The sequence below is a fragment of the Tsukamurella conjunctivitidis genome, from assembly GCF_007858475.1.
Lineage (GTDB): Bacteria > Actinomycetota > Actinomycetes > Mycobacteriales > Mycobacteriaceae > Tsukamurella > Tsukamurella conjunctivitidis.
The window spans coordinates 113,866-225,105 of record NZ_VIGX01000007.1; the positions used below are offsets into that span (position 1 = coordinate 113,866).

116 protein-coding genes and 1 tRNA gene (1 of these 117 only partly in view) are annotated in these 111,240 nt (G+C 71.1%); 60 read left to right on the forward strand and 57 right to left on the reverse strand.

All coding sequences use genetic code 11. The features are described 5' to 3' along the window. The first annotated feature begins 1 nt into the window (after nt 1). Entirely contained in the window at nt 2–1,642 is a 1,641-nt protein-coding gene (locus tag FK530_RS14200; RefSeq protein WP_146487689.1) for an AMP-binding protein, read from the forward strand. A 16-nt stretch (nt 1,643–1,658) separates the two neighbouring features. Here the strand turns inward: FK530_RS14200 and FK530_RS14205 are convergent, their stop codons facing one another. The 5 genes from FK530_RS14205 to FK530_RS14225 form a co-directional block, all read right to left on the reverse strand. Beyond that, complete coding sequence (locus FK530_RS14205) at nt 1,659–2,273, reverse strand: ASCH domain-containing protein (protein WP_146487690.1); 615 nt, start codon at nt 2,271–2,273, stop codon at nt 1,659–1,661. 4 nt (nt 2,274–2,277) lie between these two features. Continuing rightward, nucleotides 2,278–2,763, reverse strand: coding sequence for a DinB family protein (locus FK530_RS14210; protein WP_146487691.1), 486 nt, complete (start codon nt 2,761–2,763; stop codon nt 2,278–2,280). Next, on the reverse strand, nt 2,750–3,787 hold the full coding sequence (locus tag FK530_RS14215; protein WP_146487692.1) for a nucleoside hydrolase: 1,038 nt from the start codon (nt 3,785–3,787) through the stop codon (nt 2,750–2,752). The genes FK530_RS14210 and FK530_RS14215 overlap by 14 nt, the downstream gene beginning before the upstream one ends. Before the next feature lie 65 nt (nt 3,788–3,852). Next, nucleotides 3,853–5,319: an SDR family NAD(P)-dependent oxidoreductase gene (locus tag FK530_RS14220; protein WP_146487693.1), complete on the reverse strand. Its 1,467-nt coding sequence runs from the start codon at nt 5,317–5,319 to the stop codon at nt 3,853–3,855. A gap of 14 nt (nt 5,320–5,333) precedes the next feature. Further along, on the reverse strand, nt 5,334–6,056 hold the full coding sequence (locus FK530_RS14225; RefSeq protein WP_146487694.1) for a hypothetical protein: 723 nt from the start codon (nt 6,054–6,056) through the stop codon (nt 5,334–5,336). Nucleotides 6,057–6,135: 79 nt separating this feature from the next. Between FK530_RS14225 and FK530_RS14230 the strand changes: the two genes are divergently transcribed. Then, nucleotides 6,136–6,660, forward strand: a complete 525-nt coding sequence (locus FK530_RS14230; protein ID WP_146487695.1) for a gluconokinase — start codon at nt 6,136–6,138, stop codon at nt 6,658–6,660. Nucleotides 6,661–6,663: 3 nt separating this feature from the next. Here the strand turns inward: FK530_RS14230 and FK530_RS14235 are convergent, their stop codons facing one another. Continuing rightward, the gene (locus FK530_RS14235) at nt 6,664–7,830 is read right to left on the reverse strand and encodes an NADH:flavin oxidoreductase (protein WP_146487696.1); all 1,167 of its coding nucleotides are present in this window, start codon (nt 7,828–7,830) and stop codon (nt 6,664–6,666) included. Nucleotides 7,831–7,853: 23 nt separating this feature from the next. After that, nucleotides 7,854–9,017 (reverse strand): MFS transporter, encoded by a 1,164-nt coding sequence (locus FK530_RS14240; protein ID WP_146487697.1) that lies wholly within the window; start codon nt 9,015–9,017, stop codon nt 7,854–7,856. A gap of 63 nt (nt 9,018–9,080) precedes the next feature. Between FK530_RS14240 and FK530_RS14245 the strand changes: the two genes are divergently transcribed. Further along, nucleotides 9,081–9,695 carry a TetR/AcrR family transcriptional regulator gene (locus tag FK530_RS14245; RefSeq protein ID WP_146487698.1) on the forward strand — a complete coding sequence of 205 codons (615 nt, stop codon included), beginning with the start codon at nt 9,081–9,083 and terminating at the stop codon, nt 9,693–9,695. A gap of 3 nt (nt 9,696–9,698) precedes the next feature. Here the strand turns inward: FK530_RS14245 and FK530_RS14250 are convergent, their stop codons facing one another. Further along, entirely contained in the window at nt 9,699–10,751 is a 1,053-nt protein-coding gene (locus FK530_RS14250; RefSeq protein WP_146487699.1) for a DUF4185 domain-containing protein, read from the reverse strand. Between the two features lie 73 nt (nt 10,752–10,824). Between FK530_RS14250 and FK530_RS14255 the strand changes: the two genes are divergently transcribed. Then, entirely contained in the window at nt 10,825–11,070 is a 246-nt protein-coding gene (locus FK530_RS14255) for a hypothetical protein (protein ID WP_146487700.1), read from the forward strand. A 73-nt stretch (nt 11,071–11,143) separates the two neighbouring features. Here FK530_RS14255 and FK530_RS14260 read toward each other — a convergent pair. Beyond that, a tRNA-Leu gene (locus FK530_RS14260) sits at nt 11,144–11,229 on the reverse strand. A 103-nt stretch (nt 11,230–11,332) separates the two neighbouring features. On the opposite strand from FK530_RS14260, the gene FK530_RS14265 reads away from it, so the two are divergent. Next, nucleotides 11,333–12,673, forward strand: a complete 1,341-nt coding sequence (locus FK530_RS14265; RefSeq protein ID WP_146487701.1) for a M20/M25/M40 family metallo-hydrolase — start codon at nt 11,333–11,335, stop codon at nt 12,671–12,673. Nucleotides 12,674–12,719: 46 nt separating this feature from the next. Continuing rightward, complete coding sequence (locus FK530_RS14270) at nt 12,720–13,256, forward strand: YbhB/YbcL family Raf kinase inhibitor-like protein (protein WP_146487702.1); 537 nt, start codon at nt 12,720–12,722, stop codon at nt 13,254–13,256. Nucleotides 13,257–13,287: 31 nt separating this feature from the next. Here the strand turns inward: FK530_RS14270 and FK530_RS14275 are convergent, their stop codons facing one another. The 5 genes from FK530_RS14275 to FK530_RS14295 form a co-directional block, all read right to left on the reverse strand. Next, nucleotides 13,288–14,769 (reverse strand): HNH endonuclease signature motif containing protein, encoded by a 1,482-nt coding sequence (locus FK530_RS14275; protein WP_146487703.1) that lies wholly within the window; start codon nt 14,767–14,769, stop codon nt 13,288–13,290. 6 nt (nt 14,770–14,775) lie between these two features. After that, on the reverse strand, nt 14,776–14,958 hold the full coding sequence (locus tag FK530_RS14280; protein WP_146487704.1) for a hypothetical protein: 183 nt from the start codon (nt 14,956–14,958) through the stop codon (nt 14,776–14,778). 143 nt (nt 14,959–15,101) lie between these two features. Next, nucleotides 15,102–16,190: a quinone-dependent dihydroorotate dehydrogenase gene (locus FK530_RS14285; RefSeq protein WP_223120061.1), complete on the reverse strand. Its 1,089-nt coding sequence runs from the start codon at nt 16,188–16,190 to the stop codon at nt 15,102–15,104. Nucleotides 16,191–16,204: 14 nt separating this feature from the next. Further along, nucleotides 16,205–16,444 carry a DUF5703 family protein gene (locus FK530_RS14290; protein ID WP_146487705.1) on the reverse strand — a complete coding sequence of 80 codons (240 nt, stop codon included), beginning with the start codon at nt 16,442–16,444 and terminating at the stop codon, nt 16,205–16,207. 10 nt (nt 16,445–16,454) lie between these two features. After that, a complete protein-coding gene (locus FK530_RS14295) occupies nt 16,455–17,459 on the reverse strand; it encodes a YncE family protein (protein ID WP_146487706.1) in 1,005 nt (334 codons plus the stop codon). A 63-nt stretch (nt 17,460–17,522) separates the two neighbouring features. Here FK530_RS14295 and FK530_RS14300 point away from each other — a divergent pair, with 63 nt between their 5' ends. Continuing rightward, entirely contained in the window at nt 17,523–18,368 is an 846-nt protein-coding gene (locus FK530_RS14300) for an undecaprenyl-diphosphate phosphatase (RefSeq protein ID WP_146487828.1), read from the forward strand. On the opposite strand, the gene FK530_RS14305 is transcribed toward FK530_RS14300, so the two are convergent. Further along, nucleotides 18,355–19,218 (reverse strand): LysR family transcriptional regulator, encoded by an 864-nt coding sequence (locus FK530_RS14305; protein WP_146487707.1) that lies wholly within the window; start codon nt 19,216–19,218, stop codon nt 18,355–18,357. The genes FK530_RS14300 and FK530_RS14305 overlap by 14 nt on opposite strands. A 70-nt stretch (nt 19,219–19,288) precedes the next feature. On the opposite strand from FK530_RS14305, the gene dapA reads away from it, so the two are divergent. Continuing rightward, on the forward strand, nt 19,289–20,185 hold the full coding sequence (gene dapA, locus FK530_RS14310; protein WP_146487708.1) for a 4-hydroxy-tetrahydrodipicolinate synthase: 897 nt from the start codon (nt 19,289–19,291) through the stop codon (nt 20,183–20,185). Between the two features lie 24 nt (nt 20,186–20,209). On the opposite strand, the gene FK530_RS14315 is transcribed toward dapA, so the two are convergent. After that, nucleotides 20,210–21,811, reverse strand: coding sequence for a DUF4153 domain-containing protein (locus FK530_RS14315; protein ID WP_146487709.1), 1,602 nt, complete (start codon nt 21,809–21,811; stop codon nt 20,210–20,212). 93 nt (nt 21,812–21,904) lie between these two features. Between FK530_RS14315 and FK530_RS14320 the strand changes: the two genes are divergently transcribed. From FK530_RS14320 to FK530_RS14330, 3 genes are read left to right on the forward strand one after another with little or no spacing between them, the layout of a single operon-like run. After that, nucleotides 21,905–22,564, forward strand: coding sequence for an MSMEG_4193 family putative phosphomutase (locus FK530_RS14320; protein WP_146487710.1), 660 nt, complete (start codon nt 21,905–21,907; stop codon nt 22,562–22,564). Next, nucleotides 22,561–23,142 carry a DUF3090 domain-containing protein gene (locus tag FK530_RS14325; protein ID WP_146487711.1) on the forward strand — a complete coding sequence of 194 codons (582 nt, stop codon included), beginning with the start codon at nt 22,561–22,563 and terminating at the stop codon, nt 23,140–23,142. The genes FK530_RS14320 and FK530_RS14325 overlap by 4 nt, the downstream gene beginning before the upstream one ends. After that, nucleotides 23,143–23,931, forward strand: a complete 789-nt coding sequence (locus tag FK530_RS14330; RefSeq protein WP_231706638.1) for an SCO1664 family protein — start codon at nt 23,143–23,145, stop codon at nt 23,929–23,931. It begins immediately after the preceding gene. Between the two features lie 4 nt (nt 23,932–23,935). On the opposite strand, the gene FK530_RS14335 is transcribed toward FK530_RS14330, so the two are convergent. The 3 genes from FK530_RS14335 to FK530_RS14345 are packed head-to-tail and all read right to left on the reverse strand — an operon-like array spanning nt 23,936 to nt 25,880. Further along, nucleotides 23,936–24,121, reverse strand: coding sequence for an SCO6045 C-terminal-like domain-containing protein (locus FK530_RS14335; protein WP_146487712.1), 186 nt, complete (start codon nt 24,119–24,121; stop codon nt 23,936–23,938). Beyond that, nucleotides 24,118–24,984: an MbnB/TglH/ChrH family RiPP precursor modification enzyme gene (locus FK530_RS14340; protein ID WP_146487713.1), complete on the reverse strand. Its 867-nt coding sequence runs from the start codon at nt 24,982–24,984 to the stop codon at nt 24,118–24,120. Before FK530_RS14340 ends, FK530_RS14335 begins: the two co-directional genes overlap by 4 nt. Further along, complete coding sequence (locus FK530_RS14345; RefSeq protein ID WP_158645103.1) at nt 24,981–25,880, reverse strand: TIGR04222 domain-containing membrane protein; 900 nt, start codon at nt 25,878–25,880, stop codon at nt 24,981–24,983. The genes FK530_RS14340 and FK530_RS14345 overlap by 4 nt, the downstream gene beginning before the upstream one ends. 236 nt (nt 25,881–26,116) lie before the next feature. Between FK530_RS14345 and mshC the strand changes: the two genes are divergently transcribed. Next, entirely contained in the window at nt 26,117–27,361 is a 1,245-nt protein-coding gene (mshC, locus tag FK530_RS14350; RefSeq protein ID WP_146487715.1) for a cysteine--1-D-myo-inosityl 2-amino-2-deoxy-alpha-D-glucopyranoside ligase, read from the forward strand. A 25-nt stretch (nt 27,362–27,386) separates the two neighbouring features. Continuing rightward, on the forward strand, nt 27,387–27,698 hold the full coding sequence (locus tag FK530_RS14355; RefSeq protein ID WP_146487716.1) for a hypothetical protein: 312 nt from the start codon (nt 27,387–27,389) through the stop codon (nt 27,696–27,698). 19 nt (nt 27,699–27,717) lie between these two features. Here FK530_RS14355 and FK530_RS14360 read toward each other — a convergent pair whose 3' ends face one another. After that, complete coding sequence (locus FK530_RS14360; protein ID WP_223120091.1) at nt 27,718–28,581, reverse strand: PAC2 family protein; 864 nt, start codon at nt 28,579–28,581, stop codon at nt 27,718–27,720. A gap of 53 nt (nt 28,582–28,634) precedes the next feature. Between FK530_RS14360 and metH the strand changes: the two genes are divergently transcribed. From metH to FK530_RS14370, 3 genes are read left to right on the forward strand one after another with little or no spacing between them, the layout of a single operon-like run. Further along, the gene (metH, locus tag FK530_RS14365) at nt 28,635–32,240 is read left to right on the forward strand and encodes a methionine synthase (protein WP_146487718.1); all 3,606 of its coding nucleotides are present in this window, start codon (nt 28,635–28,637) and stop codon (nt 32,238–32,240) included. Nucleotides 32,241–32,250: 10 nt separating this feature from the next. Beyond that, nucleotides 32,251–32,424 carry a hypothetical protein gene (locus tag FK530_RS25860; protein ID WP_158645104.1) on the forward strand — a complete coding sequence of 58 codons (174 nt, stop codon included), beginning with the start codon at nt 32,251–32,253 and terminating at the stop codon, nt 32,422–32,424. 45 nt (nt 32,425–32,469) lie between these two features. Further along, the gene (locus FK530_RS14370; RefSeq protein ID WP_146487719.1) at nt 32,470–33,345 is read left to right on the forward strand and encodes a DUF2268 domain-containing putative Zn-dependent protease; all 876 of its coding nucleotides are present in this window, start codon (nt 32,470–32,472) and stop codon (nt 33,343–33,345) included. Here FK530_RS14370 and FK530_RS14375 read toward each other — a convergent pair. Next, a complete protein-coding gene (locus FK530_RS14375) occupies nt 33,332–35,044 on the reverse strand; it encodes a bifunctional metallophosphatase/5'-nucleotidase (RefSeq protein ID WP_146487720.1) in 1,713 nt (570 codons plus the stop codon). The two genes, FK530_RS14370 and FK530_RS14375, sit on opposite strands and share 14 nt — an antisense overlap. Before the next feature lie 84 nt (nt 35,045–35,128). Between FK530_RS14375 and FK530_RS14380 the strand changes: the two genes are divergently transcribed. Continuing rightward, the gene (locus FK530_RS14380) at nt 35,129–35,791 is read left to right on the forward strand and encodes an HAD family hydrolase (RefSeq protein ID WP_146487721.1); all 663 of its coding nucleotides are present in this window, start codon (nt 35,129–35,131) and stop codon (nt 35,789–35,791) included. On the opposite strand, the gene FK530_RS14385 is transcribed toward FK530_RS14380, so the two are convergent. After that, nucleotides 35,778–36,185, reverse strand: a complete 408-nt coding sequence (locus tag FK530_RS14385; protein ID WP_146487722.1) for a hypothetical protein — start codon at nt 36,183–36,185, stop codon at nt 35,778–35,780. The genes FK530_RS14380 and FK530_RS14385 overlap by 14 nt on opposite strands. Before the next feature lie 103 nt (nt 36,186–36,288). Next, nucleotides 36,289–38,187, reverse strand: coding sequence for an alpha/beta hydrolase (locus FK530_RS14390; protein WP_146487723.1), 1,899 nt, complete (start codon nt 38,185–38,187; stop codon nt 36,289–36,291). 36 nt (nt 38,188–38,223) lie between these two features. Between FK530_RS14390 and FK530_RS14395 the strand changes: the two genes are divergently transcribed. Next, a complete protein-coding gene (locus tag FK530_RS14395; RefSeq protein WP_146487830.1) occupies nt 38,224–38,487 on the forward strand; it encodes a phosphoribosyl-ATP diphosphatase in 264 nt (87 codons plus the stop codon). 29 nt (nt 38,488–38,516) lie between these two features. Further along, a complete protein-coding gene (gene hisG / locus FK530_RS14400; RefSeq protein WP_146487724.1) occupies nt 38,517–39,362 on the forward strand; it encodes an ATP phosphoribosyltransferase in 846 nt (281 codons plus the stop codon). Between the two features lie 42 nt (nt 39,363–39,404). Here the strand turns inward: hisG and FK530_RS14405 are convergent, their stop codons facing one another. Further along, entirely contained in the window at nt 39,405–40,274 is an 870-nt protein-coding gene (locus tag FK530_RS14405; RefSeq protein ID WP_146487725.1) for a thioesterase family protein, read from the reverse strand. Between the two features lie 119 nt (nt 40,275–40,393). Here FK530_RS14405 and FK530_RS14410 point away from each other — a divergent pair, with 119 nt between their 5' ends. From FK530_RS14410 to FK530_RS14430, 5 genes are all read left to right on the forward strand, one after another. Further along, nucleotides 40,394–41,221 carry a tRNA (adenine-N1)-methyltransferase gene (locus FK530_RS14410; RefSeq protein ID WP_146487726.1) on the forward strand — a complete coding sequence of 276 codons (828 nt, stop codon included), beginning with the start codon at nt 40,394–40,396 and terminating at the stop codon, nt 41,219–41,221. Nucleotides 41,222–41,254: 33 nt separating this feature from the next. Next, nucleotides 41,255–42,982, forward strand: coding sequence for a proteasome ATPase (gene arc, locus FK530_RS14415; protein WP_146487727.1), 1,728 nt, complete (start codon nt 41,255–41,257; stop codon nt 42,980–42,982). A gap of 74 nt (nt 42,983–43,056) precedes the next feature. Continuing rightward, the gene (locus FK530_RS14420) at nt 43,057–45,624 is read left to right on the forward strand and encodes an ATP-binding cassette domain-containing protein (protein WP_146487728.1); all 2,568 of its coding nucleotides are present in this window, start codon (nt 43,057–43,059) and stop codon (nt 45,622–45,624) included. 63 nt (nt 45,625–45,687) lie between these two features. Continuing rightward, entirely contained in the window at nt 45,688–47,178 is a 1,491-nt protein-coding gene (gene dop, locus FK530_RS14425; protein ID WP_146487729.1) for a depupylase/deamidase Dop, read from the forward strand. Nucleotides 47,179–47,182: 4 nt separating this feature from the next. Further along, nucleotides 47,183–47,641 (forward strand): nitroreductase family deazaflavin-dependent oxidoreductase, encoded by a 459-nt coding sequence (locus tag FK530_RS14430; RefSeq protein ID WP_146487730.1) that lies wholly within the window; start codon nt 47,183–47,185, stop codon nt 47,639–47,641. 23 nt (nt 47,642–47,664) lie between these two features. Here FK530_RS14430 and FK530_RS14435 read toward each other — a convergent pair whose 3' ends face one another. Further along, complete coding sequence (locus FK530_RS14435) at nt 47,665–48,060, reverse strand: hypothetical protein (RefSeq protein WP_146487731.1); 396 nt, start codon at nt 48,058–48,060, stop codon at nt 47,665–47,667. Between the two features lie 74 nt (nt 48,061–48,134). Here FK530_RS14435 and FK530_RS14440 point away from each other — a divergent pair, with 74 nt between their 5' ends. The 4 genes from FK530_RS14440 (at nt 48,135) to FK530_RS14455 (ending at nt 50,799) form a co-directional block, all read left to right on the forward strand. Next, nucleotides 48,135–48,329, forward strand: a complete 195-nt coding sequence (locus FK530_RS14440; RefSeq protein WP_126197679.1) for a ubiquitin-like protein Pup — start codon at nt 48,135–48,137, stop codon at nt 48,327–48,329. Further along, complete coding sequence (prcB, locus tag FK530_RS14445; protein WP_146487732.1) at nt 48,326–49,102, forward strand: proteasome subunit beta; 777 nt, start codon at nt 48,326–48,328, stop codon at nt 49,100–49,102. The genes FK530_RS14440 and prcB overlap by 4 nt, the downstream gene beginning before the upstream one ends. Continuing rightward, on the forward strand, nt 49,099–49,809 hold the full coding sequence (prcA, locus tag FK530_RS14450) for a proteasome subunit alpha (RefSeq protein ID WP_146487733.1): 711 nt from the start codon (nt 49,099–49,101) through the stop codon (nt 49,807–49,809). Before prcB ends, prcA begins: the two co-directional genes overlap by 4 nt. Nucleotides 49,810–49,929: 120 nt before the next feature. Continuing rightward, on the forward strand, nt 49,930–50,799 hold the full coding sequence (locus tag FK530_RS14455; protein WP_146487734.1) for a CPBP family intramembrane glutamic endopeptidase: 870 nt from the start codon (nt 49,930–49,932) through the stop codon (nt 50,797–50,799). On the opposite strand, the gene FK530_RS14460 is transcribed toward FK530_RS14455, so the two are convergent. Beyond that, nucleotides 50,792–51,511: an SDR family NAD(P)-dependent oxidoreductase gene (locus tag FK530_RS14460; RefSeq protein WP_146487735.1), complete on the reverse strand. Its 720-nt coding sequence runs from the start codon at nt 51,509–51,511 to the stop codon at nt 50,792–50,794. The two genes, FK530_RS14455 and FK530_RS14460, sit on opposite strands and share 8 nt — an antisense overlap. A 54-nt stretch (nt 51,512–51,565) precedes the next feature. On the opposite strand from FK530_RS14460, the gene FK530_RS14465 reads away from it, so the two are divergent. From FK530_RS14465 to FK530_RS14500, 8 genes are all read left to right on the forward strand, one after another. Then, complete coding sequence (locus tag FK530_RS14465; protein WP_146487736.1) at nt 51,566–52,132, forward strand: TetR/AcrR family transcriptional regulator; 567 nt, start codon at nt 51,566–51,568, stop codon at nt 52,130–52,132. 26 nt (nt 52,133–52,158) lie between these two features. Further along, the gene (gene pafA, locus FK530_RS14470) at nt 52,159–53,517 is read left to right on the forward strand and encodes a Pup--protein ligase (RefSeq protein WP_146487737.1); all 1,359 of its coding nucleotides are present in this window, start codon (nt 52,159–52,161) and stop codon (nt 53,515–53,517) included. 33 nt (nt 53,518–53,550) lie between these two features. Continuing rightward, nucleotides 53,551–54,525: a helix-turn-helix transcriptional regulator gene (locus FK530_RS14475; protein WP_146487738.1), complete on the forward strand. Its 975-nt coding sequence runs from the start codon at nt 53,551–53,553 to the stop codon at nt 54,523–54,525. Further along, complete coding sequence (locus FK530_RS14480) at nt 54,522–55,496, forward strand: helix-turn-helix transcriptional regulator (RefSeq protein WP_231706639.1); 975 nt, start codon at nt 54,522–54,524, stop codon at nt 55,494–55,496. The genes FK530_RS14475 and FK530_RS14480 overlap by 4 nt, the downstream gene beginning before the upstream one ends. A gap of 95 nt (nt 55,497–55,591) precedes the next feature. Further along, a complete protein-coding gene (tatA, locus tag FK530_RS14485; RefSeq protein ID WP_146487739.1) occupies nt 55,592–55,846 on the forward strand; it encodes a Sec-independent protein translocase subunit TatA in 255 nt (84 codons plus the stop codon). A 15-nt stretch (nt 55,847–55,861) separates the two neighbouring features. After that, complete coding sequence (gene tatC, locus FK530_RS14490) at nt 55,862–56,866, forward strand: twin-arginine translocase subunit TatC (RefSeq protein WP_146487740.1); 1,005 nt, start codon at nt 55,862–55,864, stop codon at nt 56,864–56,866. Continuing rightward, on the forward strand, nt 56,853–59,603 hold the full coding sequence (locus FK530_RS14495; protein WP_146487741.1) for a DEAD/DEAH box helicase: 2,751 nt from the start codon (nt 56,853–56,855) through the stop codon (nt 59,601–59,603). Before tatC ends, FK530_RS14495 begins: the two co-directional genes overlap by 14 nt. Before the next feature lie 70 nt (nt 59,604–59,673). Next, entirely contained in the window at nt 59,674–60,333 is a 660-nt protein-coding gene (locus tag FK530_RS14500; RefSeq protein ID WP_146487742.1) for a DUF4333 domain-containing protein, read from the forward strand. Nucleotides 60,334–60,349: 16 nt separating this feature from the next. On the opposite strand, the gene FK530_RS14505 is transcribed toward FK530_RS14500, so the two are convergent. Further along, on the reverse strand, nt 60,350–61,312 hold the full coding sequence (locus tag FK530_RS14505; RefSeq protein WP_146487743.1) for a 5'-3' exonuclease: 963 nt from the start codon (nt 61,310–61,312) through the stop codon (nt 60,350–60,352). 17 nt (nt 61,313–61,329) lie between these two features. Here FK530_RS14505 and FK530_RS14510 point away from each other — a divergent pair, with 17 nt between their 5' ends. Both FK530_RS14510 and FK530_RS14515 read left to right on the forward strand, forming a co-directional pair. Beyond that, nucleotides 61,330–62,445, forward strand: a complete 1,116-nt coding sequence (locus tag FK530_RS14510) for a M24 family metallopeptidase (RefSeq protein WP_146487744.1) — start codon at nt 61,330–61,332, stop codon at nt 62,443–62,445. A 21-nt stretch (nt 62,446–62,466) separates the two neighbouring features. Beyond that, nucleotides 62,467–63,912: a sugar porter family MFS transporter gene (locus FK530_RS14515; protein ID WP_146487745.1), complete on the forward strand. Its 1,446-nt coding sequence runs from the start codon at nt 62,467–62,469 to the stop codon at nt 63,910–63,912. A gap of 28 nt (nt 63,913–63,940) precedes the next feature. On the opposite strand, the gene FK530_RS14520 is transcribed toward FK530_RS14515, so the two are convergent. Beyond that, the gene (locus FK530_RS14520) at nt 63,941–64,345 is read right to left on the reverse strand and encodes a PPOX class F420-dependent oxidoreductase (protein WP_146487746.1); all 405 of its coding nucleotides are present in this window, start codon (nt 64,343–64,345) and stop codon (nt 63,941–63,943) included. Nucleotides 64,346–64,386: 41 nt separating this feature from the next. Here FK530_RS14520 and FK530_RS14525 point away from each other — a divergent pair, with 41 nt between their 5' ends. The 7 genes from FK530_RS14525 (at nt 64,387) to FK530_RS14555 (ending at nt 69,125) form a co-directional block, all read left to right on the forward strand. Beyond that, a complete protein-coding gene (locus FK530_RS14525; protein ID WP_146487747.1) occupies nt 64,387–65,172 on the forward strand; it encodes an SDR family NAD(P)-dependent oxidoreductase in 786 nt (261 codons plus the stop codon). After that, complete coding sequence (gene cbiE / locus FK530_RS14530) at nt 65,169–66,308, forward strand: precorrin-6y C5,15-methyltransferase (decarboxylating) subunit CbiE (RefSeq protein ID WP_146487748.1); 1,140 nt, start codon at nt 65,169–65,171, stop codon at nt 66,306–66,308. The genes FK530_RS14525 and cbiE overlap by 4 nt, the downstream gene beginning before the upstream one ends. Then, nucleotides 66,305–67,075 carry a precorrin-4 C(11)-methyltransferase gene (gene cobM, locus FK530_RS14535; protein WP_146487749.1) on the forward strand — a complete coding sequence of 257 codons (771 nt, stop codon included), beginning with the start codon at nt 66,305–66,307 and terminating at the stop codon, nt 67,073–67,075. Before cbiE ends, cobM begins: the two co-directional genes overlap by 4 nt. Further along, nucleotides 67,075–67,818 carry a cobalt-precorrin-6A reductase gene (locus FK530_RS14540; protein WP_146487750.1) on the forward strand — a complete coding sequence of 248 codons (744 nt, stop codon included), beginning with the start codon at nt 67,075–67,077 and terminating at the stop codon, nt 67,816–67,818. Before cobM ends, FK530_RS14540 begins: the two co-directional genes overlap by 1 nt. A gap of 74 nt (nt 67,819–67,892) precedes the next feature. After that, nucleotides 67,893–68,264: a nuclear transport factor 2 family protein gene (locus tag FK530_RS14545; protein WP_316250469.1), complete on the forward strand. Its 372-nt coding sequence runs from the start codon at nt 67,893–67,895 to the stop codon at nt 68,262–68,264. Between the two features lie 5 nt (nt 68,265–68,269). After that, entirely contained in the window at nt 68,270–68,530 is a 261-nt protein-coding gene (locus FK530_RS14550) for a hypothetical protein (protein ID WP_146487751.1), read from the forward strand. A 7-nt stretch (nt 68,531–68,537) separates the two neighbouring features. After that, entirely contained in the window at nt 68,538–69,125 is a 588-nt protein-coding gene (locus tag FK530_RS14555; protein WP_146487752.1) for an isochorismatase family protein, read from the forward strand. Between the two features lie 18 nt (nt 69,126–69,143). Here FK530_RS14555 and FK530_RS14560 read toward each other — a convergent pair whose 3' ends face one another. From FK530_RS14560 to FK530_RS14600, 9 genes are all read right to left on the reverse strand, one after another. Continuing rightward, nucleotides 69,144–69,575: a PPOX class F420-dependent oxidoreductase gene (locus FK530_RS14560; protein WP_146487753.1), complete on the reverse strand. Its 432-nt coding sequence runs from the start codon at nt 69,573–69,575 to the stop codon at nt 69,144–69,146. 56 nt (nt 69,576–69,631) lie between these two features. Next, nucleotides 69,632–70,840: an MFS transporter gene (locus FK530_RS14565; protein WP_146487754.1), complete on the reverse strand. Its 1,209-nt coding sequence runs from the start codon at nt 70,838–70,840 to the stop codon at nt 69,632–69,634. Further along, nucleotides 70,837–71,745, reverse strand: coding sequence for an alpha/beta hydrolase (locus tag FK530_RS14570; RefSeq protein ID WP_146487755.1), 909 nt, complete (start codon nt 71,743–71,745; stop codon nt 70,837–70,839). Before FK530_RS14570 ends, FK530_RS14565 begins: the two co-directional genes overlap by 4 nt. Before the next feature lie 96 nt (nt 71,746–71,841). Further along, entirely contained in the window at nt 71,842–72,687 is an 846-nt protein-coding gene (locus FK530_RS14575; protein WP_146487756.1) for a helix-turn-helix domain-containing protein, read from the reverse strand. Nucleotides 72,688–72,766: 79 nt separating this feature from the next. Continuing rightward, on the reverse strand, nt 72,767–73,057 hold the full coding sequence (locus tag FK530_RS14580; protein WP_146487757.1) for a DUF1330 domain-containing protein: 291 nt from the start codon (nt 73,055–73,057) through the stop codon (nt 72,767–72,769). Between the two features lie 35 nt (nt 73,058–73,092). Next, complete coding sequence (locus FK530_RS14585) at nt 73,093–74,571, reverse strand: precorrin-2 C(20)-methyltransferase (RefSeq protein WP_146487758.1); 1,479 nt, start codon at nt 74,569–74,571, stop codon at nt 73,093–73,095. After that, on the reverse strand, nt 74,568–75,203 hold the full coding sequence (locus FK530_RS14590) for a precorrin-8X methylmutase (protein ID WP_146487759.1): 636 nt from the start codon (nt 75,201–75,203) through the stop codon (nt 74,568–74,570). Before FK530_RS14590 ends, FK530_RS14585 begins: the two co-directional genes overlap by 4 nt. 9 nt (nt 75,204–75,212) lie before the next feature. After that, nucleotides 75,213–76,286: a ferredoxin-like domain-containing protein gene (locus tag FK530_RS14595; RefSeq protein WP_331456353.1), complete on the reverse strand. Its 1,074-nt coding sequence runs from the start codon at nt 76,284–76,286 to the stop codon at nt 75,213–75,215. Then, nucleotides 76,283–77,347 (reverse strand): beta-ketoacyl-ACP synthase 3, encoded by a 1,065-nt coding sequence (locus FK530_RS14600; RefSeq protein WP_146487760.1) that lies wholly within the window; start codon nt 77,345–77,347, stop codon nt 76,283–76,285. The genes FK530_RS14595 and FK530_RS14600 overlap by 4 nt, the downstream gene beginning before the upstream one ends. Before the next feature lie 169 nt (nt 77,348–77,516). On the opposite strand from FK530_RS14600, the gene FK530_RS14605 reads away from it, so the two are divergent. Both FK530_RS14605 and FK530_RS14610 read left to right on the forward strand, forming a co-directional pair. Beyond that, nucleotides 77,517–78,134: a TetR/AcrR family transcriptional regulator gene (locus FK530_RS14605; RefSeq protein WP_146487761.1), complete on the forward strand. Its 618-nt coding sequence runs from the start codon at nt 77,517–77,519 to the stop codon at nt 78,132–78,134. Further along, nucleotides 78,131–78,613, forward strand: coding sequence for an FAS1-like dehydratase domain-containing protein (locus FK530_RS14610; RefSeq protein ID WP_146487762.1), 483 nt, complete (start codon nt 78,131–78,133; stop codon nt 78,611–78,613). The genes FK530_RS14605 and FK530_RS14610 overlap by 4 nt, the downstream gene beginning before the upstream one ends. A 5-nt stretch (nt 78,614–78,618) precedes the next feature. On the opposite strand, the gene FK530_RS14615 is transcribed toward FK530_RS14610, so the two are convergent. From FK530_RS14615 to FK530_RS14625, 3 genes are read right to left on the reverse strand one after another with little or no spacing between them, the layout of a single operon-like run. Further along, nucleotides 78,619–79,257, reverse strand: a complete 639-nt coding sequence (locus tag FK530_RS14615; protein WP_146487763.1) for a LutC/YkgG family protein — start codon at nt 79,255–79,257, stop codon at nt 78,619–78,621. Further along, complete coding sequence (locus FK530_RS14620) at nt 79,254–80,690, reverse strand: LutB/LldF family L-lactate oxidation iron-sulfur protein (protein ID WP_166443297.1); 1,437 nt, start codon at nt 80,688–80,690, stop codon at nt 79,254–79,256. The genes FK530_RS14615 and FK530_RS14620 overlap by 4 nt, the downstream gene beginning before the upstream one ends. Nucleotides 80,691–80,734: 44 nt before the next feature. Next, the gene (locus tag FK530_RS14625; RefSeq protein WP_146487764.1) at nt 80,735–81,475 is read right to left on the reverse strand and encodes a (Fe-S)-binding protein; all 741 of its coding nucleotides are present in this window, start codon (nt 81,473–81,475) and stop codon (nt 80,735–80,737) included. A 157-nt stretch (nt 81,476–81,632) separates the two neighbouring features. On the opposite strand from FK530_RS14625, the gene FK530_RS14630 reads away from it, so the two are divergent. The 6 genes from FK530_RS14630 to FK530_RS14655 all read left to right on the forward strand — a co-directional run bounded on the left by FK530_RS14630 (nt 81,633) and on the right by FK530_RS14655 (nt 90,483). After that, entirely contained in the window at nt 81,633–82,379 is a 747-nt protein-coding gene (locus FK530_RS14630; RefSeq protein ID WP_146487765.1) for a FadR/GntR family transcriptional regulator, read from the forward strand. Between the two features lie 25 nt (nt 82,380–82,404). Further along, nucleotides 82,405–85,974, forward strand: coding sequence for a cobaltochelatase subunit CobN (cobN, locus tag FK530_RS14635; RefSeq protein ID WP_146487766.1), 3,570 nt, complete (start codon nt 82,405–82,407; stop codon nt 85,972–85,974). Nucleotides 85,975–86,086: 112 nt separating this feature from the next. Then, on the forward strand, nt 86,087–86,620 hold the full coding sequence (locus FK530_RS14640) for an FxsA family protein (protein ID WP_146487767.1): 534 nt from the start codon (nt 86,087–86,089) through the stop codon (nt 86,618–86,620). 14 nt (nt 86,621–86,634) lie between these two features. Next, nucleotides 86,635–88,197 (forward strand): amidohydrolase, encoded by a 1,563-nt coding sequence (locus FK530_RS14645; RefSeq protein ID WP_146487768.1) that lies wholly within the window; start codon nt 86,635–86,637, stop codon nt 88,195–88,197. After that, nucleotides 88,194–89,732, forward strand: a complete 1,539-nt coding sequence (gene lnt, locus FK530_RS14650; RefSeq protein WP_146487769.1) for an apolipoprotein N-acyltransferase — start codon at nt 88,194–88,196, stop codon at nt 89,730–89,732. The genes FK530_RS14645 and lnt overlap by 4 nt, the downstream gene beginning before the upstream one ends. Then, nucleotides 89,725–90,483 (forward strand): polyprenol monophosphomannose synthase, encoded by a 759-nt coding sequence (locus FK530_RS14655; RefSeq protein WP_146487770.1) that lies wholly within the window; start codon nt 89,725–89,727, stop codon nt 90,481–90,483. Before lnt ends, FK530_RS14655 begins: the two co-directional genes overlap by 8 nt. Nucleotides 90,484–90,549: 66 nt before the next feature. Here the strand turns inward: FK530_RS14655 and FK530_RS14660 are convergent, their stop codons facing one another. Then, nucleotides 90,550–90,885, reverse strand: coding sequence for an RNA polymerase-binding protein RbpA (locus tag FK530_RS14660; RefSeq protein WP_068534369.1), 336 nt, complete (start codon nt 90,883–90,885; stop codon nt 90,550–90,552). 65 nt (nt 90,886–90,950) lie between these two features. On the opposite strand from FK530_RS14660, the gene FK530_RS14665 reads away from it, so the two are divergent. Genes FK530_RS14665 through FK530_RS14675 form a run of 4 tightly spaced genes read left to right on the forward strand, consistent with a single transcriptional unit; the run spans nt 90,951 to nt 93,431 of the window. Beyond that, complete coding sequence (locus tag FK530_RS14665; protein ID WP_146487771.1) at nt 90,951–91,286, forward strand: hypothetical protein; 336 nt, start codon at nt 90,951–90,953, stop codon at nt 91,284–91,286. A 29-nt stretch (nt 91,287–91,315) separates the two neighbouring features. Beyond that, nucleotides 91,316–92,128 carry a hypothetical protein gene (locus tag FK530_RS25865; protein WP_158645105.1) on the forward strand — a complete coding sequence of 271 codons (813 nt, stop codon included), beginning with the start codon at nt 91,316–91,318 and terminating at the stop codon, nt 92,126–92,128. Next, nucleotides 92,125–92,736 carry a CPBP family intramembrane glutamic endopeptidase gene (locus tag FK530_RS25870; RefSeq protein ID WP_158645106.1) on the forward strand — a complete coding sequence of 204 codons (612 nt, stop codon included), beginning with the start codon at nt 92,125–92,127 and terminating at the stop codon, nt 92,734–92,736. The genes FK530_RS25865 and FK530_RS25870 overlap by 4 nt, the downstream gene beginning before the upstream one ends. 38 nt (nt 92,737–92,774) lie before the next feature. Then, nucleotides 92,775–93,431 (forward strand): L,D-transpeptidase, encoded by a 657-nt coding sequence (locus FK530_RS14675; RefSeq protein ID WP_146487772.1) that lies wholly within the window; start codon nt 92,775–92,777, stop codon nt 93,429–93,431. 72 nt (nt 93,432–93,503) lie between these two features. Here FK530_RS14675 and FK530_RS14680 read toward each other — a convergent pair whose 3' ends face one another. Then, nucleotides 93,504–94,988: a flavin-containing monooxygenase gene (locus FK530_RS14680; RefSeq protein ID WP_146487773.1), complete on the reverse strand. Its 1,485-nt coding sequence runs from the start codon at nt 94,986–94,988 to the stop codon at nt 93,504–93,506. A 121-nt stretch (nt 94,989–95,109) separates the two neighbouring features. Then, entirely contained in the window at nt 95,110–95,565 is a 456-nt protein-coding gene (locus FK530_RS14685; RefSeq protein ID WP_205124211.1) for a Rieske (2Fe-2S) protein, read from the reverse strand. Nucleotides 95,566–95,594: 29 nt separating this feature from the next. Here FK530_RS14685 and FK530_RS14690 point away from each other — a divergent pair, with 29 nt between their 5' ends. Then, complete coding sequence (locus tag FK530_RS14690) at nt 95,595–96,080, forward strand: DUF2231 domain-containing protein (protein ID WP_146487775.1); 486 nt, start codon at nt 95,595–95,597, stop codon at nt 96,078–96,080. Nucleotides 96,081–96,084: 4 nt separating this feature from the next. Here the strand turns inward: FK530_RS14690 and FK530_RS14695 are convergent, their stop codons facing one another. Further along, a complete protein-coding gene (locus tag FK530_RS14695) occupies nt 96,085–96,603 on the reverse strand; it encodes a gamma carbonic anhydrase family protein (protein WP_146487776.1) in 519 nt (172 codons plus the stop codon). Between the two features lie 11 nt (nt 96,604–96,614). Beyond that, nucleotides 96,615–97,337 carry a VIT1/CCC1 transporter family protein gene (locus FK530_RS14700; protein ID WP_146487777.1) on the reverse strand — a complete coding sequence of 241 codons (723 nt, stop codon included), beginning with the start codon at nt 97,335–97,337 and terminating at the stop codon, nt 96,615–96,617. A 27-nt stretch (nt 97,338–97,364) separates the two neighbouring features. Here FK530_RS14700 and FK530_RS14705 point away from each other — a divergent pair, with 27 nt between their 5' ends. Then, entirely contained in the window at nt 97,365–98,522 is a 1,158-nt protein-coding gene (locus FK530_RS14705) for an iron-containing alcohol dehydrogenase (protein ID WP_146487778.1), read from the forward strand. Here FK530_RS14705 and FK530_RS14710 read toward each other — a convergent pair. The 4 genes from FK530_RS14710 to FK530_RS14725 all read right to left on the reverse strand — a co-directional run bounded on the left by FK530_RS14710 (nt 98,519) and on the right by FK530_RS14725 (nt 101,942). After that, nucleotides 98,519–99,919, reverse strand: coding sequence for a PE-PPE domain-containing protein (locus tag FK530_RS14710; RefSeq protein WP_146487779.1), 1,401 nt, complete (start codon nt 99,917–99,919; stop codon nt 98,519–98,521). The two genes, FK530_RS14705 and FK530_RS14710, sit on opposite strands and share 4 nt — an antisense overlap. A gap of 172 nt (nt 99,920–100,091) precedes the next feature. Continuing rightward, complete coding sequence (locus FK530_RS14715; RefSeq protein ID WP_146487780.1) at nt 100,092–100,724, reverse strand: DUF305 domain-containing protein; 633 nt, start codon at nt 100,722–100,724, stop codon at nt 100,092–100,094. 84 nt (nt 100,725–100,808) lie between these two features. Beyond that, nucleotides 100,809–101,234 carry a hypothetical protein gene (locus FK530_RS14720; RefSeq protein WP_146487781.1) on the reverse strand — a complete coding sequence of 142 codons (426 nt, stop codon included), beginning with the start codon at nt 101,232–101,234 and terminating at the stop codon, nt 100,809–100,811. Nucleotides 101,235–101,264: 30 nt separating this feature from the next. Continuing rightward, on the reverse strand, nt 101,265–101,942 hold the full coding sequence (locus FK530_RS14725; RefSeq protein ID WP_146487782.1) for a FadR/GntR family transcriptional regulator: 678 nt from the start codon (nt 101,940–101,942) through the stop codon (nt 101,265–101,267). 84 nt (nt 101,943–102,026) lie between these two features. On the opposite strand from FK530_RS14725, the gene FK530_RS14730 reads away from it, so the two are divergent. Beyond that, entirely contained in the window at nt 102,027–103,262 is a 1,236-nt protein-coding gene (locus tag FK530_RS14730) for a CynX/NimT family MFS transporter (protein WP_146487783.1), read from the forward strand. 1 nt (nt 103,263) lies between these two features. On the opposite strand, the gene FK530_RS14735 is transcribed toward FK530_RS14730, so the two are convergent. The 8 genes from FK530_RS14735 to FK530_RS14770 all read right to left on the reverse strand — a co-directional run. Beyond that, nucleotides 103,264–103,851, reverse strand: a complete 588-nt coding sequence (locus FK530_RS14735) for a vitamin K epoxide reductase family protein (RefSeq protein ID WP_231706640.1) — start codon at nt 103,849–103,851, stop codon at nt 103,264–103,266. Between the two features lie 41 nt (nt 103,852–103,892). Next, a complete protein-coding gene (locus FK530_RS14740; RefSeq protein WP_146487784.1) occupies nt 103,893–106,259 on the reverse strand; it encodes an ATP-binding cassette domain-containing protein in 2,367 nt (788 codons plus the stop codon). A gap of 116 nt (nt 106,260–106,375) precedes the next feature. Continuing rightward, complete coding sequence (locus FK530_RS14745) at nt 106,376–106,864, reverse strand: hypothetical protein (RefSeq protein ID WP_146487785.1); 489 nt, start codon at nt 106,862–106,864, stop codon at nt 106,376–106,378. A 577-nt stretch (nt 106,865–107,441) separates the two neighbouring features. Continuing rightward, nucleotides 107,442–107,951 carry an SRPBCC family protein gene (locus FK530_RS14750; RefSeq protein ID WP_146487786.1) on the reverse strand — a complete coding sequence of 170 codons (510 nt, stop codon included), beginning with the start codon at nt 107,949–107,951 and terminating at the stop codon, nt 107,442–107,444. Between the two features lie 112 nt (nt 107,952–108,063). Continuing rightward, the gene (locus FK530_RS14755) at nt 108,064–109,194 is read right to left on the reverse strand and encodes an MBL fold metallo-hydrolase (protein ID WP_223120058.1); all 1,131 of its coding nucleotides are present in this window, start codon (nt 109,192–109,194) and stop codon (nt 108,064–108,066) included. Between the two features lie 40 nt (nt 109,195–109,234). Next, nucleotides 109,235–110,464, reverse strand: coding sequence for an oxidoreductase (locus FK530_RS14760; protein ID WP_231706641.1), 1,230 nt, complete (start codon nt 110,462–110,464; stop codon nt 109,235–109,237). A 2-nt stretch (nt 110,465–110,466) separates the two neighbouring features. Further along, nucleotides 110,467–111,231 (reverse strand): acetoacetate decarboxylase family protein, encoded by a 765-nt coding sequence (locus FK530_RS14765; protein ID WP_146487787.1) that lies wholly within the window; start codon nt 111,229–111,231, stop codon nt 110,467–110,469. Beyond that, nucleotides 111,228–111,240 carry the 3' end of an SDR family NAD(P)-dependent oxidoreductase gene (locus FK530_RS14770; RefSeq protein ID WP_146487788.1) on the reverse strand. Its footprint extends 788 nt past the window's final position, so 13 of the gene's 801 nt are visible here — the last part of the coding sequence; its start codon lies off the right edge, out of view; the stop codon is at nt 111,228–111,230. The genes FK530_RS14765 and FK530_RS14770 overlap by 4 nt, the downstream gene beginning before the upstream one ends.

The following is a 111,240-nucleotide window of genomic DNA, read 5'->3' on the forward strand; positions in this document are numbered from 1 at the left end:
CATGAAGTTCAACCTCGCCGACATCTTCGAGGCGGTCGTCGACGCGGTTCCCGAACGGATCGTTCTCAGCTACGAGGGGGATCAGACCTCGTACGCAGAGATGGATGAGCAGGCGAATCAGGTGGCCCACCTGTTCGCGGCCCAGGGGATCGGCGCGTTCGACCACGTGGCGCTCTTCCTCAAGAACAGCGTCGAGCACGTGCAGTCGTTGGTCGCGCTCATCAAGATCCGGGCGGTCCCGGTGAACGTCAACTATCGGTACACGGGCCCCGAACTCGAGTACATCTTCACCAACTCCGATGCGCGCGGCATCGTCGTGGAGATGCCCGAGCACCAGCGCACCCTCGCGGGCCTCATCGGCAAGCTCCCCGACCTGCGCACGGTCTTCGTGGTCGGTCCGGTCGAGCCGGAGCTCGCCACCGCGGTCGACGGCGCACCCGACGTCGCGCTCGTGCCCTTCGCGGATGCCGCCGCCCAGTCCACCGCTCGCGACTTCGAGAAGCGGACTGGCGAGGAGCACTACATCATCTACACGGGCGGCACCACGGGCTACCCGAAGGGTGTCGTCTGGCAGCACGACGACTTCTTCCGCAAGCCGCTCTCGGCCGGCGTGCCCTACGGCGGCGAGCCGCGCCAGAACCTCGACGAAGTGGGGCAGGGCGCGAAGGACTTCCCGCCGCTCGCCTTCCTCATCGCGGCGCCGCTCATGCACGGCGCGGCGGCGTACTCGCTGTTCACCTTCTTCGTCCTCGGCTCGCGGGTGATCCTCGAGCGCGACTTCAAAGCCGCCGAGATCGTGCGCAACATCCAGCGCGACCAGACGCAGACCATCCTCATCGTGGGCGACGCCATGGGCATCCCGCTGGTCGAGGAGATGGAGAAGCAGAAGGACACCGCCGACTTCTCCTCGCTGTTCTCGATCACCTCGGGCGGCGCGATCTGGTCCAAGCACGTGCGCGACCGGATGGCCGCGATCAAGCCCGAGCTGATCCTGCGGGACAACTTCGGGGCCTCGGAGTCCGGCAATGACGGCGTGATGACCCTCGACGAGAACGGCAACCTGCACGCGCCGCCCACCGAGAAGATGATGGTGGTCGACGAATCCTTCCAGCAGATCACCACGCCCGGCGAGGTCGGTTACATCGCGCGCGTCGGGAACGTGCCGCTCGGCTACTACAACGACCCCGAGAAGTCGGCGCGCACGTTCCCGACGCTCGCGGACGGTCGCCGGATCTCCGTGCTCGGCGACATGGGCTACCCGGCGGAGGACGGCGGCATCGTCTTCCTCGGCCGCGGCAGCCAGTGCATCAACACGGGCGGCGAGAAGGTCTACGCCGAGGAGGTCGAGGCCACGCTGCACGGCCATCCGGCGATCTCGGACGCCCTCGTCGTGCCGGTGCCCGACGCCCGGTACGGGCAGCGCGTCGCAGCGGTGATCTCGGTGGCGGAGGGCAAGGACCGGCCGTCCGTCGAGGACGTGCAGACCTTCGCGCGGAGCGAGCTCGCGGGCTACAAGGTGCCCCGCACCATCGTCTTCGTGGATCAGGTCAAGCGCACCCCGGCGGGCAAGGCCGACTACCGCTGGGCGAAGTCGACGGCGGAGACCGCCGCGGAGAAGGCGGGCGAGGAGCAGCCGGCGTGATCGCGGGCGGTGCCGCCTACGCCTGCAGCCAGCTCAGGTAGGCGGCGCCGCGGGGCGAGAGTTCGTAACCGACGTCGTGGCTGATCGTCAGGCCCATGCCCTTGAGCTTGCGGATGTCGGCCTTCATCGGCAGCAGTTCGACCCCGCGCTCGGCGGCGAGTTCCTTGGAGACCACGCGCGGATGGTCGCGGATCCAGGTGAGGATCTCGCGCGTCCACGGACCGGATTCCCGGGCGTCGAGCCGCGCCAGGCGCTTCGCGATCGCCGCGAGCTCGGCCGCGCCGGGCAGTTCCTCGCGCAGGGCGAGCCGCGGGTCCTCGCCCGCCCACTCCAGATGGATGCGGTAGACGTGCTCGCCGCCGCGGGCCGACCGCTCGCGGCGGGGAGCATCGGGGTCCCGGGGAGCGAGGAGCTTGCGCAGCGCCGCGGCGTCCTTGACGCCCGCGGCCCGTGCCGCCCGGTCGCTGATGCGCTCGACGTCGGGCACTCGCGTCACCCGGGTGAACCGGAGCAGCCCGGCCGGCGTCAGCTGCGTGCCGCCGACCTTCACCCGCGGGGTGTCCCATCGCCGGTACTGCGTGCTCACACGACCGTCGCGGACGCCCTCGGCGATCGCCTTCGGAATCAGCATGCGGTCAATTCTGCACGCGGGGCGCGCCGTTCCTCACGAGGTCGCGACAGATCTCCATGTGGCCGGTGTGTTGGGTCAGCTCGCGCAGCATGTGGGTGAGCACCCATTCGGGTGTCGCCTCGGCGGCGTTGCGCCGGGTGGTACCGGTCGCCGCGGGATTGCGGATCCCGGTGGCCGCCACGGCGGCCCAGCGCGGCAGATCCGCGCGCAGCCGCGCGGTGATCGCGCGGGCCTCGTCGACGGTGCCGGTCGCGCGGAACTCCGCGGAACGGTCACGGGGGATGGTCTCGCCCGCCATGAGCGAGCCGCCCCAGTAGCCCAGCGCCCCGCCGACGTGCGTGATGAGCGCGTAGACCGAATTGACACCGGGCGCGTCCGGCACGGCGTTGACCGTGGCGTCGTCCAGGTCGTCGAGTACGCGATCGATGGTGTCCAGGGTCTCCGCGGCGACGTCGAGGAACGCCGCGATCTGCCCCTCAGCCGCGGCCACGGGCCAGCCCCGCGATCGAGTCGAGCAGGTCGTCGAAGAAGGCGGCCTGGTCGGTGGCGACGGCGATCCGCGCCGTGTCCGGCCGGTTCCACGCGCCGTGCACGTCGGCGATCGTCGTGCCGCGGGTGAGGGAGCCGGTGAGCTCCACGTCCACGGGGTGAGCCCGGGTCTCCACGATGCTCGGATCCAGCGCGACGGCCGCGGCGAACGGATCGTGCATGTGCGCGATGAAGCCCAGATCGTGATCGCGGTGGAACTCGAAGTAGAACCGGACCGCGTCCGAGGCCGCCCGGACCACGGGATCGCTCGCGGCCGACCGCGTCCCGTCGGGGTCCTCGGGGTCGAGCACCTCCGCCGGGCTCGACCCGGCGGCGTCGGCGAGCCGGACGATGTGGTCGGGCGTGAGTTCGATGGTCTCGGTGAGGTCCAGCGGGCACAGGATCGGCAGGGGGGTGCCGGTCCCGTCGAGTTCGCCGTAGGCGCGGAGCACCTCCCACAGCGACTCCGGATCCACGGCGACGTTCCACTCGGACGTCGGCGTCGTGTTGCCGGGGTGCCAGAAGACACCGCCCATGATGACCAGCCGCCGCAGCCGGGCCAGGATGCCGGGGTCGTCGCGCAGGGCCAGCGCGAGATTGGTGCACGGTCCCGTCACCAGCGCGACCACCTCGCCCGGATGCGCCCGCGTCAGGTCCGACCAGGCCTGCGCTCCGGGGATCTCCGACGGTCCGCGAGCCGGCGTCGGGAGCTCGGCGTAGCCGACGCCGAACGGCCCGTGCGTCTCCTCGGTCGTCATCAGCGGCGTGGACAGCGGCGCGTCCGAACCGGGGAAGACCTCGATGTCGTTGCGGCCCAGCAGCTCCAGCCAGCCGAGATTGTTCTCCACGACCTGCGGCGCGGGCACGTTGCCGGCCGTCGAGACGATGCCGAGCAGGTTTACCTCGGGCTTGCTGAGCAGGTACAGCAGGGCCAGGGAGTCGTCGACGCCCGTGTCGCAGTCGAACAGGACCTTCGTTTCCGCCACGGACTAGACCCTAGCGCCCGCCACCGACGTCTCCGCCGAGTCGTCCGGGCCGGGTCGGTCCGTATTCACCAGGGCGAGGGCTTGTAGTCCTTGAGGAAGCAGCCGTAGAGGTCGACGCCGGCCTCGCCCTGCACGATCGGGTCGTAGACGCGGGCGGCACCGTCGACCAGGTCGAGCGGCGCGCGGAAGCCCTCCTCGGCCAGCCGCATCTTGGTGTGGTGCGGACGCTCGTCGGTGATCCAGCCGGTGTCGACGGCGGTCATGAGGATGCCGTCCTGCTCCAGCATCTCCAGGCTCGAGGTGCGCGTGAGCATGTTGAGCGCCGCCTTCGCCATGTTGGTGTGCGGGTGACCCGGGCCCTTGTAGCCACGGCCGAACTGGCCCTCCATGGCGGAGACGTTCACGACGTACTTGCGGCGCGCGGGCGAGGCGGCCAGCGCGGGCCGCAGCTTCGAGATCAGGATGAACGGCGCCACGGAGTTGCACAACTGCACCTCGAGCAGCTCGAGGGGCTCCACCTCGTCCACGGTCTGGACCCAGGAGTTGGTGTGGACCAGGTCGGGGAGCAGGCCGCCCGCGTCGATTGCGGTGCCGTCCTCGATCCGCGCGGCCGACGAGGAGCCGCCGCGTAGCGCGAGCGCCGTGAGCGCGGCGGGGTCGAGGGCCGCGAGGTCGCCCGAGACCCCGCCGGTGTGACCGTCGAGCGCCTCGGTCAGCGCTGCGGGGTGCGCCGAGCTCGCCCGGCCGAAGCGGATGATGCGGCCCGCGAGCTCGGGCGGGACGTCGCCCGCCTCGGCGTCGACGAGGGCCGAGTAGGCACCGGGGGAGCGACGCACCGTCTGCGCGGCGTTGTTGATGATGATGTCGAGCGGCCCCCGGGCCGCGACCGCGTCGGCCATCGCGCTCACCTGCGACGGATCGCGCAGGTCGATGCCCACGATGTGCAGGCGGTCGAGCCACTCGGCGCTGTCGGCCAGCGCGGCGAAGCGGCGCGCGGCGTCGGTGGGGAACCGGGTCGTGATCGTGAGATCGGCGCCGTCGCGCAGCAGCCGCAGGGCGATGTACATGCCGATCTTGGCGCGGCCGCCGGTGAGGAGTGCGCGGCGCCCGGAGAGGTCGGTGGTCGCATCCCGCTTGGAGTGGCTGAACGCGGCGCACTCCGGGCACAGCTGGTGGTAGAAGGCGTCGATCCGGGTGTACGGCTGCTTGCAGATGTAGCAGCTCTGCGGGCGCAGCAGCTCGCCCGCGCTGTCGCCGGCGGTGGGCGTGGACAGCAGGATCCCCGCGGTCTCGTCGTCGATCCGCTCGGCGTTGCCGGTGGCGGTGCGCTCGAGGACGTCGCGGTCGGCCGCCTTCACCTTGGCGCGGGCCGACTTGCGGCGCTCACGCTTGAGCAGCTTGAACATGTGGCCCACCGCCCGCTGCACCTCCACGGACTGCGGGTCGCCGTCGTCGAGGTGGGCGGCGGACTCGAGCACGCGGTGGAACGCGGCGAGATCCTCCGCGGAGATGGGGCCTTTCGTGTCGGACATGCGGACATCATCCCTCATGACGGGAGGGGCACCGTCGCGTCGTCGGCCGTGAGGTCGAGCGTCACGGCCCGATTCTCCCAGCGCACGTCCGCGATGGTGAGGGCGTCGAGCGCGGAGGGGACGACCTTCGGACGCAGGTCCCTGACCCAGGAGTCGATCGCCCAGGCGACGGGAATCGGGACCGGGACCACGCTGATCGGCATCGAGAGATCAGTGGCACGGAAGGTCAACCGCCCGCCGTCGACGCCGACCGCGACGACGACCCGGACGTCCACGCCGATACCGAAGGCGACGGGCAGTCCCACCGTCATCACCAGCGACTTCCGCTTCGGCTGGAGTGCGACGGAACGGATGGTGATGCCGCCCGGTGCGCCGTCCGCCTGGGCGGCGTCGACGACGTGGCGGATCCAGGAGAGCCGGAGCGTCGCGGTGGCGTCGAGGGCCGCCAACCGCAGACCGTCGGGCACGGGAGCGATACCGCGGGCGTGGCCGTCGAGCAGGATCGCGTGCGGCCCCGCGTCGACGGTGCGCGTGTCGAGGGTCACTGCCGCGAGACGTCGTTGCGCAAGCTGGAGCAGGACCGGCCGACGACGATCGAGCGTCACCACCGGGGAGGCGCCGAGGACGCCCGAGGACAGGACGACGAGACGCCTGCGCAGTGCCGTTCGCGCGAGGATCTCGGTGGCGACCAGTCCGATGGTCGCGACGACCGTCGCCCCGATGATCCACATCGTCACCCACCCCCGCTCCCGGCCGCGGTCCATTATGCGACGGCTTCGCCTGCCCGTCTCCGGGTGCTCGTGATCTACTCGACGGGTGGCCACGATCCAGATCTGCGTGATGGGAGTCTCCGGCTCGGGGAAGTCGACGGTGGGCGCCGAACTGGCCGCCCGCCTGGGCCGGAGCTTCGCCGACGGCGACGACTTCCACAGCGAGGCCAATCGCGCCAAGATGAGCGCCGGCCATCCGCTGACGGACGAGGACCGGTGGCCCTGGCTCGCGACCATCGGCGCCTACCTGCGCGACGAGATGATCGCGGGACGGCCCACCGTCGTGGCGTGCTCCGCGCTCAAGCGGGTGTATCGGGACCGGATCCGCGCGGCGGGCGCCAGCGTCTACTTCGTCTTCCTCACCGGCAACGAGGAGCTGCTGCAGGAGCGCATGAGCAGCCGCGCCGGCCACTTCATGAAGGCGGGCATGCTCGCCTCGCAGCTGGAGATCCTCGAGCCCCTGGATCCCGACGAGTTCGGGGTCACCGTCAACGTCTCCGGAGACATCCCCGACATCGTGCACGAGGCGCTCGCCGACTTCGCGGCGACGGAGGTGCCGGGTATCGCCTGAGGTTTATCCCGCCTCGGCGACGGGGCAACGGGTGCGGGTGTAGATCGTCGGCATGCAGAGGTTGCAGTGCGTGCAGCGGTCCGGTTCGTCGGGCCGCTCCTGCATGCGCCGGACGAGGTCGGGCGTGCGGAGCAGGCCGCGGCCCATCGCGGCGAATTCGAAGCCCTCGGCCATCGCCCGCTCGACCGCCGCCCGCTCGGCGATCCCGCCGAGCAGCACGAGCGGCATCGTCAGCGCGGCACGGAAACGCCGCGCGAGGGCGAGCAGGTAGGTGGGGCGGTACGGGTACTCGCGCAGGAAGACGGGGCCGGCCGCCCGGAGCCCGGCTCGCAGCGCCGGGCTCGGGAACGCGGCGGCGAATTCGCGGCGCGGCGGCGTCCCGTGGAACAGGTACATCGGGTTGAGCAGGGAGCTCCCGGCGGTGAGCTCGAGCGCATCGAGCGTGCCGTCGGCCTCGAGCCATCGTGCGGTGCGCAGCGCGTCGTCAGGGCGCAGGCCGCCGGGCACGCCGTCGGTCATGTTGAGTTTGGCGGTGATGGCGAGCCTGCCGCCGACCGCGCCGCGCACCGCCTCGGCGACTTCGCGGGCGAGCCGGGCACGGCCGGCGAGATCGCCGCCGTAGCCGTCGCGGCGGCGGTTCAGGAGCGGGCTGAGGAACGCGCTGATCAGGTAGTTGTGGCCGAAGTGCAGCTCGACGGCGTCGAAGCCGGCCTCTTCCGCGAGCAGCGCGGCGTCGGCGTGCGCCCGGACTACCGCGCCGATGTGGGTGGTGTCCGGTCGCAGGGTCGGGCGCAGAGCCAGCGGGCTGATCATCCGGCTGGGGGTCACGGGTCGGCGGTGCTGGGCGCCGTCGGCGACGGGCCCGGCGTGCCCGAGCTGCGCCGACACCGCGGCGCCCTCGGCGTGCACCGCGTTCGTGAGCCTGCGCAGGCCCGGGACCGCCTCGGGCCGCATCCAGAGCTGTCGACGCTCTGTGCGCCCCTCCGGCGCCACCGCGCAGTAGGCGACCGTCGTCATGCCGACGCCGCCGCGCGCGAACCCGGTGTGGAAGTCGATGAGGTCGTCGGTCACGAGCGCGTCCGGCGTCCGGCCCTCGAAGGTCGCCGCTTTGATGAGCCGGTTACGCAGGCCGACGGGGCCGAGCCGGGCCGGGGAGAAGGCGTCGTCCATCCCCGGATTAGAACATGTTCTGGTCAGTTGCGGGTCGCGATCGCGGCGGTCAGGCCACCGAGGGCGAGGACGGCGGCGCCGCCGAGCGCGACCGTCGTCAGACCGCCGCCGAGGAGTGCGTCGAGCGGCGCCCCGAGGCTCGCGCCGCCGAAGATCGTGACGGTGTAGAGCGAGGCGGCCGCACCGACCGCGGGCGCGCCGAGCCGGGTCACCTCCGCCACCACCGACGGCGCGGCGAGCGCGACCGACCCGACCAGGAGGAACAGGCCCGTGCCCACTGCGAGCGTCGCACCGCTGGAGCACAGCAGCGCTCCGGTGACCGCGAGGGCGACCGCGCCCAGGATGCGGGCCTGGGCCGGTACGCCGCTCAGGCGCAGCGTGAGTACCCTGGCGACGATCACCGCGGGCAGCGAGCTGGCGCGCAGGATCAGCAGGGTCGTCGCAGACCAGCGACCGTCGGCGCCGAGGGCGGTGTACAGCGCCACGAGCACGCTGAGGAAGGTCAGGCCGGTGCAGTAGAGCAGGACGAGTCGCGGGCGGGCGAGCAGTCCCGGGATCGCGCGGTGCACGGCGGTGAGCGAGGGGCGCTCTCCGGCCGGTGCGGCGTCGCCGGGAAGCAGCGTCCGGACCGCGACGGCCGCGAGCGCCGCGGCAGCGGCGAAGGCGAGGAAGACGCCCGTGATCCCCGCCGCCGGGGCGATCAGTTGCGCGGCCACCTGGCTCACCACGGCGGAGGCCAGACCCGCGCCGATCGCCGCGGTGTTCAACGGGACGCGCGCCGACATCGGTGCGGTGCGGGCGATGTACGCGAGGGTCGCGGGGGTGAACGCCGCCGCGGCGAGGCCCTGCGCCGCGCGGCCCAGGAGGAACCAGGAGGCGGACGGTGCGAACGCGGTGCACATGGTGACGACGGCCGTGGCGGCTGCGCTCGCGATCATGAGCCTCCGGGCGCCGACCGCATCGGCGAGCGGTCCGAGCCCCAGGATGCCGACCGCGTAGACCACGGCGAACAGAGTGCTCGCCAGGGCGGCGGTGGCGCCGCCGGCCCCGGGGAGTGCCCCGATCTCGGCGCTCAGAGGCAGCACGACGTACAGCTGGCCCACCATGGGCAGCGCGCCGACGGCGGCGATCGAGCCGGTGCGGACGAGGGCGGGACGAGCGAGTTCGGGCGGCGTTGTCGTCGTCATGCGCCGAAACTAGCAACCGTACGGTTGGCCCGTCAACCGTACGGTTGGCGGTAGTCTGTCGGCGTGACCGACGCCGCCGGATACGAATCCACGCCCACCAGCGAGGCGCTCATCGCCGCCGCGCGCACCGAGTTCACCCGCCGCGGTTTCGACGGCGCCCGCGTCGCCCGGATCGCGGCGGAGGCCGGCGTGAACAAGGAGCGGATCTACGGCTACTTCGGCAGCAAGGAGGGGCTGTTCGAGGTGGTGATGGCGAAGGCGCTCACCGAACACGTCGAGCACAGCCCGTTCCTCGAGGGACAGACGCTCACCGATCACGTCATGGCCGCCTACGACCACCACCGCCGCGATCCCGAGCTGGTCCGGCTGCTGATGTGGGAGTCCCTGCACTACGACGCCGACGCGGGGGAGACCCCGCCCTTCAGCGAAGGCCGGCGGGAGTTCTACCGGCGCAAGGTCGAGCGGCTGCGGGCCGTCACGGGCGGAACGGACGATCTGCGGGCCGCGGTCGCGCTGTACGCCGCGATCGGACTGCAGGCCGCGCCGTTCATGATCCCCCAGCTCGGCGCGGTGATCCTGGGCAGGCCGATCTCGGACGACGAGGTCCAGCAGCTCCTCCGGCCCCTGATCGAGCAGACCGTCCGGTGCATCGAGGAGCGATTGACCGAGCAGGGGTGACTGTCAGGGGCGCCGCAGCGCGCCGGTGAACATCATCGACTTGTACGGGTGCCCGACCGCGGTGTTCCACTGCGAGACGACGAGCCGCGCCGCGTCCAGCGTCGAACCCGGCACGAGGTATCCGCCGTAGAGCTGCGCCACCCGGCCGGCGGCGTGGTCCTCGTCCTGCCACGACGAGCCCTGCAGCAGCGTCACGGGATCGGACCAGCGGCCGTCGATGCGGTCGGCGAAGCGCGCCGCGATCCGGTAGCCGGCGGCGTCGAAGTACGTGAGCACCCACGTGTCCTCGACGAGCGAGAGCGACAGCTCGCCGTAACCCTGACCGAGCGCCAGGTCCGTGGGCGGGTTGCCCCACGCCCAGCCCGTGTCCTGCCGCCATCCCCAGGACTCCCACTCGACGTTGACGCCCTTGCGGAGCGTCCCGAGGGTCTCGGTCCGCATGCGGTGCAGCCGCAGCCCCTTGTCGCGCGTGAGCCCGCCCGTGGAGACGTTGTAGGTGTAGCCGTCGGGTGCGGGGCACAGCGCCCACATGCACCATGCGCCGTCGGCGTGGCCGGCGTTGTACTGCGCGACCTCGCGCCAGGTGGCGGCACCGTCGTCGCTGCGCCACAGACCGGTCTGCACGACGGTGTCGAGGCTCTGCATCGTCATCGTGTGCAGGTACAGCGACCCGTCGACCTCGATGCACGTGGTGGGCAGGATCGTCGTGAACAGGCCGGTGTCGTGCGAGTAGTCCAGCAGCTGGCGTGCGCGGGCCGGGTCCGGTCCGGCGGGACGGCTCATGACGCCGTTGCGGTCCCCGAAGAGGCCGACGGGAGAGCGCCATTCGCCGGCCCCGATGCTGAGGCCCTCGAAGGTGTCGCCGAAGACGTAGAGCACCTCGTCCCCGACCCGGCAGGCGATGCCGAGGTCGGTACCACCGACCCCGAATCGGGTCACCGGCATGATGTCACGGAGCTTGCGGAGGCGGGTGGGCTCGATCGACTGCGGCACGTCCGCCAGCCTGCCAGACGGTGCGCCGTCCCGCTCCGCTCCGCGGCACGGGGACAGCTTCACGGGAACTGTTCCGAATGTCTCGAACGCCCTCGAATCCGTCGCACACGGCGGGGAACGGGAGCACCATGAACGGATGGACACGTACACCGGCCGAGAACTGTACGAGGCCTTCCACGCCGACTACGACGCCATCACCGAGCGCGACGCCACGATCTTCGACGCCGAGGGCCGCTTGCTCGCTCGGGGCCGGCTGTCGGCGTTGCGGCTGGACGAGACCGGCGGGACGGAGAAGCTGGAGTACAGCTTCTCCTCGCTGCACGGCGACGTCGCCTGGGATCCGACGCACCGGATCGAACTGGCGCCGCAACCGGTGCGCTGAATCTCCACGACGGAAACCGTCGGAACCCGTGAAAAAGACGAAAACCCCGGCCGGAGCCGGGGTTTTTGTTCTGTGCGCGGAGGGGGACTTGAACCCCCACGTCCGTTAATAGGACACTAGCACCTCAAGCTAGCGCGTCTGCCATTCCGCCACCCGCGCTGGGAAGCTCGTTCACAGTAATCCACGCGCGCCCGGGAAACCAAATCGGCACGTCGGGACCCTCGTAGGCGCGATGATGCGGTCGGGCGTCCGTGGTACTCATATGGGTGTGGCTACTGCAGTGAACGCGCTCGACGAGGTCGTCGAGACCGTGAGCGCCCTGATCCGATTCGACACCTCCAACACCGGTGAGCTCGAGACCACCAAGGGAGAGGCCGAGTGCGCCCGCTGGGTCCAGGCGCGCCTCGAGGAGGTCGGCTACGAGACCGAGTACGTCGAGTCCGGCCAGCCCGGGCGCGGCAATGTCTTCGCCACTCTCAAGGGTGCCGACCCCAAACGCGGCACCCTGCTCGTGCACGGCCACCTCGACGTGGTGCCCGCCGAGCCCGCCGACTGGAGCGTGCACCCGTTCTCCGGCGCCGTCGAGGACGGCTACGTCTGGGGTCGCGGCGCGGTCGACATGAAGGACATGTGCGGCATCATGCTCGCGCTCGCACGGCAGTTGAAGTCGACGGGCACGGTGCCCCCGCGCGACATCACGTTCGCCTTCCTGGCCGATGAGGAGGCAGGCGGCACGTGGGGCTCGCACTGGCTGGTGCAGCACCGCCCTGACCTGTTCACGGGCGTGACCGAAGCCGTCGGCGAGGTGGGCGGCTTCTCGCTGACGGTCGACACCCCGTCGGGCGACAAGAAGCGCCTGTACCTCGTGGAGTCCGCCGAGAAGAGCATGTGCTGGATGCGGTTGACCGCCAAGGCGCGCGCGGGACACGGCTCGTTCGTGCACGAGGACAACGCCGTGACCGTGCTCGCCGAGGCGGTCGCTCGACTCGGCCGGCACAAGTTCCCGCTCGTCCTCACCGACACGGTCATCCAGTTCCTGCGGGCGCTCGATCGCGAGTCCACGATCGATATCGACGTGGACGGTCCGGACGTCGAGGGTCAGCTGGCGAAGATCGGCGGGCTGGCCCGGATCGTCGGCGCCACCCTGCGCGATACCGCGAACCCGACGATGCTCCGCGCCGGCTACAAGGCCAACGTCATCCCGCAGAGCGCCGAGGCGGTGGTCGACTGCCGCGTGCTGCCGGGCCGGCAGGCGGCGTTCGAGAGGGAGCTCGACGAGATCCTGGGACCCGACATCGAGCGGGAATGGATCACCAAGCTCGACTCGTACGAAACCCAGTTCGACGGCGATCTCGTGGACGCGATGAACGAGGCGATCCTCGCGTTCGACGCCGACGGCCGGACGGTGCCATACATGCTGTCGGGGGGCACCGACGCGAAGGCCTTCGCCAAGCTCGGTATCCGCTGCTTCGGCTTCGCGCCGCTGCAACTCCCGGAGGACCTGGACTTCGCGGCCCTGTTCCACGGCGTCGACGAGCGGGTGCCCGTCGACGCGCTGAAATTCGGCACGCAGGTCTTCGAGCACTTCCTGATGAACTCCTAGAGCTGATGGGCTCCTGGAGAAACCGCGCAACACGAGAGGATTCGAGATGACCGATTCGTTCGATCCGTACGCGGGGCTGCCGGCCCTTCCGGCACTCACCGTGACCTCCGAGAGCATCGTCGACGGTGCCGAGCTGCCCGTACCGCACCGCAGCGGCATCATGGGCGCGGGCGGCGAGGACGTCTCGCCCCAGCTGTCCTGGAGCGGCGCACCCGAGGGAACCAAGTCCTACGCGGTCACCTGCTACGACCCCGACGCGCCGACGGCCTCCGGTTTCTGGCACTGGGCTGTCGCGAACATCCCCGCCTCCGTCACGTCCCTCGCCGAGGGTGCGGGCGACGGTGCGCCCGGCTCCCTTCCGGAGGGCGCGCTGACGCTGAACAACGACGCGAGCCTGCCGCGGTACATCGGCGCCGCGCCGCCCGCCGGGCACGGCCCGCACCGCTACATCTTCGTGGTGCACGCACTGGGCGTCGAGAAGTTGGACCTGCCCGCGACCGCGACGCCCGCCTACCTGGGCTTCAACCTCTTCGGTGCCGCGATCGCCCGCGGCTCGATCACCGCCACCTACGCGCAGGCCTGACAGGATCTGATGTGCTCACTCGCCACGCTGCTCAGAAGGGCGGGGGTTTGAGCGGCTGAGTGTCGTCGTAGGCCTCGCCCGCGGCTTCGGCTTGGGCGCGTTCGTGTTCGCGGGCTCGGGTTTCGGCGGCGGTGTTGCGTTGTTGGTGGCGGCGGTGGCGCAGCAGTCGGTTCTGGGCGCGTAGCGCTGTGCGGGCTTTGGCGCGGCGTGTGGCGGCGGTGGCCAGGCCGTCGGGGTTCTTGGGTGTCGGTGGTCGGGTGGGTTCGGGTGCGTCCCAGATGATCTTCTCGAGTCCGGGGAGCAGCTGTCGGGTGGTGCCGGGTGGGACGGTGTAGGTGCCGCCGGTGGGGTGGCGCCATTCGACGGTGCCGTCGGGCAGGATGTCGGAGAGCCAGCCGGTCTCGGTTTTGATGCGGTGGTGGAATCCGCACAGCGGTACCAGGTTCCCCACGGTGTTCTTGCCGGCGACGGTGGTCGCCCCGCCCGCGGCGGGGTCATCGTGGTCGTACTCGGCGACGTGGTCGGCCTGGCAGCGGCCGGACGGTGTGCTGCAGCCGGGGAAGACGCAGGTGGGGTAGGTCAGGCGCATCACCAGCAGTTGGTACCAGGTGGGCCGATACCCGCCGGCGCCGCGCATGTGGATCTCGCCGGTGGCGTGGGCACGCCGTCCGAGGACCCGCCACTGCGTGCTGCTGGCGGCGATCAACGCCCTGGCCTGTTCGACGGTGACCGGGCCGGTGGTTCCCGGATCACCGGTGAGCACCACCGCGCCCGTATCGGCTTCGGGTCCGCGTACCGGTTCGGGCGGGAGTGGTGACTCGGCCTCCGGCCCGGAGGTGAACAGGTCCTGCTCCGTATCGGCGAGGTCTGCTAGATCGGTCTCGTTGAGGACGATCACCGCGAGGGCCTGAATGTCCTGCGAGACGGCCCCGCTCCGCGATCGAGCTTCACGGAGTTCGCACTCCTCGCGCCCGCACCGGCAGCCGAGGCTCTCGTACCCTTCCGCCAGCGCGACCAGCGCGGCGACCTGCCGTTGCCCGAGGGTGCGGCCGTCCTCCCGGCACACCGACTGCGTGACCGGCCCGACCAGCGCGGACAGGCGAATCGCGTCCGGCTTGGGCATGACCGCCTCCACATCCACCAGTCCGTCGGCGCGGGCATGGAATTCGAGCCGCTCCCGCGGAGCAGGCGGAGGAGTCTCCCGTGCAGCCGCCGGGTCGAGCCGGACGAGCACCGAGCGTGCCGCGTCCGCAACCGCGCGCGAGGTGATCGACTGCCCGACCCGCGCCGCGAGCCACCTACTGATCCGTTCGTCGTAGGCCGCGGCGATCTGCTCGTCGAGGACCGCCTCGGAGCCGCGCAGCACCTCCCGCACCACCGCCAGCGACACCGATCCCGCGGCGAACAGTTCGAACACATGTGGGCAACGCTCCCGCAGATCCAGCCCACGGTGCACCGCCGACGCGGCCGCCGATCGCCCGGTACCCAGGGCGGCGCCGACCTCGGCGACCAGCTCGTCTCAATCGTCGACGAACCGGTATGAGGGTTCCTCGCGCACCCGGCGCGCGTCGTCACGCAGCTCGTAGAGCCTGGTCAAAACCGCGGAACGCTCCGCCTCCAACCGGATCTGCTCCGCGGTCAACACCCGCAGGCGCGACAGCGCGCCCGCGGCGCTCAACCCGGACACCGCACCGTCGAACACCGACGGCAGCGGGGTGCTTACCCGCCTCCCCAGGGTGAACGCGTCGTCCGACTAGCTCATGTCTTCCAATGTAGGAAGGCGATTCGAACGAAGATAGGTCTTGACGAGCAATTCCTAGAGCGACATCGTGCAGATCATCATTGCTATGCGCGATCGACGCCCACGGCATCGGAGATCGACGTGAAGCCGTCGGCGCGCAGTCGCGCCGCCAACTGCTTGTGCACCGATCGGGTCCACGCGGGGCCGCCGTAGATGAACTGCGTGTACACCTGCACGAGCGAGGCGCCCGCGCGGATGCGCTCGTAGACGTCGTCGGCGGTCTCGATGCCGCCCACCGAGATCAGCACCAGATCGTCGCCGACGCGGGCGGCGAGGCGGCGCAGCACCTCCAGCGAGCGCGCCTTCACCGGCCGGCCCGACAGGCCGCCCGCACCGATCTCCGCGACCTCGTGGTCCGGGGTCGCCAGGCCCGCGCGGCCGATGGTGGTATTGGTCGCGACGATGCCCGCGAGGCCCAGTTCCTTCGCCAGGTCGGCGACGGCGTCCACGTCCTCGTCGGCCAGGTCCGGCGCGATCTTCACCAGCACCGGCACCGTGACGGTGTCGAGTACGGCCTGGAGCAGGGGTCGCAGCGACTCAGTGGCCTGCAGGTCGCGCAGGCCGGGGGTGTTGGGGGAGGAGACGTTGACCACGATGAAGTCGGCCAGCGGGCCCAGCAGCATGGCGCTGACGCGGTAGTCGTCTGCCGCACCCTCCAACGGGGTCACCTTCGTCTTGCCGATGTTCGCGCCGATCGGCACTGCGCTCGGCCCGGCGTCGCGCTTGCGCAGCTCGTTCGCGGCGGCGCCGGCGCCGTAGTTGTTGAAGCCCATACGGTTGATGAGAGCGTGGTCGGCGGGCAGCCGGAACAGGCGCGGCGCCGGATTGCCGGGCTGCGCGTGCGCGGTGACCGTGCCGATCTCGGCGAAGCCGAAGCCGAGCGCGCCCCAGCCGTTGACGGCGCGGGCGTTCTTGTCGAAGCCGGCGGCCAGGCCCACGGGAGCGGGGAAGCGGACGCCGAAGACGGTCTGCTCGAGGATCGGATCGCGGTGCGCGAGGCCACGTCGGATCCCGGCCCGGATGGGCGGCACCGCGGTGGTGCCCCGGATCAGGCCGAACACCCAGTGGTGGATCTGCTCGGGAGAGACGAGGAACATCACCTTCAGAATCGACCGGTAGATCGCCTGGGACATCGCCGACATGGTGCTCACAACCCCTTCGTGGCGTCCGGCGGCAGCATGCCGGACGTTTTGGTGCGTTTGCGGCGCAGCAGGACCCGCCGCGAACCGTCGGTGTACAGCCGCACGCGGGAGAGCTCCCACCCGCCGAACTCGGCCTCGATGGTCAGCCGCATCGCCGCGGTCACCCGGGAGACCTCCCGCGGCAATCGCAACGGCAGGAAATCGTACTCGTCCTCGTCGGGGGCACTCCGGGTACTGCTGGTCAATGTCCGTTCCCTATCGAGTCGGGATCGCCTGGATACCGGCGCCGGTCGCCGACTGCACGTACAGGGTCCCGGTCTTCGGGTCCACCGCGATCGCGTTGGGCTGGCGGACGGTGGGGTACAGCTTGCGCTGTTCGGGGATGCCGGTGTTCAGCGCATAGCCGACCACCTCGTTCGTCGCGGTGCGGGTCACCCACATCAGCTTGTCGGTGCCGTCGTAGTCGACGGCCCACGGCGAACCCGCCTCCGGGTACAGGAAGCGCTCCATCAGCGGTGCGATCGTGTAGCCGATGACCTGGTTCTTCCCGGTGTCGACGGCGAACAGGCGCCCGTACTGATCGACGGCCGCATTCGTGATGCCGCGGCCCACGCGGAGCCCCTTGCCGAGCTTTCCGCCGGCGACGTCGACCTCCGACACCGAGGATTGCAGGCGATCCACGACCGCCACGTCGCCGTCGTGCACGAGGAGCCTGCTCGCCTCGACCGGGCCGGTGATGGTCTTCGGTCCCGACGACCCGCCGAGCGCGACGATCCTGCCGTCGCTCGTGCCGGCGAGGAGGGAGCGACCGTCCTCGCGGTACGGGGCGACCGTGAGCACGTCGCCGTCGATGTCGAAGGTCGCGCGACCGACTGTGGCTCCCCCGGCGGGGAGCACGACGGCCTGCTTCCCGGCCGCAACGAGGAATCCGCCCCCGGCGTTCGGCACGACCTGGACGGGGCGCGCCTGCATCGCGGAGCGAGCGACCTCCGTGAGGCCGCCGTCGACGGAGTACTGCACCACCTCGGTGCCGCTGATCGCGGCGAGGCGGCGGCTGGTCGGGTCGAACGCCAGGCCCTCGCCCGCGGCGGACGGGACGACCACGCCGGCGGGAGCGGTCGCCGGCTCGGGCGCGACCGCCGGCTGGGCCGGCACGATCGTCGGGCGGTCCTCCCGGGCGGGCGTGGTCGTGCAGCCGGTGAGGGCGACCGCCGCGATGACGGCGAGGGCGGCGATCCGGGAGGCGAATGTGCGGGTCATGATCCCTCGAAACTACCGCCCCGGGCCGTGCGGCGGACCGGCCGGTAGCCTGCCCGGGTGGACATGACGTGGTTGCAGGCGATCGTGCTCGGTGTGGTGCAGGGATTGACGGAGTTCCTACCCGTCTCGTCGTCCGGCCACTTACGGATCGTCTCGGAGCTCTGGTTCGGCGACGACGCCGGCGCGTCGTTCACCGCGGTCACCCAGCTCGGCACCGAGCTGGCGGTCCTCATCTACTTCGCGCGGGACATCTACCGCATCGTCATCGCGTGGTTCCGCGGGCTCGTCGACAAGGCCGAGCGGGGCGTGGACTACCGGATCGGCTGGTACGTGATCATCGGCACTATCCCGATCGGCGTGTTGGGCTATCTGTTCAAGGATGAGATCCGCACGGCGGCGCGCAACCTGTACCTGGTGGCGACGATGCTCATCGTCTTCTCGATCGTCATCTTCGCCGCGGAGTACGTGAGCTCGAAGGTGTACGCGAACCGGCAGCGCCCGCTGGAGCAGGTCACGGCCCGCGACGGCATCCTGATGGGGCTCGCGCAGTGCCTCGCGCTGATCCCCGGCGTCTCGCGATCGGGCGCCACGTCGAGCGCGGGCCTGTTCCTCGGCCTCACCCGCGAGGCCGCGGTGCGCCTGTCCTTCCTGCTCGCGATCCCCGCGGTCACTGCGTCCGGCCTGTTCAGCCTTCCGGACGCCTTCGCGCCGGCGGGCGAGGGCCTGCATGCGTCGGGGCCGCAGTTGCTGGTCGCGACGGTGATCGCCTTCGCGGTGGGTTACGCGGCCATCGCCTGGCTGCTGAACTTCGTGGCGAAGCACTCGCTGAACTGGTTCGTGGGGTACCGCATCATCGTCGGCTTCCTCGTGCTCGGCCTGCTGTGGGGCGGCGTGATCAGCGCGACCTGAGTGCCGCCCGCGCCGCTCCGATGAGGGGATCGCCCTGCGCGCCGCGCCGGTAGGCGAGGGCGGTGTGCCGCACCACGTCGAGCGGGGTGAGGAGGACGTTCCCCGGCACGTCGACGGCCGCCAGGTCGGGGATCACGGCCACGCCCTGCCCGGCCTCGACCAGCGCCAGGACTGCGGCGAAGTCGTCGGTGCGGTGTCGAACCCGGGGTGTGAAGCCCGCGTTCTCGCAGGTGCGGACGGTGGCGTCGTCGCACATCGTGCCGACGGTGCCGGAGATCCAGCGCGCCTCGGCGCACTCGCGCAGCGCACGCGGACCGTCGCGGCGGGTGGCGAGGTGCACGGCCTCGTCGAAGAGCGGCTCGGTGTCCAGCGCCGGCTCGTCGCGCGCGGGCAGGCAGTCGTAGCGTTGGATCAGCGCCACGTCGAGCCGCCGCGAGCGCAGCTCCTCCGGCGCGGTCGCGGGGTCGATCTCGGTGACACGCACCCGGAGCAGGGGGTGGTCGCGCGAGAGCCGCAGCAGCGCCGGGGTGACGACGGTGCGCATGGCGGAACCGAAGGCGCCGATCCGTAGCTCACCCGCGACCTCCGTGCCGAGGGCGTCGATCTCGGCGCGGGCGCGTTCCAGGCGTTCGAGAACCGCGTCGGCATGGCCCACGAGGATCCGCCCGGCCTCGGTCAGGCGCACGCTGCGCCCGGTGCGCTCGAGCAGGGGACGCCCGGCCTCCTTCTCGAGTGTCGAGAGCTGCTGGGAGACGGCCGACGGCGTGTAGTCGAGCGCGTGCGCGACGGCCGCGATGGTGCCGCGCAGCGAGAGCTCCCGGAGAAGCCGCAGGCGATGCACATCCAGCATCACGTAAGCTTACGCTCGACATCGAAATCTTGCGCTGGACCTTCCGCTCGTCGTGCCGGAATCTGAGACCATGCAGCTCACCGGCCTTCATGTCCCGCTCGTCACGCCCTTCGCCGCGGACGGCTCCGTCGACCTCATCTCACTCGAACGCCTCGCCCACGACACCCTGGCCGACGGTGCGGACGGCCTCCTCGCGCTCGGCACCACCGGGGAACCCGCGACGCTGTCGGCGGCGGAGCGGACCGCCGTGATCGACCTCATCGGCGGGGTCTGCGCCGAGCACCACGCGGTCTTCACCGTCGGCGCCGGCACCAACGCGACCGAAGGCACGGCGGAGGCTCTGCGCGACATCCATCCGCGCGCCGACTTCGCCCTGGTCGTGGTGCCGTACTACACCCGGCCGTCCGAGGCGGGCGTGGTCGAGCACTACCGCCGCGTCGCGGCGGCGAGCCCGGTGCCGCTGGTCGTCTACGACGTTCCGCAGCGGACCGGCCGCACGCTGTCGCTGGAGACGCTGCTGGACCTTGCGGCGATCGACGGAGTGTCCGGGTTCAAGCATGCGGCGGGCGGTGTCACGGAGACGACGGTGCGCCTGCTTGCGGCGATCAACACGGCGACGCCCGGCGCGGTCTCGGTCCTGGCGGGCGATGATCCGTTCGCCGGCGCGTTGCTTGCCCTGGGCGGGCACGGCGTGATCTCCGCCAGCGCGAACGTCGCCGCGGGGGAGTTCGCCGCCCTGGTCGCCGCGTGGCGCGAGCACCGGATCGAGGAGGCCCGGGTGATCGGCGGTGCGCTCGCGAGCCTGGCCGCAGCGCTGTTCTCCGAGCCCAACCCCACGGTGATCAAGGGCGTCCTCGCCGCGCAGGGCCGGATCGCGACGCCCGCCGTGCGCCTCCCGCTGCTCCCGGCGTCCGACGATGCCGTCACCGCGGCCTCCGCTCTGGTGCGGTCCGTGGTGGCCGCGTAGGCGGGGCCGCCGCCCCGACGATGGTCAGCGGCGGGCCTCATCGACGCCGCACTCGTCCGCGCCCCGCTTCGACTCGAGGGCCACCGCGTCGGCGCGCTGCTTCCCGAGGTTCCAGTCGAGCCACGATCCGCCCTCGTTCGATGTCGGGGCGACGGCGCAGCGGGCCAGGTCCGCTGGCAGCCGGGCGATCGCCGGCCTCGCATCCGGCCCGAGGGTGGCGAGGTAGTCGAGGTCGACCTTGCCCGATTCCTCGAACCGCGCGACGTTGTGTTCGGCCACCCACGCCTCCGGATTCATCAGGCCCAGGCCGAACAGCACGAGGGCCGCTGAGCACAGTGCGGCCCGGGGGAGCAGCGCGACGGCGCGGAAGGCGACGGCGACCGCCGCCAGGACGAGCAGCGCGCCCATCCACAGCTCGAAGGCGTCCACCACGAGTCGGAGCACGGTGAAGCCGTAGGCCTGCTGGTAGACGTGCATCCGGTACAAGGCCGAGACCACCACGACGAGGGCGAGCGCACACAGGATGCCCAGGGAGACGGACAGCGCCAGCCGGTCGGACCGGGTCTCGCGCGGCGCCGCCCACCACGTGAGCCCCACGACCAGCAGCGCCAGCAGGGTCGCGACGGTGAGCTGGCCGAAGCCCCTGTGCACCGACTCTGCGTAGGTCACGCCCGCCGTCCGCTGGACGTACTCGTGTCCCGCCCACAGCGTCGTCGCCTGCGCCGCGACGAAACCGGCGAACATCGCGATCACCACACCGAGCGGCGCCAGCCACTCGTACCGGTGCAGGGCGCGGCGATCCGCGAAGAGCGAGGTCCCCACCACCGGGCCCGGCGGGTTGATCGCCGTGTACCCGACGCCGAGCGTGAGCACGGCGACGAACGCGGCCAGCACGGCGCGCCAGAGGAGACCCCCACCGTCGAACCGTGGGAGCAGGGCCTGCACCCACGAACCGAAGACGGCGTCACCGGTGGCGAACAGTGCGCCGAAGACGACGAGCGCAGCCAGGCACAGCGCGGCCGTGCGTAGGACGGGCCAGCCGATCGGTAACCGTCGGACGGTCCCGACGGTCCTGCGCGCCCAGGGCGCGCTGCGGACCAGCGACAGCGGCCACAGTGCCGCGCTCGCGGCGATGTCGCGCACCGTCCGCGCGCCCGCGAGCGCCGAGAAGACGAGGGGGATCAGTGCGATGACCACGAGAGCGGAGAGCCAGCCCGCCGCGCGCAGGACGAGCAGTGCGGCGAGGCCGGCGGCGAGTGCTCCGGCGACCCAGGTGAAGGGGGACCGGCGATTCTTCGCGAAGCAGAGCGGGGCAAGGAGGACCGCGGCGACCACGATCAGCCCGCCCACCGAGGCGAACGCGTGGTCCGGCAGCAGTGCCGCGGAGATCACGCCGACGACGACCGCCGCCCCGAGGAGCAGCGGCCGGGCCGGGACCTCGTCATCGCGCCAGTAGGCGCCGAACAGCAGGTCCGTTCCCGCGACGGGCGGGAGTGCGGGCCCGTACAGCCTCGCCGGTTCCCCCGGTCGCGGCGGCGGAATCGGCGCCTGCACGGCTGGGGCGGGCGGATTCGGGCCGGGGGACCAGCCTCCCGGCGTCGCGGACGGCAGTGGCGGAAGTGTCATCGCTCCTCCTTCACGAGACGCACCCGTGGGATCCACGACGGTGTGCCAACACTTTCAGAAAGTGTACGTGGCGGTCGCGCATAGACTCGGGGCATGACCGTGATCCTGTTGCGCCACGGCCGCTCGACGGCGAACACCTCCGGGGTACTCGCGGGACGAGCCGAGGGCGTCGCGCTCGACGAGGCCGGCCGCGCCCAGGCCGCCGATCTCGTCGGCCGCCTCGCCGACGTCGACCTCGTGGCGGCCGTCCGTTCCCCGCTGCTGCGCTGCGAGCAGACCCTCGCGCCACTCGCCGCGGCGCACGGCCTACGGCCGGAGGTCGACGACCGACTCGTGGAAGTCGATTACGGCGCGTGGACCGGCCGGGAGATCAAGGACCTGCTGCAGGAGCCACTGTGGAAGGTCGTGCAGCAGCAGCCCTCCGCCGCCGTCTTCCCCGACGGGGAGGGCCTCGCCGAGGTTCAAGCCCGCGCCGTCGCCGCGGTCCGCGACGCCGACCGCCGGTTCACCGAGGAGCACGGGCCCGGGGCGGTCTGGGTGGCGTGCAGCCACGGCGACGTGATCAAGGCGGTCGTCGCCGACGCCCTCGGTACGCACCTCGATCAGTTCCAGCGGATCTTCGTCGCACCGGCATCGGTGTCGATCGTGACCTACGGTCCGGCACGCCCGCTCGTGCAGTGCGTCAATTCGTCCGGTAGCGTCACGCTGCCCAAACGTCCAGCCAAGGAGGCAACGGTGGGAGGCGAGGCATGAGCCGCTCCGTCCATGTTTTCCGCACCCCCGACAGGTTCGTCGTGGGCACCGTCGGCCAGCCCGGCGACCGGGCCTTCTACCTGCAGGCCGTGCACGAATCCCGCATCGTCTCCGTGCTCCTGGAGAAGCAGCAGGTCGAGGTGCTCGCCGAGCGCATCGCGGCGCTGCTCGACGAGGTCGCGCGCCGGTTCGGCACCGCGATGCCGGCCGCCGACACGCCGGTCACCGACCTGCAGCCGCTCGTGATGCCCGTCGACGCGGAGTTCCGCGTCGGCACCATGGGCCTGGGCTGGGACTCCGAGGAGAAGGCGGTGGTCATCGAGCTGCTCGCCATCACCGAGCAGGAGCTCGACGAGTCCGTGGTGCTGGCCGACGACGCCGAGGAGGGCCCCGACGCGGTACGCGTCTTCCTCACTCCCGTCGCAGCGCGTGAGTTCGCGAACCGCTCCGAGAAGGTCCTCGGCGCCGGCCGCCCGGCGTGCCCGCTGTGCGGCGAGCCGCTCGACGCCGACGGGCACATGTGCGTGCGCCTCAACGGCTACCGCCGCGGCGCCGCGTTCGGCGCCGAGGACGAGTAGGTGGACCTCACGGTGGACCTCGAGAGCGCCGACCTGACGATCCTCGGCCGGATCACGAGCGCTTCCAACGCCACCCTGCTCTGTGACCTCGGCGAGACCGGGGAGCGGGCGGTCTACAAACCGATCCGCGGCGAGGTGCCGTTGTGGGACTTCCCCGACGGAACCCTCGCGGGCCGGGAGGTCGCCTCGTACCGGGTCTCCGAGGCGCTCGGCTGGGGGCTCGTCCCGGAGACCGTCCTGCGCGACGGTCCGCTCGGGCCCGGGATGGTGCAGCGCTGGGTCGTGGAGCCCGAACCGGATGCCGGTACGGGCCCCGACCTGGTCGACCTGTTCCCGCTCGACGCGGTGCCCGACGACTACCTCACGGTCTTCACCGGCTACGTCGAGGACGCCGATGCACCGGACGGCATCGCGGAGGTTGCCCTCGCGCACGCCGACGACCCGCAGCTGCGCCGCCTCGCCGTCCTCGACGTGCTCATCAACAACGCCGACCGCAAGGGCGGCCACGTGCTCGTCGGTCCCGACGGCCGCGTCCAGGGAGTCGACCACGGCATCTGCCTGCACACCGCGCCGAAGCTGCGGACGGTGCTGTGGGGCTGGGCGGGCCGCGCGGTAGGCGACGACCTGCTCGCGGACGTCGAGGCGTTCCGCGCCGCACCTCCGGACCTCGCGGGGCTCATCACGGACGAGGAGCAGGACGCTCTCGCGGAGCGGGCCGCGATCCTCCTCGAGCTCGGCGCCATGCCGCTGCCGACCCCGAACCGGCCGATCCCCTGGCCGCCGTTCTGACCGATCACGCCCGACGCGGCGGCCACCGTCGCCCGCGGGGCACGGGCTCCTCGTGAGCGGCGTGCGCGTCGCGCTTGTGCCGGCAGACCGCGCCGGCCGCGGCGACCTCAGCCGGGTCGAAGCCCTCGGGCACGGGACCGTCGGCGACGAGCGCCCGGACCAGGGACTCCTGGCGTTCCCGCAGGCTCATACCCACTCCTTCCGCGCGCGCTCCGTGATCGGCGCGCAGCCGGCGGCCACGGCGATGGCGTCGAGCTCGTCGAAGAGCTCCACCGCGGGCGGGTAGCGGCCGTCGCGTTCCAGCATGAACGGCACGTCCGCGCGCTCCCGCACCGCCGCGACCAGCGTCAGTACGCCCGCGTTCACCGGATCGGTGTGCGTGTCGTGGTAGCGACCGCCACGCTCGGAGCCCCCGGCCACGTGGCTGTAGGCGATCCGGTCGACCGGCAGTCGGGCGATCTCCTCCTGCGGGTCGCGTCCGCGGTTGAGGGCGTTCGCGTAGACGTTCGCCACGTCGAGCACGAGCAGCGCGCCGGTGCGATTGAGCAGTTCGGTCAGGAACTCCGCCTCTGTGAACTCCTCCTCGGGCCAGCGCAGGAAGGCCGCGATGTTCTCCACCGCGAGCGGTACCGGCAGCGCGTCCTGCATCCGCGTGATGTTGCGGACCAGCACGTCGAGCGCCTCCCGGGTGCGGGGAACGGGGAGGAGGTGTCCCGCCTCGATCCCGCCGGCGCGCACGAAGGCGATGTGCTCACTGACCAGCGGCGCGCCGAAAGCCTCGGCGCACGCCGCCAGGCGGTGCACCCGCTCCGGCTCGAGCGCGTCGACCCCGCCCAAGGAGAGCGCGACGCCGTGCGGCACCAGTGGCACACCGCGGGCGCGCAGGTCCACGAGCAGCGGATCGGTCTCCGCTCGGCCGCGACGGATCCGCACCGACTCGGCGATCACCTCGCAGAATCCGGGCCGCAGGTCGGCGATCACGCCCGCGATCTCGCGCCGCCAGCCCACGCCGAGCGGCCCCAGGGCGGGAACGGTGCGGGTCGCGGCGCTCATCCTCCGCACCCGCCGCAGCCGCCACAACCCCCGCAGCCGCCACCGCCACCACCGCCGCACGACGCGCCGCCGCACGAGCCCCCACCGTCGCCGGACGATGCGGCGTCGCCGGCGAGCTCGACGCCCTCCGCGTAGGCGCCGTCGAACTGCCACAGCGCGGCCGTGCCGAAGACGGCGACGGACAGACCGACCGCTGCTCCGCCGTAGGTGGACCAGGCGGGCCGGCGGGACGGCGCCAGGTACTCCAGGCGGGTCCGCTCGGCGCGCAGCAGGCGCTTCCCGGCGCGGGTCTCGCGGTCGATCGACCACAGGCGCGGGACCACGACGACGGCCACGATCAGGGACGGCATGAGGACGCTCGTCACCAGCGCCGCCGACTCGCGCCCCAGCACGGCCAGGATCAGGACGCCGGCCGCGCCACCGACCGCGCAGGCCGTCACGGGAGCCGCACCCAGCCGCATCCGCCAGCGCTCCGTCGCGGATCGCAGGTAGCCCCGCGCGGCGAGGCGGTCCTCGAGCGCGTCGAGTTCGTCCGCGAGGGCGACGACGACCGCGTTCACCGTGTACGACGTGAGGCCCGCGCAATGCGCGTGGACGGCCCGGGTGAGTCGGTCGGCGTCGGGCGGCGGGGGAGTGCCGCCCGCCCCCGGCGCCGTTTCCACCTGCGCGCCGGCCCGGAGCTGCGCGAGCGCCACGACGACCGGCGCCTGCCGGGACCGGATACAGGCGAGCTCGGTCGCCGTGAGCGGCGGATCGACGACGGTCCGCCGCCGGGATGCGGTCAGCGGCCGCCACGCCAGGGCGAGGGCGATCCCGCCGAGGAGGCAGAACAGGAACCATCGCGACCCGATCGGGAACAGACCGTCGACGATGCTCTCGAATTCACTGCGGGACATGACATTCACCTCCTGTGCGACCGGATCTTCCGAAGTGGGTACAGCATGGCGTCGGATCGGGCCGCCCGCTAGGTTCCGCGGGAAAGAGTTTCCTGAGAGTTCCTGCGGCACAGGATCGCCGCTCGTCGGGGATCGTTCTCGCCGGTGCGCGCGGGGCGGTGCGCCTGGACGGACACCGCTCCGGCCGCGCCCCGGCCCGAAATCCACGATCGGATACGGCCGCATAGGGTGGGGGTATGCGTTCCTGGCCGACCCCCACCGTCCCCAGCGTGCCCGGACCGTCGGTCCCGCTGCGCCTCTACGACACGTCCGACGCGGTGGTGCGTCCGGTGAACCCCGGCGCGGTGGCCGGGATGTACGTCTGCGGGATCACCCCCTACGACGCGACGCACCTCGGTCATGCCGCGACGTACCTCGCGTTCGACCTGGTCAACCGGGTGCTACGGGACAACGGCCACGACGTCCACTACGTGCAGAACGTGACGGACGTCGACGATCCGCTGTTCGAGCGGGCGGATCGGGACGGCATCGACTGGCGCGATCTCGGGGCCCGCGAGACCGACCTGTTCCGCGAGGACATGGAGGCCCTGCGGGTGATCCCGCCGCGCGACTACATCGGGGCGGTCGAATCGGTGGGCGAGGTCGTCGAGTACGTCGGAAAGCTGCTGGACAACGGGTCGGCGTACGTCGTCGACGATGCCGAGTACCCGGACGTCTACTACCGTTCCGACGCCACGGAGCAGTTCGGCTACGAGTCGGGCTACGACCGCGCGACCATGGAGAAGTTCTTCGCCGAGCGCGGCGGCGACCCCGAGCGGCCCGGGAAGCGCGACAGCATCGACCCGATCCTCTGGCGCGCCGAACGCCCCGGCGAACCCGCGTGGCCCTCGCCGCAGGGGCCCGGACGTCCAGGCTGGCACATCGAATGCGCCGCGATCGCCGCGAACCGCCTCGGGGCCACCTTCGACATCCAGGGCGGCGGTAGCGATCTGATCTTCCCGCACCACGAGTACTCCGCCGCGCACGTCGAGGCCGCGACCGGCGAGCGGCGCTTCGCCCGGCACTACGTGCACGCGGCGATGATCGGACTCGACGGCGAGAAGATGTCCAAGAGCCGCGGCAACCTCGTCTTCGTCTCGAAGCTGCGCCGTTCGGGCGTCGACCCCGCCGCGATCCGCCTGGGCCTCTTCGAGGGCCACTACCGGCAGGACCGCCCCTGGTCGGACGAGGTGCTCGAGCGCGCGGTGGCGCGTCTGGACCTGTGGCGCCGCGCCTTCCAGGCGTCCTCCGCGCCGGACGGGGACGAGCTGATCGCCCGCGTCCGCCGCTACCTGGCGGATGATCTGGACACCCCGCACGCCCTCGCCGCGATCGACGCCTGGGCCGAGAAGGCCGTCACCGTCGGCGGCCCGGATGCCGGCGCGCCGGCGTCCGTGGGCGCAGCGGTCGACGCGCTGCTCGGCGTACCTGCCGCGGCCTGACAGCGCGACACGCTATATTGCGCCTGTGAGGACCGTCAGCGAGCTGGCCCCGGATCTGACCGAGGGCGTGTGGACCGTTCAGACCCGCACGTCCACGTACGTGGTGGATCTGGCAGAGATGACCCTGATGCGCGCCCCCGGCATCGGCGGTGATTCCGAGGACGAGCAGTGGAGCATCAGCTCGCTGCGCCGCGACTCGGAGGACATCCCGCTGCTGGGCATCAAGAGCTGCCGGGTCGGTGAGTCGGCGCAGTTCTGGGTCCGCGCCGCGGAGGATCCGGACGTGCGCACCTGGCGCATCACCACGCCGGTCGTCTCGATCGAACGAATCGGCTAGCGCCGCCCGTCGTCCGGCTCTAGGGGCCCGTGCCCGGGTCCCGCCGCCGCAGGTACTTCTCGAACTCCTCCGCGATCGCGTCGGCGTCGATGTGCTGCTCGACGTCCTTCGCTTCCGCGTCGCCGCGCTCCTCGAGACCGCGGACGTAGTCGGCGACGTCCTCGTCGTCCTCGGTCATCTCCGTCACGGACGCCTCCCACGCCTCGGCGCGCGCCGGCAGGTCGGCCAGCGGTACCGCGAGATCGAGCGCCTGCTCCACACGCTGCAACAGCGCGACGGTGGCCTTCGGATTCGGCGGCTGCGAGACGTAGTGGGGTACCGCGGCCCAGAAGGAGATCGCGGGGAAGCCGGACCGCACGCACGCGTCCTGCAGTACGCCGGTGATCCCGGTGGGGCCCTCGTAGCGGTTCTGTTCGAGGCCGAAGCGCTTGGCGGATTCCGCGTCGTAACCCGCGCCGGTCACGGGCACGGGTCGTGTGTGCGCGGTGTCCGCGAGCAGGGAGCCCAGGATAACGACGCTGTCGATGTGCAACTCCGTGAAGATCGCGAGCAACTGTTCGCAGAACGCGCGCCAGCGGAAGTTCGGCTCGGTGCCCCGGAGCAGCACCACATCGCGGTCCGCCTTGGGCGGCCGGCACACCGACAGCGTGGTCGACGGCCACTCGACGGCGCGCGTCACCCCGTCGACCTGCTTGATGATGGGCCGGTTGACCTGGAAGTCGTAGAAGTCGTCGGAATCGACCTCGGTGATCAGCTGCGCGTCCCAGGTCAGTTCGAGGTGCTCGACGGCGCCCGATGCGGCATCACCCGCATCGTTCCAGCCCTCGAACGCCGCGATGAGGACCGGGCGGTCGAGCTTGGGGAAGGACGTCACTTCGATCAGAGTACGCGCAGGTCGTGCCGATTCGATTTGCCCGCACCCACTACCCTGGGACCATGACCCGTACGCATCAGCAGCCGCTGCAGTCGAGTTTCCTGGAGGCGGCCTCGAGCCGTGTTCTGATAGGCGACGGTGCGATGGGCACGATGCTGCAGGCAGCGGACCTGACCCTGGACGATTTCCTGGGGCTGGAGGGCTGCAACGAGATCCTCAACGACACCCGGCCGGACGTGCTGGAGGGGATCCATCGCGCGTACTTCGCCGCCGGCGCGGATGCGGTGGAGACGAACACCTTCGGCTGCAATCTGAGCAACCTCGGTGACTACGACATCGCGGACCGGATCCGGGAGCTGTCGGAGAAGGGCGTGGCGATCGCCCGGAAGGTCGCGGACGAGTTCGCCGTCGACGGGACGCCGCGGTTCGTGCTGGGGTCCATCGGCCCCGGGACCAAGCTGCCGACGCTGGGCCACACCTCGTTCGCGGTGATCCGCGACGCTTACGCGGAGGCCGCGCGCGGGATGATCGACGGCGGCGCGGACGCCTTCCTGATCGAGACCTGCCAGGACATCCTCCAGTCGAAGGCCGCGGTCCTGGGCTGCCACGTCGCGATGGACGAGCTCGGACGCCGGATCCCGATCATCGTGCACGTCACGGTCGAGACCACCGGCACCATGTTGCTCGGTTCCGAGATCGGTGCCGCGCTCACGGCGCTGGAGCCCCTGGGTATCGACATGATCGGCCTGAACTGCGCCACCGGCCCGGCCGAGATGAGCGAGCACCTGCGGCACCTGTCGCGGCATTCGACCATCCCCGTGTCGGTGATGCCGAACGCGGGCCTGCCCGTGCTGGGGAAGAACGGTGCCGAGTACCCGCTGACCCCGGAGGAACTCGCGGAGGCCCTGTCCGGGTTCGTCTCCGAGTTCGGGCTGAGCTTCGTGGGCGGCTGCTGCGGCACCACTCCGGAGCACATCCGGCAGGTCGCCGAGGCGGTGCGCGGAACCGAGCGCCTGCAGCGGGTTCCCGAGACCGAGAGCGCGGTCAGCTCGCTGTACACGTCGGTGCCGTTCGCACAGGACAGCTCGATCCTGATGATCGCCGAGCGCACGAATTCGAACGGCTCCAAGGCCTTCCGCGATGCGATGCTGGCCGGAGATCACGACAAGTGCGTCGACATCGCCAAGGACCAGGTGCGCGACGGCGCGCACATGCTCGATCTCAACGTCGACTACGTCGGCCGCGACGGCGCGGCGGACATGGCGGCGCTGGCATCCCGGTTCGCCACCGCGTCGACGCTGCCGGTCATGATCGACTCCACGGAGCCCGCGGTGATCCGGGCGGGCCTGGAGCACCTCGGCGGCCGGTGCGCCGTGAACTCGGTGAACTACGAGGACGGCGACGGCCCCGAGTCGCGGTTCACGAAGATCATGGAACAGGTCGTGGCGCACGGTGCCGCGGTCGTCGCGCTGACCATCGACGAGGAGGGCCAGGCCCGCACCGCCGAGTGGAAGGTGCGGATCGCCGAGCGGCTCATCGCCGACCTCACCGGGAACTGGGGCCTGAGCCTCGACGACGTCATCATCGACCCGCTGGTGTTCCCGATCTCCACGGGGCAGGAGGAGGTCCGGCGCGACGCGCTCGAGACCATCGAGGCCGTCCGCATCCTGCATGCGAAGTACCCGAACCTGCACTTCACCGTGGGTCTGTCGAATGTGAGCTTCGGCCTCAACGCCGCGGCGCGGCAGGTGCTGAACTCGGTCTTCCTGCACGAGCTGACCGAGGCCGGGCTCGACTCCGCCATCCTGCACGCGTCGAAGATCCTGCCGATGAGCAAGATCGAGACCGAGCAGCGCGAGACCGCGCTCGACCTGGTCTACGACCGCCGCGGTCTCGACGGCCTGCAGTCGCAGGGCGATCCGGACTACAACCCACTGTCGAAACTCATGGAGCTGTTCGAGGGCGTCTCCGCCGCCGGTGCCCGCGAGTCCCGGGCGCAGGAACTGGCGAAGCTGCCGCTGTTCGAGCGGCTGGAGCGTCGCATCGTCGACGGCGAGCGCGAGGGCCTGGACGCCGACCTGGACGCGGCACTGGCCGAGAAGCCGGCGCTGGCGATCATCAATGACACGCTGCTGTCCGGCATGAAGACGGTCGGCGAGCTGTTCGGCTCCGGTCAGATGCAGCTGCCCTTCGTGCTGCAGTCCGCCGAGGTGATGAAGGCGGCCGTCGCGTACCTCGAGCCGCACATGGAGAAGTCCGAGGACGACGCCGGTAAGGGGCGGATCGTGCTGGCCACCGTCAAGGGCGACGTCCACGACATCGGTAAGAACCTCGTCGACATCATCCTGAGCAACAACGGCTACGAGGTGGTCAACATCGGCATCAAGCAGCCGATCGCCGCCATCGTCGAGGCCGCCGAGGACAAGCACGCCGACGTGATCGGCATGTCCGGCCTGCTGGTGAAGTCGACCGTGGTGATGAAGGAGAACCTCGAGGAGCTCAACACCCGCGGCCTGGGGGAGAAGTACCCGGTGCTGCTGGGCGGCGCGGCACTCACCCGCGCCTACGTCGAGAACGACCTCGCCGAGGTCTACGCCGGCGAGGTCAGCTACGCCCGCGACGCCTTCGAGGGCCTGCGCCTGATGGACGACATCATGGCGCTCAAGCGCGGCGAGGGGCCCGATCCCGACAGCCCCGAGGCCCTCGCGGCCGCGGAGAAGGCGCGCGAACGCAAGGAGCGGCACGCCCGCAGTCGGCGCATCGCCGAGAAGCGCAAGGCGGAGGCGGCGCCCGTCGTCGTGCCGGAGCGCTCCGACGTGGCGCTCGATTTCGAGGTCGCGACCCCGCCGTTCTGGGGCACCCGGGTGGTCAAGGGCATCGCGATCAGCGAGTACGCGTCCCTGCTGGACGAGCGCGCGTTGTTCTTCGGCCAGTGGGGCCTGCGCGGAGCCCGCAAGGGGGAGGGCCCCTCGTACGAGGAGCTGGTGGAGACCGAGGGCCGCCCGCGACTGCGGTACTGGCTCGACAAGCTCAAGGCGGAGAAGATCCTCGACCACGCCGCCGTGGTCTACGGCTACTTCCCGGCGGTGAGCCACGGCAACGTCATCGACGTGCTCGAGTCGCCGGAACCCGATGCGCCCGTGCGGTACTCGTTCGAGTTCCCGCGCCAGCAGCGGGGCCGGTTCCTCGCGATCTCGGACTTCATCCGCGACCGCGAGACCGCTATCGCCCGCGGCGAGGTCGACGTGCTGCCCTTCCAGCTGGTCACCATGGGGCAGCCGATCGCGGACGCCGCGAACGAGCTGTTCGCGGCCAACAGTTACCGCGACTACCTCGAGCTGCACGGCATCGGGGTGCAGCTCACCGAGGCCCTCGCGGAGCGCTGGCACCAGCGGGTGCGGCAGGAGCTGGTCCTGCCCGGCGGCCGGAAGGTCGCGGACACGGATCCCTCGGCGGTCACCGACTTCTTCGACCTCAAGTACCTCGGTGCGCGCTACAGCTTCGGCTACGGCGCCTGCCCGGACCTCGAGGATCGCGCGAAGATGGTCGACCTGCTGCAGCCCGAGCGGATCGGGGTGCAGCTGTCGGAGGAACTGCAGCTGCACCCCGAGCAGTCCACCGACGCCTTCGTCCTGACGCACCCCGAGGCGAAGTACTTCAACACCTAGGCCGCGCGGCATGGACGATTACCGTCTGCACCTGCAGGCCGGCGAGCCCGGTGAGGAGGGCGCCTGGTTCTGGCGCCTCGACGACGCCGCCGGCCTGCAGATCGCTGCGTCCTGGGCCGATTCGCTCGACGGTGCCCTCGACGCGGTGAAGGGCGTCGTCTCGGCACTGGGCCTGGATCAGTAGCCGGGGCTTGACCCTCCCGTCACGGGAGGCCCTACCGTCGGCGGCATGAAGATCACCGTTCTCGACACGGACACCGCCATGCGGCGGATCCTGCGGGCCCCGATGGCGGAGCGCGCAACGCGGTTGGAGGAGATGTGGCGGCCCGCGGCCGGGATGTACCGGTACTTCCCGGGCCGGTTCGACCTGGCCGCGATGCACGCGGCGTCGTCGGGCTTCCCGGTCGACCGCGACACCGACGCCTGTCTCGCCGCGATCGAGCGGCTGCGCGCCGCGGATGCCTGGGGCCGGATCGAGCGGGCGCTCCGGGCGGCGGCGGATCGGCTCGCGGACGCGCTCCGGCGCGTCGCGTTGCCCGAGGTCGTCGTCCTGCTCGTCGTCGGCGACCCGTCGGACCGGATCTACCAGGACGAGGCGCTCGGCCTCACCGCCAACGGCAGCGTCACCGGGTACCTGTACCTCAACGTCTGGCCGTCACCCGAGAATCTCGACCGGCTCGAGGCGATGGCGGTGCACGAGTTCGACCACAACGTGCGGTACGCGCCGGGCGGCGTCGTCTGGGATCCGGCGACGGTCACCGTCGGCGAACAGATCGTCTCCGAGGGGCTGGCGGACGCCCTGGCGCGCGAGATGTACGGCGAGGAGCTCGGCTCCGCGCGGATCGGCGTCCCGCACCGTCATGACGACGCCCTGTTCGCGAAGGTCACCGCCGCCCTCGGCGTCACCGGGATGCAGAACTTCGCCTCGTGGGTCCTCGGCGATACGATCGCGGGTCGCTTCGGTGCGCCGCCGATCGGGGTACCGACCGGCGCGGGCTACGCGGTGGGGAACCGACTCGTGGACCGGTACCTCGCGGCGACGGGTCTGACCGCGAGCGAAGCCGTGCACGCCGACGCGCGCGAGATCATCGCTACAGCTTCGTGATCCGGCTGGTGGGCACCTGCAGGTCCGGCGTGGCCTGGAGGTACTTCTCCAGTGCGTCGAGGTCGATACCGCCGACCGTCAGGTCCGTCGACTGGGAGAAGATGCTGAAGCCGTCGCCGCCGGCGGCCAGGAAGTTGTTCGTGGTCACCCGGTACTTCGCGACGGGGTTGAGCGGCTGGTCGCCGATCTTCACGCTGTCGCGGACCACCTTCCGGTTCGGCGCGCCGTTCGGGTCGTAGCTGTAGGTGATGCCCGACGGTGCCAGCACCGTCGCCTTCGCGGGGTTCTGCCACTGCTGCTCGAGCAGGTCGATGATCTGCTGACCGGTCAGCGAGACGGTGACCACCTGGTTCCCGAAGGGCTGCACCGTGTACGCGGCGCCGTAGGTGACATCGCCGCCCTTGAGATCGGCGCGGACGCCGCCCGGGTTCATGAGGGCGATCTGCCCGGCGGCCTCGTTGGGCGGCCGCGTGGTGAAGAGCATCGCGTCGGCGATCACGTCGCCGAGCGGGGAGTCACCGCCGGGGAAGGCCTCCCGCTTGAGGTCGGTCGGGATCCTCCCGATCACGCGGTCGGCGCGGGGCTTGGCCTCCTTCTCGTAGAACTCGATGAGGCGCTGGGCCCCGGCGTCTGCGGGGAGCTTCCGGCTCACGACCCGGTTGACGGCCGTGGCCTTCGCGGCGGGGCCGCTGAAGTCCAGCGTGATGTCGGTGATCAGGCGCCCGTAGGAGGCGGCCTGGGTGACGGTGCGGCCGTCGATGGTGCAGTTGTAGGCCTGGTGCGAGTGCGCCGTGACCAGGGACGTGACGGCCGGATCGATGCGCTTCGCGAGGTCGGGCACCGGCGCCGAGACGTCCTTGCACGCGTTCGGATCTGCTTCGCCGGAGCCCTTCTGCGCACCGCCGTCGTGCAGGGTCGCGATGATGGCCTGCGCGCCGGCGGCCTTGATCTCGGGCACGTACTTGTTGATGGCGTCGGCCTCGTCGCCGAAGGTGTAGCCGCGCACGCCCTCCGGGGCGACGATCGTCGCGGTCTCGGGGGTCACGGTGCCGATGACGGCGATCTTCTTCCCACCGGCCTCGAACATCTTCCACGGGACGGTGCCGGGCGGCAGCTGGCCCTGCTCGTTGGTGACGTTCGCGGCGAGGTACTGGTAGGCGGCGCCGGTGAACGGCTCGCCCGGTTCGCAGCCCTGGGGCGCGCAGCCGCCCTTCTGCAGCCGCTCCAGTTCGATGGTGCCGTGGTCGAACTCGTGGTTGCCGACCGAACTCGCCTGCAGTCCGACCGAGTTCAGGAACGTGATCGTCGGCTCGTCGCGGAACAGCGCCGAGACGAGCGGGCTGGCGCTCACGAGGTCGCCCGCAGCGACGGTGAGGTTGTTCGGGTACTGCTTCTTGAGCCGCTGCAGCGCGGTGGCGAAGTACGCGGCGCCGCCGGCCTCCGCGCCGCCGATCCTCCCCGTCGAGCCGGTGGGCGGCTGCAGGTTGCCGTGGAAGTCGTTGAACGCCAGTAGGTGCACCTGGTCCGGGTTCGCGGGCGGGAGGTCGTCGACGCCGGGCACCGTGAAGCTCGGTTTCGAGACCGACGTTCCGGCGGCGGAGGACGACGGTGCCGCATCGTTGCCGCCGGTGCCGCAGCTCGCGAGGAGCGCGGCGGTCGCGGTGAGGGCCAGGGCGGCGGAGAGGCGGCGATTGCGCATGGCACGAATTCGAACACAGGCAGCCATCGTTCGGGTGACGAATGAATTAACACCCCGTGCGCGCACCCACCTAGGGTGATCGGCATGACCTCTCCGTCGCTGCCCGCCGCGGTCCTCTTCGACATGGACGGCACCCTCCTCGACTCCGAGAAGCTCTGGGACATCGCCGTCGCCGAGTTCACGCGGGATCTGGGAATGGAGATCACGCCGGAGGCGCGCGAATCGACTCTGGGCAACGCCACCGCGGACGCGCTGCGCAAGCTCTTCGACTTCGCGCGGGTCCCCGAGGCCGAACGGGACTACGCCGGCGCGGAGCGGTGGGTGTCGAACCGGGTGGTCGAGCTGTTCGACGGCGGGATCCCGTGGCAGCCCGGCGCCCGCGAGACCCTCGACCTGCTGGCGGAGGCGCAGGTCCCGCTGGTCCTGGTCACCAACACGATCCGCGAGGTCACCGAGCACGCGCTCGGCACCCTCGGCCGGGAGCGGTTCATCGCCACCGTCTGTGGTGACGAGGTGCCCAGCCCGAAGCCCGCCGCAGACCCGTACCTGCGCGGCGCCGAGCTCGCCGGCTTCCCCGCCACGGACTGCGTCGCCGTCGAGGACTCGCCGACCGGATCCCGTTCCGCGCTCGCGGCGGGCTGCACCGTCCTCACGGTCGGCCCCGAACCCGTGCTCGACGGTGCTCGGCACCTCGGCACGCTGTCGGGCGCGTCGCTCGCGGACTTCGCGCCGCTCAGCCGACGCTGAAGGCGTCGCCGTCGGCGCGGCAGGTCCCGACGGAATCGGTCACCCGGGCGAGGCACGTCCACCCCGAGGTCTGAACCGTGACCGCGCGTCCCTCGGACTGCGCGGCCGCGGACAGGTAGACGCGACCGACCCGGAGGGCATCGACGCAGTTCACGCGGCCCTCGCGGACCACCACTGCAGCGGAGCCCCTCGGGAGGTCCAGCGACCCGCACACCGTCCCCGCCGCCGCCCGGGGCACCTCATCGGACGCCGGAGCCGCCGTCGCCCGCTCGACCGCCGCGGCGGACGCGGCCGCGAAGCTGACCGGGCTCGCGGTGCCGGAGTCGTCAGACGTCGAACAACCGGCCACCAGGGCGAGTGCCAGCGCACCGAGCGCAAACCAACGTGGGTTCATGTCGCCGACGCTAGCGCCCCACCGAGACGGCCGCGCGCTGCGGACGGCCCATTGTGTTGGGCGTCACGAGCAGCGCGCCCACGGCGCCCGTGCGGCGGTGGCGCTACTTCTCGGCGCCGTCGATCGCGGCGCTGGCCATGACCGCCATCCGCACCCGTTCGGTGTCGGCGGGCGTCCAGCCCGCGGGCGGCAGCACGGCGGCGAAGGCGTCGACCACGGCGGTGCCGTAGTTGTGGCCGTGCCCGTCCGGCACCCCGGCCGCGTTCGCAAGATCAGCCGTCACCTGCCAGAAGGTGACGAACGGGTACCAGGCCATCGCCGGGCTGCGGTCGCGACCGGGCGGCTCCCGGAGCCAGTCCGGCTGGCGCAGCATGAGGTCGGGCGACCACCACACCACGGGATCCGACGGATGCTGTACGTAGACGATGTGCGGCGCCAGCCACTCGGCCCCACCGCTGCCGCCGGCGCCGGTGAGGGGCCGCCGGCCGTCGGTGAAGCGGACGATCAGGCCGTCGGAGTAGGTGGGCAGCACCTCGGGCGTCCCCAGGTCGCGCCTCTCGGTGATGGCGGAGTGGATCGGATTGGCCCGGGGCGGACCGAGCCAGACGACACCGTCGACCTCGTCCCGGATGTCGGGCAGCCCGGAGAAGGCACCCTCGCCGGCGCGGGTGCCGAGGCTCTCGCCCATGACCAGCAGTTTCGGCCGGGATTCCGCGGGACGCGCGCGGACATCGGCCACGACCGCGTCGATGAGCCGCTTCCCGGAGGCGAGGGAGGCCTCGCCGTCGGTGACGAAGGAGATCCAGCTCGGCAGGTACGAGTACTGCATCGCGACCAGGGCGACGTCGCCGTCGTACATGAGCTCCACGGCGCGCGCCGCCGTCGGATTCACCCATCCGGACCCGGTCGTCGGCACGACCACGACGTGGTGCCGGTCCAGGGCTCCGGTGCGGGCCAGTTCGCGGTGCAGGAGCGCGATCCGGTCTTCGGGCGAGTCGGCGTTCTCCAGGCCGACGTAGACGCGCACGGGCTCGACGACGGGGCGCGTGGTGAACCGCGCGATCTCGGCCGCCCGGAGTCCGCCGGAGACGAACTTGCGACCCTCGTTCCCGAGTCCGGACCACCGTGCTGCGGAGCCCTCCGACCCCGACCGCCAGGACTCCGGGGGCTGCGGGAACTCCGGTAGTTCTTGATCGTTGGTCGACGACGCGAGGGTGTTCGCGGTGGCGGTGAAGGCGCGGAAGCCGACGTCGTTGACGGTGACGACCACCAGGATCACGACCAGGCCGAAGCCCAGCACCTTCGCCGCCGGCTGCGGCACCCGGAGGTACTTGTTGGCCCGCCGTGCGAGGAACAGCCCCAGGTCGCGAAGCACGCGGAAGGCGGAGATGAGCGCTGCGGCCACGACGAAGGCGACGACCGGGGTGAGCACGTACCAGAGGTTCGAGCCCGGTGGCATGCCCATCAGCGCGCGGACGTCGTCCTGCCAGCGTTTCGCGGCCACCATCATCGTCAGGCCGCCGAGCAGCACTCCGAGCACGATCAGCGCCCGCCACACCGGCACGAACCGGGCGCGACGCGGGTCGTCGCGGATCGGGTGCGCGCGCACCAGGAGGTCGACGATCACCCACTTGAGGAGGACGCCGATCGCGTACCCGATCACCGCGTTGATCCCCGAGACGATGCCCTGGAAGAACCAGGACCGGGGGAGCAGCGACACCGTGAGGCTGCTCATCAGGAACAGGCCGCCCACGAACAGCCCCGCGAAGTCGAGGTGCAGCAGGCTCCACGCCCACGCGAGCAGCGGATGGCGGGCGGCGAAGTCGTCGAAGTTCTCCCGCAGGAACCGGTCGGGGTCCCGCGCCGCGCGCACCACACGCAGCCGCGCCCGGATCAGCGCGCGGGCGTATCGGTACTGGGCGGCGCCCTTGGTGGGCGGCGTGCTCGGCCCGTCCGTAGCCGGTGCCGACGGTGCCGCCTCGTCGGTCGCGCTGCCCTCCACACGGCCCACTCTAGTTCGCGTGGGACAATGACCTCCGTGAAGACCATGGAGACGCTGTTCGCGGAGTTGGCCGCCAAGGCCGAGGAGAGGCCCGCCGGCAGCGGGACCGTCGAGGCGCTGGACCGCGGGATCCATTTCCTGGGCAAGAAGGTCAACGAGGAGGCCGGCGAGGTCTGGATCGCGGCCGAGTACCAGAGCGACGAGCAGCTGGCCGAGGAGGCCTCGCAGCTCCTGTACTGGCTGCAGGTGCTGCTGATCAAGCGCGGCGTCTCGCTCGACGACGTCTACTCCTACCTGTAGCCCGAACACCTCCCGAAGGAACCACTCACATGTTGCGGGTCGCCGTACCGAACAAGGGCGCGCTCTCCGAGGCCGCCGCCGCCATCCTCAGCGAGGCGGGCTACCGCCGCCGCTCCGACGCGAAGGACCTCACGGTCCTCGACAACGCCAACGAGGTGGAGTTCTTCTTCCTCCGCCCCAAGGACATCGCGCTCTACGTCGGCTCGGGCGAGCTCGACATGGGCATCACCGGGCGCGATCTCGCGCTCGACTCGGGTGCCGAGTTCACCGAGCGGCTCGCGCTCGGCTTCGGCCGCTCCACCTTCCGCTACGCCGGCCCGGCGGGGACCGAGTGGTCCGTCGCCGACCTCGACGGCAAGCGCGTCGCGACCTCGTACCCCAACCTGGTGCGCCGCGATCTCGCCACGCGGGGGATCGACGCCAAGGTGATCCGCCTCGACGGCGCGGTCGAGATCTCGATCCAGCTGGGCGTCGCCGACCTCATCGCCGATGTCGTCGAATCGGGCCGGTCGCTGCGCCAGAACAACCTGGTCGCGTTCGGCGATTCGCTGTGCGACTCGGAGGGCGTGCTCATCGAGCGCGTCGGCGCCGAGTCGGAGCGGGCGCGGGATCAGCTCACCGCGCGGCTCAAGGGCGTCGTCTTCGGGCGACAGTACGTGATGCTCGACTACGACTGCCCGCGCACCCTGCTCGACGGTGCCATCGCCGTCACGCCCGGCCTGGAGTCGCCGACGGTGGCGCCGATGGCCGACGAGAACTGGGTCGCGGTGCGCGCCATGGTGCTCCGCACCGAGGCCAACGGCGTGATGGACGATCTCGCCGAGCTCGGCGCCAAGGCCATCCTCATGACCGACATCCGTAGCTGCCGGTTCTGATCTGCACGCCGGTCGCCCCCGGCGAAGCGGGGACGGCACCGGTCAGCGGGCCGCGACGAGGAGCGTCTGCGCGCCGACGGCGAAGGCCCCCGCACCGTCGTAGAGCCGCGAGACCGTGGTCCCGATGCCCTCGTTCCCGACGAGCTGATCGCCCACGAGGCCGATCCATCCGTCGACGGGCTGCGGCGAGCGGTGGAAGTGCACCGTCATGTCCATGTTCATCCAGGTCACGGCGGTGGGGTCGAGGTAGGCGGAGATGCCGTTCGCGGCGTCGACCACCGAGAAGACCTGCACCAGCGGCGACGGTTCCTCGCCCGCGACGAGCGGCATCCTCGCCCGGATCCAGCACTGCTTGACGCCGTCGGGCCCGTCCGGGCCGTCGACGAAGCGCCAGTCGCAGGCCGCGAGGAAGCCCTGGTCCTTGAGATGCGCGAAGAAGCCGGGCATGACGCCCTGCTCCGCACCCGCCGGGGGGAGCACGGGGGACAGGTCGCGCGCGATGGCCGTCGTGTCCGACGCCGCGAGTGCCCACGCCTGGGCCCGCGCGACGGTGCGGAACTCGCCGCCGGCGTCCGCGCAGTCCATCTCCGCGGCGAGCAGCGAGATCGTCCGACCGGGACGCGCCACCCACGCCCGTACCCGGGTCCGGGTGATCGGCACGACGCCGAGCAGGTCGATCGTCACCCGGGAGATGGCGAGCGACGGCGCTGACCGGGCCCGCTCGCTGCGCTCCCGGCGCCCGGCCCCGACCAGCTTCTCCATGGCTCGCACCATGATCGCCGCGGGCGGTGCGCCGTGCTGCATCGTGTCGGCCCACACGCTCGCGGTCGACGGGGTGGGGTCGAAGACCTCGTACTCGAACCCGTCCGCGTCGAGGGTCCCGGCGGGGTGGAAGAACGCGTCATCAGCCATGCACCAGTCCTACCGATAGGTCTGATTCGCCCCGTCACCGGGGTCGGGGAGGATGCTCGGCGCTCCCGGACGCGACCGCGCCGGCCGGATCGGCGGAGCTCCTGGGAGGATGTACAGCTATGGCGAACAGTGGGCCCTTCGTGGTGGGCGACCGAGTGCAGCTGACAGACGCGAAGGGCCGGAAGTTCACCGTCCATCTGGAGGCGGGCAAGGAGTTCCACACGCACAAGGGCGGCATCCGGCACGACGAGCTGATCGGCGCTCCCGAGGGCAGCGTGGTCAAGGCCGTCAACGGCACCCCGTACCTCGCGCTGCGCCCCCTGCTGACCGACTACGTGCTGTCGATGCCGCGCGGCGCGCAGGTCATCTACCCCAAGGACGCGGCACAGATCGTGGCCGAGGGCGACATCTTCCCCGGAGCCCGGGTGCTCGAGGCGGGCGCCGGCTCCGGCGCGCTCACCTGCTCGCTGCTGCGCGCGGTCGGCCCGGAGGGCTCGGTCACCAGCTGGGAGGTCCGCGAGGACCACGCCGAGTATGCGGCGAAGAACGTCGAGGAGTTCTTCGGCGGTCGCCCCGACAACTGGCATCTGCAGCTCGGCGACCTCGCCGAGTACGACGGTCCGCAGGTGGATCGCGTGGTGCTCGACATGCTCGCGCCGTGGGACGTGCTCGACGCGGTTGGCAAGGCCCTGGTCCCGGGCGGCGTGCTCACCGTGTACGTCGCGACCACCACGCAGCTGTCGAAGGTCGTCGAGGCGATCCGCGAGCAGGCGACGTGGACCGAGCCCCGCTCCTGGGAGGCGCTCGTGCGGGAATGGCACGTGGTCGGGCTCGCCGTGCGGCCCTCGCACCGGATGCAGGGGCACACCGCGTTCCTCATCACCTGCCGGCGGCTGGCCGACGGCACGGTCGCGCCACGTCCGCAGCGGCGGTCCAACAAGGGGTAGCGTGAGAAGTCCCCACGGAAAGGGAGTTCACTCGTGACGGAACCGGATCCGACCCGTCCCTCGGCCGCGTCGGCGGACTCGTCCGCCTCGCAGGCCACGTCCGCGGCCGCGCTGCGTGAGCGCGTCGACGCGCTCACCACCCGCAACGCCAAGCTGCTCGAGACGCTGCGCGATGCGCGCAACCAGCTGCTCACCCTTCGCGAGGAGGTCGAGCGCCTGGGGCAGCCCCCGTCGGGCTACGGCGTGCTGCTGGGCACCTTCGAGGACGACACCGTGGACGTGTTCACCTCCGGTCGCAAGATGCGGCTGACCTGCTCCCCGAACCTGGACGTCGCGACCTTCCGCACGGGCCAGACGGTGCGGCTCAACGAGGCCCTCACCGTGGTCGAGGCGACCGAGTACGAGACGGTCGGCGAGATCTCCACGCTCCGCGAGATCCTCGACGACGGTGCGCGTGCCCTGGTCGTGGGCCACGCCGACGAGGAGCGCGTGGTGCGTCTCGCGGCACCGCTGGCGCTGCAGGCCTCCGACGATCCCGGTGTCGACGAGTTCGGTCTGCCCCGGCGCAAGCTGCGCATCGGCGACTCGCTGCTCGTGGACACCAAGGCGGGCTACGCCTTCGAGCGGATCCCCAAGGCCGAGGTTGAGGACCTGGTCCTGGAGGAGGTGCCGGACGTCGACTACTCCGACATCGGCGGCCTCGGCCGTCAGATCGAACTCATCCGCGACGCCGTCGAGCTGCCCTTCCTGCACAAGGACCTGTTCAAGGACTACTCGCTGCGCCCGCCCAAGGGCGTCCTGCTGTACGGGCCTCCCGGCAACGGCAAGACGCTGATCGCGAAGGCCGTCGCGAACTCGCTCGCGAAGAAGATCGCCGAGGTCCGCGGTGAGGACTCCCGCGAGGTCAAGTCGTACTTCCTCAACATCAAGGGCCCCGAGCTCCTCAACAAGTTCGTCGGCGAGACCGAGCGCCACATCCGCCTGATCTTCCAGCGGGCCCGGGAGAAGGCCTCCGAAGGCACGCCCGTCATCGTCTTCTTCGACGAGATGGATTCCATCTTCCGCACCCGCGGTTCGGGCGTGAGCTCGGACGTGGAGACCACCGTCGTGCCGCAGCTGCTGTCCGAGATCGACGGTGTCGAGGGGCTCGAGAACGTGATCGTGATCGGCGCGTCGAACCGCGAGGACATGATCGACCCCGCGATCCTGCGGCCCGGCCGCCTCGACGTGAAGATCAAGATCGAGCGCCCCGACGCCGAGGGCGCGATCGACATCTTCTCCAAGTACCTGACCTCGGCCCTGCCGATCCACGAGGAGGACCTCGCCGAATTCGGCGGGGACCGCGAGGCGTGCGTGAAGGCGATGATCGAGCGGGTCGTCGAGCGGATGTACGCGGAGACGGACGACAACCGGTTCCTGGAGGTGACCTACGCCAACGGCGACAAGGAGGTCATGTACTTCAAGGACTTCAACTCCGGCGCGATGATCCAGAACGTCGTCGACCGGGCGAAGAAGCACGCCATCAAGGGCTTCCTCGAGACCGGCCAGCCGGGTCTGCGCATCACGCACCTGCTCGAGTCCATCGTCGAGGAGTTCGCGGAGAACGAGGACCTGCCCAACACCACGAACCCGGACGACTGGGCGCGGATCTCGGGCAAGAAGGGCGAGCGGATCGTCTACATCCGGACCCTCGTGACCGGAAAGAACTCGAGCGCCTCCCGCGCCATCGACACGGAGAACAACACCGGGCAGTACTTGTAGCCGGCGACCCCGCGCCTGCACAACAAGCGCAGCATAAGCCCAGGGCAAGCGGCGTCTGAATATAGTGATCCGTGATGAGTACGGATACCGCGGTTCTCACCGTCACTGTGGACGGGCAGACGCTGACCTTCGCCCCCGGTAAGACGGTGACCTTCGGGCGCACGCTCGAGTCGGACGTGACGATCAACCACCCGTTGGTCTCGCGGACGCACGCGGTGGCGTCCGCGGGTCCGACGGGGTGGATCCTCACGGACCGCAGCACGAACGGCGTCTTCGTGGGCGGTGTCCGCCGCCCGACGATCGCGCTGAACGGCACGCAGCAGCTGCTGTTCGGCGATCCACGGACGGGTGCGCCGGTGACCTTCACGGCGGCTGTGCGGTCGCACACGCCGCCCCCACCGCCGCCGCGCACGCCGCCACCCGCCGCGGCGCAGCAGCCCGTCCAGAACATGCCGGCAGCGCGCCGCGCACCGTCGAACCCGGTGCCGCGGCCGAATCCGGCACCGGCCGCGCCCCCGTCCCGACCGATGCCGCTGCCCCCGCGGCAGCAGGCTCCGGCGGCGCCGATGCCGGCCCCGCAGGCAGCGCAGGCCGCGCAGGCCCCGGTTCCGCCGCACCGTCCCACCGGCGACGTGGCGCCCCACCTGCGCGCCATGGCCGGCAACACGGGGCTCTACCAGGTGGCGAAGATGCCCGCTCGGCCCGTCGGCACCGGGCAGATGAGCATCGGCCGCACGCCCGACAACGACATCGCGATCGGCGACATGCTGGTTTCGCGCCGTCACGCGCGCCTGCTCACCGGACCGCAGGGCCTCGTCATCGAGGATCTGGGCTCGGCGAACGGCACACAGGTCAACGGCCGCCGCATCGCCGGTCCCACGGCGCTGCGCGACGGCGACCTCGTCACCGTCGGCAACTCGGACCTCATCGTCGAGCAGGGCCGGCTCGAGCGTCCGAAGGCGCAGGAGTTCGCGGGCGCGGGTCTCGCCGTCCAGGCCATCACGCTCACGGTCGACGGCTCGAAGACGCTGCTGCACGGCGTCGACTTCCGCGCCGCTCCGGGCACCCTGACCGCTGTGATCGGCCCCTCGGGCGCCGGCAAGTCGACGGTCTCGAGAGTCGTCTCCGGCGCGGTCACCCCGACCGCGGGCCGGGTCGAGTTCGAGGGCCGCGACGTGCACCGCGACTTCGACGCGCTGCGCTCCCGCATCGGCATGGTCCCGCAGGATGATGTGCTGCACCGCCAGCTCACCCTGCAGCAGGCGCTCCGGTTCGCCGCCGAGCTGCGCCTGCCGCCCGACATGTCGAAGGCCGACCGCGACCAGGTGATCGACGGCGTGCTCGCGGAGCTGCAGCTCACCGAACACAAGCAGACCCGGGTGGACAAGCTCTCCGGCGGCCAGCGCAAGCGCGCGTCCGTCGCCATGGAGCTGCTCACCGGCCCGTCGCTGCTCATCCTCGACGAACCCACGTCGGGCCTGGACCCCGCCCTGGACCGGCAGGTCATGCAGACACTGCGCCGGCTGGCCGACGCCGGTCGCGTCGTGATCGTCGTGACGCACTCCCTGACGCACATCGACATGTGCGACCAGGTGCTGCTGCTCGCACCCGGCGGCAAGACCGCGTACTGCGGCTCACCGAAGGGCGTGAAGGCCGCGATGGGCACCGGCGACTGGGCGGAGATCTTCGACTTCGCCGCGAAGCAGCCCGACGTGGCCTGGCAGCGCTACCGCTCCGCGCATCCCGCGCCGCCGCCACCCGCGCCGACGGGCGCCCCTCCGACGCCGACGAAGGCGCCGAAGACGTCCGTGCGCAAACAACTCTCGGTGGTCGCGCGTCGCCAGCTGCGGCTGATCCTCGCCGACCGCGGGTACCTGGTGTTCCTGCTGCTGCTCCCGCTCGTCCTGGGCGGGATCACCCTGCTCGTGCCCGCGGACGACGGGCTCGCCTCGCCGTACGCCTTGCCGGACGGCTACAGCGGCGCCAAGATGATCCTCGTCCTGCTGGTGGTGGGCGCCTGCTTCATGGGTGCCGCGCTCACCTCCCGCGACCTGGTCGGCGAACGCGCGATCTACCAGCGCGAACGCGCTGTGGGCCTCGGTCCGGGCGCGTACCTGTCCGCGAAGACGCTGGTCTACTTCATCGCCGCCGCGATCCAGGCGGCGATGATGATGGCGATCGTGATCCTCGGAGTGAAGCAGTCGACCGCGCAGGGATCGGTCCTAGCCAGCGCCCCCGTCGAGCTGATGATCGACATCGCCGTCCTCGCCTGCGTATCGACACTCGTGGGCCTGCTCATCTCCGCGCTGGCGAAGTCGAGCGAGCAGGTCATGCCGATGCTCGTGGTCGTCGTCATGGTGCAGCTGGTGATGAGCGGGGGCCTGTTCACGCTGCACGACCGGGTCGGCCTCGAGCAGATCTCCTGGCTGTTCCCGTCGCGGTGGGGGTTCGCGTCCAGCGCGTCCACCGTCGAGCTGGAGAAGCAGATCGACGCGGTCTCCGGGCGCCCGACCATGCAGGCCATCGACCCGCTGTGGGACTCGACGCCGACGCAGTGGGGAATCGCGATCGGCGTACTCGTGGCCATGGCGGTCCTGCTGTGGCTCGCGACCTGGTTCCGGATCTCGCGGAGGTCGCGCTAGCGGTCCGCACACGGGTCCCGGCCTGCCGCGGCGTGCGTGCGACCCAGCGATAGGCTGGGCGGCATGCAGCGCATCATCGGTACCGAGGTGGAATACGGGATCTCCGCGCCGAAGGACCCGACGGCCAATCCGATCCTGACCTCCACGCAGGCGGTGCTCGCGTACGCGGCCGCCGCGGCGGTTCCCCGCGCCAAGCGCACCCGCTGGGACTACGACCTCGAATCGCCGCTGCGCGACGCCCGCGGCTTCGACCTGGGCCGGGGCGGCCCGGCGCCGATCATCGACGCCGACGAGATCGGTGCCGCGAACATGATCCTGACCAACGGCGCCCGGCTGTACGTCGACCACGCGCATCCGGAGTACTCCGCGCCGGAGGTCACCGACCCGCTCGATGCGGTCATCTGGGACAAGGCGGGGGAGCGGGTCATGGACGCCGCAGCCCGCTACGCGTCGACGGTGCCCGGGGCCGCGGCGCTGCAGTTGTACAAGAACAACATCGACGGCAAGGGCGCCTCGTACGGCACGCACGAGAACTACCTGTGCCGCCGCGAGACGCCCTTCGCGGCGATCGTCACCGGGCTGACCCCCTTCTTCGTGACCCGTCAGGTGTTCTGCGGCAGCGGCCGCGTGGGCATCGGCAGCAGCGGCGACGAGCCGGGATTCCAGCTCTCGCAGCGCGCGGACTACATCGAGGTCGAGGTGGGGCTCGAGACCACGCTCAAGCGCGGCATCATCAACACCCGCGACGAGCCGCACGCCGACCCGGACAAGTACCGCCGATTGCACGTCATCATCGGCGACGCCAACCTCGCGGAGACCTCCACCTACCTCAAGGTGGGGACGTCGGCGCTGGTGCTGGACCTCATCGAGGCCGGCGTCGACCTCTCGGACCTGCAGCTCGCGACGCCGGTCACCGCCGTGCACCAGGTCTCGCGCGACCTGTCGCTCTCCGCGCCGCTCGAACTCGCCGACGGCCGGACCATGACCGCGCTCGACGTCCAACGCGCCTACGCCGACCGCGTCGGCCGGTTCCTCGAGGGGTCGGACGATGCGCGCGCGCTCGACGTGCACGCCACCTGGGTACGCGTGCTCGACACCCTCGCCGACGACCCGCTGCGCCTCGCGGACGAGCTCGACTGGCCCGCGAAGCTGCGCCTCCTCGAGGGCATCCGGCAGCGCGAGGGCCTGGGCTGGGCGGCCTCGAAACTGCAACTGGTCGACCTGCAGTACTCCGATGTCCGGCTCGACAAGGGGCTGTACAACCGGCTCGTCGCGCGCGGGTCCATGAAGCGCCTGGTCACCGAGCAGCAGGTCATGGACGCCGTCACGACCCCGCCCGAATCGACGCGCGCCTACTTCCGCGGCGAGTGCATGCGCCGGTTCGGCACCGACATCGCGGCCGCCAGCTGGGATTCCGTCATCTTCGACATCGGAGCCGAGTCCCTGGTCCGCATTCCGACGCTCGAGCCGCTGCGCGGCACGAAGGAGCACGTCGGCAGGCTGCTGGACGACGCCGCCTCGGCGCGCGAACTCGTCGATTCTCTGCGAGGGTAGGCGCATGGACATCGGTCGCGAGGTGCAGAAGCTGTACGCCAGGGTGTTCCCCGAGGTGCTCAAGGCACACGGCGAACTGTACGTGCGCTCCGGCGGCCGCATCGGGCACAAGCTGCTCTTCGGTGTGCCGAGCCTGATCGTGCGGACCGTCGGCGCGAAATCGGGCCTGCCGCGCACCACCGTCCTCACCTACGTGCGCGACGGCGACGACTACGTGGTCGTCGCGTCGAAGGGCGGCGCGCCCCGCAATCCGGCGTGGTTCCACAACATGGTCGCCGCCGGCACCGTCGACGTGCAGGTCGGCACGAACCGTTTCCCGGCGGCCGTGGACGCGTTGAAGCCCGGCGACTCCGACTACCAGCGGCTCTGGGACCTCGCGGACGCGAACAACGGCGGCCGGTACGCCGCCTACCAGCGCACGACCTCGCGCCCGATCCCGGTGGTCCGGCTCCGCCCCGTCTGACGGGGCTGCGGCGGACCGTCGGCCTACATGCCGATGGCGAGGTTGCGCGCGTAGGTGACGCGGTTGAACGTGTCCTGCACGGCCGCGAAGGAGTACACCGGCACGCTGGTGGTGAACGATCGCCCCTCGGGTCCGATGACCGTGACCTGCACGAAGCCCTGCGTCCGATCCTCTTTGACCAGGAGGAAGAACAGCGAGAACAGGCACACGACGAACGCGCCGACGATCGCCAGCACGATCGCCCACGTGGGGATCGCGCGCGTGGTGACGCTGTGGTCGGTGACCGTCCACTGGCTGCCCGCGATCGGGAAGGTACCCGCGGGGGTGATCACATCACTGCGCGTGCAATGGATGTCGCCGATGCTCACGAGCACCGGTTCGGGCATCCCGGGGCTGCCGGGCGGCGTGTACGGATCCACGGGAGCAGTCTAGGCCGGTAGTGTTGATTCATCGGGTCGTGCGGCCCGGATTCGGTCGCTAAGGAGGCAGCGAGATGGCGCAGGAGCAGGTCAAGCGTGGCGGCGGCGGGGACGACGAGGATCCTGCGGGCGGCCCGTCGGGTGCCGGCCAGGAGCGCATCGAGAAGCTGACCGACGAGACGGACGATCTGCTCGACGAGATCGACGACGTGCTCGAGGAGAACGCCGAGGACTTCGTGCGCGCGTACGTGCAGAAGGGCGGCCAGTGACGGCCCTGCACGGCGGATCGTCGTTCGTCGAGCACCTCGCCGCGGTGGCGCCGGAGGCGCTGCCCGGCCGGGGCGCCGGGTCCGACGGTGCGCCGGACGTCCCGCACGGCACCACGATCGTGGCCGTCGCCTTCGACGGCGGCGTCCTGCTCGCGGGTGACCGCCGCGCCACGATGGGCAATCTCATCGCGCAGCGCGACATCGTCAAGACCTTCGTCACCGACGAGTTGACCGCCGTCGGCATCGCCGGCACCGCGGGGATCGCCAAGCAGATCGTCAAGCTGTTCACGGTGGAGCTGGAGCACTACGAGAAGATCGAGGGCGTCCCGCTCACCTTCGAGGGCAAGGCGAACCGCCTGGCGGGCATGGTGCGCAGCAACTTCGGCGCCGCGCTGCAGGGGCTGGCCGCCGTCCCGCTGCTGGTCGGCTTCGACGAGGCCGAGACCCGCGGCCGGATCGTCTCCTACGACGTGACGGGCGACTGGCACGACGAGGTGGGCTACCACTCCATCGGCTCCGGCTCGGCCTGGGCGAAGTCGTCGATCAAGAAGCGTTTCCGGCCCGGCCTCGACGCCGACGGTGCGCTCGACGTCGCTGCGGAGGCGCTCTTCGACGCCGCCGACGACGACACCGCCACCGGCGGCCCGGACGTGCTCCGCAAGCTGTACCCGACAGCGATCGTCATCACCGCCGACGGCGCCGTCGAGGTCGCGGAGCAGGACGTGGCCGCCGCCACGGACCGGGTGATCGCGGCGAGGGGAGGAGAGCAGTGACGTTCCCGTACTACGCCTCCGCCGAGCAGATCATGCGCGATCGCTCGGAGCTGGCGCGCAAGGGCATCGCCCGCGGCCGCAGCGTCGTGGTGCTCAAGTACGCCGACGGGGTGGTCTTCGTCGCCGACAACCCCAGCTCGCTGTACAAGATCAGCGAGATCTACGACCGGATCGGCTTCGCCGCCGTCGGCAAGTACAACGAGTTCGAATCGCTGCGCCGTGCCGGCATCCAGTTCGCCGATACCCGCGGCTACCAGTACTCGCGGCGAGACGTGACCGGCTGGTCGCTGACCAACGCCTACGCCTCGACGCTGGGCACCGTGTTCACCGAGCAGGCCAAGCCCTACGAGGTCGAGCTGTGCGTGGCCGAGGTCGGTACACCCGACAACGCCGCCTCGCGGCTCTACCGCGTGGGCTACGACGGCTCCGTGGGCGACGAGCGGCAATTCGTGGTCATGGGCGGACAGACCGAGTCGATCACGCCCGTGCTCACCGAGGGCTACCGGGACGGGCTGGACCTGCCGGGCGCCGTGGCTCTTGCGGTGAAGGCCCTGGGCGCGCCGGCTCCGACGAACGGATCCGGTGCGACCGCCGAGTCCAAGACCTTCGGTCCGGGTGAGCTGGAGATCGCGATCCTGGACCACACCCGGCCGCGCCGCGCCTTCAAGCGGCTCTCGGACGAGCGGGTCGCGCAGCTGCTGGGGTGAGTGCCCCGACGCCCGGTCGAGCAGCGCCCCGCCGGTCCCGTCCGGGGTAGCGCTGGCACCACCCCGGAATCGGGCTCCCGCGCCCGTGACCGCGGACCGTCGATCCGGTGTGCTGGACGCATGACGACGACTGTGCACCGGCGCGGGATCGCCTGGTTCCTCGCGCTCACCTTCCTGCCGTCGTGGGGGCTGTGGATCCTCGCGTACGGCCTGGGGCATCCGCTCGATGATCCGGGGATCCAGCTCCTCACCGCGGCGTTCCTCCCGGCGTTCGCCGCGTTCGTCGTGTGCATGTGGATCACGCGGCAGGGACTCGCGGGCGCGGGCCTGCGGCCGCAGCTCCGCGCGCAGTGGCGGTGGTACCTCGCCGCGCTGGCGATCCCGCCGGTCCTGCTGCTGATCGCGTTGCCGGTGGGTTTCGCGTCCGGCGTGATGACGATGCCGCCCGACGGGATCCCCGCGCACCTGCAGGCCGTGGCCTTCGGGCCGCTGATCATGGTGGTGCTCGCGCCGGTCTTCTTCGGCGAGGAGTTCGGCTGGACCGCCTACCTGCGCGGCGCGGTCACCGAACTGCCGGTGCTGCGCGGGCGGCCCACGGCGGCGTCGGCCGTGACGGGCGCGGTGTGGGGTGCGTGGCACTGGCCGCTGGCGTCCGTCGGATACTTCAGCTTCCAGCCGCCGCTGCACGACGTGCTGCTGCTCATCCCGTTGTGGATCGTGATGTCGATGCTGCTCGAGATCGTGTGGAGCACGCTCTGGTACGGCTCGGGGAGCATCTGGCCGACGTCCATCGCGCACGCGGGGTTCAATCTGGTCTTCTCCATGACGATGGGGGAGTTCCTGGCGCCCGAGGCCATCGTCGCCGCCTTCATCGTGCCCAGCGTCGCGCTGGTGCCGCTCGCTCTGGTGGCGTACCGCATCGATCATCGGCGCCGCGCCCGCGTGCGGCCCGCCGGCGGCGCGCTGCCGAACGCCGTGCCGGTCAGCTGATCACGTCGACGACGACCTCGCCGTCGGTGCGGTCGTCGGTCATCCGCCACACCCGCTCGGCCAGGTCGTCGGGTCGGAGGGTGATCGCCGTCAGGTCCTGCTCGGGTGCGTTCGCCCGCGTCGCGGCGGCGATGTCGCCGCCGTCGATCATCCCGCCGACGGTGAGCGTTCCCGCGTAGACGCCCTCCGGCCGCAGGGCCGCATGCAGATTGAGGGCGTAGGCGCGGTACGCCGCGGCCACGAGCGCGAGGGCACCGAGGTGGGGCATCGGCACCACGGCGCTGAGGCCGCCGACGAAGACGAGCGCGCCGGCCCGTGCGCGGAGTTCGGGCAGGACCGCCTGTGCGAACTCGACCGCCGGCGCCACGGTCGCGAGCGCCTCGGTGGCACCGGTCGGGTCGAGATCGGTGATCGGCCCGGTGACGACGGGGGTCGCGGCGCCGAAATACGCCACATCGATCCGTCCGAAGTCCTCGCGGACGCGCTCCACGACGGCCGTGACGGCACCGGGCACGGTGACGTCGGCCTGGAAGGCCGCGGCCTCGATGCCGAGGCCCCGGAGCTCGTCGAGATACCCGGCATGACGGTCCGCGGACCGCGAGGCGAGCGCTACGCGGTAGCCGCGGCGGCCGAACGCGCGGGCGACCGACATGCCGAGTCCGGGGCCGGTGCCGAGGACGACGAGGACGGGGAGGGCATTACTTGAGGTCATACTCAACTTGATACCAGAAGTTGAGGGTCTCCTCAATTTCGTTAGGATCGGAGCATGTCACCCCGCGCGGACGCGGTCCGCAACCGGCAGAAGCTCCTCGACGCCGCGCTGCGCCTGTTCGCGGAACAGGGGATCGACGTGCCGTTGGACCGGATCGCGAGGGCGGCGGGCGTCAGCATCGGCACGCTCTACAACAACTTCGCCGACCGCGGAGCACTGCTCGACGCCGTTCTCCCGGAACGTCTGGCGGAACTGGAGCGCCTCGCGGAGGAGAGCGCGCGTGCGACCGACCCGTGGGCGGGCTTCACCGGCTTCCTGGAGGCGATGTTCGCCGGCCAGGCCCGCAACCGCGCCGTGAACGAGGCGATGTCGCGCGGCCCGCTCGGCGACGTCGACCTGATGGCCGAATGCGGGCGGTCGGGGAGCGCGGTCCGGTCCGTCCTCGATCGCGCGCACGAGACCGGTGTGGTGCGCGACGACTTCGCCTACGACGACCTCGCAGCCCTCATGGTGGCCGTCGCCGCGGTGATCCACGCGACCCCGGACGACGACCGGCGCTGGCGCCGGCACCTCCGATTCCAGCTCGACGGCCTGCGGGCGCGACGGGGCTCCGACGCCTGACCCCGGCCGCGGGGTATGTTCGTGAAGTGCAGCGCCGAATCATGGGAATCGAGACCGAGTTCGGTGTCACGTGTACTTTTCACGGGCACCGTCGACTGAGCCCCGACGAGATCGCCCGATACCTGTTCCGGCGCGTGGTCTCCTGGGGCCGCAGCTCGAACGTCTTCCTGCAGAACGGCTCGCGCCTGTACCTGGACGTGGGCAGCCACCCGGAGTACGCCACGGCCGAGTGCGACTCGGTGCTCCAGCTCGTCACGCACGACAAGGCGGGGGAGCGGGTCCTCGAGGACCTGCTCCTCGACGCCGAACAGCGGCTGCAGGACGAGGGCATCGGCGGCGACATCTACCTGTTCAAGAACAACACCGACTCGGCGGGTAACTCCTACGGCTGCCACGAGAACTACCTCGTGGGCCGCGTCGGGGAGTTCTCGCGCATCGCCGACGTGCTGCTGCCCTTCCTGGTGACCCGACAGCTGATCTGCGGCGCGGGCAAGGTTCTGCTGACGCCCAAGAACGCGACCTACTGCCTGAGCCAGCGCGCCGAGCACATCTGGGAGGGCGTCTCCAGCGCCACCACCCGCAGCCGGCCCATCATCAACACCCGCGACGAGCCGCATGCCGACGCCGAGAAGTACCGCCGCCTGCACGTGATCGTCGGCGACTCGAACATGTCCGAGACCACCACGATGCTCAAGGTCGGTACGGCGCACCTGGTCCTCGAGATGATCGAGGCGGGCGTCCAGTTCCGCGACTTCTCGCTCGACAACCCGATCCGCGCGATCCGCGAGGTCAGCCACGACCCGACGGGGCGCCACGAGGTGCGGCTCGCGGGCGGCCGCCAGGCCGGCGCCCTCGACATCCAGCGGGAGTACTACGCCAAGGCCGTCGACTACCTCACGACCCGCGAGCCCGACGAGCAGTTGAGCCGGGTCGTCGACCTGTGGGGTCGCACCCTGGACGCGGTCGAATCGCAGGACTTCTCCGGCATCGACACGGAGATCGACTGGGTGATCAAGCGCAAGCTCTTCCAGCGCTACCTGGACAAGTACTCGATGGACCTCTCGGACCCCAAGATCGCGCAGCTCGACCTCGCGTACCACGACATCAAGCGCGGTCGCGGCGTCTTCGACCTGCTGCAGCGCCGCGGGCTGGCCGCGCGGGTCACGACCGACGAGGCCGTCGACGCCGCGGTGAAGAACCCGCCGGAGACCACGCGAGCGAAGCTCCGCGGCGACTTCATCACGGCGGCGCAGGCCGCCGGCCGCGACTTCACCGTCGACTGGGTGCATCTCAAGCTCAACGACCAGGCGCAGCGCACCGTGCTGTGCAAGGACCCGTTCCGCAACGTCGACGAACGGGTCGAGCGACTGATCGCGTCGATGTGAGACGAGCGCACGCATAGAACGTAAGATCGACACGTGGCAACTTCGCGGATCGAGCGTCTCACCAACCTGGTGATATGCCTTCTGTACACGCAACGTCCGCTGGACCGGGACTACATCCGGGCGAACGTCTTCGGGTACGACCCGGACTCGGACGACGAGGCCTTCGAGCGCATGTTCGAGCGCGACAAGGCGGACCTGCGTGAGCTCGGCGTGCCGATCGAGGTCGCCCCGGTCTCCCGGATCAACTCGGCCGTCGGCTACCGCATCGCGATGGACGAGTACGCCCTCGGCGACATCGACCTCGACCCCGACGAGGCCACCGCGGTGGCCGTCGCCTCGGCGCTGTGGCAGTCGCCGGAGCTCTCCGCTGCGGCCCAGTCCGCGGTGCAGAAACTGCGCGCCGGCGGCATGGACGTCGACGGCCCCGGCGCGGGTGTCAGCCCCGGCATCGCGCCCGATCGCGGGGCCGAGGGCGCGCTGCTCGCGATGCTCGAGGGCGTGGACCGGCGCCGCCAGGTCACCTTCGAGCACCGCGCGAACCCGGCGCAGCCCTACGTGGACCGCACGCTGCATCCGTGGGGCGTCGTCACCTTCCGCGGCAGCGCCTACGCCGTCGGGCACGACGTGGCCCGCGACGCGGTGCGCACCTTCAAGCTCAGCCGCGTCCGCGGTGGCGCCGTGACCAGCAGTCCGGCCACCGTCCGGCCTCCGGAGGGCTTCGACCTGCACGCGCACGTCGTCGCCACGGTCGCCGAACGCGATCCCGTCGGTACCGCTCGGCTGTGGGTCGCGCAAGGCAGGGGCGACGGGCTGCGGCGGCTCGCCTCGGCGCAGGCCGACGGCGACTTCCGGGGACGCCCCGGCACGGAATTGACGGTCGAGATGCGGTCCGTCGACGCCGTCGCCCGCGAGGTCAGCGGCCTCGGGCCCGACGCGGTGGTCTTCGAGCCGCAGCAGCTGCGCGACGCCGTCGTCGACCGACTCAGGGCATTGGCGGGGGAGCGATGAGCACGCAGTCGAAGCAGCCGAGCCGCCAGATGCAGCGCCTGGCCCGCTGGCTCAACGTGATCCCCTACTTCAAGACCCATCCCGATGCGGACCTCGAGCATGCGGCCGCCGACCTCGGCGTCACCGTCGCGCAGCTGCGCAAGGACATCACGGGCCTCACGATGTGCGGGCTCCCCGGCATGTTCCCGGGCGACCTCATCGAGATCGACTACGACGAGGCCGGCGTCGACATCGAGTTCAGCGCCAACCTCGACCGTCCGCTCAAGCTGACCGGTCCCGAAGCGGCGTCACTGCTCCTCGCCCTGCGGGCCCTGGCGGATTCGCCGGGCGTGGCGGACCCGGCGGCGGTCCTGCGGGCCATCGCCAAGCTGGAGGCCGCGGTCGCGGGGGCCGGGCGCGACACGGTCGCCTCGATCGACGGCGCGCAGGACACCGGCCCCGTCGCCGCGATCGCGAGCACCGTCCGCGGCGCGCTGCGCGACGGCCGCGCGCTGCACCTGCGGTACTACTCCGCCACCCGGGACGCAGCCACCGAGCGCGACGTCGACCCCATCGCACTCGACACCTTCGCCGGCCACAGCTACCTGCAGGCCTGGTGCCGCAGCAGCGAGGGACTGCGGATGTTCCGGCTCGATCGCATCGACGAGGCCGTCGTCCTCGACGAGGCCGCCTCGGTCCCGCAGCACGTCGAACCCGCCGCGGGCCTGTTCGACGGTGCCGCGGCCGACGAACTGACCACCGCCACGCTCGAGGTGGGGCCGGGGGCCGCGTGGGCACTCGAATACCACCCGTTCACCGTGCTGTCCGACGAGCCCGGCGGACCGGTCACCGCGACGATGCAGTACGCGACCGAGGCGTGGATGGTGCGCTTCGTGCTCAGTTTCGGCGGGGAGCTCACCGTGCGCGCACCGCAGTCGCTCGCGGACGCCGTCGCCGAACGCGCCGCGGCCGGGCTCGCCAACTATTCATGAGGTGGTCATTTCCGACGCCCCGCTCAAGGCGGTCGGTGCGCCCGGAGTCCGGTAGTCTCGACAAGAGATATTCGCGAAGTTAGTGAGGCAGCATCATGGGGCTCACCCATTCTCCCTGGGCATGGATCGTCATCGCCGTCGTCCTCCTGATCCTGTTCGGCGGCAAGAAGCTGCCGGACGCGGCACGCGGGCTCGGCCGCTCGATGCGCATCTTCAAGAGCGAGATGGACGAGATGAAGACCGAGGGCGACAAGGGCACCGCCGCTGAGCAGCCGCAGGCCCAGGTCACCGACAAGCCGCTCGACGTCCAGACGGTGCAGCCGTCCGAGGCCGATCGCAAGTCGGCGTAGCCGCCGCCTGCCCCTTTGAAGATCCCGTTCGATCCGCGTCGTCGTCGTGCCGTCGTCAATCCCGACGGCACGATGTCGATCGTGGAGCACCTCTACGAGCTCCGGGCCCGCCTGTTGTGGTCGCTCGCGGCGATCGCTGTCACGTCGATCATCGGCTTCTGGTGGTACAGCCACGGGCCCTTCGGCCTGCCGTCGACCGGCCACCTGCTCGTCGGCCCGTACTGCGACCTCCCCGACACCTCGCGCGCGGAGATCACGCGCAACGGCGAGTGCCGACTCCTCGCCACCGGCGTCTTCGACCAGTTCAACCTGCGATTGAAGGTCGCGGTCGCCACGGGCGTGCTGCTCGCCTGCCCTGTGTGGCTGTACCAGATCTGGGCGTTCATCGTGCCCGCGCTGCACCGCAATGAGAAGCGGTACACGGCCACCTTCGTCAGCCTGGCGGGTGCACTGTTCGTCGGCGGCGCGGTGCTGGGCTACTTCATGATCACCAGCGCCTTCCGGTTCTTCCTCACCGTCGGGAATGAGACTCAGGTGACCGCCCTGCAGGGCCCCGAGTACTTCAGCTTCGTGCTCACTGTCATGGCGATCTTCGGCGTGAGTTTCGAGCTCCCGCTGTTCATCGTCGCGCTGAACCTCGTCGGTGTGCTGCCCTACACGAAACTGGTCAAGTGGCGACGCGGACTGCTGTTGTCGATGTTCATCTTCTCCGCCGTGATCACTCCGTCCGGGGACCCGTTCACGATGCTCGCACTGGGGGCGGCGCTGGCGGTGCTCCTCGAACTCTCGATCCAATTCGCGCGTTTCCACGATCGCGCCAAGCGCAGGCGGAGCGGCGACGACGCGTGGGACGACGATCTCGACGACGAACAGGCGTCGCCGGCACCGTCGGCCCCGCAACCGATCGGGGCGTCCGCGGGCCCGTCGAGCAGCGCCCTCGCCGCACCCGAGCCCGTCGGGCAGGCGGACAGGGTCACCCGCGCGTCGATCCCGCGTTCGGGGTTCGATGACGTCCTCTGAGTTCGACGGCTTCACCGCCGCGCTCGACTTCACCCTCGACCCGTTCCAGGTCCAGGGCTGCCGCGCGCTGGAGGAGGGGCGCGGGGTGCTCGTGTGCGCCCCGACGGGCGCGGGGAAGACCGTGGTCGGCGAGTTCGCCGTGCACCTCGCGCTCGCGGCGGGCACCAAGTGCTTCTACACCACACCGATCAAGGCGCTCTCCAATCAGAAGCACGCCCAGCTGACGGCCCGGTACGGCGCGCAGAACGTCGGCCTGCTGACCGGCGACACCGCGATCAACTCCTCCGCACCCGTGGTCGTCATGACCACCGAGGTGCTGCGGAACATGCTCTACGCGAACTCTCCCGCCCTCGACGGCCTGAGCCACGTCGTGATGGACGAGGTGCACTACCTCGCGGACCGCTTCCGCGGTGCGGTCTGGGAGGAGGTCATCCTGCACCTCCCGCAGGACGTCCGCCTGGTCAGCCTCTCCGCGACGGTCTCCAACGCGGAGGAGTTCGGCGCGTGGATCACCGAGGTCCGCGGCAGCACCGAGGTGATCGTCGACGAGCACCGTCCGGTCCCGCTGTGGCAGCACATGCTCGTCGGCCGCAAACTGTTCGACCTCTTCGACACCAAGGCGCTGCGCACGGCGCAGGAATCCGGCCAGAAGAACCTCGTCCTCGACGCCGACCTGGTCCGCTACGTCAAGCAACGCGAATCGCTGGACCGCAGTTTCGATCCCGGCATCAACAGTCGCACCGGGCGCCGTGCGGGGGGCCGGGGTCGCCCGCAGGCGACCCGCCGCCCGATCCCGCGCCCGGACGTCATCGCGCTGCTCGACGCCGAGGGGTTGCTGCCGGCGATCACCTTCGTCTTCTCCCGGTCGGGCTGCGAGCAGGCGCTGACCCAGTGCCTCCGGTCACCGGTGGTACTCACGGACCAGGCGCAGGCCGACGAGATCGGCCGCATCGTCGACAAGCACGTCGCCGAGTTCTCGCCCGCTGATCTGGACCTGCTGGGCTACGAGGAGTGGCGCGCCGCGCTGCTCCGGGGCTTCGCCGCGCACCACGCCGGGATGCTCCCCGCGTTCCGGCACGCCGTGGAGGAGCTCTTCGTCAAGGGCCTGGTGCGGGCCGTCTTCGCCACGGAGACCCTCGCGCTCGGCATCAACATGCCCGCGCGGACCGTCGTGCTGGAGCGGCTGGTCAAATACAACGGCGAGTCCCACGTCGAGTTGACGCCAGGGGAGTACACGCAGCTCACCGGCCGTGCCGGACGCCGCGGTATCGATATCGAGGGGCACGCCGTCGTGCTCTGGCAGACCGGGGTGCGGCCGCAGGAGGTGGCCGGCCTCGCCGGTGCGCGCACGTTCCCGCTGGTGAGCTCGTTCTCGCCGGGCTACAACATGTCGATCAACCTGCTCGACCGCCTCGGCCGGGAGGGCGCCGAGCGCCTGCTCGAGGCGAGTTTCGCGCAATTCCAGGCGGACCGCTCCGTCGTCGGACTGGCGAAGCGGGTCGACCGCGGCGAGAAGGAACTCGCGACGCTCGGCGCCCAGATCACGGAGGCGGCGGGTGGCGCCGACTACCTCGAGTACGTGCGGCTGCGTGAGGCCGTCCGCACCCGCGAGCGCTCGCTGCGCCGCGAGCACCTCGCGGACCGCCGCGACGGGGCCGCCACCGCGCTGGCCGAACTGCGCCGCGGCGACGTCATCGCGGTGACCGGCGGCCGACGGCGGGGCCTGGCCCTCGTCGTCGAACCCTCGGGCGACCGTCGTGATCCGAAGCCCGTCGTGGTCACCGAGAGCAGTTGGTCGGGCCGCGTCGGTGCCGGCGACTTCGTGGGTGACGTGGCGGTGCTCGGCACGCTCCGGGTCCCGAAGAACGCCGACTACCGCTCGGGCCGCGGCAAGCGCGACCTGGCGTCGACGCTGCGCAACAGCAACATCTCCGCGCCGCGGCAGCAGGCGAAGGCCCAGCGCCCCGCCGCCTCCGACAGCCAGCTCGCGGACCTGCGCGCCCGGATGCGCGCCCATCCCGCGCACACGGGGCAACGCGCACCGGAACTGGACCGGCTCGCCGAGCGCTACGCCCGCCTGGAGCGGGAGATCACCGCCTCCGCGGCCACGGTGCGCGCCACCACCTCCTCGCTCGCCGTCACCTTCGAGCGGATCGTGGCGCTGCTCGGCGACCGCGGATACATCGAGAGCACCGACGGCGAGCCCGAACTGACCGAGGCGGGGCGCCGTCTGGCCCGGGTCTACAGCGAGTCCGACCTGCTGGTGTGCGAGTGCATCGAGGAGGGCGTCTTCGACGGGCTCGACGCGGCCGGGCTCGCCGCCGTCGTCAGCGCCCTGGTCTTCGAATCCCGCGGCGAGCGCGGCGGCATGCTGCTGACCGGGGAGAAGGTGCCCGGCGCAGTGCGCTCCGCCGTGCGGGACATCGCCGACCGCTGGACCGACATCGTTGCCGCCGAGGCGGCGCACCGCCTCGAACCCAGTCGCGAGCCGGACATCGGCTTCGTCGCCCCGATGCACCAGTGGGCGGCGGGCGGAACGCTGGCCGCCGTGCTGCTGGCCGCCGGTGAGCGGGGGCGACCGCTCCCGGCGGGCGACTTCGTCCGGTGGTGCCGCCAGGTGATCGATCTGCTCGACCAGATCAAGCAGACCTCCTTCGACACCCGCCCCGGGCTCGCAACCGTCGCGACCGCGGCGATCGCGGCCGTCCGGCGCGGCGTCGTCGCGGAATCGGGCTGATGATCGGGTATCTTGACCGAAGAGGCGTACGTCGCGGGCCGTCGGTCCGTGACAGGGGAGGAGTGGATACATGAGCAACCCGCAGGATCCGAACCAGTGGGCGCAGCAGGGGTGGCAGCAGCCGGGCCAGCAGCCTCCGCAGGATCAGACCCAGATCGCACCGCAGTACGGCCAGCAGGGCTTCGGCGCTCCGTCGGGTGACCAGACTCAGATCTCCCCGCAGTACCCGGGCCAATGGGGGCAGCAGCCGCAGGGCCAGCAATACGGCGGCTACCAGCAGCCGCAGCCGCCGCAGTTCGGGCAGGATCAGTTCGGCCAGCAGCCCGGTCAGCCGGGCCAGCCCGCGCAGTTCGCGGGCCAGCAGTTCGGGCAGCAGTTCGGCCAGCCCCCGCTGGGCGGTCCGAAGAAGTCGAAGACCGGACTGATCATCGGCATCGCGGCCGCCGCGATCATCGCGATCGTGGCGATCGTCCTGATCGTCGGCTACGCCACCGGCGCCTTCTTCGGCAAGAAGTTCGACAACGCCAAGGTCAACGAGGGCGTGACGAAGGTCCTCAAGGACAGCTACAACGAGACCGACGCCAAGGACGTCGCCTGCAAGACCGACGGCGTCAAGGTCAAGACCGGCGAATCGTTCACCTGCAGCGCGACCATCGGCGGCAAGGAGAAGACGGTCTCCGTGAAGGTGCTGGACGACGAGGGCAAGTACCAGGTGGGCGCCCCGAGCTGATCCGCTCGGAACCGCCTCAGCCCGCGAGGGCGGCGAGGAGGCGTTCCACCTGCGCTCCGATCCGCAGCTCCTCGGCCAATTCGGCCAGGCGCTGCGGATCGCGTGCTTCCCGGGGCAGTGCGTCCGGGCCGGAGAGCGCGACGTCCGCGTCGCGGTGCACCCAGACCACGTCCCACGCGGCGTCGAGGTAGTCGGCCGACGCAGCGATCGACGCCGCGGCGCGCGCGGTCAGCGGCGACGGGGTCTGCGCTGCGGCCGCGCGGATCGCCGCCAACGAGCCGTGTTCGAGCAGCAGCTTCGAGGCCGTCTTCTCGCCGATCCCCGGCACGCCGGGCAGGCCGTCGGACGGGTCGCCGCGCAGCAGCGCGAGTTCGGCGTAGGCCTCCCCGGCGCGGTCGCGCGGCAGCCCGTACTTCTCCGCCACCTCGGCGGGCCCGAACATCTCGGCCTTGGCGATGCCACGCCCGATGTACAGGCAGCGCACGCCGGGCGCGGTGTCGTCGGCCACCTGCAGCAGGTCCCGGTCACCGGAGACCACGATCACCGGGTCGGTCGTCTCCCGCGCAGCCAGGGTGCCGAGCACGTCGTCCGCCTCGAGCCCGGCGGCGCCGCCCGTCGCGATGCCGACGGCCTCGAGCACCTCGAGGATCATGTCGACCTGCGGGGTCAGCGTGTCCGGCACCTCCTCGGCCCCGAGCTCCGCGCCGCCGGCGTCCACCGCCACGCGGTGCGTCTTGTAGGTGGGCAGCAGTTCCACCCGGAAGGCGGGCCGCCAGTCCAGGTCGAGGCACGCCACGAGCCGACCCGGTCGGTGCGTCGTGATCAGCTGCGAGGTCATGTCGAGGAATCCGCGCAGTGCGTTCACCGAGCGGCCGTCGGAGGCCTTCACCTTGTCCGGGATCGCGTAGTACGCCCGGAACCACAGCCCGGCCGAGTCGAGCAGCATCAGCGGGCGCGCATCGTTCGTCACGACAAGCATGGTGTCACAATCGGAGGATGACCCACTTCGCTTCCCAGGTGTACGCGACCCGTCTCACCAAGGCCCAGCAGCTCGCGACCACGGCGGGGACCCCGCTCGTCATCACCCCCGGCCCGGACCTCGCGTACCTCACGGGCATCGTCAGCGAATCGTTCGAGCGCCTCACGGCCCTCGTCATCACCGACGCGGGATTCGGCCTCGTGGTCCCGCGGCTCGAGCTCGCGATCCTCGGGGACTCCGCGGTGCCGGGGCTCGGCGAGGCCGGCGTGGAACTGTCCGTCCTGGACTGGGTCGACGGTGACGACCCCTACGCGCTGGTCCTCGGCCGGCTCGGCGGGGCGTCCACAGTCGCCGTCGCCGACGCCGTGCCCGCACTGCACCTCGTGCCGCTGCTGGAGCGCGGTCTGAGCGTGGGCCTGGCGACCGGCGTCCTGCGCCGCCTGCGGATGATCAAGGACGCGGCGGAGCTCGACGAGCTGCGCGCGGCGGGCGCCGCGATCGACCGGGTGCACGCGCGCGTCCCCGATCTCCTGAGGGTCGGCCGCACGGAGCGCGAGGTGGCCGACGACATCGCCGCCGCCATCGTCGAGGAGGGCCACACCGAGGCCGCCTTCATCATCGTCGGGTCCGGCCCGCACGGCGCGGATCCGCATCACGAGGTCTCCGATCGCGTGATCGAGGCCGGCGACATCGTGGTCGTCGACATCGGCGGTCCGCTGGCCTCGGGGTACAACTCCGACTGCACCCGCACCTACGCCATGGGCGCTCCGTCCGCCGCGATCGCCGAGCAGTACGCCCTGCTCGAGAAGGCACAGCGGGCGTCGGTCGAGGCGGTGCGGCCCGGCGTGACGGCGGAGGCGATCGACGCCGCGGGCCGCGATCTGCTCGGCGGCGCGGGTCTGGGGGAGAACTTCCTCCACCGCACCGGCCACGGAATCGGCCTGTCCGTGCATGAGGAACCCTACATCGTTGCGGGGAACGACATTCCGGTCGAACCGGGCATGGCCTTCTCGATCGAACCCGGAATCTACTTCAGTGGCCGGTGGGGCGCGCGGATCGAAGATATCGTCATCGTCACCGAGGACGGCTGCGAGCCCGTCAACACCAGGCCGCACAGCTTGACGATCCTCTAAGAGCGAGACACCGGAGGCAGCATGGCGCACGGCGGCGGCACGACGGCCGAAGGGCCTTCGATCTTCGAGGAGGGCGAGGGCAACAGCAGCCGCGTCGTCCAGATCGCGGTCGTCGCCGCGATGGGCGGCCTGCTGTTCGGCTACGACAGCGCCGTGATCAACGGCGCGACCAAGGCGATCGAGGGCCGCTTCGACATCCACGGCTACACGCTCGGCTTCGCGGTCGCGTCGGCGCTGCTCGGTGCCGCCGCGGGCGCGATGACCGCCGGCCGCATCGCGGACCGGATCGGTCGCCTGCGCGTCATGCAGATCGCCGCCGTGCTGTTCCTCCTCAGCGCCCTCGGCTGCGCGTTCGCCACGCACACGTGGATGCTCATCCTGTTCCGCGTGATCGGCGGCGTGGGTGTGGGCGTGGCGTCGGTGATCGCGCCGGCGTACATCGCGGAGGTCTCACCGGCCCGGATCCGGGGGCGGCTGGGATCCCTGCAGCAGATGGCGATCGTGCTCGGGATCTTCCTCTCGCTGCTGGTCGACTGGCTGCTCGCCTCGCTCGCGGGCGGCGCCTCGGAGGAGCTGTGGCTGGGTATGGAGGCCTGGCGATGGATGTTCCTCGTCATGGCGATCCCGGCGATCGTCTACGGCGTGGCCTCGACGATGATCCCCGAATCGCCCCGCTACCTCGTCTCGCGGCACCGGATCCCCGAGGCCCGCCGGGTGCTCACCATGCTCCTCGGCGAGAAGAACCTCGATCTCACCGTGACCCGCATCGAGGAGAGCCTCGCGGGCGAGGAGAAGCACTCCTGGCGCGACCTGGTGCGTCCGGGCGGCGGCATCTACCCGATCGTGTGGGTGGGCCTGCTGCTGTCGATCTTCCAGCAGGCCGTGGGCATCAACGTCATCTTCTACTACTCGAACATGCTGTGGCAGGCCGTCGGTTTCGAGGAGTCGCAGTCGAACCAGATCAGCGTCTTCACCTCGATCGTCAACGTCATCGTCACGATCGTCGCGATCATGCTGGTGGACCGGATCGGGCGCCGCCCGCTGCTGCTGATCGGCTCGATCGGCATGACGCTCTCGCTCGCCACGATGGCGATCTGCTTCAACACCGCGGCGATCGTGGACGGCAAGCCCGAACTCGACGGCGCCGCAGGGGTGATCGCCTTGGTCGCCGCGAACCTGTTCGTCATCTTCTTCGGCGTCAGCTGGGGACCGGTGGTGTGGGTCCTCCTGGGCGAGATGTTCCCCAACCGCATCCGCGGCGCGGCGCTCTCCCTCGCGGCCGCCGCGCAGTGGGCGGCGAACTGGGCGATCACGGTGACCTTCCCCAAGATGGAGGGCAACCTCACGCTCGCGTACGGGCTGTACGCGACCTTCGCGCTGCTGTCGCTGTTCTTCGTCTACCGGTTCGTGCCGGAGACCAAGGGCAAGACACTCGAGGACATGGACGGGAATCTGCCCGCCCGGTAGCGTCCGCGGGGAGCGCCGCCCGCGCCCGTCAGGAGCGCAGAGTGCTCGAGCCCAGCACCCGGGTCACGTCGATCTCGATCACGACGCGCTTCGGGTTCTCGCGCGGCTGCCTGTACCGCACCGCGTACCGGGCCTCGGCGTCACGCACCGACTCGCCGTCGGTGAGCACGCGCGCCGGGCCCTCCAGCGTGAGCCAACGGGCACCGTCGACCTGGGTGAGCGCGGCGTACCCGCCGCGCCCGGCGTTGCGGGCCTTCTGGCTGTCGCCCGATGTGATGACGCGGGCGAGACCCGTGGCGGGGTCGTACGTGAAGGCGATGGCCACCGTGTGCGGCGTCCCGTCGGCGCGCAGCGTGCTGAGCGTCGCGAGGTGACGCTCGGTCACGAAGGCGAGGGCGTCGGAATTGAGAGTTGGACGGTCGTCGTTCGGCACACCGTCACGGTAGCGGGACGCCGCGCGTCTAGTCTGGTCCGGTGAGTGCGGACAGGATTCCCGACGGTGCGGTGCTGCTCCTGGGCGGCCGGAGCGAGGTGGGCCTGGAAGTGGCGCGGCGGATCGCGCCGGGCCGCGACGTGATTCTCGCGGCGCGCCGCCCGGAGCACCTGGACGAGCAGATCGCGGCACTGCGGGAGATCGGCGCCACCGGCGTCTTCCCGGTCGAGTTCGACGCGGACCGCACGGAGCTGCACACCGCCTTCCTCGACGAGGTGGCCGATCGGTTCGGCCGGATCGGCGTCGCGATCGTCGCCTTCGGCATCCTCGGCGATCAGGCCCGCGCGGAGGCCGATCCCACGCACGCGGTGCAGATCGCGCAGACCGACTACGTGGCGCAGGTGTCGATCCTGCTCGGCTTGGCGAACCTGCTGCGCGCCCAGGACGCCCGGGAGGGCGGGCGCGGCGCGATCGTGGCCTTCTCGTCCGTCGCAGGCGTCCGCGTGCGCAAGGCCAACTTCGTCTACGGCAGCACCAAGGCCGGCCTCGACGGCTTCGTCCAGGGCTTCACGGACTCCCTGCACGGCACCGGCGTGCAGGTCCTGCTCGCCCGGCCGGGCTTCATCGTCGGCGCCATGACACGCGAGCTCATGGCGTCCGGCGTGAAGCCCGCGCCCTTCAGCCGCACCGCGCCCGAGGTCGCGGAGGCGACGGTGCACGCGCTGCGCCGCGGACGCCGGACGGTGTGGATCCCGGCGTTGCTGCGCCCGCTCTACGCCGGACTGCGGTTCGTCCCGCAGGCGGTGTGGCGGCGGATGCCGCGATGACGGTGACGGTGGTCGGCATCGGCGCCGACGGGTGGCCGGGCCTCACCGACGGTGCGCGCCGCGCGCTCCTCGACGCGACGGTGATCCACGGCGCCCCGCGCCAGCTGGAGTACCTCCCCAAGGGACTCGCCGACGAGGTCGCGCGCCCGTGGCCCTCGCCGCTGCTCCCCGCGATCGACGAGCTGACCGACGGCGCGCACGTCCTCGCCAGCGGGGACCCGATGTTCTACGGCATCGGCGCCACCCTCGCGCGCCGCCGACCCGACCTCGATCTGCGGGTGATCCCGCACCTGTCGTCCTTCGCGCTCGCCTGCGCCCGCCTGCGCTGGCCCGCCGAGGAGGTCACCGTCCTCTCCGCGGTCGCGCGCGACCCCTCGCCGGTGATCAAGGCCGTCCGCGACGGCCGGCGCACGATCGTGCTCAGCGAATCGGCGGCGACACCCGCACACCTCGCCGACCTCCTGCGGGACGCGGGCCTGACCGCCGCGATCACCGTATTGGAGCAGTTGGGCGGTCCGCGGGAGAAGGTGCGCCCGTTCGGCCGGAGACTGCGGTTCGACGACCTGAACGTGGTCGGGATCGAGCCCGCGGAGTCCGCCGGGCAACTCGTCTTCGAGCACGACGGCCAGATCACCAAGGCCGATGTCCGGGCCCTGACGGTGGCCGCCCTTCGGCCCGCATCGGGCTGGATCTGGGATTTCGGGGCCGGTTCGGGGTCCGTCGGCATCACCTGGGCCCTGCAGGGCGGGGGCTCCGTCGTCGCCGTGGAGCGGCGCGCCGACCGCGCGGCCCGGGTGGCGCGCAACGCCGCCCGGGCGGGCGTCGCCGTGGAGGTCGTCGTGGGGGACACCGCTGACCTCACCGCCGACCTGCCCGTGCCCGATGCGATCTTCGTCGGCGGCGGCCTCAGCGAGCAGCTCGCCGCCGCGTGCGTCGGCGTCCTGCCCGCCGGTGGTCGCCTCGTCGCCAACACCGTCACCGTCGAGGGGCAGAGCCTGGTGACCCTGCTGCGCAACCGGTTCGGCGGCGAGTTGCGCAGCTACACGGTGTCCGACCTGGAGCCGCTGGGTAGTGGCACGGCGTGGCGTCCGCGGAGGCCGATCGTGCAGTGGGTGCTGACCAAGGAGACCTCGTGACCGTCTACTTCATCGGCGCGGGCCCCGGAGCGCCCGATCTCATGACGCTCCGCGGCGCGGAACTGCTGTCCCGCTGCACGGTCTGCCTGTACGCGGGATCCCTCGTACCGCAGCAGATGCTGGACCGGTGCCCGCCCGGTGCGCGGCTCGTCGACACAGCGCGGATGCCGCTGCCGGACATCGTGTCGGAGATGGTCCGCGCGCACGGGGCCGGCCTCGACGTGGCCCGCCTGCACTCCGGCGACATCTCGCTGTACTCGGCGTTCACCGAGCAGGCGCGTCGGCTCGACGCAGCGGGCGTGCCCTACGAGATCGTCCCGGGCGTGCCGGCGTTCGCGGCGGCCTCGGCCTCCCTCGGGCGGGAGCTGACGGTGCCGGGTGTCGGCCAGTCCCTGCTCATCACCCGCGTCTCGACGCTGTCGACGGACATGCCGGCCGGCGAGGACCTCGCCTCGCTGGCCCGCACCGGAGTGACCCTCGCGCTGCACCTGGCCGCGCACCGCGCCGCGGCGCTCACCGACGACCTGCTGCCGCACTACGGCGCGGACTGCCCGGTCGCCGTCGTGGCCTTCGCCAGCCGCGACGACGAGCGGATCGTGCGGTGCCGGCTCGCCGATCTACCGGCCCGGCTGGCGGAGGCCGGGATCACGAAGACGGCGGTCATCTTCGTCGGGAGGGTGCTGGACGGCACCCTCGACGACGCTGCCGTCGAGGAGAGTTACCTGTACTCGGCGAGGCGGCTGCGCGCGCCCGGGGCGAGCCACTGATGCGGAGAGTGCTGGTCCTCGGCGGCACCGCGGAGGCCCGGGAGCTCGCGCGAATGCTGCACGACGACCCGCGCTTCGCGGTCCTCAGCTCGCTCGCCGGCCGGGTCGCTGATCCGCGCCTACCGATGGGGGAGACGCGGATCGGAGGGTTCGGCGGCCCCTCGGGGCTGGCGGCCTTCCTCGCCGACGGGGGCGTGGACGTGCTGGTCGACGCCACCCATCCGTTCGCCGCCACGATTTCGCGCAACGCCGCGCTCGCGGCGGAGGCGGCGGGCGTGCCGCTCCTGGCGCTGGTGCGCCCGGAATGGAGGCCCGGGAGCGAGGAGGCGTGGACGCGGGTGCCTACCGTCGCCGCCGCCGCGCAGGTACTGCAGCGGCGCGCCGGGGGCCGGGCCGCGCTCACCACGGGCCGACAGGACGCGCACGAGTTCGCCGCGCTCGATGATTGGTGGTTCCTCATCCGGGTCGTCGACGCGCCGTCGGGCCCGCTGCCGCGGCGACACGTGCTGCTCCACGACCGCGGGCCGTACACGATCGACTCCGAACGGGCGTTGCTGCGCGAGAACACCGTTGATCTTCTCGTCACGAAGAACAGCGGCGGCGATCTGGTCTCGGCGAAGCTGGCCGCGGCGCGGGAACTCGGCGTCGAGGTGGTCATGGTCGACCGCCCGCCGCGGCCGGCCGGGGTCCCGGCGGTGCCGACCGCCGCGGCGGCGTACGAGCGGCTCGTCGCCCGCACATGACTCACAACTAGAAGTTGTGGATCTGCCCGGTTTTCGAGCGGCGGGGACGACTCCGCACCCCTACGATGGCGAGTGTGGAGCTGCAAGCCCACGGACGCTACGACCAGGAGACGCGCATGACGAACATCGACATCCCCAGCCCGGTCGCGGAATTCATCGACGCCGTGAACGCCGGCGACGAGACCGCCTTCCTCGACGCCTTCACCTCCGACGGATTCATCGACGACTGGGGTCGCGTCTTCGGCGACCGCGCCGCCATGCAGGGCTGGAGCGCGAAGGAGTTCATCGGTGCGAAGGGCGTGCTGACGCCGGAGACGGTCGCCGTCGACGGCGACACCGTGACCGTGGTGGGCGACTGGCGCAGCACCCACGCCAACGGGCGGAGTGAATTCACCTTCGCGGTGGACGGCGATCGCCTGAAGTCCATGACGATCCGCGAGGGCTGACGACCGTGCGGACGATCGTCATCGTCACGATCGGGATCGTGCTCGCGCTGATCTTCCTCGCCCTCGGGCGCAAGGTCGGTTCCCTCGGCCCGCAGCGGGCGGCCATCGCCTTCGTCGTGCTCTGGACCCTCGCGATGATCGCCAACCTCGCCGTCGGCGTCTCGCACGGCTACACCGTCGCCGAGGAGTTCCCGATCCTCCTGATGAACGTGCTGCCGGGCGCCGTCGTGGCCCTCGTGGGCGCGCGGGTGCTCACCCGGGCATGATCGGGGGATGAGCGCAGCCGTCCTGGCCCTGCACTGGCAGGCGAACGTCATCGAGCCCGAGGGCTTCTTCGGCCCGCTGCTGGCAGCGCCGGTCGCGGAGTCCGGCGTCGTGGACCGGGCGGCAGCCTTCCACGACGCGGCGCTGGCCGCGGGCGTGCCGGTGATCTTCACCCGGTTCACGGTGCCCGACGGCGAGGGGGACCTGGTGCGGAACACTGCGTTCATGCGGGCCGTCGGCGATGCGCAGGAGGTCTTCCGCCCGGACGCCGACGGGGCGCGCATCATCGCCGCCATGGCGGACCAGCCCACCGCGGTCCACGACAACCAGCGGCTCTCGGGGCTCGCCGGTCCGGCCACGGAATGGCTGGCGGAGCACGGGATCGACACCCTCTACCTGACCGGCGTCGCGACGAACCTCACGGTGGAGCAGACCGCGCGACACGCGACCGATCTGGGTCTCGTGGTGCATGTGGTCGAGGACTGCGTGGCCGCGGCCGATCCGGCGGTGCACGCCGCATCGCTGGCGAACCTGGACCTCGTGACGGCGGGACGGGTCACCGCGGTCGCGGCCGTGACCCGGTTCGGCTCCGCGTGAGGGCCGCCGTCGGCGGCGTCAGCGCAGTTTCGCGCCGTAGGCGTGCGTGATCCGCAGGACGAGCAGTACCCGACGGTCCGCGACCATCACCTCGCGGTACTCGCGCCAGTCCGGGTGCTCACCCGCGCCGCGACGGTAGTAGTCGACGAGCGCGTCCACCTCCGGGCCGTCCGGGACGGTGGACGGGCCGATGAGCGTCGCCGTCCCCTCCGCGGTCGCCCAGGTGTACCCGTCGGGACTCGTGAACTCGATCGCGGCGCGCGGATCGCGGCGCAGGTTGGCCTCCTTGGCCCGCCCGGCCGTCATCGACACCAGGATCCGGTCCTCGCCGGCGTCGTACACGGTGGTGACCGGTGACAGTTGCGGCATGCCGCTCGCGCGCAACGTCGCGAGGACGCCGATCCGGCTGTCGGCGATGAGAGTGCGGGGATCGAACGGTGTCGGCGCCATGCCGGGTGCAACGCCCCGCCGGGCCCGGCTGTTCCGGGTCGACGGGGCGTCCGAGGTCAGACGACGACGCCGTCGAGCCGGGGGTCTGGTGTGGCGGTACGACGTCGCCGCTCCGCCGCGATGCTCGCTGCGGCGAGCAGGGCACCGACCCCGCTGAGCGCGACGCCGATCCAGACCGGCGAGGTCGGGCCGCCGCCGGCGCTGATACCGGTGCCGCCCAGTTGTGCCCCCACGGCGTTGCCGAGGTTGAAGGCGGCGATGTTGGCCGACGACGCGATCAGGGTGGCTGTGCCGGCGTTCCGCAGCACCCGGAGCTGCAGCGCGGGCACCGTCGCGAAGCCGACGAGCCCCATGACGGCGAGCGATGCGGCGACGAGCGGCTTCGAGCCGGAGAACACCGCCACCGCCGCGATGGCGAGGGGGAGGAGGGCGGCGAAGACGAGTAGCGCTCGGTCGGCATCGCGGTCGGCGGCGCGGCCGCCCACGAGGTTTCCGGCGAACAGGCCGAGGCCGAACAGCACCAGCAGCCAGGGGATCGCCGCGGCGCCGAACCCGGAGACCGAGCGGAGCAGCGGCTCGATGTAGGTGAAGGCGCCGAACAGGCCGCCGAAGACGAAGGCCGTGACGCCGCAGGCGATCCAGATCGACGGGCGGAGCAGGACCCGGAGCTGGCTGCGGACCGAGGTCGTTTCGGCGGGCACGTTCGGCACCAGCGCGGCGATGGCGGCCATCGCCACCACCCCGATCACGGCGACGGCCAGGAAGGTGGCGCGCCATCCGAATCGGTGCCCCAGCGCGGTTCCGGCGGGCACGCCGAGCACGTTCGCGACGGTGAGCCCGGCGAACATGAGGGCGATCGCGGATGCCTGCCGGTCCGGGGTGACGAGCCGCGCGGCGAGGACGGCACCGATCCCGAAGAAGCCTCCGTGGCACAGCGCCGCGACGATCCGGCCCGCCATGACCAGTTCGTACGTCGGCCCGGCGGCCGAGAGCGCGTTGCCCGCGACGAACAGTGCCAGCAGCGTCAGCAGCGCCGTCTTCGGCGGCCGCGAGACGAGGGCGAGCGTGACGGTGAAGGCACCGACCACGACACCGAGGGCGTAGCCGGTGACGAGACCGCCGGCGACCGGGATGCTGACGCCCAGGTCGGCGGCGACGTCCGTGAGCAGACCGGTGATCGAGAACTCCGTGAGCCCGATCCCGAAGCCGCCCATCGCGAGGGCGAGCAGGCCGGGGTGCAGGCGGCGTGGCGTGGTGGTGGTCATCGTGTTCCGTTCAGGGTCTCGCGCAGCCATGCGGCCAGATCGCGCTGGAGGTCGGTGGAGGAGTCGAGAACGGCGTCCATCCAGTAGAAGCCGTGGAGGGTGCCCGGATAGTCGACCGCGACGACGGGGACGCCGGCGTCGCGCAGGGTCTCGGCGTAACGGATCCCCTGCCCGCGGAGCACGTCGTACTCGGCCGTCGCGATGAAGGCCGCGGGGAGCCGACCGAAGTCGTCCGCGTCGAGGGGTGCGGCGCCGGTCGGCGCGGCCCCGTCCGGAAGGTACTGGCGCCAGAACCAGTCCATGTCCTCGGGGGACAGACCGACTTCCTCTGCCGGGAGCGGGTCGTAGTCGCCGGGTCGCAGTGGCGGATAGAGGACGGCGTGGGCCGCGACGCGCGGACCGCCCTCGTCCCGCATCCGCTGCACCAGGGCCGCGGTGAGTGTGCCGCCGGCGCTGTCGCCCACGACGGCGATCCGCTCGACGTCGACGTCCACCGCGCCGGAGGCGATCCAGGCCAGTGCAGCGGCAGCGTCGTCGAGGGCCGCGGGGTAGGGGTGCTCGGGGGCCTTCCGGTAGTCGACGGTGACCACCGTCGCGCCCGTGTCCCGGGCGAGGAGGCGGGCGGGTTCGTCGCTGAGTTCGATGTCGGCGGCGACGAAGCCGCTGCCGTGGAGCATGAGGATCACGGGGCCGCCCGGCGGGCCGTCGCGGTAGATCCGGACGGGGAGCGACGAGCCCGGCCCGACGAGGAAGGTGTGGCGCACCTCGGCGATGTCGACGGCGGGGCGCTGCAGATCGAGGTATCCGCGCAGGGCGCGTCGCGCGGCGACGACGGTGAGCGTGTGCAGGGGAGGGGCGTCCGCCGTCGCGGCGAGGTGCGCGGCGGCCTGGGCGTGCAGGGGCATGGGAGGTCCGTTCTTCGGGCAGCGCGGATCGCCGGGAGTCGCGTCCCGGTGGCGCGCGGGGTGGGGGAACGAGAGGGGAAGGGAGGAGAAGGGGGGTCAGTCGGCGACGCGGTGACGGAGCAGGGTGAGCGCGTCGTCGTGGGGGCTCCCGGGAGCGGCGCTGAAGGCGATCATCCGCGCGCCGTCGGACTCGGGGAGGTGCAGCATCTGATAGCAGAGGTCGATCCGGCCGACCCACGGATGCCGGAACTGCTTGAGCCCGCTGGTGCACAGCTCGACGGCCTGCAACGCCCACAGTCGCGCGAAGTCCCGGTCGAGCACCAACTCGCCGAGCAGCCGGCGCAGCGCCACGTCGTCCGGGAACTGCGCGGCGACCCAGCGGAGGGAGGCGACGGCCAGCTCGGCCTCGTGCTCCCAGTCGACGTAGAGCGACCGCACCTCGGGATCGAGGAAGATCTGGCGCACCTTGTTCGGCGGTGGATCGGCGTGGACGTCGGCGTGGGGTACGTGTGGGGCGATCACGGCGTTGCCCAGGCGGTTCCAGGCGAGCACGTCCTGGTTCCGGGAGAGCACCACGGCGGGGGTGTCCATCGCGTCGACGAGCTGCCGCACGCCGGTGAACCCGTGTCCGTCGCGGTCGATGGGCGCCGCTCGTTCACCGGACGGATGTGCCAGTTCGAGGAGGTGCAGGCGCTCGACCTCGGTCAGGCGCAACGCGCGGGCGAGGGCGCTGAGCACCTCGTCGGAGGGGTTGCCGGCGGCGCCCTGTTCGAGGCGGGTCAGGTAGTTGACCGACACTCCGGCGAGCTCGGCCAGCTCTTCGCGGCGCAGGCCCGGGACGCGGCGGCGGCCGTAGGTGGCGAGGCCGAGGTCGTCGGCGTCCACCGCTGCCCGGCGGGACCGGAGGAAGGAGCCCAGTGTCGGGGCGGTCTCATCGATCATGCCCCGAGTCTGGTCGAGTTCCCGCGCGGTTGCCTGCCCCTGCGAGGGGGCAGGCTCCGCGACGAGACGTCAGGGCAGGTCAGGAGCCTTCGCAGATCCGGATCTCGCGGACGGCGCCGTCGCCGAGGGCGGCGAGCGCCTCCTGATAGGCGGCGGAGTCGTGCGCGGCGACGGCCTGCTCGACGCTGTCGAACTCGATCACCGTGGTGCGCTCGACCTTCCCGGCCTCGTAGGCCACCGCGGGGAGCCCGCGGACCACGAACCGGCCGCCGGCGTTGGTGATCGCCGGGCCGCCGAGGCGCGCGTACTCGGCCATCTTCTCGGGGTCCTTGATCTCCTGGTAGAACGCGATCCAGTAGGCCTTCGCCATGGTTCCTCCTCGGTGGTGCGGATGGGTTTCGGTGGTCAGTATCGGCGGGGCGTGTGCACGATCCGCCCGCCGGAACGCTGGGTGACCTCGGTGCGGGACGACCCGACGATGAGCAGGCAGCGCATGTCCACCTGCTCCGGGTCCAGGCCGCCGAGGGTGGTCACCGTGAGCGACTCCTCGGGGGAGCCGACGGCGCGGCCTACGATCACGACGGTCTCGGGCGCACGGACCTCCAACAGCACGTCCCGCATCCGGACGAGCTGCTCGCGACGCGTCTTCGAGGCCGGGTTGTACACGGCGAGCGCGAGATCCGCCGCGGCGATCGCGCGCAGCCGGTCCTCGATGACCTCCCAGGGCTTGAGGTAGTCCGAGAGCGAGAGCACCGCGTAGTCGTGGCCGAGCGGGGCGCCGACCCGGCTGGCGACGGCGTTCGCGGCCGTCATGCCCGGCAGCACCCGGACGCGGATCGCGTGGAAGGCCGGATCGGCGGCGACCTCGGCGACGGCGGAGGCCATCGCGAAGACACCGGGATCGCCGGAGCTGACCACGGCGACCCGGGCGCCGCCGGCAGCGAGCTCGAGTGCGTGGCGCGCCCGCTCGGCCTCGACCCGGTTGTCCGAGGCGTGCACGCGCTGGCCGGGCCGCGGTCGGACGCGGTCGGTGTAGGTCTGATAGCCCACGACGTCGGTGGCCTCGGACAGCTCGTGCCGCACCTCGGGCGTGGTCCACGCCTCGTCGCCGGGGCCGAGGCCGACCACGACCACCTCACCGCCCGCGACCTCGGGACCGGCCGGGGCGTTGATCCGTCCCGGGACGAGCACGGTGGCGAAGTAGGGGACGTCCTCCGCGCTCACGTCGCCCACCGCGAGGACCCGCTCGTCCGCGCGGCTCGCCCGCTCGACGTACCAGGCCGCGCCCTCACGCTCCGCCTCCCGCAGCGCCCCGCGCACCGCCGGGAAGGTCCGGCCCAGCTTCATGATCGCGGCGGCGTCCGTATCGGCGAGGCGACGGCGGAGTTCCGGCTCGGGGAGCGTGCCCGGCAGCACGGTGAGCACCTCGTCGGCCTCGACGAGAGGGACGCCCGTGGCGGCGGCCGCGGCGCTGACGGAGGTGACCCCGGGCACGACGACGCACTCGAACCTGTCCCGGAGCCGCTTGTGCATGTGCATGTAGGAGCTGTAGAACATCGGATCGCCCTCGGCGAGCAGCGCGACGTTCCGCCCCGCCGCCAGGTGCTCGGCGAGTTCCTCGGCCGCCTCGGTGTAGAAGTCGTCGAGCGCGCCGCGGTAGCCGCCGGGATGGTCCGTGGTCTCGGTGGTCACCGGGTACATCAGCCGGATCTCGGTCTGCCCCTCGCGCAGGTACGGCGCGGCGCACGCCCGCGCGTTCGACCTGCCGTGGCGCGCACTGTGATAGGCCACGACATCGGCCTCTCCGATCAGCCGTGCGGCCTTGACCGTGACCAGCTCGGGATCGCCCGGGCCGACGCCGACGCCGTACAGGATCCCCGTCACAGCTCCTCCTCCCGCGCCAGCGCGTTGAGCGCCGCCGCCGTGATCGCGCTGCCGCCGCGGCGGCCCAGCACGGTGATGTACTCGACGCCCAGCCCCTCGGCCTCCGCGACGAGCGCGTCCTTGGACTCCGCCGCGCCGATGAAGCCGACCGGGACACCCACGATGACAGCGGGTTTCGGAGCACCTGCGGCGATCAGATCGAGGAGATGGAACAGGGCGGTGGGCGCGTTGCCGATCGCGACGACCGCGCCCTCCATCCGCTCGCCCCACAGCTGCAGCGCCGCGGCGCTGCGCGTGTTCCCGATCTCGGCGGCCAGCCCCGGCACCCGCGGATCCCGCAGCAGGCAGAGCACCTCGTTGTCCGCGGGCAGGCGCGTGCGGGTCACGCCGTGCACCACCATGTTCGCGTCGGCCAGGATCGGCGCTCCCGCGCGTAGCGCGGCGCGCCCGGCGGCGACGGCGCTCGCGGAGATGCGGATGTCGCGATCGAGGTCGGTCTGGCCCGCGGCGTGGATCATGCGGACGGCCACCGTCTCCCCGTCGCCGGCGAAGGAGGCCAGGTCCGCCTCGGCCCGGATCGTGGCGAACGACCGCCGGTAGATCTCGGCGCCGTCGGTGAGGTAGTCGTGCACCCGGGAAGTCTATGCGGCGGGGCCGGCGGGGTCGTCCAGGGGAAGGACCACCCGGCGGTGCTCGCCGGGCGGTGCGCCGCAGCCGCGCTCGCAGGCGACCACGTGGACGCGCTCACCCGCACCGATCCGCTCCGCCGCCCGGGCGGCATGAGCGAGCGAGTCCCCCTGCGCGCGGGCGCATCCGTGGTCGCCCACGCAGGCGCTGACCCGGAGCAGCGGCGCGTTCGCGTCGAAGATGAGGCCCATCGGCGCGAGCACCCGGACCACGGTCTCCGCTGCGCCCTCATCGAGCCCGTGCAGGTGCAGCGTGCGCCAGGGGGTGATCGTGATCGGGTGGTCGACGGCGGCCACGAACTGCGCGGTGCGGGGCTCCAGCCGGCCGAGGGGAACGCCCATGCCGAGGGTCACCGCACCGTCGGGCAGGTCGAACCACCCGACGGGCGGCGGCGTCGGCGGCGCCGGCACCTCTCGCTGGCCGGTGACGGCCCCGCCGAGGGCAGCGGCGATGCGTTCGGCCCCCTCGGGCAGGTCCCGGATCCGCCACTCGTCGGTCCGCAGGTCGAGAAAGGCCTGCGCGGCGTCGAGCAGTGCGTCGACCGTGCCGGGCAGGTCGGTGGGCCGGCCGGCGAGATGCAGAACACCCGCCCGGCTCTCGGCGTCGGCGGCGAGCGAGGCGACGTCGCCGTCCTCGTCGAGCGCGAACAGGAAGCGTCCGGGGAGCTCCGCGAGGCCGGGGCGGGACCGGATCGCCTCGTCGAGTCGCGCGGCCGTGGCGCGGAGCCCGGCGGCGAGTGGGGAAGCGACGATGTTGCGCACCCGCTCGTGCGTCGACGAGGGGAGCAGGCCCGCGGCGACGAGGCGTGCGCGCACGGTCTCGAGGTCGGTGACCCCGCGCAGTTGGAGGTTGCCGCGGGAGGTGAACTCGAGCGGCTCACCGCCCGCGAGCTCGGCGAGAACGTCGAGCTGCGCGGGTTCGAGAGCGCCGCCGGGCAGCCGGACCCGGACCAGGGCGCCGTCGGCCGCGGCGTGCGGCCGCAGGACGCCCGGGCAGGAGTCGGGCTGCTTCGGCTGCAGGGCGATCAGTCCTCGAAGTGGACCGGCGGGAGGGTGATGACGTGGCCGGCGTAGGCGAGGCCGGAACCGAAGGCCATCACGAGCGCGGTCTGGCCGGGCGCGGCCTTGCCGGTACGCAGCAGTTCCTCGACGGCGAGCGGGATGGACGCCGCGGAGGTGTTGCCGGTGGTGACGATGTCCTCGGCGACCACGCAGTCGTCGCGCAGCTCGAGGGCCTTGATGAGCACCTGGGTGATGCGGAGATTGGCCTGGTGGGGCACGAAGACGTCGATGTCCTTCGACGTCAGGCCCGCGAGCTTGAGGGCCTCCTGGCAGGCGGGCAGGAGCGCGGTTGCGGCCCAGCGGAAGACCTTGCGGCCCTCCATGCGCAGGAACGGGCGGACCGGTGCCTCGGTCGTGGTGTCGTCCCGGAAGGCGTGGACCTCGTCGAAGTACGTGCCGAAGTCCTTGTCCTGGAAGATCGCGGTGGTGAAGTCGCCGTCGGCGCCCCACGACACCTGGGAGATGCCCACCTCCTCGGAGGGGCCCAGCACCGCGGCGCCGGCACCGTCGGCGAAGATGAAGGCGCAGGTGCGGTCCTCGGGGGAGATGAGGTCGGAGAGGCGCTCGACGCCCACGACCACGACGTACTTGGCGGTGCCGGCCCGGATCAGGTCGGTGCCGACGGCGGCCGCCGTGGTGAAGCCCGAGCAGCCGGCGGTGATGTCGAACGCGGGGATACCGACGCGGCCCAGTTCCTTGGCGATCTGCGGTGCCAGCGACGGGCCGAGCTCCAGGCGGGTGTTGGTGGCGGAGATGACGCAATCGACCAGCTGCGGGTCGATGCCCGACGCCTTCACCGCGCGCTCGGCGGCCTTGACCGACATCGAGAGGATGGTCTCGTCGTCCTCGGCGAAATGCCGCGACTCGATGCCCGAGCGGGTCTTGATCCACTCGTCGCTCGAGTCGATCTTGTCGACGATCTCGGAGTTGGGCACTACGCGCCGCGGACGGTAGGCGCCGATCCCGAGGTAGCTGACATTGGGCTGCTCAGCGGGGGCGGGAGCGGCGATCCGGGCGGGCGCGGTCATGCGTGGGTTACTCCGTTCGAAGGATGGGCGAGGATGAACCATTCGGTTCATCGATCCGTCATTGGTAACATGAACCGAGCGGTTCAAACAAGCGCCGCGCCACCGCGTGGCGAGTTCCACCCCACGACGGTCCGCTGTTCGTCGAAGAGTTGAGGAGGGTTCGGCCCCGATGCCCGCCGCCCCCAAGCCGCGTCCCCGTCCCCGGGTCCGACTGGTCAACACCGCGCTCAATCTGGTCGGCCGTCACGGTTTCGCCGACGCCGGCCTCGCCGAACTCACCGCGCAGTCGCAGGCCTCGAAGAACTCGCTCTACCAGTACTTCCCCGGCGGGAAGGCAGAACTCGTCGAAGCGTCCACGTCGCTCGCGGGGCGACGCCTGCTGCGGTACATCGACGCCGCCACCAGCAAGGGCGAGCCCCGCGAGTGGATCGGCCGGTTCATCGAGCTGTGGAAGCGCGTGCTGGTCCGCTCCGAGTTCCAGGTGGGGTGCCCCCTGCTCGCGGCCGCACTCGCCGACGGGGCGCCGCGCGTGCAGGACGCCGCGACCGCCGCGTACACCGAGTGCGAGCGCCGGTTCGCCTCGGCTCTCGTCGACTACGGCGTCGATGAGCGTGGTGCGCTGGTCTTCGCCTCCGTCTTCATGAGCTCGATCGAGGGCGCAGTCGCGCGGGCCCGCGCCGCGCGCGACATCTACCCGCTCACCGACGTCTACCACTCGATGATGGCGCTGCTCGACCTGACGATGGCGGCTCCCGACGTGGTGCGGGGCGCTACAGTCGCCGAATGACCGACGGCGCCTACACGTACTGGCTGGACGATTGCTACTCCGTCGACGGGGAGGGGCTGCGGGCGTACGCCCGGGCCACCCGCTCGCCGCACGTCCCCTACGCGATGAGCCGGATCATCCCGCGCGACACACCCGTGCCGCCGCTCATCGTGGCCGACCCCGTCTTCAAGGTCGCCGCCCGGCTGCTGGCCGAACAGATCGAGGACTTCAACGTCGGACGGCTGCTGCACGTCTCGCAGACGGTGCGCCAGCTGGAGCCGATCCACATCGGCGACGTCGCGTCGCTCGGCGCCCGGATCGCCGACCGCGTCACCCGCGCCGGGATCGACCTGTTCACCGTGGAATGCGCGATCCGAGTGGGCGGCGAGACCCGGATCGAGACCTCCAGCGTCGTCGCCTACTCCGGCGGCGAGGACGTGAACACCGAGCTCGTCGACGCGGCCTCGCGCGGGATAGTCATGCACGGCGCCGTGCTCTGATTCGTTCACTCGACCACGATCACCCGCAGGCTCCGGGGGCCGTGCACGCCCTCCACGCGGTCCAGCTCGATGTCGCTGGTCGCGCTGGGGCCGCTGATCCAGGTCAGCGGGCGCACGTGCGCACCGATCGTCCGCAGCCGCGCGACGGCCGCGGGCACGTCGTCGACGATGCGCGCCGCGTGCACCACGCAGACGTGCACGTCCGGCACCAGGGTGGCCGCGCGCCGCCCCTGTCCGGGGCCGTGGTCGAGGACGATCGTCCCGGTGTTCGCGATCCCGACGGTCGCGGTCGTCACCACCGCCGCCGCGGCGTCGAGCCGGTACGGCGAGAGGCGCTCGTCGTCGAGCCAGGGGAGCGGGCCGGACACCAGGTCGCGCACCACCCGGTCGCCGAGCACACCCGCCGCCGGGTCGATCGGTCCGAGCGCGGCGCGCACCGTCGCACCGAGGTCGGCGGCGGCGCACCGGCGGACGTCGGCCCGGTAATCGGCTACCCGTTCCGCGAACCGGTCGACCACCGCGAGCTCACCGGTCCCGACGGCCCGGCCGTACGTCCAGGGGACGGGCGTCTCGGCGATGTCGCGGTCGCCGATGTCGGCCAGTGCCGCTCGTACCCGGCCCAGGATCTCCTCGCGCGCGGTCATCGTCCGTCGCCTCCGTCGTGCTCGCGGGCCCACCACTGGCGGAAGGTCTCCGTCGGCGGGACGGGGGTGTCGCGCTCGGCGCTCCACCCCCGCATCGGGCCCGGGAGCCGGCCCAGGTTCTCCCGGTTCCGGAGGACCCGGCCGCCGAGGGTGGCCGCGCGCTGCGCCGCGCCGAGCCTGCCGGAGCTCCCGAACATCCACGCGGCGCCCTTCATCGCCACGGCCTCGGGCTTCGGGACGTCACCGCGCGCCTCGTCGACGACGCGGGTCCGCAGGTGCACCAGCAGGTCCGGGATCGGGATCTTCACCGGGCACGCGTCGAAGCACGCGCCGCACAGGGTGGAGGCGTAGGGCAGCGAGGCGTCGACCGCCGAGGAGGTGCCCCGCAGCTGCGGGGTCAGCACGGCGCCGATGGGGCCGGGATAGACCGAGCCGTAGCTGTGACCGCCCACCCGCTCGTACACGGGACACACGTTCAGGCACGCGGAACAGCGGATGCAGCGCAGGGCGGAGCGGCCCACCTCGTCGGCGAGGACGTCGGTGCGGTGGTTGTCGAGGAGCACGATGTGCACGGCCTCGGGTCCGTCGCCGTCGCCCGCGGGGCCGGTCCAGAGGGACGTGTAGGGGTTCTCCCGCTCGCCGGTGCTGGACCGGGGGAGCACCTGCAGGAAGACCTCGAGGTCGTCGAACGTCGGCAGGATCTTCTCGATGCCGACCACCGAGATCAGGGTCTTCGGCAGGGTCAGGCACATGCGGCCGTTGCCCTCGGACTCGACCACGACGAGGCCGCCGGTCTCGGCGATGGCGAAGTTGGCGCCGCTGATGCCCACCTCGGCGCGGAGGAACTTCTCGCGCAGGTGCAGGCGCGCCGCCTCGGCGAGGCGGGCGGGCTCGTCGGTGAGGTCGCCGGGGGCGGGGCGACCGACCTCCTTCATGCGGCGCAGGAAGATGTCGCGCACCTCGGTGCGGTTGCGGTGGATCGCGGGCACCAGGATGTGGCTCGGCCAGTCCTCGCCGAGCTGCACGATGAGCTCCGCGAGATCGGTCTCCCAGGCGTCGATGCCGGCGGCGGCGAGGGCCTCGTTGAGCTCGATCTCCTGCGTGGCCATGGATTTCACCTTCACCACCTCCTCGGCGCCCGCCGCGCGGACCAGGTCGACCACGGTCCGGTTCGCCTCCTCGGCGTCGCGGGCCCAGTGCACGACGGCGCCCGCCGCAGTGGCGTTGGCCTCGAACTGCTCGAGGTAGTGGTCCAGGTGCCGCAGGGTGCGGTTCTTGATCGCCTCCGCGGCGTCGCGCAGCTGTTCCCAGTCGTCGAGCTCACCCACGACGGAGGCGCGCTTGCCCCGGATAACGGAGGTGGCGTGCTTGAGGTTGCGGCGCAGGGTGGTGTCGCCGAGCGCCTCGCGGGCCGCGGCGGGGAAGGCCGGCATGCCGACGAACGTGCCGGTCACGCCGACGTGGGGATGCCCGGTGATCACGGCCGGCCTCCTTCGGCCGAGGCCAGTATCTCGGCGAGGTGGACGGTGCGGACGCCGTCGCGACGACGCGAGAGCAGGCCGCCGATGTGCGCGAGGCAGGAGTTGTCGCCGGCCACGAGGTACTCGGCACCGGTGCCTCGCACATTCGCGGTCTTGTCCAGGCCCATCGCCACCGAGACGTCGGCGTTCTTCATGGCGAAGGTGCCGCCGAAGCCGCAGCACTGGTCAGCGTCCGGAAGCTCGACGAGGTCGATGCCGCGCACGGCGCGCAGCAGTCGCAGCGGGCGGTCGCCGACGCGGAGCATGCGGAGCGAGTGGCAGGTCGGGTGGTAGGTGACGCGGTGCGGGAAGTAGGCGCCCACGTCGGTGAGCCCGAGCACGTCGACGAGGAACTCGCTGAGCTCGTGGACCCGGGGCGTCAGCTCGTCGACGGCGGCACGGAGGCCGGGGTCGCGCGCGCGGTCCGCGAGGCCCGCGTGCTGATGCCGCACGGAGCCGACGCAGGAGCCCGACGGCGCGACGACGGCGTCGTACCCGGCGAAGACGTCGACGAACCGCCGGACGCCGGGGATCGCCTCGTCGGCGTAGCCGGTGTTGGTGAACATCTGCCCGCAGCAGGTCTGAGCCCGCGGGAACTCGACGTCGACGCCCAGGCGCTCGAGCAGCCGGACGACGGCCTTCGGGGTCTCGGGCCACATCGTGTCGTTGAAGCAGGTGGCGAACAGGGCGACCTTCACGACGGCGCCGTCCGGGCGCGCGGGGGCGTGGCTTCATGCATGGGAGTCTCCGGAGGCTGAGGTGAGACATTCACTGTGGTCGGACCACAGGATCGAAGGTAGGGTGACGGGGACCACATGTCAACCGGCACACGCCCTTCGTGGAAGGCTCACGGACATGACGCTCGACGCACCGGACTGGCGGCCCGTCGCCCGCACGCGCACGTACGAGCTGGTGATCGGGGCGATCGAGGAGCAGATCCTGGGCGGCACCCTGCGGGTGGGCGACGCGCTGCCGCCCGAGCGCGACCTCGCGGCGCGACTGCGGGTCAGCCGCCCCGCGGTGCGCGAGGCGCTGCGCGTGCTCGAGGCGCAGGGCGTCGTGACCTCCGGCACGGGCAGCGGCCCGCGCGCGGGCACCTTCGTCAGCGCCATGCCGGCGGATTCGCTCGCGCACTTCCTCCGCCTGCACATGGCGCTCACCAACTTCGAGTTCCCGGAAGTCGTCGAGGCGCGCGTCCTGTTGGAACGGTCCTCGGTGTCGCTCGCCGCCCGCGACGCCGATGACGCGGCCCTGGCCCCCGTGCGGGCCGCTCTCGCCGCGATGGACGACGCGGGCGACGACCGGTCGGCCTTCAACGACGCCGACACCGACTTCCACACGGCGATCGCCGAGGCATGCGGGAATCGCCTCGTCACGACGGTCACCGTCGCCATCCGCGGCGCCCTCCGCGCGGGGATCCTGGCCGCCTTCGGTGACGTCGAGGACTGGCCCGCGCTCACCGCCGTGCTGCAGCAGGAGCACCGGGCGATCCTCGCGGCGATCGAAGCCGGTGACGCCGCGCGTGCCGCCGACCTGACCGAGGCGCACATCCGTGGCGCCTACCGCCGCCTACCCGGACTGCACTCGGGGACGATCGTCTGAATCGTCTCCCACTAGGGTTGGCCCGGTGATCCTTCTCCTCTCCACCTCGGACACCGACCTCCTCAGCGCGAAGGCCAGCGGCGCCGACTACCGCTGGGCCAATCCCGCGCGGATCAGCGTGGATCTCGACCTTCCCGGCCTGCTCGACGGCGCCGACATCGTCGTGGTCCGCATCCTCGGCGGGCGGCGGTACTGGGAGAGCGGGCTCGACGCGCTGGCCGCCAGCGGTAAGCCGGTCGTCGTGGTCTCGGGGGAGCAGGCGCCCGACGCCGACCTCATGGAGGCCTCGACGGTGGCCGCCGGCGTCGCCACGCAGGCGCACGCCTACCTCGCCGAGGGCGGACCGGAGAATCTGGCGCAGCTGTACCACTTCCTGTCGGACACGATCCTGCTCACCGGCGACGGCTTCGCCCCGCCCGTCGCGGCGCCGCAGTGGGGCCTCGTTCCCCGCGAGCACGCCGGCGACGGGCCGCGGATCGGCGTCCTCTACTACCGCGCCCAGCACCTCGCCGGGAACACCGCGTACATCGACGCGCTCGCCGCGGCGATCGAGGACCGCGGCGGTGTCGCGGTGCCCGTCTTCTGCGCCTCGCTGCGTACCGCCGACGACGCGCTCTTCGCCGAGCTCGGCACGCTCGACTCCCTGGTCGTGACGGTGCTGGCGGCGGGCGGCGTCAACGCCGCCGGCGCAGCCGCGGGCGGCGACGACGAGTCCTGGGACGTCGGCCGGCTCGCCGCGCTCGACATCCCGATACTCCAGGCGCTGGCGCTCACCACCTCCCGCGAGCAGTGGGAGAGCAGCGACGACGGCCTGAGCCCGCTCGACGTCGCCACCCAGGTCGCGATCCCGGAGTTCGACGGCCGCATCATCACGGTGCCCTTCTCGTTCAAGGAGATCGGCGACGACGGCCTGCCCGCCTACGTGCCCGACGCCGAGCGCGCGGGCCGCGTCGCCGGCCTGGCGCTGCGGCACGCCCGGCTGCGGTCGATCCCGAACGGCGACAAGCGCATCGCGCTCATGCTCTCGGCGTACCCCACGAAGCACGCGCGCATCGGCAACGCCGTCGGCCTGGACACCCCGCAGTCCGCGCTCGAACTCATCCGGAGGATGCGGGACGCGGGCTACGACGTCGGCGCACCGTCGGACATCCCGGGGCTCGAGGCGGACGACTCCGACGCCTTCATCCACGCCGTGATCGCGCGCGGCGGCCAGGATCCCGACTGGCTCTCCGACGAAAGGCTCGACGGGAGCGAGGTCACCGTCGCCCCCGAGACCTACCGCGCCTGGTTCGCGACCCTCCCGGAGGGCCTGCGGAACGCGGTGACCGAGCACTGGGGCGAGGCGCCCGGCGGCCTGTTCACCACCGCGTCCGGCGACATCGCGATCGCCGCCCTGCGGTTCGGCAACCTCACCGTCATGGTGCAGCCGCCGCGCGGCTTCGGCGAGAACCCCGTCGCGATCTACCACGATCCGGACCTGCCGCCGAGCCACCACTACCTGGCGAGCTACCGCTGGGTCGCCGACCGCGAGAACGGCTTCGGCGCTGACGCGGTGATCCACCTCGGCAAGCACGGCAACCTCGAGTGGCTGCCCGGCAAGACGCTCGGCATGTCCGCGGAGTGCGGCACCGACGCCGCCCTCGGCGATCTGCCGCTGATCTATCCGTTCCTGGTCAACGACCCCGGCGAGGGCACGCAGGCCAAGCGTCGTGCGCACGCCGTGCTCGTGGACCACCTGATCCCGCCGATGGCCCGCGCCGAGAGCTACGGCGACATCGCGCGCCTCGAGCAGCACCTCGACGAATACGCCAACGTGCAGAGCCTCGATCCCGCGAAGCTGCCCATGATCCGGCAGCAGATCTGGACGCTGCTGCAGGCCGCGAAGCTCGATCACGACCTCGGCCTGGAGAACCAGCCCGACGAGGACGCCTTCGACGACATGCTGTTGCACGTCGACGGCTGGCTCTGCGAGATCAAGGACGTCCAGATCCGCGACGGCCTGCACATCCTGGGGGCCGCACCGTCGGGCGACGCGGAGACCGATCTCGTGCTCGCCATGCTGCGTGCGAAGCAGATGTGGGCGGGCTCGGTGCACACGGCGGGCCTGCGCGAGGCGCTCGGCCTCGAGGAGGACGGCACCGCGTCGAAGGCGAAGACCGACGAGTTCGAGGCGCGCGCCCGCGAACTGGTGGTCGCCGCGGCCGCCGCGGACTGGGCCCCGTCGGCCATGGCGGGCCTGAGCGACGACCCGGCGGTGGTGAAGATCCTCGACTTCGCCGCGACCGAGGTGGTGCCGCGGCTGCGCCGCACGGGCGACGAGATCGACCACGTGCTGCGGGCACTGGCCGGCGGCTTCGTGCCCGCCGGACCGTCGGGCTCGCCGCTGCGCGGGCTGGTCAACGTGCTGCCCACGGGCCGCAACTTCTACTCGGTCGACCCGAAGGCGGTGCCCTCGCGGCTGGCGTGGGCGACGGGGCAGGAGCTCGCCGCCTCGCTCGTGGACCGCTACCGCGCCGAGCACGGCGAGTACCCGCGGTCCGTCGGCCTCTCGGTGTGGGGCACCTCCGCGATGCGGACCGCCGGCGACGACATCGCCGAGGTCCTGGCCCTGCTCGGCGTCACGCCGGTGTGGGACGAGCAGTCCCGCCGGGTCAGCTCGCTCGAAGTCATCGGGCTGGAGGAGCTGGGCCGGCCCCGCATCGACGTCACCGTCCGGATCTCCGGATTCTTCCGCGACGCCTTCCCGCACGTCGTCGCGATGCTCGACGACGCGGTCCAGCTGGTCGCGCAGCTCGACGAGCCCGAGGAGCAGAACTTCGTCGCGGCGCACACCCGCGCCGCGCTCGCCGACCACGGCGACGAGCGGCGGGCGACGACCCGCGTCTTCGGTTCCAAGCCCGGCACCTACGGCGCCGGCCTGCTGCAGCTCATCGACTCGAAGAACTGGCGCAGCGACGCCGACCTCGCCGAGGTCTACACGGCGTGGGGCGGGTACGCCTACGGCCGGGGCCTCGACGGTGCGCCCGCCGCCGACGACATGCGCGCGGCGTACCGTCGGATCAACGTCGCCGCGAAGAACATCGACACCCGCGAGCACGACATCGCCGACTCGGACGACTACTTCCAGTACCACGGCGGCATGGTCGCGACGGTGCGTCACCTCACCGGATCCGATCCCGAGGCCTACGTCGGCGATTCGACGCGCCCGGACTCGGTGCGCACCCGCACGCTGAGCGAGGAGACCAACCGCGTCTTCCGCGCCCGCGTCGTGAACCCGCGCTGGATGGCCGCGATGCGGCGGCACGGCTACAAGGGCGCCTTCGAGATGGCGGCCACGGTGGACTACTTGTTCGGCTTCGACGCCACCGCGGGCGTGATGGCCGACTGGATGTACGAGAAGCTCACCGAGAACTACGTCCTCGACCCCGAGAACCGCAAGTTCATGGAGGAGTCCAACCCGTGGGCGCTGCACGGCATCGCCGAACGGCTCCTCGAGGCCTCGCAGCGCGAACTGTGGAAGGAGCCGGACCCGCAGCTCCTCGCCGACCTCCAGCAGGTCTACCTCGACACCGAGGGCGACCTCGAGGACCGCTGACCCCCGAGTGAACACTGTTTCGGACCACCGCGACCTGGTCCTTCCCTGGCAGGGACAGTGTTCACTCGGCGAAGGCAGGGAACCTTTCGCCCGGTTCGCCCGTTGTAGGGATATGAAGCTCTTCGCGTTCCTGACCTACATCGTCGTGGAGATCGCCGCGTTCGCCGGGCTGGTGTCCTGGCTCGGCTTCGGGTGGGCGCTCCTCGCCGTGATCGGTGCGACCGCCCTCGGCGTGCTCATGCTGCGCCGCACCGCCGCCGGCGTGCTCCGCGACCTCGGGGAGGCCCTGGACGGCCAAAGGTCCGCGGGCCCCGCCCTGATGGACACCGCGATCCTCGCCGCGGCCGTCTTCCTGCTCGCCGTGCCCGGCGTGGTGAGCACGGCGCTCGGCCTGCTGCTGCTGATCAAGCCCGTCCGCGCGGTCGTGCGGCCGGCGGTCGCCTACGTGGGCGCCAAGCGTGTCGCCTCCTTCGTGGAGGAGTCCGGCCTGGTCACCGTTCTCGCCGGACAGCGGCGCGGCTACGGCACCGTCGTCGACGGTGACGTGGTTTCGGGACCCTCGCGGGCCGACAGCCCCGTCGTCGACGTCACCGGCCCCGGGCAGTACGGCCCCCGGCCCGGGTTCCGCGAGTTGCCGCCCGCGTAGCAGACTGGTCCACCGTGACCACCGAACTGCTCGTCGGCGGGCGGATCTACACGCCCACGTCCACCACCGCCACGGCCCTCGCGGTCGAGAACGGGCGCATCAGCTGGATCGGTGAGGACCGCGCCGCCCGGGCCCTGCACCCGGACGCGCAGGTCACCGACCTCGACGGCGCCTTCGTCGCCCCCGCTTTCGTCGACACCCACGTGCACCTCACCGCGACCGGTCTCACCCTCACCGGACCGGAGCTCTCGGGCGCGCGCGACGCGGTGCGCGCCGCACTGGCCGGCGCGCCCGGAGAGGCGGTGATCGCGCGCGGCTGGGACGACACCACCTGGGACCGCCCCCTGCAGCGCACCGACCTGGACGAGGGGCGCGTCGTCTACGCCGCCCGGATCGACGAGCACTCGGCGCAGGCCAGTACCGCGCTGCGTGCTCTCGTTCCGGGACTCGCGGGCCTCCCGGGTTACTCGCCCGACGGTCCGTTGACCGCCGCGGCCCACCACGCCGTCCGCGCCGCCGCCCACGCGGCACTGAGCGACGCGCAGATCACGGCGGCACAGACCGCGGCGCTCGATGCCGCCGCGGCCGCGGGCATCGCCGCCGTTCACGAGTGCGGCGGCCCGGACATCGCGGGGGAGCGCGACTTCGCCCTCCTCGGCGCCCTCACCCACCGGGTCCGGGTGCGTCGGTACTGGGGCGAGGCGGCTCGCGACGCCGACGACGCCCGCGCGATCGTCTACCGCACCGGGGCCGACGGCCTGGCCGGCGACCTCTTCGTGGACGGATCGCTGGGCAGCCGCACGGCACTGTTGCACGCGCCGTACGCGGACGCACCGTCGAACGGAGTGGCGTACCTCGACCAGGAGGCGGTCACCGCGCACGTCCTGGCCTGCACCCGGGCCCGGATCCAAGCCGGCTTCCACGCCATCGGCGACGCCGCGATCGCCCGCGTGGTCGCGGCCTTCGCGGCGGCCGTCGACGACTTCGGCGGGCCCCGGGTCGCCTCCTGCGGGCACCGCGTGGAGCACGCCGAGATGGTGTCGCCGGAGGAAGCGGCGAAGCTCGGCGACTGGGGCGTGAACGCCTCGATGCAGCCGCAGTTCGACGCACTCTGGGGCGGGCCCGACGGGATGTACGCGCGCCGGCTCGGCGCGGAGCGCGCCGCGACGCTCAACGATTTCGCTCTGCTCGCCAAGAACGCGGTGCCGCTCGCCTTCTCCTCGGACTCGCCCGTCACCCCGCTCGACCCGTGGGCCACCCTGCGGGCCGCGACACAGCACCACACTCCGGGCAGCGCCGTCTCCCCGCGCGCGGCCTTCGCGGCCGCGACCCGCGGTGCGTGGCGGGCCGGAGGAGTCCGCGACGGCGTCGCCGGCACCCTGGTCCCGGGCGCGCCCGCGACCTTCGCGGTCTGGGACGCCGACGAGCTGGTGGTGCGGGCACCGTCGGACGCGGTGCAGCGCTGGTCGACCGACCCGCGCGCCGGCGTCGCGCCGCTGCCCGATCTCGCTCCGGGCGCGCGTCTGCCGCGGTGCCTGCGCACCGTGGTCGACGGCCGGACGGTGTTCGCCGCGTGAACGTCCTGCTCCGCGGGGGAGTGAGCCTGCTCGCCGGGGTCGCCGTGTTCTTCGCCTTCCCGCCCGCGGGGTGGTGGTGGCTCGCGCCCATCGGCATCGCGGCCCTCGTCGCGGTGCTCACCGTGCCGGAGCGGATCACGCTGCGCGGCGGATTCCTCTACGGCTTCCTCGCCGGCCTCGGCCTGTTCGTCCCGCTGCTCAAATGGATCGATTCGATGGTGGGGGCGCTGCCGTGGATCGGCCTCGGCATCACCTGCGCGCTGTACTACGGCGCCTTCGGCCTGATCGCGACGCGCGTCGCCCGCGCTCCGGGCGGGCCGGTGTGGGTCGCCGCGGCGTTCTCGGTGACGGAGTGGGCGCGCGCGTCCTTCCCGTTCGGGGGCTTTCCATGGGGGAGGCTCGCCTTCAGCCAGGCCGACGGTCCGCTGCTCTCCCTCGCCCGATTCGTCGGGGCGCCGGGGCTCTCCTTCGCCGTCGCGCTGGTGGGCGCGTGCCTCGCCGCCGCCGGGGTGGCGGCCTTCCGCCGCGCGGACCGTCGGACCTACCTGCTGCCCGCGGCGGCCGCGGCGCTGACCGGCATCGCGACTGCGGCGGCCTGGCCGTTCGTGGGCGCACCGTCGGACGGGCGCGAGGTGACCATCGCCGCGATCCAGGGGAACGTGCCCGAACAGCGATGGGACGTCGCGACACAGCGCGAGGCCGTGCTCACCAACCACCTGACCGAGACGCACCGGCTCGCGACGGACGTGCGGGAGGGCCGGGAGAAGCAACCCGACGTGGTGATCTGGCCGGAGAACTCCTCGGACGTCTCGCCCGAGCGCGACCCCGAGGTGGCCGCGCGGATCCGCGCCGCCGCCGCCGACGTGGGCGCTCCGATCCTCGTCGGCACAGTGCACTACGACGGCACGGGCCGCTACTACAACAGCATGATCCTCATCGACGCGACCGGCCCGCTCGAGCGGCACGACAAGGCGATCCTCCAGCCCTTCGGCGAGACCATGCCGATGCGGGACTTCTTCCGCCTGTTCAGCGACTACGTCGACCTGGCGAACGACTTCACGCCCGGCACCGGTACCGGTGTGGTCAGCCCGAACGGCGTCCCGCTCGGTGTGGCGACCTGCTACGAGGTGGCCTTCGACCGGGCGCTGCGCGGCTCCGTCGAGAACGGCGCGCAGGTGCTCACCGTGCCCACCAACAACGCCACCTTCGGACGCACCGGCATGACCTATCAGCAGCTCGGCATGTCCCGGGTGCGAGCCGTCGAACTCGACCGGGACGTCGTGGTCGCGGCCACCACCGGGGTCAGCGCCCTGGTACGCCCCGATGGCGACGTGACCCGGCAAACGAGCATCTGGACGAACGACCACCTCGTCGAGACGATCCGGCTGCGCGGGGGCCTCACACCGGCCGCCCGCCTGGGGGACTGGGGCGAGGTCGCACTGCTCATGGCCACCCTCTGCGGAATCGCGATCGCGATAAGGCACGATGGAGGTCTGTTTCAGCCCGCCCACGGACCGAGGAACCTGCATGAGTGAGACGTCAGCGCCGTCGTCGAAGACGCTGGTGATCATCCCCACGTATAACGAGCTGGAGAACCTGCCGCTCATCGTGGGCCGGCTGCACCGCGCGCAGCCCGGTGTCGACGTGCTCGTGGTCGACGACAACAGCCCCGACGGCACCGGCGGACTCGCCGACACCATGGCCTCGGAGGACCCGCGGATCCACGTCCTGCACCGGGCCGAGAAGAACGGACTGGGCGGGGCCTACATCGCGGGCTTCAAGTGGGCCCTCGAGCGCGACTACCGGGTCATCGTCGAGATGGACGCCGACGGCTCGCACGCCCCGGAACAGCTGGAACGCCACCTCGCCGCGATCGACGCCGGCGCCGACCTCGTGATCGGTTCCCGCTACGTCTTCGGCGGCAAGACGGTCAACTGGCCGCTGTCGCGGCAGCTCATCTCGCGCGGCGGCAACGTCTACAGCCAGGTGATCCTGGGCACCCGGATCCGCGACATCACCGGCGGGTACAAGGCCTTCCGCCGCGAGACCCTGGAGGGGCTCGGTCTCGACGAGATCGAGTCGCTCGGCTACAGCTTCCAGATCGACCTCACCTGGCGAGCGGTGCAGGCGGGCTTCACCGTGGTCGAGGTGCCCATCACGTTCACCGAGCGCGTCATCGGGGAGTCGAAGATGAGCGGCTCCATCGTCAAGGAGGCCGCGACCCTGGTCCCGAAGTGGGGCTACCGTGCGCGCCGCCGCAAGCTGCAGCGTCTGCTCGGCAAGTAGTCCACGGACGACGAAGGGCCCCGGATCGCTCCGGGGCCCTTCGCGTTCGTGAGACGAACCTCGCGACTACTTACCGCGCCGCGCCTTCAGCAGGTCCAGGCGCTCCTTGAGGAGCTCCTCGAGCTCGCCCTCGGACCGCCGCTCCAGCAGCATGTCCCAGTGCGTGCGCGGCGGCTTCGCCTTCTTCTCCTCGGGTGCGACCCCGTCGATCAGGGTGCCCTCGAGCCCGTTCTTGCACAGCCAGGTGCCGGGGAGCTCGGCGTCGTCCGCGAACGGGACGTCGAACTCCTCACCGTTGTCCGTGCGGTACCGCGCCACCCGGCGCGGAGCGAGGTCGTGGTCCCGATCCGTCTCATAGCTCACCGCGCCCAGGCGGCTGCCCCGTAGAACTCGATCTGCCATGCTTCTCCCAACCTCTCGCCTACGCCGAACATTCCCAGTCTACCCGGTTCACTAGACTGCGGCCCATGACCACCGCTCGCCGTCGCAGGTCCGCCGCGTGTGCGTGGTGCGGGCGCGAGGTCGTCTCCGAGGGCCCCGGCCGCACCCGCAAGTACTGCCGCCGGTCCTGCCGGCAGCGTGCCTACGAGGCCCGCACCGCTCTCGCCGGGACCTCCCTGCCGCCGGATTCGGTGGTCCTCACCGCGGACGAGGCCGAATCGGTCGGGGAGCGTATGTTCGAGGTGCGATGCGCGGCCGAGGACGTCCGCACCGCGATCGCCGAGGGCGCCGGCCAGGACGAACTCGCCGAGCTCGCGGACCGGCTCGTCGAGACCGCGCGCGCCGCGGAACGTCTGCGCTGACCACGCGCCGCACCAGAGAGGGAATGTCGATGACCCACGCCCGGACCCGGTTCGCCGCGGTGCTCCTCGCGAGCCTGCTCGCCCTCGCGTCCTGCGCGTCGGACAAGCCCACCCCGGTGATCTCGCAGGAACCCGCGCCGCCCGCCCCGGCGGCGCTGCCCGCGGACTGGAACGAATCGTCCGTGCAGGTACCGGCCGATGCCGGCGCCGCCGTCTACGTCTCGCCGCGCGACCCGAAGCGCCTGCGCGCCGCGCTCATCCTCTCCGGACCGGACCGCGCGGGCCGCATCGCCGCACGCGAGCTGTCGGTGATGCTGGCGCAGCACGGCGTGGCCTCGCTACGGTTCGACGCGGCACCGTCGGGCACGCCGGACTTCGCGGCGCAGGTGGATCGCGCCGGGAAGGGTCTCACGGCGCTCGCCGAGCGTGCGGGCCTGGGCGACGATCGCCTGCTCGCCGTCGGCCACGGCACCGCGGCACCCCTCGCCCTCGCGCTGGGCACCGGTGGCACCGGCCGCGCTGCCCTTCCGATGGCCCTCATCGAGCCGGTGCTGACGGGCCTGCCCCCGGGGACCCCGGACGTGCTGCGCACCGCGATGACCCTCCCGCCGCAGAAGCACAACCTCATCACCTGCTCGGACGCCGACATCGCCGTCGACTGCTCGGCGACGCAGGACCTCGCCGACGTGATGACCGGCACCCACGCCAACTACGTGCGGCTGCGCGGCGTGAGCCACGCCCTGCAGGAGGACGCCTCACGCGATCCCGCCCGTTACGGCAGCGATCTGCCCTTCTCCGCCTCCCTGTACCGCTCTCTGGGCTCCTGGACGGCGATGCAGTGATCGGTCCCGCACGGGGCGCCGCCGCACTGGCGGCGGGCGCGGCGATCGCGTGGTCGAACGCCGCGCTGCCCCGGCTCGCGGACCGGTTCGACTGGAACCGCGACGGCCGGACGGCGGCGACGCTCGCCTTCTGCGCCGCCGACGCGGCGCTCGCCCGATCCCGCGTTCCGACGGCGGCGGGCCTGGCCGCCGGGGGAGCACTCGCGGCCGCGGGCCTGGCGCTCGTGCGGCCCGTGCGGCGCGAGCCGCCGTCGGCCCCGGCGAAGTGGATCCTGGTGGACATCCCACTCGGCACGGCACTGCCGGAGGAGCTGCTCTTCCGTGCGGCCCTGACGCCCGCACTGCAGTCCGCGTACGGCCGTCGCGCGGGCGCGATCGCGGGTCCGGTGACCTTCGGCCTGTGGCACGTCGGCGCTGCACGCAGCGCTCACGACCCCGTATTTCCGACAATCGGCGTCACCACGGTGTTCGGTGCCCTGATGGACGCCCTCGCCCGGCGAACGGGCAGGTGGTGGCCGTGTTTCGTGGTCCACTGGATGCTGAACGGCAGCGGTGTGATCCTCAGCTCCGGTTCAGTGATTTCTTCACCTGGGCCCCTCGACCCGTAGAATCGTGCGCAAAGCTTGATACCGCAGGAGGAACAACGATGACTGACCGGAACCTCGGTCCCACCGGCGTCAGCCGCCGCGGCTTCGCGCGCCTCGGCGCGGGCGCGGCAGCGGCGATCGTCGCGGCCACGGCCTCCGCGGCCGTCGCGGGCGCAGCGCCCACGACCCCGTCCCGCCCGACGTCGCCCCGCCCGTCCGGGCCGTCGACGCCGGCCGGCGCCACCGAGACGAGCACGACCGTCGCGGCCTCGCCCGAGCCCCCCGTCGCCACCAAGACCGGCTGGGTCGCTCTCGCGGACGACAACACGAAGCAGATCACCGTGTGGCACAACGGCGAGGTCGTCAAGACGATGCCGACGTCGTTCGGCACGAACAAGCACCCCACGCCCAACGGCACGTACTACACCATGGAGAAGAAGCGCGACATGTACATGGACTCGTCCACGTACGGCGTGCCGGTCGACTCCCCGGAGGGCTACCGCACGTACGTCGAGTACGCCACGCGCATGTCGTGGAGCGGGATCTTCGTGCACGCCGCCCCGTGGTCGGTGAACCAGCAGGGCGTGTCCAACGTGAGCCACGGCTGCCTCAACGTGAGCACCGCCAACGGCAAGTACTTCTACGACAACTTCCCGATCGGCTCTCCGATCGTGGTGCGCAACACCGTCGGCGGCACCTACGTGCAGGGCTCGTAGGCCGGTAGCCGCCTCAACGGAAGAACCCGCCCCCGGAGAGGGGGCGGGTTCTTCCGTTTCGCGATCAGGCGATCAGACGCCGGCCTTCGACGGCGCCGCGACCGTGCCGAACTTCAGCTCGGGCGCGTCCACGCGCGAGCGGCGGTAGTCCAGCGAGTCCAGCACGAAGTTGTGCCGGATCATCCACGGCTGCTCGGTCGCGGCCTTGGGCATCGCGTCGGGCGAGCGCTGGACGTAGCCCGAGCTCAGGTCCAGGGCGGGGTGCTCGGTGAGCACCTTGCCGCCGACCTCCGGCTCGACGTGGGTGTACCCCTTGACCACCATGTGGTTGAGCAGACGCGCGATGCCACGGGCCGAGATGTCGGCACGCAGCGTCCACGAGTTGTTGGTGTAGCCGATGATGAAGGCGAAGTTGGGCACGCCCTCGAGCATGTAGCCGTTGTAGGCGAACTTGTCGTTGGGCTTGATCGGCGCCCCGTCGACGTTGACCTCCACGCCGCCGAAGGCGAGCAGCTGCAGGCCCGTCGCGGTGATCACGATGTCGGCCTCGAGCTCACGGCCCGACGCCAGGCGGATGCCCGTCGCGGTGAAGGTGTCGATGGTGTCGGTGACGACCTCGGCCTTGCCGTCGCGGATCGTCTTGAACAGGTCGCCGTTCGGCACGACGCACAGGCGCTGATCCCAGGGCTCGTACTTGGGCTTGAAGTGGACGTCGACCTCGTAACCCTCGGGCAGCATGGCCTGGTTGAGCTTGCGCAGGAACTTGCGGGAGGTCTTCGGGAACGAGCGCGCCAGCACGTACTGGCCGACATTGATGGCGGCGTTGACGTTGCGGGTGATGTTGTGCGCGAGGGCCGCGGGGAGCACCTTGGCACCGAACTTGGTGAGCGGATCCGCGTTCGGGACCGGCAGCACGTAGGTGGGGGAGCGCTGCAGCATGGTGATGTGCTCGACGTCGTCGGCCATCGACGGGATGAGGGTGATGGCGGTGGCACCGGATCCGATGACCACGACCTTCTTGCCCTGGTAGTCGAGATCCTCGGGCCAGTGCTGCGGGTGCACGACCTGCCCCTGGAACTGGTCGACGCCGGGGAACGGCGGCTCGTAACCGGCGTCGTAGTTGTAGTAGCCGGTGCAGGCCACGAGGAACCGCGACTGGTAGACGACCTGCTCGCCGTCGCGCTCGGCGGTGACCGTCCACAGGTCCGTCCGCGAGTCGAAGTCGACGGTGCCGACCTTGGTGTTGAAGCTGATGTTCTTGTCGATGCCGAACTTCGCGGCGGCCTGCTCGATGTAGGCCTTGATCTCGGGGCCGCCCGCGAGGCGGTTCGTGCCCTTCCAGGGCAGGAACGGGTAGCTCAGGCTGAAGATGTCCGAATCGGACCGGATCCCGGGGTACTTGAACAGGTCCCAGGTGCCGCCCATCTCGGCGCGCTGCTCGAGCACGGCGTAGCTGAAGTGCGGGACCTCGTTCGAGACGCGGTAGGCGGTGTCGATGCCGGCGAGTCCGGCGCCCACGATGAGCACGTCCTTGTAGATCGCCTCGGGATTGGCCACGGGAGCCTCCTCGTTGAAGTGGTGAAGGTCCCGGCGGTGGCTGCCTACTGAGACCTGTTCAATAACGTTCCCGTCATGCTACAACGCGGTAGCTTTCGGGTCCATGCCTATCACCCCGCCGTCATCCGACGACGAGTTCCTCCCCGTCGCGCCGCACCGGGACCGAGGCCAGCGCCGACTTCGCGGGCCCCTTCTCCACCGCGCCGGTGCCCCCGTTGAACCTCGATCCGTGGGCCGGGCATTCGAGTTCGAGCCCGTCCTGCGCGGCCACGGTCGCACCCTGATGGGTGCACGCCGCGTCGAAGGCGACGAATGCGCCGTCCGTGGGCTGGGCGACCACGTAGGGCTTCGCGCCCGCGATCACGACGGCGCTCCCCACGGGCACCTGGGCCACGGGGATCCGGGCGCCACCTGCGCCGCCGCTGGAGGTTCCGTTCGTAGGGGTGGAGCCCGACGGGGCGTCATCGGTCTTCGAGGTCGTTCCACAGGCCACTGCGACGGGCAGGATCGCGATACCGGGAAGCGCCGCGAGGACCGCACGCCGTGTGGGGCAGAAGGTTGGCTGAGTTGTCCGCATCACGGGGATCACTCTGCCAGCATTGATGCGTGCTCACCGAGATCGCGGGAATTCCGAGTCATCCGTTGTTGGTGCACGCGGCCGTCGTGCTGCTGCCGCTGGCCGCGCTGGCTCTCGTCGTCGCCGCCTGGTGGCGGGCCGCGCGCAGCCGGCTGGGGGTCGGTCTACCCGTGTTCGCGCTGGTCGCGGCCCTCGCGTGCTTTCTCGCCAAGGAGTCCGGCGAGAGATTGGAGGAGCGCCCGTCGATGGAGGGCATGCGCGAGCAGATCGCGGCGCACTCGAACCAGGGCACGGCGACCTTCCTCTGGTCGCTGGCACTGCTCGTCGTCGCGGCCCTGGTGTGGGCCGGTTCGAGCCCGGTGGTCACCTCCCGCGTCGCCGCGACATCGCTCCTGTCCGGCCGCGTGGGCGGCGCCGTCCTGGGCCTGATGGCGACGGTGACCGCCGCCGCATGCCTGTGGGGCGTGATCGCCGCGGGGCACTCCGGCGCGACGATGGTGTGGTCCGGGCTCTGAGTGGCTACGCCGGCCCGGTCTGTGTGGAATGGGCCTGCGTGAGGAACTGGTAGCCGGCGGCGTTCGCCGTGATGCCGGCGCGCTCGTCCTCGCTGAGCTCGCGCCGCACCTTCGCAGGCACACCCGCGACCATCGATCCGGGCGGCACCTCCATCCCCTGGGGCACCAGCGCGTTCGCCGCGATCAGGCTGCCGGCACCGATCACCGCGCCGTTGAGGACGACGGCGCCCATGCCGATGAGGACGTCGTCGCCCACGGTGCATCCGTGCACGACGGCATTGTGGCCGATGGAGACGCGCTCACCGACGGTCAGCGGGAAGCCCGGATCGGCGTGCATCGCCACTCCGTCCTGCACGTTGCTGTTCTCCCCGATGACGATCGGCGTCGTGTCGCCGCGGACCACCGCGCTGTAGAACACGCCCACACCCGGGCCGAGTTCCACGTCGCCGACGACGGTGGCGGTCTCCGCCACCCAGGCCGTCTCGGCCACACGGGGCGTCTTGTCTGCGAATCGTGCGATCACTCGCGGCCTCCTCAGGCGATTCCGGTGGTGCCGAGAACCTTACCGACCACGTAGGTCACGGCCATCGCGATCAGGCCGCCGAGCACGACCCTGGCCGTCGCGCGCCGCACGTCGGCGTCGCCGAGGCGCGCCGAGACGTAGCCGGTGAGGGCGAGCCCGACGAGCACGGCGACGACGATCGCCAGGATGCGCTGCGCTTCGATGAGCGACGCGAGGATCGGGATCGCGGCGCCCACGCTGAAGGACACGGCCGACGACAGGGCCGCCGCGATCGGGCTGGTGAGGTTCTCCTCGTCGATGCCGAGCTCCGCATCCAGGTGCGCCTGCAGCGGGTCGTGCGCCGTGAGTTCCTCGGCGACGAGCCTCGCGGTAGCGGGGGAGAGGCCCTTCTGCCGGTAGATCTGCTCCAGCTCCGCGAATTCGTCGTCGGGCATCTCCCGCAGCTCGGCCTTCTCCTTGGCGATGAGTGCGACCTCGGTGTCGCGTTGCGTGCTGACGGACACGTACTCGCCGAGGGCCATCGACACGGCGCCCGCGGTGAGACCGGCGATCCCCGCGGTGAGCACCGCAGGCGACGAGCCGGTGGCAGCGGCGACACCGATGACGATGCCCGCGGTGGAGATGAGGCCGTCGTTCGCGCCGAGCACCCCCGCCCGCAGCCAGTTCAAACGGTCCCCGATCGCGGCGTGGTGGGGCTCGAATTCGTGTGTGCCTTCACCGATCTGCTCAGCCATGCGAAGAAGTCTAGGTACGTTCGTGGCATGACTGCACCACAGATAGGACTTCCCCGTCGGCTCGCGGTCGGAGGCGGCGCACTCGCCGACTCCGGCCGCCTGGTCCGGGAGCTCGGGTTCTCTCGACCCGTGGTGGTGACGGACGCCTTCCTCTCCGCGCAGGGCACCGTCGCGCGGCTGGTCGCGGCGCTGACGGACGCGGGCTGCGAGGTCTCGGTCTTCGACGGGACGGTGCCCGACCCGACGACGGACTCGCTCGGCCCCGGGCTCGGCGTGGTCCGCGAGCACCGCGCGGACTGCGTCATCGGCCTCGGCGGCGGTAGCCCTCTGGACACGGCGAAGGCTCTCGCCGTGCTCGCCGAGGGCGGCGGCACCATGCGGGACTACAAGGCGCCCACCGTCACCGTCGGGCCGGCCCTGCCGGTGATCGCGGTTCCGACGACGGCCGGCAGCGGCAGCGAGGCCACACAGTTCAGCATCATCACCGACAGCGCGAGCGACGAGAAGATGCTCTGCCCGGGTCCCGCGTTCCTGCCGGTGGCGGCGATCGTCGACTACGAGCTCACCCTCTCCATGCCCGCGCGCCTCACCGCCGACACCGGTGTGGACGCCCTCACCCACGCGATCGAGGCGTACGTCAGCCGGAAGGCGAACCCGTTCGCCGACGGCTTCGCGCTGACCGCGATCTCCACGATCGCGGCGAACATCCGTGCCGTGTACGCCGACGGTGCCGACCGTCCGGCCCGGGAGGCCATGATGCTCGCGGCCACCCAGGCAGGCGTCGCCTTCTCCAACAGCTCGGTCGCGCTCGTGCACGGCATGAGCCGACCGATCGGCGCGCACTTCCACGTGGCACACGGCCTGTCGAACGCCATGCTCCTGCCGGCGGTCATGCGGTTCTCCGTGGGCGCGGCGCCGTCGCGCTACGCGGATTGCGCCCGCGCGTACGGGCTGTCCGGGGACTCGGACGAGGCCCTCGCGCGGAGCCTCGTCGTCGCGATCGAGCAGCTCTGCGCCGACCTCGCCGTGCCCACGCCCCGCGCGTACGGCATCGACCGGACACGGTGGGACGAGCTCGCGCCACTGATGGCGGAGCAGGCCCTCGCGTCCGGTTCACCCGGCAACAACCCGCGGGTGCCGGACGCGTCCGAGATCGTCGCCCTGTACGACGAGGTCTACGGCTAGGCGGCTGTCGGCGTGTCCTGCGTCGGCGAGCCGCCGGCCGGGGCGCCGTCCTCGTCCGCGGCCGACCCCTCGGTCGACTCGTCGGCGTGACCCTCCGGTGCCGGGTCCACCGTCGCGGGGACTTCCGCCACCGGAGTCGTGGTCCCCGTCGACTCGGAGTCGGCCTGCGGCGAGGTGGGCGCCGTCGGCGGGGTCTCCGCGGGAGGCGCAGGCGTGGATCCCCGGTCCGCTGTGGGCGACGGGATCGGCGCCGCCTCGACGCTCGTCGGAGAGTCGGTGGAGGAGAGCAACTCGGCGACGGGCACCGCGCCCGGCCGGTCGTCACGATGCCGGGCACCACCGGAGGACTCCTCCGCGGTCGGGGTGGCCACGGGCGCCGAAACGGGCGGGCGGGGCACGAGCCCGCTCTCGCCGGGTTCGGGCACCGGGATCAGCCCGTTCAGGAACTGATCGAACTGGATCGGGACGTCGAATCCGTTGCGCCGGAGCATCCAGCCCCAGGGATTCTCCCTGTCGATCGAGACCCACGTCGTCTGGTCCTCGACCCACGTGCGCTTGATCGTTCCGTCCGCATAGGTCTCGACGGTGACGGTGTTGCCGTTACGGATCTCGGTGCGGGTGGCGACCGGGGTCTCCGGTGATGATCCGGGTGTGAAGGGCTCTCCGGTGAGCGGGGAGTACCGGCCGATGTCCTCCGCCGTGTAGACCGTGCCGTGCATCAGGAATCCGGGTACGAGGTACACCATGGCCGACACCGGATTGAGTCCCATCGCACAGCCGATATCGCCCTTGACGCAGATGCTGATCACCTTCGCGCCGGACGCACCGTCGTTACGGATCGGGCCGTTGTGCAGACCGGGAATGCCTGCCGGTATCACGTTCCAGGCGCCGGAGCGGACGAAGCTCGGGCTGCCCTGCTCGATGAAGGTCAGCTTGGCGGAGCCGTCGGAGGGGCGCGGATGGTCTCTGCCGTACCGCAACACGGCCAGTCCGACGACATCGGCCCCCTGCGAGATCGTGTAGACCACGACCTCCTCGTCCGGATTCTGCTTCGCCGCGGTGATCGCCTCCACCGTGGCCGTCGCACCGATGTCGTTGGACTGGGCGTAGGTGTGCTCGCCATCGCTGCTCAGCGCGAATCCCGGGAAGCCGATCCCGAACACCGCCGGGTACTGGACGAAGACGGGTGCCGGCCCGGTGTAGTCGCCGCTGATCCGCTTCCACTGGTCCTTCGCCGTGGGATCACTCGCGCCGCCGACGACGATGAGCGTCTTCGCGGCGACCTGTGCGAGGAAGTCCGCACCGCCTCCGGTGAGCGCCAGCGCCCCGGCGAGGCCGGTGCCCGCCAGTGCGAGAGCGATCGGTCTCGGCCTACTGCGAACAGAGGAGGGCGTCATCGAAATGCTCACTTTCTCGAAGCAAAGAAGCTGGAGAGCTCAATCCAGCTGATTCTGCACGAGAATGATTCCGGCGGAACCGTTTCGCCGAAGCTGTGAGCGACCGGCCCGGAGGTGCACCGCGGCCGCCGATCCCGTGGCGGGGTCGGCGGCCGCGCGGGTCGTCAGTCGATCACAGGAGCTTCTCCATGCGGGCGATCTCGGCCTGCTGGCCGCTCTTGATCTGCTCGGCGATCTTCCGGTTCTCCGGGTTGACGCCCTTCGCCAGTTCGGTATCGGCCATTGTGATCGCGCCCTTGTGGTGGGCGATCATCATCGTTAGCCACTCACGGTCGAAGTCGGCGCCGCGGAGCGAGCCGAGCTTGGCCATCTGCGCGGGCGTCATCATGCCGTCCATGGCGTGGTCCATGGTCGCGCTGGGGGCGGGCTTGCCCCACTGCGCGAGCAGGCGGGTGAAGGCGTCCATCTCGGGCTGCTGCGCACCCCGGATCTCGGCGGCGAGCTCGACGACCTCGGGCCGGGCACCCTTGCCGTCGACGAGTTTCGCCATCTCGACGGCCTGGGCGTGGTGCGGGTACATCATCGTGGCGAACTCGACGTCGGCGTCGTTGAACTGCGCGGTGACGGCCGTGCTGGACGGTGCCGCGGCGGCATCGCCGTGGCCGGCGTGGCCGGCGGTCGTCGTGGCGGCCGCGCTCGACGCGGCGGTGTCCGCCGATCCGCCCGAGGAGCAGGCGCCGAGGAGTACGGCGCCGGCGGCGACGGCGGACAGGATGGTGGCGATGCGGATTCGTGCGATGTTCATGGTTGATCGGTCCTCTGCGAGGTTCGTAACGGTCTGAAGGGTCGGCTCGGCGCGCCGCGGCCGGGGGCCGCGCGCGGGCGTCGATCAGACTCGGAGGACGCAGAGTTGCGAGAGGTCGAAGACCGTCCAGGGCGGGGAACCGCGCGCGAGGGCGGCGTGCGTCGCCGCGCTGGTGTCGGGAGCGCCGTCGGCGAAGGGTAGGACGGCGACGAGCGAGGGGGCGCCGACCGACTTGTGCACGACGACGGTGCCGGCGCAGTCGTGCGCCTCGTGGTCGTGGACGGCGTCGACGGTCTGCTTCTGCACCGTTTGGCCGTGCTCGGCCCGATCCGCCGCGGTGCCGCCTTCGTCGGCGGCGGCCGCATCGCGGGGCGCGCCGTGATGGCCGGTCGGCGAGGCCGTCGCGGGGGCCATCGCCATGAGAGGCATGCCCAGGTGCATGAGGAGGACGGCGAGCGCCAGAAGGATGGCCGTCGTGGCCGCCGCCCTTCCGCTCCGCATCGCCTGCACGCGCCGAATCATACCCCAGCGGGGTACCGATCAGCGTTCGCGGAGCCGTACCTCGGCGAGGAGCTCGCGCGCGGCAGCCCTGGCCGCGGGAGCGTCCCCGGCTGCGACTGCGTCGATCACAGCGATGTGGGCGCATTCGTAGGACGTGGCGAAACCCACCGGGAACTCCTGGAGATGCTCCTGCAGGACGGGCACCAGCGAGTCGTAGAACTCGAGGTAGATGGTGTTGTGGCTGGCGGCGACCACGCCCCGGTGCATGGCGAGATCGGCGGCGATGGCCTCCCGCTCGGCACCGGACTCCACCTGCTCCGGCGACCACAGCTGATTGCGGGCGTCGAGCAGCCTCCGCAGCTCGGCGACATCGTCGTCGTCGCGGCGTTCCGCGGCGAGGCCCGCCGCGGTCACCTCCAGCGCCTCGCGCAGTTCGAGCAGGTCGGTATCGCGCGCGGCCGAGAAGTAGTCGCCCAGCGTCGACGTGGCACAGGCGGAGAGGACGTAGGTCCCCGAACCCTGGCGACGCTCGAGCATGCCGGCGTGCACCAGCGCCTGCACCGCCTCGCGGACTGTGTTGCGCGCGGTGCCGGTGAGCTCGCGGAGTTCGGTCTCGGTCGGGATGCGACCGCCCACGGGCCAGCGCCCGCTGGCGATCTCACCACGGAGCTGTTCTGTGACCTGGGCTATCAAGGTCTGCCTACGTACCGGTTGCATCACAGTCATCCTATCCGGCCGGTAATCGTCTTGCCGCCATAGATCCATTCATCCTATGATTTGTGTCGACTGTAAGGAGGGCGAATGACCAGCATCGCGACCGAGCCGCAGGAGGCCGACCCCATGGTGCGATCCGTGAAACAGGGGCGACTGCTCGTACTGCTGGCGATCGTGCTGTTCGCCCTCACTCTGCGCACGGCGGTGACCTCGCTGACACCGCTGCTCACGCAGATCAGCCACGACCTGCATTTCGGAGCCACGATCATCGGCGTCTTCGGCATGCTCCCGACCGCCATGTTCGCCGCGGCGGGCATCGTCACGCCCTTCCTGACGAGCCGGATCGGTCTCGAGCGCACCACGCTGGTGGCCGTCGCCGCAACGGCGATCGGTATCGGCGTGCGCTCCCTGATGGGCGGCACCGCGGGCCTGCTGGCCTTCTCGTGCCTCGCGCTGATCGGCATGGGCGTCGGCAACGTCGTGCTTCCTCCGCTGGTCAAGCGCTATTTCTCGGACAACGTCGCCGTGCTCAGCACGGCGTACCTCACCTGTGTGCAGCTGGGCACCATGGTTCCCGCACTCACGGCGGTGCCGGTTGCAGAGGCCTACGGTTGGCGCGTCTCGCTCGCGATCTGGGCGATCATCCCGATCGCGGCGTTCCTGCCGTGGCTCGGCATCGTCCTGGCTCGGCGCGGCCACGACGTGGAGGACGTGACGGGAGAGGCGCCGTCGGAGCCGACCGGCCGAATCTGGCGCTCGCCCCTGGCGTGGGGCGCGGCCGCGATGTTCGGCATGACCTCGCTCAACACCTACGCGATGTTCACCTGGATCCCCACGATCCTCTCGGACGCGGGCGGCAGCGCCGCCCTCGGCGGGAACATGGTGGCGCTGTTCTCCGGCGTCGGCTTCGTGGCGACGCTGGTGGTCCCCAGCCTGTGCACGCGGATGGCGAACCCGTTCCCGCTGGTGATCGTCTTCCTCGGCTGCTTCGTCGTGGGCTTCCTGGGCCTGCTGTTCGCGCCGATGACGCTGACCTGGGTGTGGGTGATCGCGCTGGGCCTGGGACCGACGACCTTCCCGATGGCCCTCACGCTGGTCAACCTCCGCACGCGCACGGGCGCCGGATCGGCCTCACTGTCGGGCTTCATGCAGGGCGTGGGCTACCTCGCGGCGTGCGCCGGCCCGCTCGGCTTCGGCCTGCTGCACGAGGCCACGCACGGCTGGACCGCGCCGTTCATGATGCTCTTCGCCTGCCTCGTGGTGCTGGGTCTCGGCGCCTACCAGGCGTGCAAGCCGCGCATGCTCGAGGACACCTGGAACTGATCTAGAACTTGCTGCTCCAGTAGTCCCAGAACTGCACGCCGATCAGGGCGAGCACCACGATGTACCAGAGCAGCACGAGGGCGGCCAGTCCCTGCTTGACGGGCTGCGTCGCCTTCGGGCCGAGCGCGGCGGCGACGGCGGTCGCGAGCACGATCGGCATGATCGTCCAGACGAGCATGCACCACAGGCAGAGCGCGTGGATGACGAACAGGCTCGAGTAGATCAGGAAGATCACGAGCGCGAGACCGGCCGCGGCCCCGATCGCGAGGCCCGTCCAGAACCAACGGGGGAGGGCGACCCCGCCGAGGGCGAGCACCCCGGCGACGATCACCACGGAGAACGACGCGATCCCGATCAGCGGGTTGGGGAAGCCGAACAGCGAGCCCTGCCAGGACTGCATCACGGAGCCGCAGGAGATCGTCGGGTCCAGGCTGCAGCCGGGGACGAAGTTCGGATCCTCGAGCAGCTTGATCTTGTCGATGGTCAGCATCGCCGAGGCCAGCAGCCCCAGCACACCGGTCACGAGCAGCAGGATCCCGGTGATGCGACGATTCTCTGTGGCGGGCACGGTGGCCTCGGTGGTGGACACGTCAGCGATGGTAGGCGACGAACCTGAGCGCGCCGTCACCGTCAGGCTCCCACGTACGTCGCGAGGTGCTCGCCGGTGAGCGTGGCGCGCTCCGCCACCAGGTCCGACGGGGTTCCCTCGAAGACGACCCGGCCGCCGTCGTGCCCTGCGCCCGGACCGATGTCGATGATCCAGTCGCCGTGCGCCATCACGGCCTGGTGGTGCTCGATGACGATGACGGACTTGCCGGCGTCGACGAGCCGGTCCAGCAGGCCCAGGAGCTGTTCGACGTCGGCGAGATGCAGACCCGTGGTCGGCTCGTCGAGGACGAGCACGCCACCCTTGTCGCCCATGTGGGTCGCGAGCTTGAGCCGCTGACGCTCGCCTCCCGAGAGGGTGGTCAGCGGCTGCCCCAACCCGATGTAGCCCAGGCCCACGTCGTTCAGGTGGCCGAGGATCTTGTGCGCGGCCGGGATCTTCCCCTCGCCCTCGGCGAAGAACGCGAGCGCCTCCGCGACGGGCATCGTGAGCACCTCGCTGATGTCCTTCCCGCCGAACCTGTACTCCAGCACGGCCGCCTGGAACCGCCGGCCCTCGCACTCCTCGCAGGTGGTGGAGACGCCGGCCATGATGCCGAGGTCGGTGTAGATCACGCCCGCTCCGTTGCAGGCCGGGCAGGCCCCCTCGGAGTTCGCGCTGAACAGGGCGGGCTTGACGCCGTTCGCCTTGGCGAAGGCCTTGCGGATGTGGTCCAAGAGGCCGGTGTACGTGGCGGGATTACTGCGTCGGCTGCCCTTGATCGGGGTCTGGTCGACGGTGACCACGCCCTCGCGCGGGCTGATCGAGCCGTGGATGAGCGAGCTCTTGCCCGATCCGGCGACGCCGGTGACCACCACGAGTACGCCGAGCGGCACGTCCACGTCGACGTCCTGGAGGTTGTGCTCGGTCGCGCCGCGCACCTCGAGCACACCCGACGGTGCCCGCACCCCGTCCTTGAGGCGGACCCGGTCGTCGAGGTGGCGCCCCGTGAGCGTGTCCGCGGCGCGCAGGCCGTCGACGGTCCCTTCGAAGACGATCTCGCCGCCGGCGGTGCCCGCCTTCGGGCCGAGGTCAACGACGTGGTCGGCGATGGCGATCGCTTCGGGCTTGTGCTCGACGACGAGGACGGTGTTGCCCTTGTCGCGCAAGCGGAGCAGCAGGTCGTTCATGCGCGCGATGTCGTGCGGATGCAGCCCGATCGTGGGCTCGTCGAAGACGTAGGTGATGTCGGTCAGGGAGCTCCCCAGGTGCCGGATCATCTTGGTGCGCTGCGCCTCACCGCCCGACAGCGTGCCGGCGGGCCGATCGAGCGAGAGGTAGCCGAGGCCGATCTCGACGAAGGAGTCCAGGGTGAACTGCAGGTTCTCGATGAGCGGCGCCACCGACGGATCCTGCACGCCGCGGATCCAGTCGGCGAGATCGCTGATCTGCATGGCGCAACAGTCGGCGATGGACGCGCCGTTGATCTTCGACGAGCGCGCCAGCTCGGAGAGCCGCGTGCCGTCGCACTCCGGGCAGACGCTGAACGCGACGGCGCGCTCGACGAAGGCGCGGACGTGCGGCTGCATGGCGTCGACGTCCTTGGACAGGAAGGACTTCTGGATCTTCGGGATGATGCCCTCGTAGGTGAGGTTGATCCCCTCGACCTTGATCTTCGTCGGTTCCTTGTAGAGCAGGTCGTTCAGTTCGCGCTTGGTGTACTTCGCGATCGGCTTGGCCGTATCGAAGAAGCCGCTGCCTCGGTAGATCCGGCCCTGCCATCCGTCCATGCTGTAGCCGGGAATGGTGAACGGGCCCTCGTCGAGCGACTTCGACTCGTCGTACAGAGCGGTCAGATCGATGTCGCTGACGTTGCCGCGCCCCTCGCAGCGGGGACACATGCCGCCCGTGATACTGAAGCTGACCCGCTCCTTCACCTCGCGGCCGCCCTTGTCGTGTTTCACGGCGCCGGCTCCGCTGACGGAGGCGACGTTGAAGGAGTACGCCTGCGGGGAGCCGATGTGCGGGTCGCCGAGCCGGCTGAACAGGATCCGCAGCAGGGCGTTGGCATCGGTCGCGGTACCGACGGTGGAGCGGGGGTCGGAACCCATTCGCTCCTGGCCGACGATGATGGCCGTCGTCAGGCCGTCGAGGACGTCGACGTCGGGCCGGGCGAGCGTGGGCATGAATCCCTGCACGAAGGCGCTGTAGGTCTCGTTGATGAGGCGCTGCGACTCGGCGGCGATCGTGCCGAAGACGAGCGAGCTCTTCCCCGATCCGGAGACGCCCGTGAACACCGTGAGACGGCGTTTGGGGAGTTCGATGCTGACGTCCTTGAGGTTGTTCTCCCGCGCCCCGTGGACGCGGATCCTCTCGTGACTGTCGGCGGCGTGCGGGACGGACTGCGGCATGGACGCTCCTGATGACCTCGTACGGCAACCGCACCAGAGTACTGGCGCGGCCCGTCCGGAAACAGAGAAGTCGAGCACGCCCGCGGGCGTACTCGACTTCGTGGACGGGGGAGCGATCAGTCGTTGTACTGGGAGAGCGAGACCTCGCCCCACTTGTACCGGTTGCCCGGAGTGAGGGTCGCGCGACCGAAGCCCTCGAGGTCCTCGAAGCCGCTCCAGTTGTCCTCGCCGTCGGTGAGTCCGAAGGCGTAGACATCGGTGCCGAGCAGGTGCTGGACACCCACCGTGTAGCCCTCGACGTTGGTGACCAGCATCGGCATGCGGTGCATGTCGACCATGAGGTCGTTGTCCTCGGGGTTGAAGGAGATCAGCTTCTCGCCGGAAGCGGACAGCTGCCACTTGATCTTGTCGACGGGGCCGTCCTTATCGGAGAAGTCCAGCACCTCGGCGAGCCGCAGCGCGCAATCCGCACTGTAGGTGGCGATCAACGAGCCGGTCTGGCGCACCCGGCCCTCGCGCTCGACGCGCTGAGCACGGGCTTCCTCATCGTGCTTGCGAACGAGTTCTTGTGCGCGCTTGAGGACGGAGAGGTCTTCATTGGTCATGGTGTTAACAATAGCGTTATCTGACCACCGATGGTTGACGTTGGCCCCAGGAAGTCGCGTGTCGGCACCGGATTCTGCTGTGAACCGATGCCGACCGCCGATGGGGTGCAGCACGCGCGTCGCGGCGGCGTGCGCGAAACGATTACCGGCCGTGGCGATCTGACGGAAGTTGACGAGTGAGCCGCGGTGCGCCGCACGGCGGGCCGCCCGCGGGTTCGGCGCACTATCGATCATGTCAATCAAATCGATCATTCTTGAAATCGAATCTATGGCCATTTGGCGCGTATCGGAGCTCGCCAATACAGACGTCGGTCGAGCAAGGTCGAGCCCGGGGAGGCTGAATTGCACGGTGTCCTCGAGCGAGACGTCCACTGCGCGCGCGGCCGCTGCTTCCTCACGACTGTGCCTGCCCATTTCTCCTCCTTGTCCACACGAACGAAAGATCCGTTCTGTCGCGAGTCGACTCGCGAGATAAAGAGTAGGAGACCATCGGTTGCTATTGCAATAGCAACCGATGGTCTCCTCCGCGCCCGCTTCGCCGCTCACCGGGAATGGAGGGCGCTCCGCGGTGGCCGGGTCAGGTTGGTGTGTTGAGCTGGTCGAAGTGCGCACGAGTGTCGCGCACGAGACGACCCACGATGAAGGGCATCGCCGCACGGGTCATGATCGCGGGAGCGGCAACGGCGACCACGAACTCCCACCGGACACGACAACCCCCGGGGGCGGCGCTCACCGTGATCCGTTCGCCGAGGCGCCGGATTCCCGGGACCGTCGCGGAGGTGACGCTGAACGCGGCCTGTCCTCTTCCCATTCGAGCGTCGGGCTTCTCCCACACGAAGAACTCCTCGTGCACGCCGGCGCCGGGCGCCATCGTGACCTCGCGCGTCGCCCCCGTGCAGTCACGGCGCTGAGAAACCCACCGGGTGCTTCGCGCCAGCGAGAACCACCTCTGCGGGCGCTCCTGGTGCAGTTCAGCCCAGAAGACGTCCGGCGCGACGGGGAGCTCGAATTCGGTCTCGTAGAATCCGCTCGAGCGTGATCGTGCGTCGAACATGTCGCTCGTGACTCGCTGCGGCGTGAATCTCATGGTGTGGCTTCTCTCCTTGTGATGATCGGTCGGGACGACCGGTACTCGTTCGAGGTCACTCGAGTAGGTGCTGTGGTCGCGAGGCACGTCCGGCGGATGGGCGCGGCTCGACTCAAGCGACCCGATGGCTGATCCGACGGTGCGCGAACGTCGGCGCCGTGCCGGGACTCGCCGGATTCGCGGTGAGCTCGCTCGACGGGAAGAACTGAAGGAATCGCCCGTCCCTCTGTGCGTGGTCCACGAGCGTCTTCTCGACGACCACCGAGTTGTACTGCTCGAACGTGGTCTCGATCGTGTTCCCGTTGATGACGACCTCGTGTCCCCAGGACCGCGCCGACCGTGCCAATCCAGGAATCTTCGAGGCCGCGGGGGTGAGACATTCCGCGGCGATGGCGTTCTCGCTGACCGCCCAGATTCCCGTGTCGGTGTTGAGCACGAGAGATTGGTTGCCGACCGCGTGCCCCGGCGTCGCGATGAGAGCGACACCCGGCCCCAGGACGACGCTGCCGTCGAGAGCGAGAATCTTCTCAGGGGGCAGATCGACAAAGGTGCGCGGCTGATACCAGGGACGTTGGAACGGATGCAGGTCGGCCATCGCATCGAGCTCGACGCGTTGTGCGAGCAGCTTCGCATTCGGGAAGGCCGCTGACACGGGGGCGGTGGGACTGATGTCCGCCTGCGGGCGGGTGGTACCGAGCCACCGGCGCACATCCTGGGTGTGGAGGTGGTCGAACGCCAGATAGTCGACGTCCTCCGGCTCGACACCGGCCTCCCGGCACGCCGAGAGGACGTCGTTGTGCTCAGTCACGAAGACTTTTCGAGCGATCCGTGGAGTGAATCGCTCGAGTTCGGCGAAGTAGGGCGTGTACGAGTCCAGCTCGTGGTCGCTCGGTTCGAAGAGCATCGTCTTCGTGCTGCCGTCGGAATCGGTCCACCGGATGATCAACATCCGGTTGGTAATGGTGAGGAACGGCGTCGGAACGAAGGAGCCGCGAAACAGGCCGTACCGAGTGGGGTACGGCAACGAGATCAAGTCCTTCGTGGCGACGAGGTCCGGCGTACCCGATGTCAGGAAATCCGAGCGGAATGCCACAGCGGCATCGCGTGCCAACCGCAACCGTGCACCGAATCCACCGGATGCGGAGTGCGTCCGGTCGAAATGGCCGATCGAGGTGAATCCGGCTGCGATGTCCGAGCGGGGAATGGAGAGGGTGTCGTTTTCGATGAAGTCGGCGATGGCCACGTCAAATCTCCTGGAGAGGGAAGGGAACGGACGGAGCGAGCTATCGCGGGATGGATACCTGCTTGCCTGCGGCCACGGTGATGCGCGTCAGCGAGCGGGCGAGCGTACGCAGACCGGGCCGGCGCTGAGGGGTCTTCCCCGCCGCGATCCTGTGCAACTGATTGTTGTGCCACGCGAGCTCCAGGTACCCGTCCGCGGGACGGTAGCCGACGCGCGGCGCGCTTCGCGGGAGCTCCGGCACGACACCGCTGAGCAGATGTCGCGGATAGTCGGGGACGAAGGTCAGCGGACGTCCCACGCCGATCACGTCGACGATGCCTTCCATCAGTATCCGCTCCATCGCCCGCGGGTCGCGCAGGCCACCGGTCAACATGATCGGCACCGCCGACGAGGCCCGGATGCGCTGAGCGAACTCGACGAAGTAGCCCCGGCCGTCCGCACCGGTGCTCTGCCCTGCGGCGACGCCCGTCATGGCGGGCTGCTCGTATCCACCACCGCTGATCTCGAGAAGGTCGATTCCGGCCTCGCCGAGGGCCAGGGCCACCGTCAGCGCCTGGTCGGTGTCGAACCCACCGCGCAGGAAGTCCGTCGAGTTCAGCTTGACCGAGACGGGAACGCCGGCGCCGACTGCGGCGCGCACCGCTGCAACGGTCTCGAGCAGCAGCCGCATGCGTCCGGCCTCGTCGCCGCCCCATTCGTCGGTGCGGAGGTTCGCGATCGGGGAGAGGAACTGAGAGAGCAGGTATCCGTGGGCGGCGTGCACCTGGACACCGTCGAAGCCGCCCGCCACGGCGAGCTCCGCGGTTCGTGCGAACTTCGCGATCATGCCCTTGATGTCAGCGGCCGAGAGTTCGCGCGGTTTCCGGAGGTTGTAGCCGGGCACCGCACTACGTCGCGCCGACGGCGCGACGGGACGACGGTTGAACGGTGACACCGCGACTTTGCCGGGGTGGTTGATCTGGGCCCAGATCTTGGCATGGGTTCCCGACGTCGCCCCCGTCCATCGGCGGATCGCATCCAGGTCCCGCGCATCGTCCAGGATCACGTTGCCGGGTTCGGTGAGGGCCCCGCGATCGATCATCACGTTCCCCGAAAGGAGGAGGCCGGCGCCGCCCGCGGCCCAGACCGCGTACAGGCGGCGCAGTTCGTCGCTCGCGGTGCCGTCGCGCTTCGCCAATTGCTCGCTCATGGCGGCCTTGGCGATTCGATTCTGCAGGGTCTGACCACACGGCAGAACCAGGGTCTCGGACAGGCGGGGTTGGGTCATCATGCTCACAGCACTCTCGGTCGCAGGCGGGTCAGGGAGAACAGGGGAGTGAGGGGGCGCAGTGGCACCGGCGGGATCCCGGCGGACAGGTTCACGCGATGCAAGCGCGCTTCGACGACGGATCCCAGTCCCATACGGTCGAGGGGATCGCGATCAGTCCCACCGATCCGGAAGTCGTCGAGGTGGACGGCACGAGTCTCGATGGGGTGCTCACCAGGAGTGAAACCGATGATCCTGGGCAGCGCGAGGCCGAGGGTGCCCGAGACGTTCCGATGGGGACGACCGAGGATCGGCGGAGCATCCTCCAGCACCGCGCCGATCCGGCCGCTCATACTGATCAGGTCCGTACCGCGCCGTGACGCCGTGGCCGAGATGAAGGGGGCCTCGAGCTTCCATTCGATCTCGCCGAGCTTCTTCGGGTATCCGAGTAGCTCGCGGCCCAGTATCAGGGCCACGTCGTCGTCGAGGATCATCCACGGGCAATGGATGCCGGTGCGGCCACCCACCGTCTTGATGTGCACGAACAGCCCCGCTTCGTGGTAGACCGAGCCGTAGGTGCAGTGCGGGAACCACGCGGTGAAGAGGTCGGCACGCCCAGGGGTGACGGCGTGCACACCGGCGGGAAGCCAGGACTGCATCGTCGGCACATCGACCTCGACCGTCGCGGAGAAGTAGTGCGCGTCGCGGTACAGCAGACCGCGCGGAGGTGCGAGCGCGAGCGCTTGCCGCACGCTGCCACGCACGCCGTAGTCCGCGCCCCGCCCCCTCATCGGAGATCT

What these genes read in the sequence shown, in the direction of transcription:
- FK530_RS14200 (WP_146487689.1), top strand. Translation starts at nt 2, where the DNA reads ATGAAGTTCAACCTCGCCGACATCTTCGAGGCGGTCGTCGACGCGGTT.
- FK530_RS14205 (WP_146487690.1), bottom strand. Translation starts at nt 2,273, where the DNA reads ATGCTGATTCCGAAGGCGATCGCCGAGGGCGTCCGCGACGGTCGTGTG.
- FK530_RS14220 (WP_146487693.1), bottom strand. Translation starts at nt 5,319, where the DNA reads ATGTCCGACACGAAAGGCCCCATCTCCGCGGAGGATCTCGCCGCGTTC.
- FK530_RS14235 (WP_146487696.1), bottom strand. Translation starts at nt 7,830, where the DNA reads ATGGACGACGCCTTCTCCCCGGCCCGGCTCGGCCCCGTCGGCCTGCGT.
- FK530_RS14240 (WP_146487697.1), bottom strand. Translation starts at nt 9,017, where the DNA reads ATGACGACGACAACGCCGCCCGAACTCGCTCGTCCCGCCCTCGTCCGC.
- FK530_RS14255 (WP_146487700.1), top strand. Translation starts at nt 10,825, where the DNA reads ATGGACACGTACACCGGCCGAGAACTGTACGAGGCCTTCCACGCCGAC.
- FK530_RS14265 (WP_146487701.1), top strand. Translation starts at nt 11,333, where the DNA reads ATGGGTGTGGCTACTGCAGTGAACGCGCTCGACGAGGTCGTCGAGACC.
- FK530_RS14270 (WP_146487702.1), top strand. Translation starts at nt 12,720, where the DNA reads ATGACCGATTCGTTCGATCCGTACGCGGGGCTGCCGGCCCTTCCGGCA.
- FK530_RS14285 (WP_223120061.1), bottom strand. Translation starts at nt 16,190, where the DNA reads ATGTCCCAGGCGATCTACCGGTCGATTCTGAAGGTGATGTTCCTCGTC.
- FK530_RS14295 (WP_146487706.1), bottom strand. Translation starts at nt 17,459, where the DNA reads ATGACCCGCACATTCGCCTCCCGGATCGCCGCCCTCGCCGTCATCGCG.
- FK530_RS14300 (WP_146487828.1), top strand. Translation starts at nt 17,523, where the DNA reads ATGACGTGGTTGCAGGCGATCGTGCTCGGTGTGGTGCAGGGATTGACG.
- FK530_RS14305 (WP_146487707.1), bottom strand. Translation starts at nt 19,218, where the DNA reads ATGCTGGATGTGCATCGCCTGCGGCTTCTCCGGGAGCTCTCGCTGCGC.
- dapA (WP_146487708.1), top strand. Translation starts at nt 19,289, where the DNA reads ATGCAGCTCACCGGCCTTCATGTCCCGCTCGTCACGCCCTTCGCCGCG.
- FK530_RS14315 (WP_146487709.1), bottom strand. Translation starts at nt 21,811, where the DNA reads ATGACACTTCCGCCACTGCCGTCCGCGACGCCGGGAGGCTGGTCCCCC.
- FK530_RS14320 (WP_146487710.1), top strand. Translation starts at nt 21,905, where the DNA reads ATGACCGTGATCCTGTTGCGCCACGGCCGCTCGACGGCGAACACCTCC.
- FK530_RS14325 (WP_146487711.1), top strand. Translation starts at nt 22,561, where the DNA reads ATGAGCCGCTCCGTCCATGTTTTCCGCACCCCCGACAGGTTCGTCGTG.
- FK530_RS14335 (WP_146487712.1), bottom strand. Translation starts at nt 24,121, where the DNA reads ATGAGCCTGCGGGAACGCCAGGAGTCCCTGGTCCGGGCGCTCGTCGCC.
- FK530_RS14340 (WP_146487713.1), bottom strand. Translation starts at nt 24,984, where the DNA reads ATGAGCGCCGCGACCCGCACCGTTCCCGCCCTGGGGCCGCTCGGCGTG.
- FK530_RS14345 (WP_158645103.1), bottom strand. Translation starts at nt 25,880, where the DNA reads ATGTCCCGCAGTGAATTCGAGAGCATCGTCGACGGTCTGTTCCCGATC.
- mshC (WP_146487715.1), top strand. Translation starts at nt 26,117, where the DNA reads ATGCGTTCCTGGCCGACCCCCACCGTCCCCAGCGTGCCCGGACCGTCG.
- metH (WP_146487718.1), top strand. Translation starts at nt 28,635, where the DNA reads ATGACCCGTACGCATCAGCAGCCGCTGCAGTCGAGTTTCCTGGAGGCG.
- FK530_RS25860 (WP_158645104.1), top strand. Translation starts at nt 32,251, where the DNA reads ATGGACGATTACCGTCTGCACCTGCAGGCCGGCGAGCCCGGTGAGGAG.
- FK530_RS14370 (WP_146487719.1), top strand. Translation starts at nt 32,470, where the DNA reads ATGAAGATCACCGTTCTCGACACGGACACCGCCATGCGGCGGATCCTG.
- FK530_RS14375 (WP_146487720.1), bottom strand. Translation starts at nt 35,044, where the DNA reads ATGCGCAATCGCCGCCTCTCCGCCGCCCTGGCCCTCACCGCGACCGCC.
- FK530_RS14380 (WP_146487721.1), top strand. Translation starts at nt 35,129, where the DNA reads ATGACCTCTCCGTCGCTGCCCGCCGCGGTCCTCTTCGACATGGACGGC.
- FK530_RS14385 (WP_146487722.1), bottom strand. Translation starts at nt 36,185, where the DNA reads ATGAACCCACGTTGGTTTGCGCTCGGTGCGCTGGCACTCGCCCTGGTG.
- hisG (WP_146487724.1), top strand. Translation starts at nt 38,517, where the DNA reads ATGTTGCGGGTCGCCGTACCGAACAAGGGCGCGCTCTCCGAGGCCGCC.
- FK530_RS14405 (WP_146487725.1), bottom strand. Translation starts at nt 40,274, where the DNA reads ATGGCTGATGACGCGTTCTTCCACCCCGCCGGGACCCTCGACGCGGAC.
- FK530_RS14410 (WP_146487726.1), top strand. Translation starts at nt 40,394, where the DNA reads ATGGCGAACAGTGGGCCCTTCGTGGTGGGCGACCGAGTGCAGCTGACA.
- FK530_RS14420 (WP_146487728.1), top strand. Translation starts at nt 43,057, where the DNA reads ATGAGTACGGATACCGCGGTTCTCACCGTCACTGTGGACGGGCAGACG.
- dop (WP_146487729.1), top strand. Translation starts at nt 45,688, where the DNA reads ATGCAGCGCATCATCGGTACCGAGGTGGAATACGGGATCTCCGCGCCG.
- FK530_RS14430 (WP_146487730.1), top strand. Translation starts at nt 47,183, where the DNA reads ATGGACATCGGTCGCGAGGTGCAGAAGCTGTACGCCAGGGTGTTCCCC.
- FK530_RS14440 (WP_126197679.1), top strand. Translation starts at nt 48,135, where the DNA reads ATGGCGCAGGAGCAGGTCAAGCGTGGCGGCGGCGGGGACGACGAGGAT.
- FK530_RS14455 (WP_146487734.1), top strand. Translation starts at nt 49,930, where the DNA reads ATGACGACGACTGTGCACCGGCGCGGGATCGCCTGGTTCCTCGCGCTC.
- FK530_RS14460 (WP_146487735.1), bottom strand. Translation starts at nt 51,511, where the DNA reads ATGACCTCAAGTAATGCCCTCCCCGTCCTCGTCGTCCTCGGCACCGGC.
- FK530_RS14465 (WP_146487736.1), top strand. Translation starts at nt 51,566, where the DNA reads ATGTCACCCCGCGCGGACGCGGTCCGCAACCGGCAGAAGCTCCTCGAC.
- FK530_RS14480 (WP_231706639.1), top strand. Translation starts at nt 54,522, where the DNA reads ATGAGCACGCAGTCGAAGCAGCCGAGCCGCCAGATGCAGCGCCTGGCC.
- tatA (WP_146487739.1), top strand. Translation starts at nt 55,592, where the DNA reads ATGGGGCTCACCCATTCTCCCTGGGCATGGATCGTCATCGCCGTCGTC.
- FK530_RS14495 (WP_146487741.1), top strand. Translation starts at nt 56,853, where the DNA reads ATGACGTCCTCTGAGTTCGACGGCTTCACCGCCGCGCTCGACTTCACC.
- FK530_RS14500 (WP_146487742.1), top strand. Translation starts at nt 59,674, where the DNA reads ATGAGCAACCCGCAGGATCCGAACCAGTGGGCGCAGCAGGGGTGGCAG.
- FK530_RS14505 (WP_146487743.1), bottom strand. Translation starts at nt 61,312, where the DNA reads ATGCTTGTCGTGACGAACGATGCGCGCCCGCTGATGCTGCTCGACTCG.
- FK530_RS14510 (WP_146487744.1), top strand. Translation starts at nt 61,330, where the DNA reads ATGACCCACTTCGCTTCCCAGGTGTACGCGACCCGTCTCACCAAGGCC.
- FK530_RS14515 (WP_146487745.1), top strand. Translation starts at nt 62,467, where the DNA reads ATGGCGCACGGCGGCGGCACGACGGCCGAAGGGCCTTCGATCTTCGAG.
- cbiE (WP_146487748.1), top strand. Translation starts at nt 65,169, where the DNA reads ATGACGGTGACGGTGGTCGGCATCGGCGCCGACGGGTGGCCGGGCCTC.
- FK530_RS14540 (WP_146487750.1), top strand. Translation starts at nt 67,075, where the DNA reads ATGCGGAGAGTGCTGGTCCTCGGCGGCACCGCGGAGGCCCGGGAGCTC.
- FK530_RS14555 (WP_146487752.1), top strand. Translation starts at nt 68,538, where the DNA reads ATGAGCGCAGCCGTCCTGGCCCTGCACTGGCAGGCGAACGTCATCGAG.
- FK530_RS14560 (WP_146487753.1), bottom strand. Translation starts at nt 69,575, where the DNA reads ATGGCGCCGACACCGTTCGATCCCCGCACTCTCATCGCCGACAGCCGG.
- FK530_RS14565 (WP_146487754.1), bottom strand. Translation starts at nt 70,840, where the DNA reads ATGACCACCACCACGCCACGCCGCCTGCACCCCGGCCTGCTCGCCCTC.
- FK530_RS14570 (WP_146487755.1), bottom strand. Translation starts at nt 71,745, where the DNA reads ATGCCCCTGCACGCCCAGGCCGCCGCGCACCTCGCCGCGACGGCGGAC.
- FK530_RS14575 (WP_146487756.1), bottom strand. Translation starts at nt 72,687, where the DNA reads ATGATCGATGAGACCGCCCCGACACTGGGCTCCTTCCTCCGGTCCCGC.
- FK530_RS14580 (WP_146487757.1), bottom strand. Translation starts at nt 73,057, where the DNA reads ATGGCGAAGGCCTACTGGATCGCGTTCTACCAGGAGATCAAGGACCCC.
- FK530_RS14600 (WP_146487760.1), bottom strand. Translation starts at nt 77,347, where the DNA reads ATGACCGCGCCCGCCCGGATCGCCGCTCCCGCCCCCGCTGAGCAGCCC.
- FK530_RS14605 (WP_146487761.1), top strand. Translation starts at nt 77,517, where the DNA reads ATGCCCGCCGCCCCCAAGCCGCGTCCCCGTCCCCGGGTCCGACTGGTC.
- FK530_RS14610 (WP_146487762.1), top strand. Translation starts at nt 78,131, where the DNA reads ATGACCGACGGCGCCTACACGTACTGGCTGGACGATTGCTACTCCGTC.
- FK530_RS14615 (WP_146487763.1), bottom strand. Translation starts at nt 79,257, where the DNA reads ATGACCGCGCGCGAGGAGATCCTGGGCCGGGTACGAGCGGCACTGGCC.
- FK530_RS14620 (WP_166443297.1), bottom strand. Translation starts at nt 80,690, where the DNA reads ATGCCGGCCTTCCCCGCCGCGGCCCGCGAGGCGCTCGGCGACACCACC.
- FK530_RS14630 (WP_146487765.1), top strand. Translation starts at nt 81,633, where the DNA reads ATGACGCTCGACGCACCGGACTGGCGGCCCGTCGCCCGCACGCGCACG.
- FK530_RS14640 (WP_146487767.1), top strand. Translation starts at nt 86,087, where the DNA reads ATGAAGCTCTTCGCGTTCCTGACCTACATCGTCGTGGAGATCGCCGCG.
- FK530_RS14655 (WP_146487770.1), top strand. Translation starts at nt 89,725, where the DNA reads ATGAGTGAGACGTCAGCGCCGTCGTCGAAGACGCTGGTGATCATCCCC.
- FK530_RS14660 (WP_068534369.1), bottom strand. Translation starts at nt 90,885, where the DNA reads ATGGCAGATCGAGTTCTACGGGGCAGCCGCCTGGGCGCGGTGAGCTAT.
- FK530_RS14665 (WP_146487771.1), top strand. Translation starts at nt 90,951, where the DNA reads ATGACCACCGCTCGCCGTCGCAGGTCCGCCGCGTGTGCGTGGTGCGGG.
- FK530_RS25865 (WP_158645105.1), top strand. Translation starts at nt 91,316, where the DNA reads ATGACCCACGCCCGGACCCGGTTCGCCGCGGTGCTCCTCGCGAGCCTG.
- FK530_RS14675 (WP_146487772.1), top strand. Translation starts at nt 92,775, where the DNA reads ATGACTGACCGGAACCTCGGTCCCACCGGCGTCAGCCGCCGCGGCTTC.
- FK530_RS14685 (WP_205124211.1), bottom strand. Translation starts at nt 95,565, where the DNA reads ATGCGGACAACTCAGCCAACCTTCTGCCCCACACGGCGTGCGGTCCTC.
- FK530_RS14700 (WP_146487777.1), bottom strand. Translation starts at nt 97,337, where the DNA reads ATGGCTGAGCAGATCGGTGAAGGCACACACGAATTCGAGCCCCACCAC.
- FK530_RS14705 (WP_146487778.1), top strand. Translation starts at nt 97,365, where the DNA reads ATGACTGCACCACAGATAGGACTTCCCCGTCGGCTCGCGGTCGGAGGC.
- FK530_RS14710 (WP_146487779.1), bottom strand. Translation starts at nt 99,919, where the DNA reads ATGACGCCCTCCTCTGTTCGCAGTAGGCCGAGACCGATCGCTCTCGCA.
- FK530_RS14715 (WP_146487780.1), bottom strand. Translation starts at nt 100,724, where the DNA reads ATGAACATCGCACGAATCCGCATCGCCACCATCCTGTCCGCCGTCGCC.
- FK530_RS14725 (WP_146487782.1), bottom strand. Translation starts at nt 101,942, where the DNA reads ATGCAACCGGTACGTAGGCAGACCTTGATAGCCCAGGTCACAGAACAG.
- FK530_RS14730 (WP_146487783.1), top strand. Translation starts at nt 102,027, where the DNA reads ATGACCAGCATCGCGACCGAGCCGCAGGAGGCCGACCCCATGGTGCGA.
- FK530_RS14740 (WP_146487784.1), bottom strand. Translation starts at nt 106,259, where the DNA reads ATGCCGCAGTCCGTCCCGCACGCCGCCGACAGTCACGAGAGGATCCGC.
- FK530_RS14745 (WP_146487785.1), bottom strand. Translation starts at nt 106,864, where the DNA reads ATGACCAATGAAGACCTCTCCGTCCTCAAGCGCGCACAAGAACTCGTT.
- FK530_RS14750 (WP_146487786.1), bottom strand. Translation starts at nt 107,951, where the DNA reads ATGAGATTCACGCCGCAGCGAGTCACGAGCGACATGTTCGACGCACGA.
- FK530_RS14760 (WP_231706641.1), bottom strand. Translation starts at nt 110,464, where the DNA reads ATGATGACCCAACCCCGCCTGTCCGAGACCCTGGTTCTGCCGTGTGGT.
- FK530_RS14765 (WP_146487787.1), bottom strand. Translation starts at nt 111,231, where the DNA reads ATGAGGGGGCGGGGCGCGGACTACGGCGTGCGTGGCAGCGTGCGGCAA.